At 70.2% G+C, this 115,343-nt stretch carries 95 protein-coding genes and 14 pseudogenes (1 of these 109 running past the window's edge); 65 read left to right on the forward strand and 44 right to left on the reverse strand.

The window, feature by feature from the left end:
* From DIZ27_RS20140 to DIZ27_RS20160, 4 genes and pseudogenes are all read left to right on the forward strand, one after another.
* Positions 1-185 (forward strand): annotated as a pseudogene (locus tag DIZ27_RS20140) (hypothetical protein); the annotation flags it as partial.
* 72 nt (positions 186-257) lie between these two features.
* Positions 258-1,091, forward strand: a complete 834-nt coding sequence (locus tag DIZ27_RS20145) for a transposase family protein (RefSeq protein WP_181383610.1) — start codon at positions 258-260, stop codon at positions 1,089-1,091.
* Positions 1,092-2,415: 1,324 nt separating this feature from the next.
* Positions 2,416-2,754, forward strand: a complete 339-nt coding sequence (locus DIZ27_RS20155) for a MerR family transcriptional regulator (RefSeq protein ID WP_109379834.1) — start codon at positions 2,416-2,418, stop codon at positions 2,752-2,754.
* A 245-nt stretch (positions 2,755-2,999) separates the two neighbouring features.
* A complete protein-coding gene (locus tag DIZ27_RS20160; protein ID WP_030052720.1) occupies positions 3,000-3,203 on the forward strand; it encodes a cold-shock protein in 204 nt (67 codons plus the stop codon).
* A gap of 276 nt (positions 3,204-3,479) precedes the next feature.
* On the opposite strand, the gene DIZ27_RS20165 is transcribed toward DIZ27_RS20160, so the two are convergent.
* Complete coding sequence (locus tag DIZ27_RS20165; RefSeq protein WP_181383611.1) at positions 3,480-4,040, reverse strand: hypothetical protein; 561 nt, start codon at positions 4,038-4,040, stop codon at positions 3,480-3,482.
* A 222-nt stretch (positions 4,041-4,262) separates the two neighbouring features.
* Here DIZ27_RS20165 and DIZ27_RS20170 point away from each other — a divergent pair, with 222 nt between their 5' ends.
* Entirely contained in the window at positions 4,263-5,093 is an 831-nt protein-coding gene (locus DIZ27_RS20170; protein ID WP_258308474.1) for a hemolysin III family protein, read from the forward strand.
* A 440-nt stretch (positions 5,094-5,533) separates the two neighbouring features.
* On the opposite strand, the pseudogene DIZ27_RS20175 reads toward DIZ27_RS20170, so the two are convergent.
* The 3 genes and pseudogenes from DIZ27_RS20175 to DIZ27_RS20185 all read right to left on the reverse strand — a co-directional run.
* A pseudogene (locus DIZ27_RS20175) lies at positions 5,534-6,770 on the reverse strand (PP2C family protein-serine/threonine phosphatase).
* A 597-nt stretch (positions 6,771-7,367) separates the two neighbouring features.
* Entirely contained in the window at positions 7,368-9,053 is a 1,686-nt protein-coding gene (locus tag DIZ27_RS20180; RefSeq protein WP_109379837.1) for a ribonuclease J, read from the reverse strand.
* 384 nt (positions 9,054-9,437) lie between these two features.
* Positions 9,438-9,614, reverse strand: a pseudogene (locus tag DIZ27_RS20185) (6-phosphofructokinase); the annotation flags it as partial.
* A 625-nt stretch (positions 9,615-10,239) separates the two neighbouring features.
* Between DIZ27_RS20185 and DIZ27_RS20190 the strand changes: the two are divergent.
* The 5 genes from DIZ27_RS20190 to DIZ27_RS20210 all read left to right on the forward strand — a co-directional run bounded on the left by DIZ27_RS20190 (position 10,240) and on the right by DIZ27_RS20210 (position 14,702).
* On the forward strand, positions 10,240-11,340 hold the full coding sequence (locus DIZ27_RS20190; RefSeq protein WP_109379838.1) for an IS110 family transposase: 1,101 nt from the start codon (positions 10,240-10,242) through the stop codon (positions 11,338-11,340).
* Positions 11,341-11,372: 32 nt separating this feature from the next.
* Positions 11,373-12,668, forward strand: a complete 1,296-nt coding sequence (locus DIZ27_RS20195) for an alpha/beta fold hydrolase (protein ID WP_109379839.1) — start codon at positions 11,373-11,375, stop codon at positions 12,666-12,668.
* Positions 12,669-12,725: 57 nt separating this feature from the next.
* Complete coding sequence (locus tag DIZ27_RS20200; protein WP_109379840.1) at positions 12,726-13,361, forward strand: MBL fold metallo-hydrolase; 636 nt, start codon at positions 12,726-12,728, stop codon at positions 13,359-13,361.
* Between the two features lie 58 nt (positions 13,362-13,419).
* Complete coding sequence (locus DIZ27_RS20205; RefSeq protein ID WP_109379841.1) at positions 13,420-14,199, forward strand: exodeoxyribonuclease III; 780 nt, start codon at positions 13,420-13,422, stop codon at positions 14,197-14,199.
* Between the two features lie 92 nt (positions 14,200-14,291).
* The gene (locus DIZ27_RS20210) at positions 14,292-14,702 is read left to right on the forward strand and encodes a DUF6278 family protein (protein WP_109379842.1); all 411 of its coding nucleotides are present in this window, start codon (positions 14,292-14,294) and stop codon (positions 14,700-14,702) included.
* A 300-nt stretch (positions 14,703-15,002) separates the two neighbouring features.
* Here DIZ27_RS20210 and DIZ27_RS20215 read toward each other — a convergent pair whose 3' ends face one another.
* The gene (locus DIZ27_RS20215; RefSeq protein ID WP_109379843.1) at positions 15,003-15,818 is read right to left on the reverse strand and encodes a hypothetical protein; all 816 of its coding nucleotides are present in this window, start codon (positions 15,816-15,818) and stop codon (positions 15,003-15,005) included.
* 152 nt (positions 15,819-15,970) lie between these two features.
* Between DIZ27_RS20215 and ggt the strand changes: the two genes are divergently transcribed.
* Positions 15,971-17,791 carry a gamma-glutamyltransferase gene (ggt, locus tag DIZ27_RS20220; protein WP_109379844.1) on the forward strand — a complete coding sequence of 607 codons (1,821 nt, stop codon included), beginning with the start codon at positions 15,971-15,973 and terminating at the stop codon, positions 17,789-17,791.
* An 81-nt stretch (positions 17,792-17,872) separates the two neighbouring features.
* Here the strand turns inward: ggt and DIZ27_RS20225 are convergent, their stop codons facing one another.
* Positions 17,873-20,488: an ATP-dependent Clp protease ATP-binding subunit gene (locus DIZ27_RS20225; protein ID WP_109379845.1), complete on the reverse strand. Its 2,616-nt coding sequence runs from the start codon at positions 20,486-20,488 to the stop codon at positions 17,873-17,875.
* 306 nt (positions 20,489-20,794) lie between these two features.
* Positions 20,795-21,562 (reverse strand): type I methionyl aminopeptidase, encoded by a 768-nt coding sequence (gene map, locus DIZ27_RS20230; RefSeq protein WP_109379846.1) that lies wholly within the window; start codon positions 21,560-21,562, stop codon positions 20,795-20,797.
* 32 nt (positions 21,563-21,594) lie between these two features.
* On the opposite strand from map, the gene DIZ27_RS20235 reads away from it, so the two are divergent.
* From DIZ27_RS20235 to DIZ27_RS20255, 5 genes are all read left to right on the forward strand, one after another.
* Positions 21,595-21,906, forward strand: a complete 312-nt coding sequence (locus DIZ27_RS20235; protein WP_109379847.1) for a helix-turn-helix domain-containing protein — start codon at positions 21,595-21,597, stop codon at positions 21,904-21,906.
* Between the two features lie 195 nt (positions 21,907-22,101).
* Positions 22,102-22,944 (forward strand): nitrilase-related carbon-nitrogen hydrolase, encoded by an 843-nt coding sequence (locus DIZ27_RS20240; protein WP_109379848.1) that lies wholly within the window; start codon positions 22,102-22,104, stop codon positions 22,942-22,944.
* Positions 22,941-24,227, forward strand: coding sequence for an aspartate aminotransferase family protein (locus tag DIZ27_RS20245; protein ID WP_109379849.1), 1,287 nt, complete (start codon positions 22,941-22,943; stop codon positions 24,225-24,227). The genes DIZ27_RS20240 and DIZ27_RS20245 overlap by 4 nt, the downstream gene beginning before the upstream one ends.
* A gap of 100 nt (positions 24,228-24,327) precedes the next feature.
* Entirely contained in the window at positions 24,328-25,728 is a 1,401-nt protein-coding gene (hydA, locus tag DIZ27_RS20250; RefSeq protein ID WP_109379850.1) for a dihydropyrimidinase, read from the forward strand.
* An 11-nt stretch (positions 25,729-25,739) separates the two neighbouring features.
* Positions 25,740-26,741 (forward strand): TIGR03842 family LLM class F420-dependent oxidoreductase, encoded by a 1,002-nt coding sequence (locus tag DIZ27_RS20255; protein WP_109379851.1) that lies wholly within the window; start codon positions 25,740-25,742, stop codon positions 26,739-26,741.
* 16 nt (positions 26,742-26,757) lie between these two features.
* Here the strand turns inward: DIZ27_RS20255 and DIZ27_RS20260 are convergent, their stop codons facing one another.
* From DIZ27_RS20260 to DIZ27_RS20280, 5 genes are all read right to left on the reverse strand, one after another.
* Positions 26,758-27,600 carry a CAP domain-containing protein gene (locus DIZ27_RS20260; RefSeq protein WP_109379852.1) on the reverse strand — a complete coding sequence of 281 codons (843 nt, stop codon included), beginning with the start codon at positions 27,598-27,600 and terminating at the stop codon, positions 26,758-26,760.
* Positions 27,601-28,201: 601 nt separating this feature from the next.
* Positions 28,202-28,867 (reverse strand): hypothetical protein, encoded by a 666-nt coding sequence (locus DIZ27_RS20265; protein ID WP_109379911.1) that lies wholly within the window; start codon positions 28,865-28,867, stop codon positions 28,202-28,204.
* A gap of 253 nt (positions 28,868-29,120) precedes the next feature.
* Positions 29,121-29,936, reverse strand: a complete 816-nt coding sequence (locus tag DIZ27_RS20270) for an SAM-dependent methyltransferase (RefSeq protein ID WP_109379853.1) — start codon at positions 29,934-29,936, stop codon at positions 29,121-29,123.
* A gap of 153 nt (positions 29,937-30,089) precedes the next feature.
* Positions 30,090-30,845: a sulfite exporter TauE/SafE family protein gene (locus DIZ27_RS20275; RefSeq protein ID WP_109379854.1), complete on the reverse strand. Its 756-nt coding sequence runs from the start codon at positions 30,843-30,845 to the stop codon at positions 30,090-30,092.
* Positions 30,846-31,092: 247 nt separating this feature from the next.
* Positions 31,093-33,216, reverse strand: a complete 2,124-nt coding sequence (locus DIZ27_RS20280; protein ID WP_109379855.1) for an MMPL family transporter — start codon at positions 33,214-33,216, stop codon at positions 31,093-31,095.
* A gap of 74 nt (positions 33,217-33,290) precedes the next feature.
* Between DIZ27_RS20280 and DIZ27_RS20285 the strand changes: the two genes are divergently transcribed.
* The 5 genes from DIZ27_RS20285 to DIZ27_RS20310 all read left to right on the forward strand — a co-directional run bounded on the left by DIZ27_RS20285 (position 33,291) and on the right by DIZ27_RS20310 (position 38,492).
* Positions 33,291-33,788 carry a MarR family winged helix-turn-helix transcriptional regulator gene (locus DIZ27_RS20285; RefSeq protein ID WP_258308475.1) on the forward strand — a complete coding sequence of 166 codons (498 nt, stop codon included), beginning with the start codon at positions 33,291-33,293 and terminating at the stop codon, positions 33,786-33,788.
* A 191-nt stretch (positions 33,789-33,979) separates the two neighbouring features.
* Entirely contained in the window at positions 33,980-34,825 is an 846-nt protein-coding gene (locus DIZ27_RS20290; protein WP_109379857.1) for an inositol monophosphatase family protein, read from the forward strand.
* A 148-nt stretch (positions 34,826-34,973) separates the two neighbouring features.
* The gene (locus DIZ27_RS20295; RefSeq protein ID WP_109379912.1) at positions 34,974-36,383 is read left to right on the forward strand and encodes an NAD(P)/FAD-dependent oxidoreductase; all 1,410 of its coding nucleotides are present in this window, start codon (positions 34,974-34,976) and stop codon (positions 36,381-36,383) included.
* Positions 36,380-36,892, forward strand: coding sequence for an O-acetyl-ADP-ribose deacetylase (locus DIZ27_RS20300; RefSeq protein WP_109379858.1), 513 nt, complete (start codon positions 36,380-36,382; stop codon positions 36,890-36,892). The genes DIZ27_RS20295 and DIZ27_RS20300 overlap by 4 nt, the downstream gene beginning before the upstream one ends.
* Before the next feature lie 607 nt (positions 36,893-37,499).
* Positions 37,500-38,492: a diacylglycerol/lipid kinase family protein gene (locus DIZ27_RS20310; protein WP_375231987.1), complete on the forward strand. Its 993-nt coding sequence runs from the start codon at positions 37,500-37,502 to the stop codon at positions 38,490-38,492.
* Positions 38,493-38,730: 238 nt separating this feature from the next.
* On the opposite strand, the gene DIZ27_RS20315 is transcribed toward DIZ27_RS20310, so the two are convergent.
* A complete protein-coding gene (locus DIZ27_RS20315) occupies positions 38,731-39,432 on the reverse strand; it encodes an HdeD family acid-resistance protein (protein WP_109379860.1) in 702 nt (233 codons plus the stop codon).
* Between the two features lie 660 nt (positions 39,433-40,092).
* Between DIZ27_RS20315 and DIZ27_RS20320 the strand changes: the two genes are divergently transcribed.
* The 6 genes from DIZ27_RS20320 (at position 40,093) to DIZ27_RS20345 (ending at position 48,858) form a co-directional block, all read left to right on the forward strand.
* Entirely contained in the window at positions 40,093-42,903 is a 2,811-nt protein-coding gene (locus DIZ27_RS20320) for a LuxR family transcriptional regulator (RefSeq protein ID WP_109379861.1), read from the forward strand.
* A 264-nt stretch (positions 42,904-43,167) separates the two neighbouring features.
* A complete protein-coding gene (locus DIZ27_RS20325; protein ID WP_109379862.1) occupies positions 43,168-43,785 on the forward strand; it encodes a hypothetical protein in 618 nt (205 codons plus the stop codon).
* A gap of 41 nt (positions 43,786-43,826) precedes the next feature.
* Entirely contained in the window at positions 43,827-45,155 is a 1,329-nt protein-coding gene (locus DIZ27_RS20330) for a Dyp-type peroxidase (protein WP_109379863.1), read from the forward strand.
* 16 nt (positions 45,156-45,171) lie between these two features.
* Positions 45,172-46,356 carry a DUF4331 family protein gene (locus DIZ27_RS20335; protein ID WP_109379864.1) on the forward strand — a complete coding sequence of 395 codons (1,185 nt, stop codon included), beginning with the start codon at positions 45,172-45,174 and terminating at the stop codon, positions 46,354-46,356.
* Between the two features lie 131 nt (positions 46,357-46,487).
* Entirely contained in the window at positions 46,488-47,414 is a 927-nt protein-coding gene (locus DIZ27_RS20340; RefSeq protein WP_109379865.1) for a hypothetical protein, read from the forward strand.
* 16 nt (positions 47,415-47,430) lie between these two features.
* Positions 47,431-48,858 (forward strand): FAD-dependent oxidoreductase, encoded by a 1,428-nt coding sequence (locus DIZ27_RS20345; RefSeq protein ID WP_109379866.1) that lies wholly within the window; start codon positions 47,431-47,433, stop codon positions 48,856-48,858.
* A 234-nt stretch (positions 48,859-49,092) separates the two neighbouring features.
* On the opposite strand, the gene DIZ27_RS20350 is transcribed toward DIZ27_RS20345, so the two are convergent.
* Positions 49,093-50,436 carry a globin domain-containing protein gene (locus DIZ27_RS20350; protein ID WP_109379867.1) on the reverse strand — a complete coding sequence of 448 codons (1,344 nt, stop codon included), beginning with the start codon at positions 50,434-50,436 and terminating at the stop codon, positions 49,093-49,095.
* Between the two features lie 417 nt (positions 50,437-50,853).
* The gene (locus DIZ27_RS20355) at positions 50,854-51,753 is read right to left on the reverse strand and encodes an aminoglycoside phosphotransferase family protein (RefSeq protein ID WP_109379868.1); all 900 of its coding nucleotides are present in this window, start codon (positions 51,751-51,753) and stop codon (positions 50,854-50,856) included.
* A gap of 230 nt (positions 51,754-51,983) precedes the next feature.
* On the opposite strand from DIZ27_RS20355, the gene DIZ27_RS20360 reads away from it, so the two are divergent.
* The gene (locus DIZ27_RS20360) at positions 51,984-55,427 is read left to right on the forward strand and encodes an AAA family ATPase (protein ID WP_109379869.1); all 3,444 of its coding nucleotides are present in this window, start codon (positions 51,984-51,986) and stop codon (positions 55,425-55,427) included.
* Between the two features lie 65 nt (positions 55,428-55,492).
* Positions 55,493-55,750: pseudogene (locus DIZ27_RS20365) on the forward strand (site-specific integrase); the annotation flags it as partial.
* A gap of 36 nt (positions 55,751-55,786) precedes the next feature.
* Here the strand turns inward: DIZ27_RS20365 and DIZ27_RS20370 are convergent.
* The gene (locus DIZ27_RS20370; protein WP_109379870.1) at positions 55,787-56,422 is read right to left on the reverse strand and encodes a TetR/AcrR family transcriptional regulator; all 636 of its coding nucleotides are present in this window, start codon (positions 56,420-56,422) and stop codon (positions 55,787-55,789) included.
* Positions 56,423-56,553: 131 nt separating this feature from the next.
* Between DIZ27_RS20370 and DIZ27_RS20375 the strand changes: the two genes are divergently transcribed.
* From DIZ27_RS20375 to DIZ27_RS20385, 3 genes are all read left to right on the forward strand, one after another.
* Positions 56,554-57,984 (forward strand): amidase, encoded by a 1,431-nt coding sequence (locus DIZ27_RS20375; RefSeq protein ID WP_109379871.1) that lies wholly within the window; start codon positions 56,554-56,556, stop codon positions 57,982-57,984.
* A gap of 211 nt (positions 57,985-58,195) precedes the next feature.
* Positions 58,196-58,435 carry a hypothetical protein gene (locus DIZ27_RS20380; RefSeq protein WP_146228971.1) on the forward strand — a complete coding sequence of 80 codons (240 nt, stop codon included), beginning with the start codon at positions 58,196-58,198 and terminating at the stop codon, positions 58,433-58,435.
* A 511-nt stretch (positions 58,436-58,946) separates the two neighbouring features.
* A complete protein-coding gene (locus DIZ27_RS20385) occupies positions 58,947-59,222 on the forward strand; it encodes a hypothetical protein (RefSeq protein WP_109379873.1) in 276 nt (91 codons plus the stop codon).
* 135 nt (positions 59,223-59,357) lie between these two features.
* Here the strand turns inward: DIZ27_RS20385 and DIZ27_RS20390 are convergent, their stop codons facing one another.
* Both DIZ27_RS20390 and DIZ27_RS20395 read right to left on the reverse strand, forming a co-directional pair.
* Positions 59,358-59,549 (reverse strand): DUF397 domain-containing protein, encoded by a 192-nt coding sequence (locus tag DIZ27_RS20390; RefSeq protein ID WP_109379874.1) that lies wholly within the window; start codon positions 59,547-59,549, stop codon positions 59,358-59,360.
* Positions 59,546-60,400, reverse strand: a complete 855-nt coding sequence (locus DIZ27_RS20395; protein ID WP_109379875.1) for a helix-turn-helix transcriptional regulator — start codon at positions 60,398-60,400, stop codon at positions 59,546-59,548. Before DIZ27_RS20395 ends, DIZ27_RS20390 begins: the two co-directional genes overlap by 4 nt.
* Before the next feature lie 208 nt (positions 60,401-60,608).
* On the opposite strand from DIZ27_RS20395, the gene DIZ27_RS20400 reads away from it, so the two are divergent.
* The gene (locus DIZ27_RS20400; RefSeq protein WP_258308476.1) at positions 60,609-61,136 is read left to right on the forward strand and encodes an ATP-binding protein; all 528 of its coding nucleotides are present in this window, start codon (positions 60,609-60,611) and stop codon (positions 61,134-61,136) included.
* Here DIZ27_RS20400 and DIZ27_RS20405 read toward each other — a convergent pair.
* Positions 61,048-61,683 carry a ScbR family autoregulator-binding transcription factor gene (locus DIZ27_RS20405; protein WP_181383612.1) on the reverse strand — a complete coding sequence of 212 codons (636 nt, stop codon included), beginning with the start codon at positions 61,681-61,683 and terminating at the stop codon, positions 61,048-61,050. The genes DIZ27_RS20400 and DIZ27_RS20405 overlap by 89 nt on opposite strands.
* A 517-nt stretch (positions 61,684-62,200) precedes the next feature.
* On the opposite strand from DIZ27_RS20405, the gene DIZ27_RS20410 reads away from it, so the two are divergent.
* The gene (locus DIZ27_RS20410; RefSeq protein WP_109379876.1) at positions 62,201-62,968 is read left to right on the forward strand and encodes an HAD family phosphatase; all 768 of its coding nucleotides are present in this window, start codon (positions 62,201-62,203) and stop codon (positions 62,966-62,968) included.
* Between the two features lie 36 nt (positions 62,969-63,004).
* Here the strand turns inward: DIZ27_RS20410 and DIZ27_RS20415 are convergent, their stop codons facing one another.
* Together DIZ27_RS20415 and DIZ27_RS20420 are read right to left on the reverse strand one after the other, a co-directional pair.
* On the reverse strand, positions 63,005-64,456 hold the full coding sequence (locus tag DIZ27_RS20415; RefSeq protein WP_109379877.1) for a PucR family transcriptional regulator: 1,452 nt from the start codon (positions 64,454-64,456) through the stop codon (positions 63,005-63,007).
* A 499-nt stretch (positions 64,457-64,955) separates the two neighbouring features.
* Positions 64,956-65,954, reverse strand: a complete 999-nt coding sequence (locus DIZ27_RS20420; RefSeq protein WP_181383613.1) for an IS110 family transposase — start codon at positions 65,952-65,954, stop codon at positions 64,956-64,958.
* Between the two features lie 1,119 nt (positions 65,955-67,073).
* On the opposite strand from DIZ27_RS20420, the gene DIZ27_RS20430 reads away from it, so the two are divergent.
* On the forward strand, positions 67,074-67,718 hold the full coding sequence (locus DIZ27_RS20430; RefSeq protein WP_109379879.1) for a dihydrofolate reductase family protein: 645 nt from the start codon (positions 67,074-67,076) through the stop codon (positions 67,716-67,718).
* A gap of 233 nt (positions 67,719-67,951) precedes the next feature.
* Here the strand turns inward: DIZ27_RS20430 and istB are convergent.
* A pseudogene (istB, locus tag DIZ27_RS20435) lies at positions 67,952-68,781 on the reverse strand (IS21-like element helper ATPase IstB).
* A complete protein-coding gene (locus DIZ27_RS20440) occupies positions 68,778-69,131 on the reverse strand; it encodes a hypothetical protein (protein ID WP_109379880.1) in 354 nt (117 codons plus the stop codon). The pseudogene istB and the gene DIZ27_RS20440 overlap by 4 nt, the downstream one beginning before the upstream one ends.
* 119 nt (positions 69,132-69,250) lie before the next feature.
* Between DIZ27_RS20440 and DIZ27_RS20445 the strand changes: the two genes are divergently transcribed.
* Positions 69,251-69,754 (forward strand): hypothetical protein, encoded by a 504-nt coding sequence (locus DIZ27_RS20445; protein ID WP_258308477.1) that lies wholly within the window; start codon positions 69,251-69,253, stop codon positions 69,752-69,754.
* A 321-nt stretch (positions 69,755-70,075) separates the two neighbouring features.
* Here DIZ27_RS20445 and DIZ27_RS20450 read toward each other — a convergent pair whose 3' ends face one another.
* Both DIZ27_RS20450 and DIZ27_RS20455 read right to left on the reverse strand, forming a co-directional pair.
* Entirely contained in the window at positions 70,076-70,795 is a 720-nt protein-coding gene (locus tag DIZ27_RS20450) for an IS6 family transposase (protein ID WP_109379881.1), read from the reverse strand.
* 308 nt (positions 70,796-71,103) lie between these two features.
* Positions 71,104-71,397 (reverse strand): annotated as a pseudogene (locus DIZ27_RS20455) (IS701 family transposase); the annotation flags it as partial.
* A gap of 251 nt (positions 71,398-71,648) precedes the next feature.
* On the opposite strand from DIZ27_RS20455, the gene DIZ27_RS47210 reads away from it, so the two are divergent.
* The 5 genes from DIZ27_RS47210 (at position 71,649) to DIZ27_RS20480 (ending at position 78,371) form a co-directional block, all read left to right on the forward strand.
* Positions 71,649-72,182, forward strand: coding sequence for a cupin domain-containing protein (locus tag DIZ27_RS47210; RefSeq protein ID WP_181383614.1), 534 nt, complete (start codon positions 71,649-71,651; stop codon positions 72,180-72,182).
* On the forward strand, positions 72,179-74,119 hold the full coding sequence (locus DIZ27_RS20465; RefSeq protein ID WP_109379883.1) for an acetoacetate--CoA ligase: 1,941 nt from the start codon (positions 72,179-72,181) through the stop codon (positions 74,117-74,119). Before DIZ27_RS47210 ends, DIZ27_RS20465 begins: the two co-directional genes overlap by 4 nt.
* A gap of 87 nt (positions 74,120-74,206) precedes the next feature.
* Positions 74,207-75,082, forward strand: coding sequence for a 3-hydroxybutyryl-CoA dehydrogenase (locus DIZ27_RS20470; RefSeq protein WP_375231988.1), 876 nt, complete (start codon positions 74,207-74,209; stop codon positions 75,080-75,082).
* Between the two features lie 45 nt (positions 75,083-75,127).
* Positions 75,128-76,306: a thiolase family protein gene (locus DIZ27_RS20475; RefSeq protein WP_109379885.1), complete on the forward strand. Its 1,179-nt coding sequence runs from the start codon at positions 75,128-75,130 to the stop codon at positions 76,304-76,306.
* Positions 76,307-76,460: 154 nt separating this feature from the next.
* On the forward strand, positions 76,461-78,371 hold the full coding sequence (locus DIZ27_RS20480) for a helix-turn-helix domain-containing protein (RefSeq protein WP_109379886.1): 1,911 nt from the start codon (positions 76,461-76,463) through the stop codon (positions 78,369-78,371).
* Positions 78,372-78,413: 42 nt separating this feature from the next.
* Here the strand turns inward: DIZ27_RS20480 and DIZ27_RS20485 are convergent, their stop codons facing one another.
* The gene (locus DIZ27_RS20485) at positions 78,414-79,769 is read right to left on the reverse strand and encodes a GntP family permease (protein ID WP_181383615.1); all 1,356 of its coding nucleotides are present in this window, start codon (positions 79,767-79,769) and stop codon (positions 78,414-78,416) included.
* Positions 79,770-80,217: 448 nt separating this feature from the next.
* Between DIZ27_RS20485 and DIZ27_RS20490 the strand changes: the two genes are divergently transcribed.
* The 4 genes and pseudogenes from DIZ27_RS20490 (at position 80,218) to DIZ27_RS45200 (ending at position 83,425) form a co-directional block, all read left to right on the forward strand.
* A complete protein-coding gene (locus tag DIZ27_RS20490) occupies positions 80,218-81,069 on the forward strand; it encodes a GNAT family N-acetyltransferase (RefSeq protein WP_109379888.1) in 852 nt (283 codons plus the stop codon).
* A 59-nt stretch (positions 81,070-81,128) separates the two neighbouring features.
* Positions 81,129-81,533 (forward strand): annotated as a pseudogene (locus DIZ27_RS20495) (transposase family protein); the annotation flags it as partial.
* Positions 81,534-81,733: 200 nt separating this feature from the next.
* Positions 81,734-82,830, forward strand: a pseudogene (locus DIZ27_RS20500) (integrase core domain-containing protein).
* Positions 82,831-83,245: 415 nt separating this feature from the next.
* Positions 83,246-83,425: a hypothetical protein gene (locus DIZ27_RS45200; RefSeq protein WP_146228972.1), complete on the forward strand. Its 180-nt coding sequence runs from the start codon at positions 83,246-83,248 to the stop codon at positions 83,423-83,425.
* A 74-nt stretch (positions 83,426-83,499) separates the two neighbouring features.
* On the opposite strand, the gene DIZ27_RS20505 is transcribed toward DIZ27_RS45200, so the two are convergent.
* The 3 genes from DIZ27_RS20505 to DIZ27_RS20515 all read right to left on the reverse strand — a co-directional run bounded on the left by DIZ27_RS20505 (position 83,500) and on the right by DIZ27_RS20515 (position 87,267).
* On the reverse strand, positions 83,500-84,576 hold the full coding sequence (locus DIZ27_RS20505; protein ID WP_109379890.1) for a lytic polysaccharide monooxygenase: 1,077 nt from the start codon (positions 84,574-84,576) through the stop codon (positions 83,500-83,502).
* 271 nt (positions 84,577-84,847) lie between these two features.
* The gene (locus tag DIZ27_RS20510) at positions 84,848-85,978 is read right to left on the reverse strand and encodes a cellulose binding domain-containing protein (protein ID WP_109379891.1); all 1,131 of its coding nucleotides are present in this window, start codon (positions 85,976-85,978) and stop codon (positions 84,848-84,850) included.
* 266 nt (positions 85,979-86,244) lie between these two features.
* A complete protein-coding gene (locus tag DIZ27_RS20515; RefSeq protein ID WP_109379916.1) occupies positions 86,245-87,267 on the reverse strand; it encodes a LacI family DNA-binding transcriptional regulator in 1,023 nt (340 codons plus the stop codon).
* Positions 87,268-87,442: 175 nt separating this feature from the next.
* On the opposite strand from DIZ27_RS20515, the gene DIZ27_RS20520 reads away from it, so the two are divergent.
* Positions 87,443-88,695 (forward strand): IS3 family transposase gene (locus tag DIZ27_RS20520; RefSeq protein WP_109379892.1). Its coding sequence is split into 2 segments (ribosomal slippage): positions 87,443-87,725 and positions 87,725-88,695, totalling 1,254 coding nucleotides; the frame shifts between segments, so codons are not numbered across the junction.
* Positions 88,696-88,719: 24 nt separating this feature from the next.
* On the opposite strand, the gene DIZ27_RS45795 is transcribed toward DIZ27_RS20520, so the two are convergent.
* A complete protein-coding gene (locus DIZ27_RS45795; RefSeq protein ID WP_181383617.1) occupies positions 88,720-88,884 on the reverse strand; it encodes a hypothetical protein in 165 nt (54 codons plus the stop codon).
* Between the two features lie 48 nt (positions 88,885-88,932).
* On the opposite strand from DIZ27_RS45795, the gene DIZ27_RS20525 reads away from it, so the two are divergent.
* Positions 88,933-89,313, forward strand: a complete 381-nt coding sequence (locus DIZ27_RS20525) for a hypothetical protein (protein WP_109379893.1) — start codon at positions 88,933-88,935, stop codon at positions 89,311-89,313.
* A 292-nt stretch (positions 89,314-89,605) separates the two neighbouring features.
* Positions 89,606-90,208, forward strand: a complete 603-nt coding sequence (locus tag DIZ27_RS20530; protein WP_309074885.1) for a putative immunity protein — start codon at positions 89,606-89,608, stop codon at positions 90,206-90,208.
* A 25-nt stretch (positions 90,209-90,233) separates the two neighbouring features.
* Here the strand turns inward: DIZ27_RS20530 and DIZ27_RS47215 are convergent, their stop codons facing one another.
* The 3 genes from DIZ27_RS47215 to DIZ27_RS46510 form a co-directional block, all read right to left on the reverse strand.
* Positions 90,234-90,740, reverse strand: coding sequence for a transposase family protein (locus tag DIZ27_RS47215; RefSeq protein WP_258308479.1), 507 nt, complete (start codon positions 90,738-90,740; stop codon positions 90,234-90,236).
* A 20-nt stretch (positions 90,741-90,760) separates the two neighbouring features.
* Positions 90,761-91,075, reverse strand: a complete 315-nt coding sequence (locus DIZ27_RS47220; protein WP_258308480.1) for a hypothetical protein — start codon at positions 91,073-91,075, stop codon at positions 90,761-90,763.
* 70 nt (positions 91,076-91,145) lie between these two features.
* Positions 91,146-91,451, reverse strand: coding sequence for a hypothetical protein (locus DIZ27_RS46510; RefSeq protein WP_258308481.1), 306 nt, complete (start codon positions 91,449-91,451; stop codon positions 91,146-91,148).
* A gap of 1,319 nt (positions 91,452-92,770) precedes the next feature.
* Here DIZ27_RS46510 and DIZ27_RS20545 point away from each other — a divergent pair.
* Positions 92,771-93,361 carry a hypothetical protein gene (locus DIZ27_RS20545; protein WP_109379895.1) on the forward strand — a complete coding sequence of 197 codons (591 nt, stop codon included), beginning with the start codon at positions 92,771-92,773 and terminating at the stop codon, positions 93,359-93,361.
* Between the two features lie 548 nt (positions 93,362-93,909).
* On the opposite strand, the gene DIZ27_RS20550 is transcribed toward DIZ27_RS20545, so the two are convergent.
* On the reverse strand, positions 93,910-94,344 hold the full coding sequence (locus DIZ27_RS20550) for a hypothetical protein (protein ID WP_181383618.1): 435 nt from the start codon (positions 94,342-94,344) through the stop codon (positions 93,910-93,912).
* Between the two features lie 165 nt (positions 94,345-94,509).
* Between DIZ27_RS20550 and DIZ27_RS20555 the strand changes: the two genes are divergently transcribed.
* The 4 genes from DIZ27_RS20555 to DIZ27_RS20565 all read left to right on the forward strand — a co-directional run bounded on the left by DIZ27_RS20555 (position 94,510) and on the right by DIZ27_RS20565 (position 98,097).
* Complete coding sequence (locus DIZ27_RS20555) at positions 94,510-95,205, forward strand: hypothetical protein (protein WP_109379897.1); 696 nt, start codon at positions 94,510-94,512, stop codon at positions 95,203-95,205.
* Between the two features lie 39 nt (positions 95,206-95,244).
* A complete protein-coding gene (locus DIZ27_RS20560; protein WP_109379898.1) occupies positions 95,245-95,637 on the forward strand; it encodes a DUF5958 family protein in 393 nt (130 codons plus the stop codon).
* A 202-nt stretch (positions 95,638-95,839) separates the two neighbouring features.
* Entirely contained in the window at positions 95,840-96,433 is a 594-nt protein-coding gene (locus DIZ27_RS46515) for a DUF6188 family protein (RefSeq protein ID WP_258308482.1), read from the forward strand.
* Positions 96,434-96,795: 362 nt separating this feature from the next.
* Positions 96,796-98,097 carry an MFS transporter gene (locus tag DIZ27_RS20565; RefSeq protein WP_109379899.1) on the forward strand — a complete coding sequence of 434 codons (1,302 nt, stop codon included), beginning with the start codon at positions 96,796-96,798 and terminating at the stop codon, positions 98,095-98,097.
* A gap of 299 nt (positions 98,098-98,396) precedes the next feature.
* Here the strand turns inward: DIZ27_RS20565 and DIZ27_RS20570 are convergent.
* Positions 98,397-98,612, reverse strand: a pseudogene (locus DIZ27_RS20570) (hypothetical protein); the annotation flags it as partial.
* A gap of 111 nt (positions 98,613-98,723) precedes the next feature.
* On the opposite strand from DIZ27_RS20570, the gene DIZ27_RS20575 reads away from it, so the two are divergent.
* From DIZ27_RS20575 to DIZ27_RS20585, 3 genes and pseudogenes are all read left to right on the forward strand, one after another.
* Positions 98,724-99,815, forward strand: coding sequence for an integrase core domain-containing protein (locus DIZ27_RS20575; protein ID WP_109379900.1), 1,092 nt, complete (start codon positions 98,724-98,726; stop codon positions 99,813-99,815).
* Positions 99,816-100,088: 273 nt separating this feature from the next.
* Positions 100,089-100,337, forward strand: a pseudogene (locus tag DIZ27_RS47225) (XRE family transcriptional regulator); the annotation flags it as partial.
* A 195-nt stretch (positions 100,338-100,532) separates the two neighbouring features.
* On the forward strand, positions 100,533-101,351 hold the full coding sequence (locus DIZ27_RS20585) for an alkaline phosphatase family protein (RefSeq protein WP_109379901.1): 819 nt from the start codon (positions 100,533-100,535) through the stop codon (positions 101,349-101,351).
* A gap of 12 nt (positions 101,352-101,363) precedes the next feature.
* Here DIZ27_RS20585 and DIZ27_RS45810 read toward each other — a convergent pair whose 3' ends face one another.
* Positions 101,364-101,639, reverse strand: a complete 276-nt coding sequence (locus DIZ27_RS45810; RefSeq protein WP_109379902.1) for a DDE-type integrase/transposase/recombinase — start codon at positions 101,637-101,639, stop codon at positions 101,364-101,366.
* 57 nt (positions 101,640-101,696) lie between these two features.
* Here DIZ27_RS45810 and DIZ27_RS20595 point away from each other — a divergent pair, with 57 nt between their 5' ends.
* The 4 genes and pseudogenes from DIZ27_RS20595 to DIZ27_RS20610 all read left to right on the forward strand — a co-directional run bounded on the left by DIZ27_RS20595 (position 101,697) and on the right by DIZ27_RS20610 (position 103,864).
* Positions 101,697-101,945 (forward strand): CrcB family protein, encoded by a 249-nt coding sequence (locus DIZ27_RS20595; RefSeq protein WP_181383620.1) that lies wholly within the window; start codon positions 101,697-101,699, stop codon positions 101,943-101,945.
* Positions 101,921-102,280 carry a DUF190 domain-containing protein gene (locus tag DIZ27_RS20600; protein ID WP_109379904.1) on the forward strand — a complete coding sequence of 120 codons (360 nt, stop codon included), beginning with the start codon at positions 101,921-101,923 and terminating at the stop codon, positions 102,278-102,280. Before DIZ27_RS20595 ends, DIZ27_RS20600 begins: the two co-directional genes overlap by 25 nt.
* Positions 102,277-102,650, forward strand: a pseudogene (crcB, locus tag DIZ27_RS20605) (fluoride efflux transporter CrcB). Before DIZ27_RS20600 ends, crcB begins: the two are co-directional and overlap by 4 nt.
* Positions 102,647-103,864 carry an MFS transporter gene (locus tag DIZ27_RS20610; protein ID WP_258308483.1) on the forward strand — a complete coding sequence of 406 codons (1,218 nt, stop codon included), beginning with the start codon at positions 102,647-102,649 and terminating at the stop codon, positions 103,862-103,864. The pseudogene crcB and the gene DIZ27_RS20610 overlap by 4 nt, the downstream one beginning before the upstream one ends.
* A gap of 19 nt (positions 103,865-103,883) precedes the next feature.
* Here the strand turns inward: DIZ27_RS20610 and DIZ27_RS20615 are convergent.
* From DIZ27_RS20615 to DIZ27_RS20645, 6 genes and pseudogenes are all read right to left on the reverse strand, one after another.
* Positions 103,884-104,075, reverse strand: a pseudogene (locus DIZ27_RS20615) (phosphopyruvate hydratase); the annotation flags it as partial.
* 31 nt (positions 104,076-104,106) lie between these two features.
* The gene (locus DIZ27_RS47230; RefSeq protein ID WP_258308484.1) at positions 104,107-104,454 is read right to left on the reverse strand and encodes an integrase core domain-containing protein; all 348 of its coding nucleotides are present in this window, start codon (positions 104,452-104,454) and stop codon (positions 104,107-104,109) included.
* A 656-nt stretch (positions 104,455-105,110) separates the two neighbouring features.
* Entirely contained in the window at positions 105,111-105,917 is an 807-nt protein-coding gene (locus DIZ27_RS20625) for a serine hydrolase (RefSeq protein WP_309074886.1), read from the reverse strand.
* Positions 105,918-106,245: 328 nt separating this feature from the next.
* Positions 106,246-106,392, reverse strand: a complete 147-nt coding sequence (locus tag DIZ27_RS45815; RefSeq protein ID WP_181383621.1) for a hypothetical protein — start codon at positions 106,390-106,392, stop codon at positions 106,246-106,248.
* A 443-nt stretch (positions 106,393-106,835) separates the two neighbouring features.
* Positions 106,836-107,414 carry an integrase core domain-containing protein gene (locus DIZ27_RS48470; protein ID WP_181383622.1) on the reverse strand — a complete coding sequence of 193 codons (579 nt, stop codon included), beginning with the start codon at positions 107,412-107,414 and terminating at the stop codon, positions 106,836-106,838.
* Between the two features lie 469 nt (positions 107,415-107,883).
* Positions 107,884-108,261, reverse strand: coding sequence for a transposase (locus tag DIZ27_RS20645; RefSeq protein ID WP_109379908.1), 378 nt, complete (start codon positions 108,259-108,261; stop codon positions 107,884-107,886).
* 254 nt (positions 108,262-108,515) lie between these two features.
* On the opposite strand from DIZ27_RS20645, the gene DIZ27_RS20650 reads away from it, so the two are divergent.
* Complete coding sequence (locus tag DIZ27_RS20650) at positions 108,516-108,731, forward strand: hypothetical protein (RefSeq protein ID WP_258308485.1); 216 nt, start codon at positions 108,516-108,518, stop codon at positions 108,729-108,731.
* A 50-nt stretch (positions 108,732-108,781) separates the two neighbouring features.
* On the opposite strand, the pseudogene DIZ27_RS20655 reads toward DIZ27_RS20650, so the two are convergent.
* Positions 108,782-109,501, reverse strand: a pseudogene (locus tag DIZ27_RS20655) (IS6 family transposase).
* A 164-nt stretch (positions 109,502-109,665) separates the two neighbouring features.
* On the opposite strand from DIZ27_RS20655, the gene DIZ27_RS20660 reads away from it, so the two are divergent.
* The 3 genes and pseudogenes from DIZ27_RS20660 (at position 109,666) to DIZ27_RS20670 (ending at position 112,902) form a co-directional block, all read left to right on the forward strand.
* Positions 109,666-110,961, forward strand: a complete 1,296-nt coding sequence (locus tag DIZ27_RS20660) for a glycosyltransferase (protein WP_258308486.1) — start codon at positions 109,666-109,668, stop codon at positions 110,959-110,961.
* 184 nt (positions 110,962-111,145) lie between these two features.
* Positions 111,146-112,232: pseudogene (locus DIZ27_RS20665) on the forward strand (integrase core domain-containing protein).
* Between the two features lie 256 nt (positions 112,233-112,488).
* Complete coding sequence (locus tag DIZ27_RS20670) at positions 112,489-112,902, forward strand: pyridoxamine 5'-phosphate oxidase family protein (protein ID WP_109379909.1); 414 nt, start codon at positions 112,489-112,491, stop codon at positions 112,900-112,902.
* 352 nt (positions 112,903-113,254) lie between these two features.
* Here the strand turns inward: DIZ27_RS20670 and DIZ27_RS20675 are convergent, their stop codons facing one another.
* A complete protein-coding gene (locus DIZ27_RS20675; RefSeq protein WP_258308487.1) occupies positions 113,255-114,973 on the reverse strand; it encodes an N-formylglutamate amidohydrolase in 1,719 nt (572 codons plus the stop codon).
* A gap of 369 nt (positions 114,974-115,342) precedes the next feature.
* Between DIZ27_RS20675 and DIZ27_RS20680 the strand changes: the two genes are divergently transcribed.
* Position 115,343 carries part of the coding region annotated (locus DIZ27_RS20680; protein WP_146228974.1) for a winged helix-turn-helix domain-containing protein on the forward strand (this coding region is incomplete at its 3' end). The annotated region continues 409 nt past the right edge of the window, so 1 of the 410 annotated nt is shown.

The raw sequence follows: 115,343 nt of genomic DNA on the forward strand, positions 1-115,343 counted from the left end.
AGCGCATCCTCACCGTCGTGCGCCAAGCCGGCGGACCGGTCACGGCCCGGCAAGTTGGCGAGACGCTGGGAGTGGACGTCAGCGTGAAGTCCAAGCTGGAGCCGCTGCGCGGCAAACTGATCAGACTGACCGACCGCGGCTGGCTGCGAAAGCAGCCCGACGGCCGGTTCACCACCCGCCTGTGATCTTCTCCAGCATGACGGGTCCAGTGGCGGCAGAGCCGTAACCAGGGTGTCCCCGGCGACCGTTGGAGTTGTGTGACGAAAACCAAAGAGCACGCCGAGGACACCTGCCCGCTTGTCTACCAGTGCCGCCTGCCGCTGTCCACGCGCACCGTCAACCACCTCGCCGACCTGCTACGCCGCCACCTGAAAGCGATACGGTCACGCTGGCGGATCATGCCACCCGGGAAAATCGCGGTGATCGTCCTGGGCATACTGCGCCATGACCAACGCCTGGCTGACATGGCCGGCGGCAACAACGTCTCCGAGTCCACCGTCCGCCGCTGGCGCGACGAACTCATCGCACTACTCGCCGCCCAAGCGCCGCGCCTGGACCGAACCCTGAGGAAGATCGCCAGGCAGGGCGGGGAAGTCGTCCTGATCGACGGCACCCTCGTCCCGACCCAGCGCCGCACCGGCAAAGCTGACCGGCGCAACTACTCCGGAAAGCAACGGCGTCACGGCCTGCACTTCCTCGCCCTGACCGACGAGAACGGCCGCCTGATCTGGATATCAGCCGCCCGGCCCGGCCGCACCCACGACAACACCGCCGCCCGCCACGACCACATCCTGACCCACCTGCGCGCCGCCGGCCTCGGAGCCTTGGCCGACCTCGGCTTCCGCGGCCTGGACAACGACATCCTCAACCCCGTGATCGTCACCGGCTACGCGGCCAGCCGCACCCACAAGCTCACCCCGGGCGAGAAGGAGGCCAACCGCGTACTCGCCTTCGGACGCGCTCCGGTCGAACACGGCTTCGCCCACCTCAAGAACTGGAGGATCCTCACCAAACTCCGCACCGACCCCGCCCGCGCCACCCAACTCCTGCGAGCTCTGCTCGTCCTGACGAACCTCGAAATCAACCGCTGACGGATGATCTTCACCGTGGACTTCCGCCCACGACCAGCATGAGTACCCGCAACACCAGTCACACGAGCCCTTTGACCTGCTACTTCAAGTTGGCGGAGGCTCACTGAGGACCACAGTCGACGCATGACGGCACCTGCTGCCGTGAGCCCGTGTCTCGGCAGCTCACGGTCTGCTCGAATCGGGGGCCGTGCCGGTTCGAGCAAGCGGCCCATCCGCGGCGATGCCACCGGTTGGGCGAGCACGAGAGAGTGACCGTGGGACGATCCTCGTCAAGGCACTGAGGCGGCAGCAGGAGCGTCGACCCGCGGATCGCGGCACTCGCGTGCACACTTCCACGAGCTGCTCGATCATCCCGGGATCGTCGAGGGCGGCGCAGACCCTCGTGCCGCGCCCGTCAACGGCCGACCTGCGGGGCGTCACGGCTGGAAGCGTCCGTCCCGGTCGGTGGTGTTCTTCGCGAGACGCAGTGTTGGCCGGTGCCCGCCGACGGCAGCCGCGGCGCAGTCGGCGACGTCACGCTCAGCCCGACGTGCTGCGCGGCGGTGGATCACTGTGAGCGCCGGACTAAGCCTCGGAGCTGCTTGAACCAGCCATGGACCGGTCGAGGCGGATTACCTCGTCTTCGAGAGCGCAAAAATCTATGCCAGCCAGAGTAGACATTGGGTGGCGGTGTGGTTATGGTTTCTCTCGTAGCCGAGATCGAGCGAGGCCCGGCAGAGATGAACTGCCGGGCAGCAGTACCGCAGTTGAAGTTCGCAGGACGGTGCGGTGGTGGAGTTCCGAAGCCAGAGCGGTTGCAGGACGGCGACGGGACTGACGACCGGACCGGGTGGCCCGCAGTGATCAGGGGCCGCCGTGAGCAGTACCCCGCAGCGAAGTAAAGAGGCAGTACCTCGGTGAAGGCGTCGGCTGCGGACGCGCGCACCGGGAAGTTCGGCAGTGGGGTTCCAAGCCAGAGCAGACGCAGGACGGGCGACGGGGCCGGCTGCCGAAGGGTGGCGCTGTTCGAGGCCACCAGCAGTACGCAGGAGAGCAGTACCAGCAGTAGGCAAGTGATTGATCCCAGAGGGAAGAACGGAGGAGCCGAGCGCCATCAGGATCGCCCGGGTGGAAGTCTAGGGCCCGGGTACCGCAGGACATCGATAGTGAGGTGGTCTCCGGTCAAGCAACCGCGATCCCCGCGCCCCCGACAGCGTCTCGGTCGGGTCTGCGGAAAAAGAGGACCGGTGCAGTATCAGGGCCGGCAGATGGTGTAGTAGTTCCTTCGGGGCCCTGGTGCCAGTACGGCGCCAGGGCCCCTCCACGCGTTCCACAGAGAGGTGCAATGACAGCAGACGACACGTTCGGCCGTCTCGACGACGACGACTACCCCGCCTACACCATGGGCCGGGCCGCCGAGATGCTCGGTACCACCCCGGGCTTCCTCCGGGCCCTCGGCGAAGCCCGCCTGATCACCCCACTCCGCTCCGCAGGCGGCCACCGCCGTTACTCCCGCTACCAGCTGCGCATCGCCGCCCGCGCCCGGGAACTCGTCGACCACGGCACCTCCATCGAGGCCGCCTGCCGCATCGTCATCCTCGAAGACCAGCTCGAGGAAGCCCGGCGCATCAACGCTGCATATCGTCGCGCCGCCGAATCAGCGAACCCAACGGCAGCAGCATGAGATGAGCGTGCCCGTCACCGTCGGCGGGCATCGCACGCACGGTCTCGGTGTGCGGCCTGATCATTTTCCTATGGTGACGCGGTGTGTGGGCGTGTAGCGTCTGTGCCAGCTGTCGTGGTTCGGAATCCCCTCTTGCCCACGCCTCTGGTGTGGGCGTTTTGCTGTGCTGTGCCGCAGGGACCAGGGCGATCACCTCCGTCTGCCACAGGGAGTGGGAGGCGTTCATCGACTGGAAGGCATAAGACATGGCAACGGGAACTGTGAAGTGGTTCAACGCGGAGAAGGGCTTCGGCTTCATCGCCCAGGATGGCGGCGGCCCGGATGTCTTCGCGCACTACTCCGCGATCAACTCCACAGGCTTTCGTGAGCTCCAGGAGGGCCAGGCCGTGACGTTCGACGTCACCCAGGGCCAGAAGGGTCCGCAGGCCGAGAACATCAACCTAGCCTGACCTCGCAGACCTGCCCGAGGGATCGCGCACGCCGTGTCCGGTGGCCGCCGCCCGTGCGGGCCCTGCCGTCCACCTGGACGAAGGCGCTTGCTCTCGTGCCGGGCCGACGCAGGATCAGGGGCCGCGCAGCCATTGCTGCGCGGCCCCTGATCTGTGGAGGCCCGGGGCCGGTGCGACTTCGGCTTGAAACTTCCTGACCTCAGTCGCTGCAAGCGTCGTCGGGCACGGGAGCCGCATGTCCTGCGCGGCTGCCGTGCAGCTTGGAGGAGCCGATGTTCAGACGCTCGTCCAGGCGTCGAGGAAGGCTTTCCGTCCAGCGGGATCGTCCGACCTGCGGTCTGCGTGCAGGACGCGCCAGGCGGTGAGCTCGAGATCTCGGAGCCACAGTTCTCCGATGACCTGTGTCTTGAGGTCGGGCAAATGGTCGGACTCGACGAGGGCCTGACCGATCACCTCCCCGGCCGCGAAGCGCTGGGGCGGGGTCATCTCATCGACGGCCGAGAGGACCTGCCGGGCCAGGGAGGTTCCCTCTCCTGCCAGCGAACGCAGCACCTGAGCCTTGATGTTGACGGGCAGCAGGTATGCGGTGCCCGACGACCTCCACAGGTCCGACCAGAAGCGTTCTCCTGCCTTGGTGGGGGCAGGCAGCGCGGCCAGCAGCCCGAGGAGACGACCGGTGGCCGCATAGCCATCGGAGTGGGCGGCTGCGACGACTGCGACGCCGGCGACGCCCTCCACATCGAGATGGGCGGCTTCGAGACGCGAAGCCAGACCCAACTGATGTTCCAACTGGTGTGCCAGGGCAGCGGATACGTGGGGGCGGACCTCAGGAAGCATCGGCGATCCTTGCGCGTAGGCGAGCGGAGATGCCCGTTCGTAAGCCCTGATCGTTCCCATGACCAGCCGATCTACTCGGCTTCGGCAGGCCCAATTGGCGGTAGCGTCAACGGGGCTGGAGTGCACACGGTGGCGAACCGGCCCGGGCCCGGCGACGTGGCTCTGGGGTTCTGGACCGACCTCCCGTCATGCTGTCGGAGTGAGGTTTCCTAGCATGACCGCATGGTTGCCACTGACGCCCAGGAGCCCGAGAGAGGACGAGAAGCTGTGTCCCGCGACGTCGCTGAAGTCGAATGTGGTCACGTCGCCTCAGCGCGTGGAGAGCGCCGTGCGGACGGGCTACCCGGCGGATCACCAGGCGACCATGCGGGGGAGAAGGCTCACTCGGTTACTGCTCTGGTGGAGCGGGCGGCCGACCTGGCCGAACCGATCAAGCCGAGGTTGCGTGGCTGGCTCCATGCCGGAATGGTCCCCGCCGCACTGATCGCAGGCGTCGTGCTCATCTGCCTGGCCCGTACTCCGCAGGCGGTCCTGGCCTGCGGAGTGTATTCGGTGACCGCCTGGCTGCTGTTCGCGACGAGCGCCATCTACCACCGCGGCACCTGGGGACCGCTGGGCGAGGCTCTTCTGCGACGCCTCGACCACGCCAACATCTTCCTGATCATCGCCGGCACCTGCACCCCCCTGGCCGTGCTCCTCCTCCCGCCGGACCAGCGGTCCGTGCTGCTGTGGATCGTCTGGGCGGGAGCGTTGGCCGGCATCGCGTTCCGGGTCCTGTGGGTCGGAGCTCCGCGCTGGCTGTACACCCCGTGCTACCTGGCGCTGGGGTGGGCGCCGGTGCGCTATCTGCCCGACTTCCTGCACACCGGCGGAGCGGCCGTACTCGCCCTGATCGTGGCGGGCGGTCTCCTGTACAGCGCGGGCGCGGTCGTCTACGCCCTGCAGCGGCCCGACCCCTCGCCCCGCTGGTTCGGCTTCCACGAGGTCTTCCATGCCCTGACCGTGGCAGCCTTCACCGCGCACTACGCCGCCATCTCCCTCGCCACCTACTGACCGCGACAGGTTCGGGCTCGCGCCGCTCGTCGCCCACGATGCCGCGCGCCGGACCGCGACGGGCCGGGCGGTCGCCGAGGCATCGCCCCGCGCGTGAAAGCCGTCCGCCGTCCGGTCTGCAAGTCGGCTGCTCTCCAGAGGGCGGCGCTCCGTGGGCAGGTAAGGAGGGAGGGGCGAGGGAAAGACGAGACAGCGGTCTTCAACCGACCTGCGATAGAGGGGTCCCCGGGTTCGAGGCGGAAGACATCAGGGAATGGCGAGGCCACGACGTGCTCGACCATGAGCGGCACACGATTGGCGTCCCGGCTTCATCCTCCTCGGCCTGCGCCTGCCTGGGCCGCCGCAGGCGCCTGCCCCGGTGACGCGGTCGCCTGGGGCAGAGCACCCCGTTTCACCTGCCCAAGAGCCAGCTGAAGCGGGGTATCGGAGAAGTTCCCGAGTCATCGCTCAGGAACGGTCCGCCCCGTCCGCCGGGCGGAGGCGTCGGCGAGGTCGGCGCCGGTGTCGGCGTCCCGCCGGGAGTGGTCGACGCCGTGCCAGTCCAGGCACATGACGGTCGCGTCGTCCTGCAGGTGGCCGTGGTGGGCGTCGACGACCGCCGCGATGAGGGTGCGGGCAGCCTCACGGGGATGCAGCGCGCGGGTGCGGACGATCAGGTCCGACAGATCGAGGCTGTGGGCGTTGCGCTCCAGCATGCCGTCGGTCAGCATCACCAGCCGGTCGCCCGGACGCAGGTCCAGCGACTGGACCCGGTAGCGGTGAGGGGCATGGAAGCCGAACGGCATATCGATCTCCGGAGCGATCTCCCGCACCTTTCCGTCCCGCATCCGCAGCGGCCAGGGGTGCCCGGCGTTGATGAACTCGGTCTTGCCGTCAATCAGGCTGATGCGCAGGAGCCGGCCGATGACGTAGCCCTGGCGGCCGTGCTCGCGCACGGCCCGGTCGGCCTGGCGGGCCTGTTCGGCCAGGTCGGCACCGGCCCCGCCGTGCCCGGCGCAGAGCGCCCACGGCGAGGGTGGCCAGCAGCGCGGCGTCGACATCGTGCCCCATGGCGTCGGTGACGGAGAGCTGGACCGTGTCCCGGTCGATCACGTAGTCGAAGGTGTCGCCCCCGACGTGGTCGGCCGGCTCCAGCGCCCCGGCCACCGCGAACTGCGCCGCCTCACACCCCAGTGACGCCGGGAGCAACCGGTGCTGGATCTCCGCGGCCAGGCTCAGCGGGGTGGTCCGGCGGCCCCACTGGTACACGTCGGTGAAGGACCGGTTCGCGATGACGATGTACGCCAGGGCGTGCGCGGTCTCGCCGATATTCCGCATGGCCTCCGCGTCCGGCACCGCGGGCAGGAAAAGTTCCAGGAGCCCGATGGCGTCCCCGCGATTGGTCACCGGGGCGACGACCCGAACCAGCGCGCCCTCGCCCTTGTCCTCCACGCTCGGCCGCTGGGTGCGGATCACGTCGTCGTACAGGGTGTCCCGCAGCGTGATGCGCCGGGCGGGTTCATCGGTCTCGACGCTGCCCGCCGCCCCCAGCCGTACGACCGAGCCGCCGGTGAAGTCGGTGCTCAGGAACGACACCGACGCGGCCCCGAGCTGCTCCCTGAGCATGCGCGCAACCACGTCGAGTGACTCCACGGGCGCCGCGGTCTCCGCCGCCGCCAGTGTCCCCGCCAAGGTCATCGCCCCGCCCCGGTCACCCCCGTTCTCGTGAGGACGAGTGGTCGGCCCATCGTCCCCGTCAGGCCCGCATACGGTCACGGTGACTCCTCGCCGCTCGCTGGTGCTCAGGGTGCTGTCCCGGGTGCCGGAGGGGCCCGCGCCAAGCCCGGTGCCGGGCAGATGCTATGGCACCACAGTGCCCTTGAACGGTATTCCACTTGGCCAAGCGCCCGTTCCCTCTCACTGGCTGCTTACTGGATCTGGTCGATGAGGTGGTGTTGTGACGCCGTCGGCGAACATGGTCGCCTCGGTCGTGCCCGGTGGTCTTGTCGTGGGTGACGGCGGCGTACAGGTGGGCGAGGTCCTGCACGACCTCGGCTGGCGTGACCGTGACGCTCGTTTGACGCTCCGGGCACTCCAGAGACTGCCCCCAAGGTGCTGAAACTCCCGTTGAACTGCGGGTTTTCGCGCCTCCATTCCTTGGGATGTGTTCCCGATGACTCATCATGTGGAGTGCGTTGCCACTCCGGCCTCCTGGGGTGGCTGCTGACTCCCGTGCCCGACCTCGATGCCGGCGAGACCCCGACCGGAACCGGGGGCGTGCTGCCGGGCTGTGGCTCAGGCGTCGATGATGACGGGGATGATGAGGGGCTTGCGGCGGTGGGTGCGGAAGGCCCAGTTCGCCACGGCGCGGGCGACGAGCTGTTCGAGTTGGTGCGCGTCCCCGACGCCTTCTTCGGCCGCGGTGGCCAGGGTCTTCTCGATGACCGGGATGACCGGCTCGAAGGTGGTGTCGTCGTGGACGAAGCCGCGGGCCAGGAAGTCGGGTGCCTCGGCGAGGGCGCCGGTGTCCGCGTCGACGATCGCCACCACCGTGACCACGCCTTCGGCGGCGAGGGTGAGGCGGTCCTTGAGGGACGCTTCGGTGGCGCCGCCGACTTCCATGCCGTCCACGTAGACGTTGCCGGCGGGGACCTTGCCGGTGATGGACGCGCGCCCGTCGACCAGGTCGACGACGACGCCGTCCTCGGCGATGACGACCCGCTCGGGGTCGACACCGGTACGGATGGCGAGGTCGCCGTTGGCCCGCAGGTGGCGCCATTCGCCGTGCACGGGCATGACGTTGCGCGGTTTGACGATGTTGTAGCAGTAGACGAGTTCGCCGGCGCTGGCATGCCCGGAGACGTGCACCTTGGCGTTGCCCTTGTGGACCACGTGGGCGCCCCACCGGGTGAGTCCGTTGATCACCCGGTAGATGGCGTTCTCGTTGCCGGGGATGAGGGAGCTGGCGAGCAGGACGGTGTCGCCCTTGCCGATGCGGATCATGTGGTCGCGGTTGGCCATCCGTGACAGCGCGGCCATCGGTTCGCCCTGGGAACCGGTGCACACCAGCGTGACCTTGTGGTCCGGGAGCTTCTCCAGCTCCTTCGTGCTCACGACCAGACCGGAGGGGACCTTCAGATAGCCCAGGTCACGGGCGATGCCCATGTTGCGGACCATCGACCGGCCGACGAAGGCGACCTTGCGGCCGTGCTGGTGGGCGGCGTCCAGGACCTGCTGGATGCGGTGCACATGGCTGGCGAAGCTGGAGACGATGACCCGGCGTGGCGCGGTGCGCATCACCTGCTCGATCGCCGGGTTCAGCTCCCGCTCGGAGGTGGTGAAGCCGGGTACTTCGGCGTTGGTGGAGTCGGTGAGGAACAGGTCCACGCCCTCCTCGCCGAGGCGGGCGAAGGCGCGCAGATCGGTGATGCGGTCGTCGAGAGGGAACTGGTCCATCTTGAAGTCGCCGGTGTGCAGCACCATCCCGGCGCCGGTGCGGATCGCGACCGCGAGGCTGTCGGGGATGGAGTGGTTGACCGCCACGAACTCGCAGTCGAAGGGCCCGAAGCCACGGCGGTCGCCCTCCCGCACCCGCACCGTGCGCGGCCGGATGCCGTGTTCCTTGAGCTTGGCCTCCAGGAACGCCAGCGTCAGCCTGGAGCCGACGACGGGAATGTCGGACCGCTCGCGCAGCAGGTACGGCACGCCGCCGATGTGGTCCTCGTGGCCGTGGGTGAGTACCACGGCCACGATGTCGTCCAGCCGGTCCCGGATCGAGGTGAAGTCCGGCAGGATCACGTCCACGCCGGGCTGGGTCTCCTCGGGGAACAGCACGCCGCAGTCGACGATGAGCAGCTTGCCCGCGTGCTCGAAGACGGTCATGTTGCGGCCGATCTCACCCAGGCCGCCCAGGGCGATGACCCGCAGCCCTCCTTCGGGAAGGGGCGGGGCGGCTTTCAGCTCGGGGTGCGGATGACTCATACCCTGACGGTACCCGGAGAGCGGGACGGGCGATCCATTGCCTGTGCGATCTCCTTTTCCCGACGGAGCCGGGCACCCGCAGTGGGTGTCCCGGCACGATCGGATCACGCCGGCGGCCGGAACGGGGAGTGGTGGCAGCGGTACCACCTTCCGTGGCCGAACCGTTCGCCCGGTGCTGGAGAAGATCTCGTGCGCCCTGTCGTGTTTTCCGGCGTTCGCTGCCTCCCGGTGGGCCTCGGCACTGGTCTACTCGGAGTAGTCGAGACGCGGGTGCCGTCGGCGCTCAGGAGCAAGTGGGCTGAGTGTGCCCCGAGGCAGCTTCTTTCGCTGGGCAAACAGATGGCGGTGTCCCCGAAGCGCTCGCCGCCCCCGCCCGCCATGCCGGAAGCCGATGTGGTGCCCCATGAACTCGACGACGAGGTCGCGCGGGGGCGGCTCGGCCGTGGTCTCGAGCCGGTCCAGGGAAGTCGAAGGTGACGTCCGTGACTGCGATGTCGTTGTCGATGGTCTCGCTGCTCCGACGATGGGCAGGCCGTCGTCCGAGAGCGGCCGGGCCGCCTTCTGCGGCTACTCCGTGACCCGCTATCGGGGTTTCAACGAGTGCTCGATACGACCCGCCGCCATGAAGACGTACTGGCGCTCAGGTCGGCATCCGTCTCATCTGCCCGCTGCCCCAGCCCCAAGACAAGAGGGCAGCCGCGGCCGCAGCGACCGCCGCGGGTGCCGGGGTGGCTTCACGGGTCGCGCGGGCGGTGAGCACCCCGCCCGCGATCACACAGAAGAAACAGGGCGAACCGACGGCCCGGGCATGCGCTCACGGCCGCTGAAGTATCGAGGTTGAACGTGATGTCGATCTTCGCGGTCCGTTGTGGTCAGCCAGAGTCGATTTCAGGGTGTTCCAGAGCTGGGATTGGGCATGTCCTGCGGAGTTGGGGTCGAGGGCTTCGAGTGTGGGGAGAATTGGTGGGTGCTGTCCTGCGGCGGAGGTCTGACTCCTGACAGCGTTGACCGGGGTGTCTTGCTCACACTGTGTCGACCGCCGGCCGGGGGTGGTGCGTTGCTGGCATCGGGCCGACCGGGTGTGTCTCGATAGGGGCTTGCCGACCAGGCGTCATCACGATTCTGACCGTCCGCACGGTCCGGTGCCGGCTACGCGATTGGCCGTCGAGTCGGGAGGTGACCGAGCATGACCGGAACGTCCCGTCCTCCGCGTGGCCGCCGACGCCGGCCAACGGGGGAAGTGGTTCTCGGGGTGGACACGCATCGGGATGCCCATGTGGCGGCTGTGCTCTCGCTGGTGGGAAGAGTGCTCGGCACGGAGGCGTTTCCCGCCACCGCGGCCGGGTACCGCGACTTGCTGGAGTGGGCCAGAGGGCTGGGCACGGTGCGGCGGGCGGGAGTCGAGGGCACCGGTTCCTTCGGGGCGGCCCTGTCCCGCTACCTGCTGGGTCAGGGCGTGGACGTGTTCGATGTGAACCGGTCCGACCGGGCCGACCGTCGCCGGCGCGGCAAGTCGGACCCGCTGGATGCCGAGAACGCGGCCCGGGCGGTGCTGAGCGGGCGGGCGCGCGCTCAGGCCAAGTCGGGCGATGGACCAGTAGAGAYCGCCCGGATGTACAAGCTCGCCAAGGACTCGGCGGTCAAGGCCCGCACCCAGGCCATCAACCAGCTCAAGGCCGTCCTCATCAGYGCCGACCCGCGCCTGCGGGAGGAACTGGCGGGGCTGCCCAACGCKGAACTCTTCCGTACCTGCGCAGGGTTCGCCGAGGACGGCCTGGAGGAGGGGGACGGCGAGGAAGCGGTGCTCCACGCCACCCGTGTCACGCTGTGTCTGCTGGCTCGGCGCATCGGGCAGCTCACCGAGCAGATCAAGGACCTGGAAGACCGCCTGACCCGGCTCGTGAACCGCCATGCCCCGGATCTGCTCGCGGTGGTGGGCATCGGTCCGGACACGGCGGTCACGTTGCTGATCACGGTGGGGGACAACCCGGAACGCCTGGGCAGTGAGGCGTCCTTCGCCGCGCTGTGCGGGGCCAGCCCGGTGGAGCGTTCCTCGGGCAGTCGGCAGTACCGGCGTCTCAACCGTGGTGGCGATCGGCAGGCCAACGCCGCCCTGCACCGGATCGTGCAGACTCGCCTGCGCGTCGACCCGCGTACCCAGGACTACTACGAACGCCGCAGCAAGGAGGGCAAGACCCGACGCGAAATCGTCCGATGCCTCAAACGCTACGCTGCCCGAGAGGTCTTCCACCTGGTCAGACCCACAAAGCCACAATCCTTGTCATAGGGGCAGTCGTGACACGTGAGAGAGTTTGGGGCGTGAGCGAGACACCACCGAACACCCTGCAATACCGCTTTGACGGGCCGGAAGAGGCTCCCGTCCTGATCCTGGCTCCCTCACTGGGTACCACATGGCACATGTGGGACCGGCAGATCCCCGAGCTGACGAAGCAGTGGCGGGTGTTCCGGTTCGATCTGCCGGGGCACGGAGGTGCCCCCGCCTACCCGGCGGGATCGGTCGGTGATCTCACCGCGCGGCTGCTCGCCACCCTCGAGGGCCTCGGCGTGCAGCGCTTCGGCTACGCCGGCTGCGCGTTCGGCGGCGCGATCGGCCTCGAACTGGCCCTGCGGCACCCCGCACGTGTCGCCTCCCTCGCACTGATCGCCGCCTCCCCCCGGTTCGGCACCGCCGACGAGTTCCGCCAGCGCGGGGTGATCGTCCGGACCAACGGCCTCGACCCGATCGCCCGCACCTCGCCCGACCGCTGGTTCACCAGCGGCTTCGCGGCCGCACAGCCCGCGATCACCGAGTGGGCCGTGCAGATGGTGCGCACCACCGACCCGGGGTGCTACATCGCCGCCTGCGAGGCCCTCGCCTCGTTCGACGTGCGGGCCGAACTCGGCAGCGTCGGCGTGCCGACCCTGGTGCTGGTCGGCTCGGACGACCAGGTCACCGGCCCCGCCGAGGCCCGCACGCTGGTCGCCGGCGTGCCGGACGCCCGGCTGGCCGTCGTGCCCGGAGCCTCCCACCTGGTACCGGTGGAGCAGCCCGCCGCGGTCACCGACCTGCTGGTCCGGCACTTCTCCACCGCCTGGCAGCCCGCCTTCGAGTCCGCCACCGGCCAGACCGTCCTGCCCGCCGTCCCGGACCAGGCCGTGCGGGTGGTGGTGCCGCCGCAGGGCGGGCCCGTCGCCGAGATCGCCGCCGCCGTCCCGCCGCAGGCCCAGGGCAGGCCCGACCCGTACGAGACCGGGATCAAGGTCCGCCGGGAGGTGCTGGGCGACGCGCACGTCGACCAGGTACTGGCGCAGACCGACGACTTCTCGGGCGACTTCCAGGAGTTCGTCACCCGCTCCGCCTGGGGCGAGGTCTGGGACCGGCCCGGCCTCGACCGGCGCACCCGCAGCTGCGTCACCCTCACCGCCCTGGTCGCCGGCGGTCACCTGGAGGACCTCGCCGTCCACACCCGGGCGGCCCTGCGCAACGGCCTCACCCCGGGGGAGATCAAGGAGGTCCTGCTCCAGGCGGCCGTCTACTGCGGCCTCCCCGCGGCGAACAGCGCGTTCCGGGTGGCCCAGCAGGTCGTCCGGGAGGAGACCACCCCCCAGGAGTGAGCACCGGTGAGCACCGGGCACCCCGCGCGGACGGGGCTGCGGGGGCATCATGGGCTCATGAGGCTCACGAAGAAGTCGCACTCCTGCATCCGCCTGGAGAAGGACGGCCGCACCCTCGTCGTCGACCCCGGCGGGTTCAGCGAGGAGGACGCCGCACTCGGCGCGGACGTCATCCTGGTCACGCACGAGCACCCCGACCACTTCGACGAGGGTCGGCTGAGGGCCGCCCTGGAGGCCGACCCGGCCGTGGCGGTCTGGACCCTGAAGTCCGTCGCGGAGCAGCTCTCGGCCGCGTTCCCGAGCCGTGTGCACACCGTCGGGCACGGCGACGCGTTCACCGCCGCAGGGTTCGACATCCAGGTGCACGGTGAGCTGCACGCCGTGATCCACCCGGACATCCCGCGCGTCACCAATGTCGGCTACCTCGTCGACGGCGGGGCCCTCTTCCACCCCGGCGACGCCCTCACCGTCCCCGACCACCCCGTCCGGACGCTGATGCTCCCGGTCATGGCCCCCTGGAACAAGATCTCGGAGGTCATCGACTACGTCCGCGAGGTCCGGCCGGAGCGCGCCTACGACATCCACGACGCCCTGCTCACCGATCTGGCCCGCCCGATCTACGACCGCCAGATCGGCGCGCTCGGCGGCTCGGAGCACCTGCGGCTCGCCCCCGGAGCGACGGCCGAGCTGTGAGCCGGGGCCGCCCGCCGCCGGGCGGGCGTTGTCGGTGGCGCCGGGTAGGTTGGGAGACATGCGCATCGCCACCTGGAACGTGAACTCGATCACCGCCCGCCTGCCCAGGCTCCTGGCCTGGCTGGAGAGCAGCGGCACGGACGTGTTGTGCCTCCAGGAGGCCAAGGTCGCCGAGGAGCGGTTCCCGGCCGAGGAACTGCGTGAGCTGGGCTACGAGTCCGCGGTGCACGCGACCGGCCGGTGGAACGGCGTGGCGGTGCTCTCCCGCGTGGGCCTCGAGGACGTCGTCAAGGGCCTGCCCGGCGATCCGGGGTACGACGGTGCCGTGGAGCCCCGTGCCGTCTCCGCGACCTGCGGCCCGGTCCGCGTCTGGTCGGTGTACGTGCCCAACGGCCGCGAGGTGGACCATCCTCACTACGCGTACAAGCTCCAGTGGTTCGAGGCGCTGAAGGCGGCCGTGGCCGGGGACGCGGCGGGCAGCCGCCCCTTCGCGGTGCTCGGCGACTACAACGTGGCGCCGACCGACGACGACGTCCACGACATCGCCGCCTTCGAGGGTGCCACCCACGTCACCCCCGCCGAGCGCGCCGCCCTGGCCTCCCTGCGTGAGACGGGTCTGTCCGACGTCGTCCCGCGCCCGCTGAAGTACGACCACCCGTTCACGTACTGGGACTACCGTCAGCTCGGTTTCCCCAAGAACCGAGGCATGCGCATCGACCTGGTGTACGGCAACGAGCCGTTCGCCAAGGCTGTTTCCGACGCGTACGTCGACCGTGAGGAGCGCAAGGGCAAGGGCGCCTCGGACCACGCGCCGGTCGTGGTGGACCTCGACGTGTAGGGCCCCGTGGCAGTCCGGGGTGGCGGTCTTCGGGGAAGGGACCGACAGCGCGCCTGTGGTGCGGACGGCGGTACGAATGTCAGGCTGGGGGGATGAACATCCCTTTCCTGGGCAACCGGCGTGAGAAGCCAGGAGTCCGTGACCCCGAGGGCATCGCGGAACTCCTCGCCGAGTGCGAGCTGTTGCGCTCCCAGGCCTTCCGTGCCGGAGTCCGACTGGACGACTCCCAGGCGTCGTTGGAGGCGCTGGACCAGCTGGCGCCCGGGAGCTGGCGGGACGACGAGGACACGCTGACCTGGCTGGGCAACGACGCCGGGCTCTATCTGGGCACCGTCATCGTGCGCACCGTGCCGGGAGCCGCCTGGAGGATCCGGTCCGACGGACAGCCCGTCGTACGGCTCGCCTCCGGGCGGGAGTTCGACGTCGTGGACTCCGGACACCAGTGGGCCGCCAGTGGGGTGCCCGAGCTGTCGCAGCTGTACGCCGAGGTCGCGGAGGCGTGACGCGCCCGGGGTCCCCAAGACCGAACGGGATGACGCGGGGAAGTCCGTCCCGCCGGACCTCGACTACGATGTGCTCTCCAATCCGGTGGGGAGGGGACTTCGCAGCCGGAGCGGGGACGCTGTCGCCGGGAGGGGCCTACCGCCCCACCCCTGCGGGTGGCGGTTCACATCAGCCAGTCCCGTCCGGCGGCAGTCGGAGATCACTGCTCGCGCGGTGGAGACGACCCGCACCACGGGCCGCTCACCGGCGGGAAGAAGGTCAGCTGCGCGCCGGACGGGTTGCGCCCGCTCACCGGAGGCTCAGGACTTCTGCTCCTTCCTGCGTGCGCCGCGTGAGGCGGCTGGAGCGGACGCGGACGGCGGCTCCGCCGAGGGCGTCGAGGCGGCGGCAGGCGCCGGCAGCGGGGTCTGCGCCGCGCGGGTCACATCCCCCACCAGGTCCACCACATCGGGGCCGTACGCCTGCGAGTTGACGACCCTCAGCAGCAGGACGAAGGAGTTCGAGCCGTGCTTGCGGGCCAACTGCTCGTGGTTGCGGGCGAGGTACCGGGTGGCGGCCTGGTTGGTGATCGCGCGCTGACCGCAGAACAGGAACACCGGCCGGACGTCGCGCCGTTCACCGGCGGTGAGCCGGGCGAGCAGGACGTACTCGGTGACACCCGGTTCCATCCGGTAGAGCTCGGTGCCGATCCGGAAGGCGCCCCGGTCCGGGCCGGGCTCCGGATCCACGTTGATGCGCACCCCGGGCAGCATCGCCGTCATGTGGGCCATCATCCGCCGGTTCGACGCGGGTCCTCCCACGCAGAACTCCGTGCGCTCGCCGAAACCCTGGTGGGCCGCGTCCTGCGTGACCACCTGCACGTGCGCCCCGCAGTCCTTGATCAGAGCCGAGAGCTCGAGCAGCGAGAACACGTCGAAACGGTGCACGGCCGGCTCCGCCGTGGCAGGATCGCGGTTGACGACGAGGAGCGACTCGGAGTTCTCCGGCAGTCCGAAGAAGGCCTGCTTGCGCCGGAGTCTGCGCTTCCACAAGGAGGTACGGGCGATCCAGCCCAATGCGGCGAAGAGGCCGGAGGCGACCACACCCAGAACGATGTTGCGTACGTCGTCACTCATGGGCGCGCATGCTAGCGGGCTCGAGCAAACCCATGTTCGAGATGGTCGGAGAACGAGCGTCCGAAAGGCCGCGGCGGCGTGCCCCGCGACCTTCCTGATGTGGGCATGGCGATGAATGCGGCTGCGCGAACGGCCCTTCAACGGAGGTGCGAATGCGTCATCGTGTCGGACGGAAACTCACGGTCGCGGCGGTCGCCGCCATCGTGGTCTCGTCGGGAGCGGCAGCGCCGTCACCGGCAGCCACGCAGGGCGGCGGGCCCGGCCTCCCTCCAGCCAAGACCCCGGTGGCCGTCGGACACGGAGGCGCGGTCTCCAGCGTCGACGCCGACGCCACCGCCGCCGGGATCGAGGTCCTCAGGAAGGGCGGGAACGCCGTCGACGCGGCCGTCGCCACCGCCGCGGCGCTCGGCGTCACCGAGCCCTACTCGGCAGGCATCGGCGGAGGCGGCTACTTCGTCCACTACGACGCCCGCTCCCGCACCGTGCACACGATCGACGGACGCGAGACCGCCCCGCTGACCGCCGACTCCGGTCTCTTCCTGGAGAACGGCGTGCCGATCCCCTTCGCCGAGGCCGTCAGCAGCGGCCTCGGCGTCGGCACCCCCGGCACGCCGGCCACCTGGCAGCGGGCGCTGGACACGTGGGGCAGCAAACGGCTCGACGCGGTCCTGGGGCCCGCCGAGCGGCTCGCCCGTGACGGCTTCACCGTCGACGAGACCTTCCGCGCGCAGACCGCCGCCAACGAGACCCGCTTCCGCCACTTCCCCGACACCGCCGAGCTGTTCCTGCCGGGCGGCCGGCTCCCGGTCGTCGGCTCCACCTTCAAGAACCCCGATCTCGCCCGCACCTACGCGGAATTGCGCCGCAAGGGCGTCGACGCGCTGTACCGGGGCGGTATCGGCCGGGACGTCGTGAACACGGTCAACAAGCCGCCCGTGGACCCGGACTCCGGCTGGAACGCCCGCCCCGGCGAGCTGTCCACCCGGGACCTCGCGGCGTACCGCGCCAAGCCCCAGCCGCCCACGAAGACGTCGTACCGCGGTCTGGACGTCTACTCCGTCGCGCCCTCCTCCTCCGGCGGCACCACGGTCGGCGAGGCCCTCAACATCCTGGAGCGGACCGACCTCTCCCGGGCCGACGACGCCCGCTACCTGCACCGCTTCATCGAAGCGAGCCGCATCGCGTTCGCGGACCGGGGGCGCTGGCTCGGCGACCCCGCCTTCGAGGACGTACCCACGAAGGAACTGCTCTCCCAGCGGTACGCCGACTCCCGCGAGTGCCTCATCGAGGACGACGCGGTCCTCACCAGCCCGCTCGCCCCCGGCGACCCGCGCGACCCCGCGCCCTGCGCGGCGGGAGGCACCGCGGCCCCGACGACGTACGAGGGCGAGAACACCACGCACCTCACCACCGCCGACCGGTGGGGCAACGTCGTCGCCTACACCCTCACCATCGAGCAGACCGGCGGCAGCGGCATCACCGTGCCCGGCCGCGGCTTCCTGCTCAACAACGAGCTGACAGACTTCTCCTTCGCCCCGGCGAACCCGGCCGTGCACGACCCGAACCTACCGGGGCCCGGCAAGCGGCCCCGGTCGTCGATCGCCCCGACGATCGTGCTCGACCGGCACGACCGGCCGGTCGTGGCGCTCGGTTCGCCCGGTGGTTCGACCATCATCACCACCGTGCTGCAAACCCTCACCGGGTTCCTCGACCGAGGCCTGCCGCTGATCGACGCGATCGCCGCACCGCGCGCCAGCCAGCGCAACACGGCCCGCACGGACCTCGAACCCGGCCTGTACGACAGCGCGCTGCGGCAGAAACTGGAGGCGATCGGGCACTCGTTCCAGGAGAACCCGGAGATCGGCGCGACCACCGGTGTGCAGCGGCTGCCGGACGGCCGATGGCTCGCCGCAGCGGAGAAGACCCGCCGGGGCGGCGGTTCCGCGATGGTCGTGCACCCGGAGCGCCGGTGACCCGGTGAGGTGGCCCGCGGGCCGGGAACGGCGCCCTCCGGCGCGGTGAGCGGAAGCCGGAGGGGCGTCCGGCCCACCCGCTCACCGCCCGGAAGCCGGTGCCTCCCCGGGCCCGGCCCCGCCGGCCCCGTCGGGCTCGGGACCGACGGGCTCGGTGCCGGTCCCGTCCCTCGCCCCGGTCCGGAACGTGAGGTTCCCGTCCGCCGTGTCCACCGTCACCCGGTCGCCGCCCTGGACACTGCCGTCCAGCAGCAGCCGGGACAGCTGGTTGTCGACCTCGCGCTGGATGGTGCGGCGCAACGGCCGCGCCCCGTACTCGGGCTGATGGCCGCGCTGCGCCAGCCAGTCCACGGCGGCGTCGGTGAACTCGACCGTGACGCCCTGGCCCCGTAGGCCGCGTCGCGTCCCCTCCAGCAGCAGATCGGTGATCTGCCGCAGCTCCACGGCGGTGAGCTGGCGGAACACCACCACCTCGTCGATCCGGTTGAGGAACTCGGGCCGGAAGTGCTCCCGCAGCGGCCGCAGGATCTGCTCGCGCCGAGCCTCCTCGTCCGCCTCCGCGCCGCCCGTCGCGAAGCCCAGCGTCGCACCGCGCCGGGTGATCGCCTCGGAACCGAGGTTGCTGGTCATCACGATGACGGTGTTGCTGAAGTCCACCGTCCGGCCCTGGGAGTCGGTCAGCCGGCCGTCGTCGAGGACCTGGAGCAGGATGTTGAAGACGTCCGGGTGAGCCTTCTCCACCTCGTCGAGGAGCAGCAGCGAGTACGGATGCCTGCGCACCACCTCGGTCAGCTGCCCCGCCTCCTCGTGGCCGACGTATCCGGGCGGGGCGCCGACCAGCCGGCTGACCGTGTGCCGTTCCTGGTACTCGCTCATGTCGAGGCGGACCATCCGGTCCTCGCTGCCGAACAGGGCCTCGGCCAGCGCCCGGGCCAGCTCCGTCTTGCCGACGCCGGTCGGCCCGAGGAACAGGAAGCTGCCGATCGGCCGGTCGGGGCTGGCGAGCCCGGCCCGGGAGCGCAGCACCGCGTCCGAGACCGCCCGCACCGCCTCGTCCTGGCCGATGACGCGCTGGTGCAGGTGCTCCTCGAGGCCCAGCAGCCGGTCCTTCTCCTCCTCGGTGAGCCTGCTGACCGGGACGCCGGTCTGCCGGGAGACCACCTCCGCGATCGCCTCGGCGTCCACCACCAGGCTCTGTCCCTCGTCGACCTGGCCCTCACCGCCGGCATCGGCGATCCGCTCCTTCAGCTCGCCGATGCGGTCGCGCAACTGCGTCGCCTGCTCGTACTTCTCGTCGGCGACCGCCTGGTCCTTGTCGTAGGTCAGCTGCTCCAGCTCCCGCTCCATGGCGCGTACGTCCGTGCCCTTGGTCCGGGCCTGCAGCCGAATCCGGGCGCCGGCCTGGTCGATCAGGTCGATCGCCTTGTCCGGCAGGCGGCGCTCGCTGAGGTAGCGGTCGGACAGTTCCACGGCCGCCACCAGCGCCTCGTCGGTGTAGCGGACCTGGTGGTGGGCCTCGTACCGGTCGCGCAGTCCGCGCAGGATCGCGACCGTGTCCGCGGCCGTGGGTTCCGGCACCATGACCGGCTGGAAGCGGCGGGCCAGCGCCGCGTCCTTCTCGATCCGCCGGTACTCCTCCAGCGTGGTCGCGCCCACGATGTGCAGCTCGCCGCGGGCCAGCGCCGGCTTGAGGATGTTGCCGGCGTCCATCGAACCGCCCTCGCCGCCGCCCCCGGCGCCCACGACGGTGTGCAGCTCGTCGATGAAGACGATCAGCCGGTCGGAGTGGGCTCGGATCTCGTCGACGATGGTGTTCAGCCGCTCCTCGAAGTCGCCCCGGTAGCGGGTACCGGCGACCACGCCCGCCAGGTCCAGAGAGACCACCCGCCGGGTCATGAGCACGTCGGGTACGTCCCCGTCGGCGATCCGCTGCGCCAGCCCCTCCACCACGGCGGTCTTGCCGACGCCCGCGTCACCGATCAGCACCGGATTGTTCTTGCCGCGTCGGGAGAGCACCTCGACGGTCTGCTCGATCTCCTCCTCCCGCCCGATCACCGGGTCGATCCGGCCCTCGCGGGCCAGCTCGGTCAGGTCACGGCCGTACTTGTCCAGCGTCGGCGTGCCCGTCGCGGGGCGGGGCCGCTCGGGGCGCGGCGGCGCGGCGTCCGGCGCGTCGGACGGCAGCGGCATCCCGGCGGAGGTGAACCGGGCCGAGTTCAGGATGTGCCCGGCGGCCGAGTCGGGGTTGGCGGCCAGGGCGCTGAGGACGTGCTCCGGGCCGATGTAGCCGGCCCCGGTCGACCGGGCCAGGTCGTGGGCGTCCAGCAGGGCCCGTTTGACGGCGGGGGTCAGCGAGAGCGACGTCGGCGGCGGGGCGTCGTCCGGCCCGTGCTGGACGGGCCCGGACCGTTCGTCGATCTCCGCCGCCAGCGAGTCGGGATCCGTGCCCGTCCGGCTGATCAGGTCGCGGGTCGGCTCGGTGGCGAGCGCGGCGCGCAGCAGGTGCTGGGTGTCCAGGTCCCGGCTGCCGTGCTCGGCGGCGTACTGCGCGGCGCCGCGCACCAGCTCCCTGGCCGGCTGGCTCAGCAGCCGGCCGATGTCGATCTGCCGGGGGCGAGGCCCGCCGAAGAAGCGTGCGAGGAATTCTCCGAAGGGGTCCGAGCCGTAGCCCTGCGGACCCGTGAACCCGCTGCTCATGGACATCCGTTCCGGCGCCCCCGCGGGATTCCCCTGGGCCGGGCGGAACCGGGAACCCGAAGGAGCCCCGGGGCGCGCTCACTGCTCGACGTACGGTCCGGACGCGGGTGCCCGACCGTCTCCCGGTTACACCCGTGCGTGTCCCCGCGGTGCGTAGGGGGCCGCACGGTGTGCGTGTGGCGTGTGTGTGCTGCCTGCGGCGCGCTCGTAGAACACCTTCGCACGATCGCTTCGGCGCAGCACCTCGGAAGCGGGCCGGGCGGAGCACGCCCGCGGCAGGTCCGCGGGGCCTCGCGGGAGCCGTGCTCAGCGGGCGGTCAGGACGCGGGGGCCGGCGGCGGTGATCGCGACGGTGTGTTCGGCGTGGGCGGCGCGCGAGCCGTCGACGGTGCGCAGGGTCCAGCCGTCGGGCGCGGTGCGGAAGCCGTCGGTGCCGCCGCCGATGAGCATGGGCTCGATCGCCAGCACCATGCCGTGCCGCAGCGGCATGCCCCGGCCCGGCCGGCCCTCGTTGGGGACGGGCGGGTCCTCGTGCATACGGCGACCGATGCCGTGCCCGCCGAAGCCGTCCAGGATGCCGTAGCCCGCCGCGCGGCACACCGTGCCGATCGCGTGCGCGATGTCCCCGATGCGGTTGCCGACGACGGCGGCCTCGATGCCCGCCGCCAGGGCCCGCTCGGCGGTCTCGATCAGCCTCACGTCGCCCGCACGCGGGGTGCCCACGATGAAACTGACCGCCGAATCGCCGACCCAGCCGCCCAGCTCGGCGCCGAAGTCCGCGGACACCAGGTCGCCGTCGCGCAGCCGGTAGCCGTCCGGGACGCCGTGCACGATCGCGTCGTTGACCGACGCGCAGAGGACGGCGGGGAACGGGGTAGGGGCGAAGGAGGGCCGGTAGCCCAGGAAGGGCGAGCCCGCCCCCGCCCCGCGCAGCACCTCACGGGCCACCTCGTCCAGCTCCAGCAGGGAAACACCCACCCCGGCGGCCTTCCGTACGGCCTTCAGGGCGTCCGCGACGACCTGGCCCGCCTCGTACATCGCGTCGATCGACATGTCGGTCTTCAACTCCACCATGCCAATTACTATACCGGTATTAGAATGACGGCATGGTACGCACCCCTCTCACCCCCGAAGAACGCGAACGCGGCGAGCGGCTCGGCCGGCTACTACGGGAGGCGCGCGGCGACCGGAGCATGACGCGGGTCGCGGCGAGCGCGGGCGTCTCCCCGGAGACCCTCCGGAAGATCGAGACCGGGCGGGCCCCCACCCCGGCGTTCTTCACGGTGGCCGCCCTCGCCCGCGCGCTCGACCTGTCGATGGACGAGCTGGTGGGCCGCTGCGCCCCGGCCGTACCGCCCGTCGTGCCGCCTGCCGCGCCCTCCGTCCCGCCGCCCGTCACGCCGTCGGTCGCTGCCTGAGCCCGGGACCGGGCCCGGGGCGGGGTCTGGAACCGGGCCCGGGACGGGGACTCACCCACCGGAGTGCGAATCATGATCGACCCCGCGGGTTGACGACGATGGTCTTGGCAAGGCCGCCCGAGAGGCTTACGTTCGTCCCTCTACGACCGTTTCTACGGGCGTAGAGGCGCTGACGTCGCGTCGAAGGAGTAGCTCATGGCACACGTCGTACGAGCCGCCCTGGTCCAGGCCACCTGGACCGGCGACACGGAGTCCATGGTGGCGAAACACGAGGAGCACGCCCGCGAGGCGGCCCGGCAGGGTGCGAAGATCATCGGTTTCCAGGAGGTCTTCAACGCCCCCTACTTCTGCCAGGTCCAGGATGCCGAGCACTACCGCTGGGCCGAACCCGTTCCCGACGGGCCGACCGTCCGCCGGATGCGGGAGCTGGCCCGCGAGACCGGCATGGTGATCGTCGTGCCGGTGTTCGAGGTCGAGCAGTCGGGGTTCTACTACAACACCGCGGTCGTGATCGACGCCGACGGCACCGTCCTCGGCAAGTACCGCAAGCATCACATCCCCCAGGTCAAGGGGTTCTGGGAGAAGTTCTACTTCAAGCCCGGCAACCTCGGCTGGCCCGTCTTCGACACCGCCGTCGGCAAGGTCGGCGTCTACATCTGCTACGACCGCCACTTCCCGGAGGGGTGGCGGCAACTCGGGCTGAACGGAGCCCAGTTGGTCTACAACCCGTCGGCCACGCACCGCGGCCTCTCGTCCTACCTCTGGCAGTTGGAACAGCCGGCCGCGGCCGTCGCCAACGAGTACTTCGTCGCCGCGATCAACCGGGTGGGCCAGGAGGAGTACGGGGACAACGACTTCTACGGAACCTCGTACTTCGTCGACCCCCGTGGCCAGTTCGTCGGCGACGTCGCCAGCGACAGCAAGGAGGAACTCGTGGTCCGGGACCTCGACTTCGACCTCATCGAGGACGTGCGGCAGCAGTGGGCGTTCTACCGCGACCGCCGCCCCGACGCCTACGAGGGACTGGTGCGGCCGTGACCGACGACCTGCTGGGCCGCCACCGCTCCGTGCTCCCCGACTGGCTCGCCCTCTACTACGAGGAGCCCATCGAGATCACCCACGGCGAGGGCCGCCACGTCTGGGACTCCGCGGGCAACCGGTACCTCGACTTCTTCGGCGGCATCCTCACCACCATGACCGCCCACGCCCTGCCCGAGGTGACGAAGGCGGTCGCCGAGCAGGCCGGGCGGATCATCCACTCCTCCACCCTCTACCTCGACCGGCAGATGGTCGAACTCGCCGAACGCGTAGCCCAGTTGAGCGGAATCCCGGACGCCCGGGTCTTCTTCACCACCTCCGGCACCGAGGCGAACGACACCGCCCTGCTGCTCGCCACCACCTACCGGCGCGGCAACTCGGTCCTGGCGATGCGTAACAGCTACCACGGCCGCTCCTTCAGCGCGGTCGGCGTCACCGGCAACCGCGGCTGGTCCCCGACCTCGCTGTCCCCGCTGCAGACCCTGTACGTGCACGGCGGCGTGCGCACCCGAGGCCCGTACGCGTCGCTCGGCGACGACGACTTCATCGCGGCCTGCGTCGACGACCTCAAGGACCTGCTCGGCCACACCCGCCCGCCTGCGGCACTGATCGCCGAACCGATCCAGGGCGTCGGCGGCTTCACCTCACCGCCCGACGGACTGTACGCGGCGTTCCGCGAGGTGCTGAACGCACACGGCATCCTGTGGATCTCCGACGAGGTGCAGACCGGGTGGGGTCGCACCGGCGACCACTTCTGGGGCTGGCAGGCCCACGCCCGGAGCGGCCCGCCCGACATCGTGACCTTCGCCAAGGGCATCGGCAACGGCATGTCCATCGGCGGTGTCATCGCCCGCGCCGAGATCATGAACTGCCTGGACGCCAACAGCATTTCGACGTTCGGCGGCACCCAGGTCACCATGGCGGCCGGCCTGGCCAACCTCACCTACCTGCTGGAGCACGACCTCCAGGGCAACGCCCGGCGGGTCGGCGGCATGCTCCTCGAACGCCTGCGGGCCGTCGCCGCCCAGGTGCCCGCGGTACGGGAGGTGCGCGGGCGCGGGCTGATGATCGGCGTCGAGCTGACGAAACCGGGCACCGACGAGGCCGACCCGCAGGCCGCCTCGGCCGTACTGGAGGCCGCCCGCCGGGGCGGACTGCTCATCGGCAAGGGCGGCGGCCACAACACCAGCGCCCTGCGCATCGCCCCACCGCTGTCCCTCAGCGTGGCGGAGGCCGAGGAAGGAGCCGCGATCCTCGAACACGCGCTGCGGAGCGCACTGTAGCGGCCCGAAGGGCCGGGCCCGGTCGCGGGTCGCGCGAGAACCGCGCGACCGGCCACCGGCGACCCGCACCCCCCACCACAATCCAGCGGAGGGTCAACGCATGAGCCGTACCGTCATCCGTGGTGGCCTCGTCATCACCGCCTCCGACGAGATCCACGCCGACGTCCTGATCGAGGGCGGCCGCATCGCCGCCCTCGCCGCCTCCGGCACCCCGGCCGCCGCCGCGTTCACCGACGGCCGGGTCATCGACGCCACCGGCAAGTACGTCATCCCGGGCGGCGTCGACGCCCACACCCACATGGAGCTGCCGTTCGGCGGCACCTTCGCCTCCGACACCTTCGAGACAGGCACCCGGGCCGCCGCCTGGGGCGGCACCACCACCGTCGTCGACTTCGCGGTGCAGAGCGTCGGCCGCTCCCTGCGCGAAGGGCTGGACACCTGGCACGCCAAGGCCGAGGGCAACTGCGCCATCGACTACGGCTTCCACATGATCGTCTCCGACGTGAACCCGAAGACACTGAAGGAAATGGACCTTCTGGTGGAAGAAGGGATCACGTCGTTCAAGCAATTCATGGCGTATCCAGGGGTTTTTTACTCCGACGACGGCCAGATCCTGCGCGCCATGCAGCGCTCCGCCGAGAACGGCGGCCTGATCATGATGCACGCCGAGAACGGCCTCGCGATCGACGTGCTCGTCGAACAGGCGCTGGCCCGCGGCGAGACGGACCCCCGCCACCACGGGGAGGTCCGCAAGGCCCTGCTGGAGGCCGAGGCCACCCACCGCGCCATCCGGCTCGCCCAGGTCGCCGGCGCCCCGCTGTACGTCGTGCACGTCTCCGCCGCCGAGGCGGTCGCCGAACTGACCCGGGCCCGCGACGAGGGCCTGAACGTCTTCGGCGAGACGTGTCCCCAGTACCTGTTCCTGTCGGCGGACAACCTCGCCGAGCCGGACTTCGAGGGCGCCAAGTACGTGTGCAGCACACCCCTGAGGCCGAAGGAACACCAGGCCTCCCTGTGGCGGGCGCTGCGCACCAACGACCTTCAGGTGGTCTCCACCGACCACTGCCCCTTCTGCTTCACCGGCCAGAAGGACCTCGGCCGCGGCGACTTCTCCAAGATCCCCAACGGCATGCCGGGCGTGGAGAACCGGATGGACCTGCTCCACCAGGCCGTCCTCGACGGACACCTCACCCGCCGCCGCTGGATCGAGATCGCCTGCGCCACCCCGGCCCGCATGTTCGGCCTCTACCCGAAGAAGGGCACTCTCGCCCCGGGCGCCGACGCCGACGTCGTGATCTACGACCCGCACGCCGAGCAGGTCATCTCCGCCGAGACGCACCACATGAACGTCGACTACTCGGCGTACGAGGGCACACGCGTCACCGGCCGCGTCGAGACCGTCCTCTCGCGCGGCGAACCGGTCATCACCGAGCGGGAGTACACCGGACGCGCCGGGCACGGTGCCTACACCCCGCGTTCCACCTGCCAGTACCTCGACTAGGAGCGGTGCGCATGGACTTCGGACTCGTTCTGCAGACCGATCCGCCGGCCTCGCGGGTGGTCGGCCTGATGCGGCGCGCGGAGCGCAACGGCTTCACGCACGGCTGGACCTTCGACTCCGCCGTGCTGTGGCAGGAGCCGTTCGTGATCTACAGCCAGATCCTGGCGAACACCACCGGGCTGAAGGTCGGCCCGATGGTCACCAACCCGGGCACCCGCACCTGGGAGGTCACGGCCTCCACCTTCGCCACCCTCAACGACATGTTCGGCAACCGCACCGTCTGCGGAATCGGCCGCGGCGACTCCGCGATGCGTGTCGCCGGACGCAAGCCCGACACCCTGGCCCGCCTGGGCGAGGCGATCGACGCGATCCGCGACCTCGCCGAGGGGCGTGAGGCCGAGGTCGACGGGCAGCCGCTGCGGATCCCGTGGGTGAGGAACGGCAGGCTGCCCGTCTGGATGGCGGCGTACGGGCCGAAGGCGCTCGCCCTCGCCGGGCAGAAGGCCGACGGTTTCATCCTCCAGCTCGCCGACCCGTACCTGACCGAGTGGATGGTGAAGGCCGTACGGGCCGCGGCCGCGGAGGCGGGGCGTGACCCCGCCTCCGTGACCGTCTGCGTCGCCGCCCCGGCGTACGTCGGCGACGATCTGGCACACGCCCGCGACCAGTGCCGCTGGTTCGGCGGCATGGTCGGCAACCACGTCGCGGACCTGGTCGCCCGCTACGGCGAGCACTCGGGCATGGTCCCCGAGGCGCTGACGTCGTACATCAAGGAACGGCACGGCTACGACTACAGCCACCACGGGCGGGCCGGCAACCCGTCCACGGACTTCGTCACCGACGAGATCGTCGACCGGTTCTGCCTGCTCGGACCGGCCGAGGCGCACATCGAGAAGCTGAGGGCGCTGCGCGGGCTGGGTGTGGACCAGTTCGCCGTGTACGACATGCACGACGCACAGGAAGCGACGATCGACGCGTACGGCGCGGAGATCATCCCGGCACTCAGCCGCTGACCGGCCCCTGCGGTGACTACCGGGCCGTGCCGAAGTTCTGGGTCCAGTAGGAGCCGGGCTGTGCGAGACCGACACCGATCTCCTCGAACGCGCAGTTGAGGATGTTCTCCTTGTGGCCGGGACTGGACATCCAGCCGGCCATCACCTGCTCGGGAGTGGAGTAGCCGTAGGCGACGTTCTCGCCGTAGGTGCTCCAGCTGTAGCCGGCGCGGGTGATGCGGTCGGCGGGCGAGGATCCGTCCGAGCCGGTGTGCGACATGTTCCTGCTCGTCGCCATGTCCTCGCTGTGGTTCTGCGCGGCCTCGGTCAGGGTGGCGTTCACCGTCACCGGGGAGCAACCGGCCTTGCCGCGCTCGGCGTTGACGAGTTCCACGACCTCGGCGACGGCCCCGGAGGCTTCGGTGCCGCCCGTCGGGGCGGGGCTCGGGGCCGCGGTGGTGGGCTCCGGGGCGGCCGTGGTGGGCTTCGGAGCCGCGGTGGTGGGCTTGGCGGCGGATGTCTCGCGGACCGCCTTCTTCGGCTTGTGCGTCTTCGGCTTGTGCGTCGGCTTCGGCTTGTGCGTCGGCTCGGCGCTGCTGTGCCGCTCCGCCCCGGGCTTCGAAGCGTCCGCGGTGGCGGTCGGTGTGTGCGACGGCGCCGCTGTGGCTTCACCGTGCTGCTTGCCGTTCCACCGGTGGTACCGGTCGGCGTCACCCCACCTCTCCTGGGCCACGGCGGGGACGGCGGCGTCCTGCTGCCGTTGCCCGCTGCCGGGCCAGTCGGCACAGGCCATGGCGACCGAGGGTATCCCTACCACGCCCACGGCGACTGCGGTGACGACCGTCCGCCGGTACCGATGCTGACGACGGTGCTTTCCCATGAGTGACCTCACCCCTGCTTGTCCGGAGATTGGTCATTCTTGGGACGGTCCGGCGCGGGGCGCAAAGGGCCCTTGCACTACTGCGCTTCGTAGGTCTGTGGGGGTCTTGCGGCGGGTGGAAGAGCGTGCCGACCTGCTCGCGACAGGCCCCTCGGGACGCCTGCCGCCTCGTCAGGAGCCGTCGCTCGACGCGAGAACCGCGGATCTCGACTCCCCACCGGATCACCGTCCGCCTCGCCCCGACCCTTTTTCATGGCAAGCCGGATAAATCCCCCATGTCGCCGGAGCGGGTCCTACTAAGCGGCCTGCGTAGATCGAGGACGTGCGTGAGGGATGTCACGGAATCATGAATTCCGGCCTGCTGTCGGAGGCCGGGGAGCGCCCGGCGCGCCTGTCCGGCGGAACATGCCGTGGACGCGGGGGCCGGCACGCCCTCCCCGAGCTCTTCGAGCAGGGGGCCCCATGGGCGGGAGGGACCCCCATCGCGTCGACCCCCTCCTCCGCCTTGCGGCTGACCGCCCCGGCCCCGCTCACCCGCACTGACAAGGCACCGCCGATTTCCTGCGCCCTGCTCCGCCGGACAGGCCCCGGGGCGGCCGGGTCAGCCCCGGCCCTCCAGCAGCGCCGCCATCGCCTCCTTGGCGGCCTTGATGGCGCCCTTGTTGATCTCGTCCGTGGAGGGCGCCTTCTTCGACTCGAAGTCGCTGCCGTTGTACGTCACGACCACCAGCGCGTTGGAGGCGCGGGCCACCACCACGCCCTCACGGGTCTCCTGCTTGTCCTCGGTGGCGAGGTTCACGACGGAGTACGCCGCGTCACCGAGCCCGGGGACCGCGCCGCCGCCGCTCTTGTCCTTCAGCCGTCTCTCGTAGGACTGCCCGGCCGCGTCGTCCGACTGCAGAACCTCGAAGGAGACGTCGAGCCAGCGGTACTCGTAGCCCTCGAGCGCGTTCCAGGAACAGGTCCTGCGCAGCTTGGAGTCGGTGGACTTGATCTCCTTGCCGGACGCCTTGGCCCCCGGCACGAGGGACTTGACGGTCTTTTCGGTGATGCTGTCGCAGGGGGCGGGAGCGGTGGTGTACGTCTTGGGCGCCGCCGTCGCCGACGGAGCGGAGGGGGACTGGGTCGCCGTCCCCTCGGCCGTTCTCCTCTCCGCCGCCTGCGGCTCGGAGGAGGGTCCGGACGACAGTGCCCAGCCCGCCGCGGCGAGGACGACCACCGGGGACAGGCGCGCGGCCAGCGCTATCGGCAGAGGAAAAGAACGCACGTCGCACTTCTCGTGGGGGTCGGTGCGGAAGGGGGCCCGCACAGCGGACGGGACGCCAGTGTCACACGCTTCCGGGTGGGGCGGAAGTGCGAACTCGCTCCGTGGGCGGAGGGTGACGGGGACGGCACCGCCGAGGGCGGTGTTTTGCCGTACTTCCCCTGTGTTCAGGCGAATTGCGGCAGTGGGGGACCGCTGGGCGCGGGCCGAGGGCGGTCGCGGTGTTCCCACCGCGACCGCGCGGGGCATCAGCGGGTCACGGCTTGCGGGCGAGGCCGCCGTGCTCGGCGACGGGCGCGGAGGCGGGGGTCTCGGCCTCCGGACGCCACAGGGGGACCGAGACGACGCCGGGCTCCAGGAGCTCCAGGCCGTCGAAGAACGACGTGATCTCGTCGACGGTGCGCAGGTTGTACGGGATGGCGCCGCTCTTGTTGTAGCCGTCCTGGGCCTGCTCGAAGCCCGGGTCGATGCCCCGGGAACCGTCGTTGACGGAGAGGTAGCTGCCGGACGGCAGCGCGTCCATCAGCCGCGTGACGATGGAGCGGGCCTGGTCGTGGTCGGCGATGTGCCCCAGGATGTTGCTGAGGATGAGGGCGGTGGGGCGGCTGAAGTCCAGCGTCTTCGCGGCGGCGGCCAGGACACGCTCCGGGTCCAGCACGCTGGAGTCGACGTAGGCGGTCGCACCCTCGGGGGTGGAGTAGAGCAGGGCGCGGGCGTGCGCCAGGATCATCGGGTCGTTGTCGACGTAGACGATCCTGCTCTCCGGCGCGATGCGCTGGGCGACCTCATGGGTGTTGTCGGCGGTCGGCAGGCCGGTCCCGATGTCCAGGAACTGCCGGATGCCGGCCTCGGAGACCAGATACGTGATGTTGCGGCGCAGGAAGGCCCGGCTGCTGCGGGCGATGGTGACGATGCCGGGGAAGACGGCGGTGTACGCGTCGCCCGCCTCCTCGTCGACGGGGTAGTTGTCCTTCCCGCCCAGCCAGTAGTTCCAGATCCGGGCCGAATGCGGCACCGAGGTGTCGATCTTCTGGTGCGCAGCGGGTCCGGGCGTCGTCGCAGGGTCGCTCATGGGTGCGGTCCGTCTCTCAGCCGAGGCAGGTGTGTTCAGCCAACAGGTGTGTTCCGCACAACTTACGTCCCAACAGTGCTGTCGCGCACTTCAGTTCGTATCTCCGGTGCGGCTCGCGCGGACGCGTTCCGCCTGGTGCCGGGACGCGCCCCCTCAGCCGTGCAGGGCGAGGTAGGGCGCCAGCGCGAACAACGTGATGACGAGCGCGTACTTCAGGCTGCGGGCGGGCAGGGCGTGGGCGATCCGCCAGCCCAGGAGCACGCCGGCCAGTTCCGGGACGCCGACCAGGGCGGCCAGGGGCCAGTCGACGGCACCGTGGGCGAGATAGCCCACGGTGCCCACCCCGGCGATGACGATCGACTGGGCCTGGGCGGAGGCCAGGGACTCCAGCACGGGCACACCGAGCGCGACCAGCAGCGGGACGGTGAGCATCGGGCCCCCGATGCCGACGACGCCGGAGACGACGGCGACGACGAACCCGAGTCCGGCCACCACGGGTGCGGGCGGGTGGGCGAGCACGGCCGCGGGCCGGTGGCGCTCGCGGTGCCACACCAGGGCGGCCACCACGGCCACGAGCACACCGAGCACCATCCCGAACGCGCGTGCGGACACGAGGGAGTTGAGCAGCACCCCGACGGGGGTCCCGAGCACGGCGGTGCCGGCCAGGATCCCGGCGGTGCGGCGTGTTCCCGGCTCGCGCAACTGGCCGGAACGGGTGTAGGCCGCGGTGCCCAGCACGCCGGTGGCGACGTGGGTGACGATGGCGGTACCGGCCACCTCGGCGGGGGAGAGGCCGGTCAGGGTGAACAGCCCGATCGTGGGCAGCACCCCACCGGGGCCGACAGCGGTGATACCGATGCCTCCCACCAGCCCCAGCAACCCCAGCGCCACCACCACCGACACCGACATACCGCCCCTCCCCTCCGCCCGGAGCATGCCGGAGAGCGGTGCGTCAGGGAACGGACGTCACACGGGGAGATCCCGTACGGGGACGGACCGCGGCCTCGGCCGTGACCCCGTAGCTCTCCGTCGGCAGCCGGACGACGATGATGTCGGCGCCCGGCGCCCGGCGCCCGGCTCCCGCACCACCGCGGCCACGGTACGGGCCGGTTGACGCACCGACACGAGCGGCCGGCCGTCGGCACGTCGTCCGTCGCTAAGCCGACTGCTGGTCCGCCGTGTGTGCCGCCCCCGCCGGACGACTGTCGCCGCGGGCCAAGGCGCTGGGCCACCACGCCCGGGGCCCGATGTCGATCACGAGCGCGGGCACCAGCAGCGAGCGGACCACGAGCGTGTCGAGCAGTACACCGAAGGCCACGATGAAGGCGATCTGCACGAGGAACGCCAACGGGATGACCATCAGGGCCGCGAACGTCGCAGCCAGCACCACACCAGCCGAGGTGATCACCCCGCCGGTCGTGGTCAGCCCGCGCAGCACACCCTGTCGCGAGCCGCGCGCGAGCGCCTCCTCGCGTACCCGGGACATCAGGAAGATGTTGTAGTCGACGCCGAGAGCCACCAGGAACACGAATCCGTACAGCGGGACGGACGCGTCCGTGCCGCTGAACCCGAGGAGATGCTCGAAGACGAGGGACGAGACCCCCAGCGTCGCCAGGAAGTTGAGCGCGACGGTCGCCACCAGCAGCACCGGTACGAGCAGCGAGCGCAGCAGCAGGACCAGGATCAGCAGGATGATGCCGAGCACGACGGGAACGATCACCGTGCGGTCGTGCGCGGCGGTCTGCTGGGTGTCGTACTGCTGCGCCGTGTACCCGCCGACCAGCGCGTCGGCTCCCAGGACCGCGTGCACGTTCTCGCGCAGCCGCTCGATGGTCTCCTTGGCCGCGCCGCTGTCCGCTGCCGCGTCGAGCGTGGCGTCGATGCGGACACGCCCGTCGACGACCTGCAGCTCACCGGCCCCGGGCCGCCCCGAGGCGGAGACGGCGCCCGCCGATGCCACGCCCTCGGTGTCCTTGGCGGCGGCCGTCACCGCGTCGGCACGGCCGGCGTCGGCGATGATGACGGCCGGATTGCCCGAGCCACCGGGGAAGTGCTTGCCGAGCGTCTCCTGGGCGGCGACGGAGGGGGCGTCGTTCACGAAGATCTCGTCGAGCGGCACCCCCTTGGCGGAGAGCGTGGGGGAGAAGGCCGCCAGGGCGGTGAGGACGAGTCCGGTCACGAGCCAGACGAAGCGTGGACGCGCGTCCACCCGCGCGGCGACCCGGAGCCATACCGCGTGGCCCTCCGCGGACGCGTCCGACGCCTTCGGGCGGGAGGGCCAGTAGGCGGTACGGCCCAGCAGGGCCAGCACGGCCGGCAGGAAGGTGAGCGTGGTGAGTACGGCGCACACGATGCCGATGGCGCCCACCGGTCCGAGAGCGCGGTTGTTCGTGAGGTCACTCGCCAGGAGGGCCAGCAGTCCGAGCGCCACCGTGGCGGCACTGGCGGTGATCGCGCCGAACGAGCGCCGCACCGCCACCAGGGCGGCCGCGGCCCGGTCCCCGTGCACGGCGAGTTCCTCGCGGAAGCGCGCGGCCAGGAGCAGGGCGTAGTCGGTCGCGGCACCGATCACCAGGATGGACAGGATGCCCTGCACCTGCCCGTCGACCTGGACCACGTCCCGCTGCGCCAGCGCGTACACCACGGCACAGGCCAGTCCCAGGGCGAAGACGGAGCCGAGGATGATCACGAACGGCAGCAGGACGCTGCGGTAGACGAGCAGAAGGATCACCAGCACGGCGGCGAGCGCCACGCCCAGCAGCAGTCCGTCGATGCCCGCGAACGCGTCCGACAGGTCGGCCTGGCTCGCTGCCGGGCCGGCGATCTGCGCCTCGGCACCCGGTACCTTCTGCGCCGCCGCGCGCACCTCGTCGAGGACCGTGGGCAACTCCTCGCCCAGGTCGGGCCGGAGTTGGACGACGGCCTGCAGGGCCTGGCCGTCGTCGGAGAGCAGGGCGGGCGACGGCCTGCCGACGACACCGGCGCTTCCGGCGAGCGCGCCCACGGATTCGGTGGCGGCTGCCCGCTGGGCCTCGGTGACCCGGGCCCCGTCCGCCGTCCAGACCACGATGGCCGGGAGGGTCTCGGACTGGGCGAACGCCTCACGGGCCTCGAGGACCTTGGTGGACTCGGCGCTCTGCGGCAGGAACGACGCCTGGTCGTTGGTGGCCACCTCGCCCAGCTTGCCCGCGTACGGCCCGAGCGTCCCGCCCACACCCAGCCAGACCAACAGGAGAACGAGGGGTACGAGCCACCGGGCCCGGCGCGGTGCGGTTCTCATGAGCATTCCCCACAGTGGAAGAGGTAAGTCAATGAATGAGTATCTCGATCATCGAGTGATCTTATACTGGGGTCATGAATGACTCAGGTGCCCCTTCGGCACCTCCTCCCGGTGACGACCCCACGGGGTTGCAGTCGTTCGCCGTCCTGCTGCGCCGGATGAACGGCGAGTTCAACCGCATCGCCCACGAGTTCGCCCAGGCGCACGGCCTGCATCTCACCGACGTCCAGGCCCTGATCGCGATCCTGGACGCCGACCAGGACGGCTCGGACGAGCCCATGACGCCCGGCAGGCTGCGCAAACAGCTCAACCTCACCTCCGGCGCCGTCACCGCGTGCGTCGACCGACTGGAGAGGGCGGGGCACATCCAGCGGGTCAGGGCCGCCGACGACCGCCGCGTGGTCCACCTGCACTTCGCGGAGACGGCCAGAGGGCTGATCAGGGACTACTTCCGGCCCCTCGCGCGGAGCACGGACACCGCGCGGGGCCGCTTCACGCCCGAGGAACTCACCGTGGTCGTCCGGTTCCTCGCGGAGATGAACCGGGAACTCGTCCTGCTGCGCCGCGACTGATCTCGGCCGATCGCGGCCGATGCGGAAGCCTCCCGGCCGGCTCGACGCCCCGGACCGCACGGCACGCAGGGCTGCGCGGTGGGCCGCTGAGCCCATACTCCCTCGGGCCGAGGACCCATATTCATGCGGATACCACCTGGAGTGCACCAGGCGGGTGGGGTTTGTCAGTGGGGCATGTTCTCATGGGACACATGATCGAGGACAACGAAACCATCGAAGAGTTTCTCACCCAGCACGCCGTCGACGTGGAGGAAGCCGTCCGCAAGGCGGCCGCACAGGAAATCATGCCGCGCTGGCGCCGGCTCGCCGACCACGAGATCGACCGCAAGTCCGGCCCGCACGACCTGGTGACCGACGCCGACCGGCAGTCCGAGCTGTACCTCACCGAGGCGCTGCTCGCCCTGCTGCCCGGCTCCGTCGTGGTGGGCGAGGAGGCGGTGCACGCCAACCCGGCGTCGTACGACGGGATACGCGGGGAGGCGCCGGTGTGGATCGTCGACCCCGTCGACGGCACCCGGCAGTTCGTGCAGGGCGACACCGGATTCTGCACCCTGGTCGCCCTCGCCCAGGGGGGAGTGATCCACGCGTCGTGGACCTACGCCCCCGCCCGGGAGGAGTTCGCCACCGCCGTCCGCGGACAGGGCGCCTTCCTGGACGGGACGCGGCTGCACGCGGGCTCCCCGGAACCCGGCCGCGACCTGCGGGTGGCCACCTCCCACCCGGACTTCACCACGGAAGAGCAGAAGCGTTCCCTCCTCGGCCTGCGGACGGACGGCGTGGCGCCCCGCTCCTGCGGCTCGGCCGGGCTGGAATACCTGGCCGTCGCCCGAGGCGAGTCGGACGCGACCGCGTTCTGCTGGGAGGCCGCGTGGGACCACGCGGCGGGCCTGCTCCTCGTCGAGGAGGCGGGCGGCACCCACCTGACCCGCTCCGGCGAGCCCTTCCGCATCACGGGCGGCAACGACCTCCCGTTCACCGCGGCCCGCGACGAGGCCACGGCCCGCCGGGTGGTGGGACTGCTGTCGGACGGGGCCTGACCTCGAGGCCGGTGGCGCGGTCGGCCTGAGCGCCATTGCCCCGGGCCCCGGCGGGGGTTGACCCGAACCCGGGGGCAGTGTCGGCGCACCGGCATATCCTGATCCCCTGGTTGCCGTCGGCTGACGAAGGAGCCCGAAGGTGGTGTCGATGCTCGATGTGGTCGTGGTGGGGGCGGGGCCGAACGGACTGACCGCCGCCGTGGAGCTGGCCCGGCGCGGCTTCTCCGTCGCGGTGTTCGAAGCGAAGGACACCGTCGGCGGCGGCGCCCGCACCGAGGAACTGACCCTGCCCGGCTTCCGGCACGACCCGTGCTCCGCGGCGCACCCGCTGGGCATCAACTCACCCGCCTTCCGCGCCCTCCCGCTGGAGCGCTACGGCCTCGAGTGGCTGCACGCGGACCTGCCCATGGCCCACCCCTTCCCGGACGGCACGGCGGCCGTGCTGTCCCGGTCGGTCGGCGAGACGGCCGCCTCCTTCGGCCCGCGCGACGCGGGCCCGTACCGCCGCCTGGTCGAACCCTTCCTGCCCCGGTGGGACACCCTGGCCCGCGACTTCATGTCCCTGCCGCTCACCGCGCTGCCCCGCGACCCGGTCACCCTCGCCCGCTTCGGCCTCGTCGGACTGCCGCCCTCCACCTGGCTGATGCGCCGCTTCCGCGACGAGCGGGCCAGGACCCTGTTCGCCGGCCTTGTCGCCCATGTGATCGCCCCCCTCGACGGCCTCGCCACCGGCGCCATCGGCCTGGTCTTCGCCCTCGCCGCGCACGCCCGCGGCTGGCCCGTCGCCCGCGGCGGCTCCCAGGCCATCTCGGACGCCCTCGCCGGACACCTGAAGGACCTCGGCGGCGCGATCCACACCGACTACGAGGTCAAGCGCCTGGACGACCTGCCCCCGGCCCGCGCGTACGTCTTCGACACCTCGCCCACCGCCCTGGCCCGCATCGCCGGCTTCGGCGACCACTACGCGAACTACCGCTACGGCCCCGGCGTCTTCAAGATCGACTACGCGCTGGACGGCCCGGTGCCGTGGACCGCGCCCGAGGCCCGCCGGGCCTCCACCGTGCAGATCGGCGCGGACAGCGCCGAGATCGGCACCGCGCTGCGCGCCGCCTCCCGCGAGGGCCGCGCCCCCGAGAGGCCGTTCCTCATCACCGTCCAGCCCAGCGTCGTCGACCCCACCCGGGCCCCGGCCGGCAAGCACACCTTCTGGGCCTACGGCCACGTCCCCAACGGCTGGACCGGCGACCTCACCGACACCGTCGAACGCCAACTGGAGCGCTTCGCGCCGGGGTTCCGCGACCGCGTCCTGGCCCGTGCCACCGCCGGCCCGCCCCAACTCGCCGCCCGCAACGCCAACTACGTCGGCGGCGACATCGCCTCCGGCGCGGCCAGCGGCCTCCAGCTCCTGCTGCGCCCCAAACTGTCCCTCTTCCCGTACTCCACCCCGCACCCGGCCGTGTTCATCTGCTCGTCGGCCACCCCGCCCGGCCCCGGAGTGCACGGCATGTCGGGGCACAACGCGGCGAAGGCCGTCTGGAGGAGGCTGCGCCAGCCATGACCACCACCATCACCCTCGTCCAGGGCGACATCACCCGCCAGCACGTCGACGCCATCGTCAACGCGGCCAACTCCTCCCTGCTCGGCGGGGGCGGCGTCGACGGCGCGATCCACCGCCGCGGCGGCCCCGCGATCCTCGATGAGTGCCGCAACCTCCGCGCCTCCCTCTACGGCGACGGCCTGCCCACCGGCCGGGCCGTCGCCACCACCGCGGGCGACCTGAACGCCCACTGGGTGATCCACACGGTGGGCCCGGTGTTCACCCGGGAGGAGGACCGCTCGGAGCTGCTGGCCTCCTGTTATCGCGAATCCCTCCGCGTGGCCGACGAGTTGGGCGCACGAACGGTCGCCTTCCCGGCCGTGTCCACCGGGGTCTACGGCTGGCCCCTGGACGACGGGGCACGCATCGCCGTCGAGACGGTGCGGGCCGTGGAGACGAACGTCGAGGAGGTCGTGTTCGTCCTCTTCGACCGCTGGGCGTACGAGGCGTTCGCCTCACAGGTGGGCTGACCCTCGTACGGTGCTGACGTGTGTGCTTGGCCGGGCCTCCGCCTGAGGTTGTCGTCGCAGCACGATTCACCACGGCGATTCGTGCTGTACGGCAGGATTCGGCCTTGGTCACATGCGCGCAGGTCTCGTGGTGAGTCGTGCGGCTTACCGACCGGCCCGCGGCCGGCCCGGGCGTCCCTGATCATCGCGGGCAGACGACCGGCGAACCGGCTTCCCTTTCATCGCCCTTGACACTGGCCTGGTGGCTGATGCCGTGCAGTGGGAGCGGTAGCGGGCCTTCTGCGTGAGCGCGCTTCCGTGGCTCATCCACATCCTGATCCGTGCGCCGTCCGACCCCGGCGCACGCAGGTGGGGGATGCGGCGTCGGCCCGGCGGTGGCGGGTCGACCACGTACGTCCCAGGTGCGGATGCTCAGGCCGAGCTGCAAGCTGGTGCCGTAGGCCGTGACTGTCGAAGGAAGTGTCATGGTGGCGGTGGCCGCAGGTGCGATCACCGGGCTGTCGGCCCGGCGGGGGACGGCGCCGTCAGCTGCGGGCGTGATCGCGGCAGCCCTGCTGCCGCCAGTGATGTGCGCCGGGCCGATGAACGCGGCTGGTCGGCTCTTGCCGTGACCGAGAACGCGCCCCGACCGGTGGCCGCTGTGCGGCGGCCGTACCTGATCGTGAACCCGCGCTCGGGGGGAGGGAAGGCGAGCCGGTTCCGGATCGCGGAAAAAGCCCGTGCGTTGGGGGTTCAGGTGCTGCTGCTCGATCCTTCCCGGCCTCAGGACCTCGCGATGGTCGCCCGACGCGCGGTGGATGACGGTGCGGATCTGCTGGGGGTGGCCGGAGGAGACGGCACGCAGGCACTTGTCGCCGGGGTGGCCGCGGAGAGCGGTCTTCCTTTCCTGGTCGTTCCGGCCGGTACCCGCAACCACTTCGCGATGGACCTCGGCCTGGACCGTGCGGACCCCTCGGCCGCGCTGGAGGCTCTCACGGACGGCGTCGAGCTGCGTGTGGATCTCGGGTTCGCGGGCGAGCGGGTGTTCGTCAACAACGTGTCGTTCGGTGCGTATGCCGCCCTGGTGCAGGACCCGGCCTATCGGGAGGACAAGATCGGCACCACGGTGCGGATCCTCCCGGAATTCCTGGCCCGCCACCAGGGTCCGCACCTGGTGGTGCACACCGGGCTGCTCACCGTGGAGGGACCGGATGCCGTGCTGGTGAGCAACAACCCCTACCAGGCCGATGACCCGGCCGGGCTCGACAGGCGTGCGCAGCTGGACTCCGGGCTCCTGGGAGTCCTCGCCGCCAGGGCGGAGACGCCCGGCGAGACGGCCGCCCGCCTGCGAAACGGGCAGACGCACGGCCTGACCCGTCTCGCCACACCTGACGACGTCGTCGTCCACGCCGACATCCCGGGCGTTCCCGCCGGGCTGGACGGCGAAGCCGTCACCCTGCCGACTCCCGTGCGGTGCCGGATCAGTCCCCGGACGCTGCGGGTACGGGTTCCCCGCCATCGGCCCGGCGCCCAGCCCGCCGGGCGGCCGCCGGGCTGGGCCGCCGTCCGGCGGATGGCCTCAGCTGCCCGGCGAGCCGCTCATGGCCGTCACACCGGTTGACCGGAGCAGGCGGTGCGCCGGGAAACACGTCGCAGCCGCGATCGTGGCGGACGGCGGTGCGCTGGGAGGTGATGCCGAGCGGCGCGCGGACGCCGAAGCGATCCGTTGCCCCATCGTCGGCGCGAGTTCACCACGCGGTCGTCCGCCGCCGGGCGGCGTCGACGCTGACCGGGGCTGTGCCGATCCGGGCGGCAGGTTCTTTACCACGCGCCGCGGCAGGCCACTCCGGTTCCGCCGATCAGTGCTGGGGGTGCGGACGGGCGTGGAACAGGGGTCGCCGCTGGGTGGTTGTGTCCGGTGCGAGATGGCCGATCTCGACACGTGTCCTGATGGCGCGGATCACCTCGGTCAGGCCGAGGACTATGGCCATGACGCCGACCACCAGGGTGAGTGTCGCGATCGAGGCGAACGGCATGATGATCATCACGATGCCGGCCATGGCACCGATGATGCCGAAGGCCACGTGCCAGCCGCGTGCCGGCATGTCCGGGGCGGAGGCCGCCGCAGCCGTCTCCAGGGTGCCGCGCAGCAGCCAGCTGAAGCCGATCCACAGGGCGAGCAGCAGGATCGACTGCAGGGTGCCCCGGAAGCAGATCAGTCCCAGCAGGATGGAGGCCGCGCCGGTGAGGAAGTGCAGTACGCGAAGATGCCGGCGGACGTGGACGCCGAAGGCAGCGGCGAGCTGGAAGACACCGGTGACCAGCAGATAGACGCCGAAAAGCACGCCGACGACTCGCAGGGTCGCGCCCGGCCAGACGAGGGCGATGACGCCCAGGGCGATGGTGGCGAGGCCCATGGTGAGCAGGAGCTGCCAGCCCATGTTCGCCAGGGCGCCCATGCCTTCGACCAGGGGCTTCTCTTGCGTTTGTGGTGTCTCTCGCGTTCGCGGCTCGGTGCCGCGCGGGGGAACGGGACCTGCGGATTCGGAAGGAGATGTCATGACGCCTGCCTCCTTCTGGGAGCAGCGTGGTCACGTCAGTACACGTCCATCGTCACCCGATCGGCCTCATGTCGCTCGATGGAGGCGGCGGGGGTTCGTGGCGCATGCGGTACTCCCCGAGCGAGCTTCTCCGACCCTGCTCACCGGCAACGGCAACCCTCCGGGGCAACAACCCTCACGGACCGCGTGCCCGAGGGACTGCTACCGCGGCTCGACATCGCTTCGACGGGCACCCACCTGCTTCACCAGAAAAGATCTTGATGAGCGCGGGGTTGTGTCTCGAGGAGACCATCCGTCTCCCCTGACCAGCGCATTTCGTCGGTTCCCCGCATATGTGGAATTCGGCAGGGTGCCCTGCGTGTGCTGCTGCCGAAAGACCGGCCGGGGATCCCGCCGGAGCGCGTGCCCGGGCGCCCGGGAGCAGTGCGAGTACGGGGCAACGGTTGACGGTTGACCGGCCGGGTCGGACCGACAGGGGGACCACTGGGCCTGTTCTTTGAGAAGCTGTTGTCCTTCCGGACTTGAGGACTGTGTTTCCGCTGGTCGGGCATGGGGTCGATGATCCCGTGGGAGTGGTGGCGTGTCGTCGCTCCGGTGGGGGTCGTGGATGCCGTCGGTCGGAGAACTGCACAAAGGGGCGATCAGGATTACGGTCGTTGAGTGCGGTTGATTGACCGCCGCGCGGAGAAGCAGGCGCTCCACCAAGTGCTTGACAGTGTGCGGGCCGGGATGAGCGGTGTGCTGGTCCTCCGCGGGGAGCCTGGAGTGGGAAAGTCGGCGTTGCTCGACTACGCGGTCGAGCGTGCCGCGGGCCTGCAGATTGTCCGGACGGTGGCGGTCGAGTCGGAGATGGCCTTGGGCTTCGCTGCCGTTCACCAGTTGCTCGCCCCCTTCCTGCCCGCCGTGGACCGGCTGCCCGAGCCACAGCGGCGGGCGCTGGGCGTGGCCTTCGGGCTGGTGAGCGGGCCGTCGGCCGATCCGTTCCTGGTCGGTCTGGCCGTGCTGACGCTGCTGGCAGACGCCGCCGAGGTCCGGCCGGTTCTGTGCGTGATCGACGACGCGCAGTGGCTGGACGACGAGTCCGCCGACGTCCTCGGCTTCGTGGCCCGCCGGCTGCTGGCCGACAGGATCGGGATGCTGTTCGCGATTCGGGAGACCACGGAGCCGGATCCTCATCTGCAGGCGTTGTCGAATCTTCGGCTTGCCGGCCTGCCGGAGCCGGAGGCACACGAGCTGCTGGCCACCGCGGTCGGCCGGCCCATCGAGGCCGGAGTCGCGGAGCGCATCGTCGCCGGGACCGGTGGCAACCCCCTGGCCATGGTCGAGGCCGCGGCCGAGCTGACCCCGGAGCAACTGCGCGGACAGCTGCCGCTGACCGAGCCGCTGCTCGTCGGGCGCCACCTCGAAGGCCTGTTCGGGCGCCGCGTGCGGGAACTTCCCACGGACACACAGACGCTGCTGCTGCTGGCGGCGGCGGAGCAGCCGGGCCACGGCGATCGGCTGTGGCAGGCGGCCGCCGCGCTGGGCATCCCGGAGGCCGCCGCGGTGCCCGCGGAGGCCGCGGGAATGGTGGCGTTCTGGCCGAAGGTGCGGTTCTCCCACCCGCTCGTCCGCTCGGCGGTCTACCACGCCGCGGCCCCGGATCAGCGACGGGAGGCCCACCGAGCCCTCGCGGCGGCCTGCGATCCGCTGCGCGGCGCAGTTCCCCGGGCCTGGCACCTGGCCGCGGCCACCGCCAGGCCCGACGAAGAGGTCGCGGACCAGCTTGTGGTGGCAGCGGACCGGGCCAGGAGTCGTGGTGGCTACGCCGCCGCGGCTGCCCTCCTGGAACGCGCGGCATTGTTGACCCCCGACGAGGAGCGGCGGGCCGAGCGCCGACTGTCGGCGGCACAAGCCCACGTGCTCGCGGGGGCGGTCGGCCGGGCCGAGGCCCTGCTGGCCGCGGCCGCCACGGGCCTGCGCGATCCGCTGTCGACCGCGCAGGCGACCGGACTGGAGGGAAGGATCCGGTTCCACCGCGGGCAGGTGGCCGAGGCCGCCTCCGTCCTGGTCCGTGCGGCACGGCGATTGCGGCCACGCGACCCGCGCGCCGCGAGGGACGCGCTGCTCTGCGCACTGGAGGCCGCGGTGTTCGCCGGGTGGGCGCCCAGCGCCCCCCTGCTGCACGAGAGCGCCCGGACGGCGCGGAAGCTGCCACCCACGGGCGACCCTCCGGACTCGGCGGCCAATCTGCTGCTCCGGGGCTACACCGCACGAGTGACCGATGACTATGCGGCGGCCGTGCCGGCGTTGCGCCGCACGATCCAGGCCTTCCTCGCGGACGAGGTGGACCCCGACGTCGCGCTCCAACGACTGGAACTGGCCGCCGTCTCGGCCGCCGATCTGCTGGACGACGCCTCGGTGGAGCAGCTGACCACTGACTGGATCGAGCGGGCTCGCGCGAGCGGCGCGTTGGCCAGGCTGGCCGGCGCGCTCGCTTTCCGCAGCGCCTATGTCGAGGGACCCGCCGGGCGGCTGGCCGCGGCCCGGGCGGCGGAGGCGGAGGCGCACGAACTGGCGGAGATGACCAACAATCCCGCCGTCGTCCCTCCCACGGGCGCGCACACGCTGCTCACCCTCAGCCTGAGCGGCCACGAGGCGGAAGCGCGGGCGACCGCGGCGGCGGTCGCCCGGGACGCACCCGGCAGGGGCGCCGCCGGTGAGATGGCCATGGCGTCGTACTTCCTCGGCGTACTGGAGATCAGCCTCGGCAACTACGGCTCCGCCATCGGATGCCTGGATGCGGCCTACACCGACGACACGCCGCTCGTCGGGACCCAGGCACTGCCCGACCTGGTGGAGGCAGCTGTCCGTGCCGGTCGGCGAGACCTGGCGGAACGCGCACTCCATCGCCTGGAGGACCGCGCGACCGCGACCGGCACTCCCCTCGCCCTCGGATTGCTCGCCCGCTCCCGGGCCCTGCTGGCCACCCCGGCCGAGGCCCAGCAGGGGTACGAGGACGCGCTTCCGCTGCTCGGCCGGACCCGAGCCGCTCCCCAGCTCGCCCGCGCCCACCTCCTGTACGGCGAGTGGTTGCGCCGCCAACGTCGGCGGCGGGAGGCACGCGACCAGCTGCGCACCGCGCACGACATGTTCGACGGCATGGGCCTCCACGGCTTCGCCGAGCGGGCGCGCGTGGAGCTGCGGGCCACCGGCGAGTGCGCCCAGAAGCGACAGCCGGGGCCGCCCGAGGAGCTCACCCCCCAGGAGGCGCAGATCGCCGCCCTGGTGAGCAGAGGAGAAGCGAACCGGGAGATCGCCGCCCAGCTGTTCGTCAGCCCGAGCACTGTGGAGTACCACCTGCGCAAGGTGTTCCGGAAGCTCGGGGTGACGTCCCGCACCCAGCTCGCCCACCGTGTCATCAGCCAGGGCTCCGGCGTCCTTCACCCGATCTCCTCCTCCGACCGTCCGCTCCTCGATGGACGCCGCTGATCCTGCGCCCTGTCATCGAGCGTCATCGTCGGGTTCGGGAAGCCCGAGCGGGACGCCACAGTGGCCCCGGAATCGGCATCCGCTCGGAGCGGTGGACTAAGGATTCCGGGGATTCCACGTCGTCTGCCGCGCCCTAGCGTGGCTGGTAGCGGGGCCGTGCCGAGCGGCCGCTGAGGTCGAAGCTGATGGCGTCGTGGGCTGGCGACCTGCGTCGGGGCTGCCGGTGAGGTTTGGGATGACAGATGTCTTCTACCGGAGGAAGCCATGACAACCACGACCAACGTGAAGTCGGGGAAGGGCCTCAGCGACGGAGTGATCTCCGAGCTGGCCACCTACTACGACGTCCTACCCGGCCACGAGGACGAGCTGCGCGCGGCGACTCAGCGGTTCGCCGACACGCTGCGCCAACTCCCCCGTGACGTGAACATCCACACCGGCCTGCGGGACAGCCGCCACGTGATCTTCGACAACGGGCGACGGCTGATGTGGGCCACGACATTCGAGAACGAATGGGACGCCTACGTCGACGATTTCGTCCAGATCGGCCTCGACAAATTCCTGGACTGGATGAACCACACCGTCCAGGGCTCGGATGTCGAGGCCTGGGCAGTGGCGTCCGGCGGGGTGGAAAAGTTCACCGTGGCCAACCCCGACATCCAGGCGCAGGTGAAGCGGACCACCGGCGGACTCAAGACGATCCTCCAGTCGCTGCAGAGCCCGGCCACCGGGTACTTCAACAATTTGAGCGCTTGGACGATGCCGCAGATCGAAAAGGCCCAGCGCCTGCAGGAGGCCTTCCAGCAGGTGCTCGACGACCCTCGTGCCGCGGAGGCGCTGGAGCACCCGGCGCTGAGGCCGCTGCTCGACATGGCCGCCGACTGAGCCCGCCGGACGGCGCTGTCAACGACTGTGGAGGGAGCACCATGACCACCGACACAGGCACCGCGCTCGAGCTGGACGACATCCAGGCCGCCGCCCTGATGCCCCGGCCCAACCCGTACGCGGGCGAGTATCTGGCCCTGCGCATCGGTGACCGGCATGAGGCGCAGGAACTACTGCGGCGGCTGATTCCACTCCTGGAGCCGGTGTCCTCGTTCGATCCGGGTCGGCCGGTCTCGCTCGGGGTGGGGCTCAGCTTCGCCGGGCTCGAGGCGATCGGCGTGCCGACGGAGTCGCTGGCCACCTTCCCCTCCGAGTTCCAGCAGGGCATGGCCGCCCGCGCGGCCGAGATCGGCGACGTCGGGGAGAACGCGCCGGAGAACTGGGAGGCGCCGCTGGGTTCGAAGGACGTCCACCTCGTGGTGGCCGCGCTGGCGCGGGACACCGCCCTCATGGAGAGCCTGGTCGTCCTGGCGCAGGACGCGGTCCGCGACCTGCGCGGCGTCTCGCCCGTCTGGCAGCTGGACGTGCACGTGCCGCCGGACGGGCGCGAGCAGTTCGGCTTCAAGGACAGCATCAGCGAGCCGGCCGTGGAGGGCACCAAGATCCTCGGCAGCAACCCGCACGAGGCACCGCTGAAAGCGGGCGAGTTCGTCCTGGGCTACGAGGACGAAACCGGCGGCCTGTCCCCGGTGCCGCAGCCCGAGGTGCTGGGCCGCAACGGCACGTATGTGGCCTTCCGCAAGCTGCACCAACGCGTGGCGGCCTTCCGCCAATACCTGCGTGACAACGCCGCGGACGACGCCGAGGCCACGTGGCTCGCGGCCAAGTTCGTCGGCCGCTGGCCCAGTGGTGCGCCACTGGCCCTGGCCCCGGACAAGGACGACCCCGATCTGGGCGGCGATCCCACGCGCAACAACGCGTTCCTGTACGGTGACGACCCGCGGGGCCTGAAGTGCCCGGTCGGCGCGCACGCCCGGCGTATGAACGCGCGCGACTCGGTCATCACCGGTCAGGTGCGCCTGCACCGCATGATCCGGCGCGGCACCAACTACGGCCCGTCGCTACCCCCCGGCGTGCTGGAGGACGACGGTGCCGAACGCGGCCTGATGTTCGCCTTCGTCGGCGCGCACCTGGCCCGGCAGTTCGAGTTCGTCCAGAAGCAGTGGGTGCACGACGGCAAGTTCATCGGCGCACCCGCCGAGCGGGATCCGCTGATCGGCGTGCAGGACGGCGGTGAGTTCACCGTCCCGAAGCGTCCGATCCGCCGCCGCCTCCGGGGGCTGCCCGACTTCGTCGTCAACCGGGGCGGAGAGTACTGCTTCCTGCCCGGCCTCCGGGCGTTGCGCTGGCACGCCGATCTCGACACCTGAGATCAGGAGGTTTGTCATGGCAGACCACTTCTCCGGCCCGCGGGCCATCTCCGATCCCGCGTCCGACATCACCGACGTGTATGCCTTCCCCAGCCCGGAGCGGCCCGGCCGACTAGTGCTCGTCCTGGACGTGTTCCCGGCCGCTGCCCCCACCTCGCTGTTCTCCGACGCGCTCAGCTACCGCTTTCGTCTCCGGCCGGTGACGGCCACGACGATCGGCGGCACACCGGCGTTCGCGGTGGACGCCGACGAATACATCTTCGACTTCAGCTTCTCCGCTCCGGTCCCCGCCGACGGCCCCGACACCATGCTGCAGGCCGGCACGTGCACCACGTCCAGCGGGGTGCAGATCTCCTTCGAAGTCGGCAGGGAGAAGCCGACCGAGACGCCCGGTCTGCGGATCTTCGCCGGGGCGCGGATGGATCCGTTCTTCATCGACCTGACAGCCGTACAGGCCACCGAAGCGCTGGAGCAGCTGGCATTCGGACGTGAGGGCACCAACGCCCTGGACGGTATGAACGTGCTGAGCATCGTCCTCGAACTCGACATCGCCACGGTGCTCGGCGACGACACCGGCCCGCTGCTGGCCGTTGTCGGCGAGACCGTGACCTCGGGCGGACACCCGGTCCGGTTGGAGCGCATGGGCCGACCGGAGATCAAGAACGTCATCATCCAGGGGAAGAAGTTCGATCCGGTCAACCGCGATCTCGAGATCCGGGACCTGTACAACGCGGAGGACGCCTTCAACCTGAGCCGTGACTACGTCGGTGCCTACCAAGCCCGGCTGAACGCCAACCTGGCCTTCTTCGACCGTCTTGAGGGCAAGGCCGACTGGCCGTTGGACGATCAGGGTGTCCACCCTTTGACCGAGTTGCTGCTGGCGGACTTCCTCGTCGTCGACACATCGAAACCGTTCTGCGACGGCAGCTACCTCGAGATCGAGCGCGCCGTGCTGGCCGGCCGCCCGCACACGACCTGCGGCGGCCGGTCGCCCGACGACGACATCGTGGACACCCTCTACACGCTCCTGGTCGGTGGCTTGGAAGGACAGCGGATCAGCGACGGCGTCGATCGGCCGACCCGGCCGGCCACCCGCAGCTTTCCGTACCTCGTCCGCCCCAATCCCGACCCGCCGGACCGGATGACCGTACTCGCCGCGCTGTCGGCGCCACCGGAGGAGGCAGCATCATCACCGGGCTGACCGAGGAAGACCACCGCCTGACCACCACGAGCGGGGTCATCGCCGTGGCGAACCTGCAGGCCCAGACCGACAGCCTGATGGCGCGGCCCCACGGGGCACGACCAGGACAGGCGTCAGCGACACCTCCCGCGGTGGCCGAACAGGCCCTCCTGGTCGACCTGCTCATCCTGCGCGGGCAGGTGCTGGGCCGTATCGCAGACTACGAACGCGCCGCGGAGCTGGCCGAGGGGTTGGTGCGCGACGCGCCCGACGCCGGCACGGCCTGGCTGGCCCGGGCCAGGACGCGAGCCACCTTCCACGGCTTCGCCGAGGCACTGGCCGACCTCGACGCCGCGGGGCGACGCGGTTCGGACGGGGCCACCCTGGACGCGGAGCGGGCGGCGATCCTTCAGGCGGTCGCGTGCTACGACGAGGCTCTTGTGCTGCGTCGGAGCGCAGCACAACGCCGGCCTGACTTCACGACGTTGGGTGCACTGGCCGTGCTCCGGGCCGAGCGCGGGAACGTCGCCCAGGCTGAGCGCCTGTTCACCCGGGCGAGGCGCCGCTACCGGGGCGTCTCGCCGTTCCCCGTCGCCGAGATCGACTTCCGGCGCGGACTGATGTGGCGCGGCGAGCGGGATCTTCCCGCCGCCCGTGCCTGGTTCGACGCCGCCGTGGACCGGGTGCCGGCCTACGCTCCGGCGCTGGGTCACCGCGCCGAGGCCGATGCGGCCCTGGGCGCCCGTGACACGGCCATCGACAGCCTGCGCCCCCTGGCGCTGTCCAGCGACGATCCTGAGTACGCGGCCAGGCTTGCCGACGTCCTCAGCGACGCCGGCCACTCCCACGAGGCCGAGCAATGGCGTATCAGCGCGGCGGCCCGCTACGACGAGCTGGTACTGCGCCATCCGGAGGCCTTCGTCGATCACGCCGCCGACTTCTGGCTCACCGTGGGTGGCGGCCGGCCGAAGGGGCGCCAGCTGGTCCTGCGGAATCACGCGAGCCGGGCAACCCGCGCACTGGCCCTGCCACACCACGTCATTCCGACCGGATCATGGCTCGCCGACCCCGACACGTAGGACTGGACATGCAGCCATGGACGACAGCTACGACCTGGTGGTGATCGGCGCCGGCCCGGCCGGAGAGGTCGCGGCCGAACTCGCGACCGGCTTCGGGCGCAAGGTGCTCATCATCGAGCGGAACACGCCCGGCGGGGTGGTCACGACCACCGGCGGCGCGCCCACCAAGGCTTTGCGCGAAGCCGCGCTCTACCTGACCGGCTACCGCCAGGAGGAGGTCTACGGCGTCCGGGCGGCAGCGCCGCTGGAGACGGTGATGCCGACCCTCGGCGCCAGAATCGAGCATGTGCGCGACGTGCTGCAGGAAGCCGTCGCACACCGGCTCGCGGCACGTGGCATCGCCTACTTCCAGGGAAGTGCCCAACTCGACGCTGACCGTACTGTCCACGTCACCTCGCCCGACGGACTGGCGCGCGAGGTCGTGGCGCACGCGGTTCTGATAGCGACGGGGTCACGTCCGATGCACTACCCGGGCATTCCCTTCGACGATCCGGACGTCTACGACTCCGACGCGATCTACTCCCTTCGCACCGTTCCGAAACACATCGTCATCGTCGGTGGCGGCCCCATCGGCGTCGAGTTCGCCACCGTGTTCACCGCGCTGGGTGTCCCCGCCACACTCATCAGCAATTCCGATCGCCTGCTGCCGAACATCGACGGCGAACTGGCCGGGCTGGTGGCCGACGAGTTCCGGCGGCGCGGAGTCCATCTGGTCTTGGGCGCCGGCGCAGACACGGTGAGCCGTATCGACGGTCGGCTGACTGTCAGGCTCTCGACCGGCACCGTCCAGACCGGGGCCGCCGTCTTGTTCGCCGCCGGCCGCGCCCCCAACACAGAAGGCCTCGGCCTCGAACCGGCTGGCGTGCACCTCGACGCCCGCGGCCGGATCATCGTCGACCGCTACTACCGGACGACCGCTCCAGGGATCTACGCAGCCGGCGACGTGGTCGAACCAGGACTCGCCTCCAACGCCATGCAGCAAGGACGCGCAGCAGCAGCCCACGCCTGCGGACTCGTCTTCGGCGTGGAGATCGACCAGACCACCAGCAGCGCCGTCTACGGCCTACCCGAAGTCGCCGGCGTCGGGGCGACCGAAGAACAGATCCAGGCCACCGGCATCCCCTACGCGGTGGGCCGCAGCGACCTGGCCGTTACCCCGCGCGGGGCGATCGCCGGACACGGCGGGCTGCTGAAACTGATCTTCCGCGCCGATAATCGCAAGCTGCTCGGCGTCCACTGCTTCGGCGACATCGCCTCCGAAGTGGTCGGCCTGGGCCACGTCGTCCTCCAGCTCGGAGGCAGGGTGGAATTGTTTCTCACACTCGCGCTCAATACCCCGACCTACAGCTACGCCTACCACGACGCGACTGTCGACGGCCTGACCCGGCTGACCCAGCTGATGGGCGTAGCTGACAGCCAGGGCACCGGCGACACGGCACAGTGACGGCGGCCGGGAGATCAGGCGGCGAATGCGGCCGCCAGGCGCATGGGCGTGCCGTGCCCCCACCCTTTCTCGCCCGCCGTGGCCGACCGTGTCACCCGCGTCCTCCGGGTTCAGAAGTCCGACACCTGAGGTCCCCTCCGACGGCCTCATGGCGGGCGGCTCGTGCCGCCACCGTCCCGGTGGCAGACCGTCCGGGCCGACGCCGAAGAAGAAGCCGCCTGTCACGGCGGCCGTTCAGGCGGGGACCTGTTGCCCCGGGGGCATGAAGTCCCCGGCCGACCCGTGCCCCTGGATGAACCGTGGCAGGACGCGCGGACCGGTCGGCAACAGGTCGTGGACGATGCGTTCGGCGGGATGCCCGGCGTGGACGAGCCCGGCCGCCACCGAACGGACCATGTCCGGCGGTCCGGCGATCAGGGTGCGCCCCTCCGTGAGGGGGGTGCTCCGGGTCACCGCGTGGACCAGCCGGTCGTACCTGCCCCCGGTCGGCGCCCCGCCCGTCATCGGGATCACGGTCAGCCATGAGTGGCGTTGTTCGAGGCCCGTCGGATACCCGAGGTCGTGGAGGTCGGACAGCGAGTCGGCGCCCAGGAAGAGCTGTACACGGCGGCGCACACGATGTGCGGACGACCGCCGCACGCTGCTGTCCAGCTCCTGCAGCAGTGCCTTCATCGCGGCCCAGCCGGTGTCCCAGACGACCAACCGCAAGGTGTCCAGGGGCTCCGCGTCGAGCGTCAGGCAGCCCTTCGGCGGCCCGAGCCGTACCTCGTCCCCGGGTGCGGTGTGGCGCACCAGCATCTCGCTGACCCCGCCGGGGCCACTGCGCCGGACGTGCAACTCGAGCTCCCCGTCCGGGCCGGGCCCGTCGGCCAGGTAGTACGGACGCCAGGTGTGCGGCAGCCGGGCGGACTCCAGCGTAGTGTACTGGCCGGCCCGGTACCGGAACGTCTCGTGCGGCAGGAGGCGCAGCACCGCCAGGTCCGGCCCGTACAGCCGATGGGACGTCACCGTGGCGCGCCAGCACGGCGGTTCGTGCAGCGCGGCCTCCGCGCCCCGGACCATGGCGGTGACACCGAGCTGCAGCATCCGTGTCCAGGCCCGTTCGAGCTCGGGGCTCCAGTACTCGCCCGCGCGGCCCCGCAGCGCTTCGCGCAACGCGTCCTTGAACGCCGTGTACTGCGCCGGGCGCACGCCGAGTTTGCGGTGATCACGGCCGAGCTGGGTGAAGGTCCTGGTGATCTCCTCGGGGCGGTCCAGGTGTTCGATCAGATACCAGAACGCCCGTGCCAGATGAGCCTGTTGGAACGCCATCGTGTCGGGGAAGAGCGACCGCAGTGAGGGATGCCGTGCGAACAGCGCCCGGTACAGGTCGTCGATCAGCTCGTCGAGCGGAGCCACCAGATCCAGGTCACGCATGATGATCTGCTGCTCCGCGGCCGCGTCGTACGCCTCTTCGGCCGGGGGCCTGCCGTCGCGGCCGGTGCCCGGGTCACTCCCGGGGGAGAGCAACTGCTGACGCAGCCGCATCGCGTCGTGCCGGGCGAGGAGTGTGTGGTACGTCCTGTCTTCCGCGCTCATGATCAGCGGGCCCTTCCTGTCTCGCGCCCGACGACGGGTGCCGGTACGGAGCCGGGTCCGGTCCAGCCTCGGGTGGCAACAGGAACGGGAACCCACCGGCCCGACCGGCGCGGTGCCTTCGCCGGAAGCAGGCGGAAAAGTCGGGACATGGCTGGGCTCCTTGAGCGACGTGTCGAGGGTGCGAGGACGGCTCGACGGCGAACGGGCGCCGAACCACCGGTTTCTGACGGGAGAAATCGCAGGTCAGTATGGCATCAGGGGCATATGCCCCAAGGTCCCTGGGTGGCAGGGACGTTGGGCCCTGGCAGAAGGGGAACAGGTGTGCACACCTGACCTGTACGCACACAGGCGGAGAGTCCCCGCCGTTCCAGCTCTCGACGACGTTCAGCCCTGCGTTGCGGGCGGAACCTCGGGGTCTCACCCGTCTCCCAGCACCGCCCGGATCACGTACCGGGCGTTGTGCGCCATCGCCGGGTTCGTCCTTCGGTAGTACGGCAGCGCGATCAGCGCCTGCGACAGCGTCCGCCCCCGGCCGCGGATCCAGGTCGCGTCGTCCACACCCAGTGCCTCGTGGAAGACCTCCCGGGCATCGGGCGGCAGCAGATTCCACGCCGGGAACAGATCGCAGGCCGGATCTCCCACCCCCATGCACCCGAAGTCGATCACCGAGGCCAGCCTGCCGCCGTCGACCAGCAAGTTGCCCGGCATCAGATCGGCGTGCAGCCACACCGGCGGCCCGTCCCAGCCGGGGGCCCGCAGCGTGTCCTCCCACACGGCGGACGCGGCGTCGCAGTCGACGTCCTCCTGCGGGATCCCCCGCAGTTCCTCGATCGCCGCCCGGGTCTCCGCGTCGAGCGAGGCGACCGGCCCGCCGCGGTGAGCCCGTGGTGCCTCCGAGAGGCTGATGCTCCACATCGCCGCCACGAACTCGGCCAGATCCTTGGCCAGCAGCACCGGCTCGCTCAGTGCCCCTGCTTCGGGAAGCTCCCCCGCCAGCCACCGGTACACCGACCACGGCCACGGATACCCCTCGGCGGGCTCCCCGGCCCCGAGTACCTCCGGGACGGCCGTGGGCAGCAGGGGCGCGAGGCGGGGCAGCCACTCCTGCTCCATCGCCACGTCCTTGGCTCCGCCCTGCACCAGCGGCAGCCGCACCACCATGCCGTCGCCCAGCCGGTACATGGCGTTGACCGTGCCGCCGGAGGGGTGGCGCTCCAGTGGCAGCTCGGCCCACTGCGGGAACTGCCCGACGATCAGCCGCCGTACGAGGTCGTCGTCGATGGGATGTTGGCCGGGATGCATCTGCCCTGTGCGCATGGGGCGCCATCCGATCGCCGGACGCCGGTGAGCGTCAAACGCTTTTCCGGCTGATGAACACGGCCCGCGTCGCAGCCGACTGGTGAGCGCCTGGCGCACCGAGGTCGGGGGTTGGTCCCGGAAGTGGCCCCCTGAGCTTTTGCCATGGTCAGGGTTCTGGTAAGTGTTTCGGAGGGGTACGGGCGACATGCCCGTAGCGGCGCCCGCGGGCGCCCGCAGGGAGGACGCACATGGGCACCACCATGCACGACGAGGTCATCGCCGCCGAGCAGAAGGCGGTGGACCACGCGTACGACTGCTACACCGCGCGGCTGGCCGAGATGACCGGGACATCGGCCGCCACGGCATCGGCGAGCGGGAAGGACGGCATCGCCAACCGCAAGGAGGCGGAGGCACGGGCCGCGGCGTACGACGGACTCGGTGACGAGGCACTGGTCTTCTCCCGTGTCGATGCGCCGGAGGATCCCGGCGGAAAGCCCCGTCCCTGGTACATCGGCCGACGGGTCGTGCACGACTCCGACAAGGAACTCGTGGTCCTGCCGTGGACCAGCCCGCTCGCGAAGAGGTGGGCCGAAGCCCTGCCCGAGGCCCCCGGGGAGGTGGCCCTGCGGCGGCAGCTGCGCTGCGTGCAGCGTGTCGTCAAGGGCTACTTCGACGAAATCGCCGCCGCGACCGTCCCTCCCCCCGCTCCCATTCCGCATCCGCGGCCGGCCGCGGACGACACGATCGAGGCCGACAGGCAGGCGGCCGCTGCCGAGACACCCCGCGTGACCCGCCCGGAGCCGGGCGTGGAACAGCGCGAGAAGCGCCGGCCGTCCCGGACACCGGGCGACGTCGCCCGCATCCAGCGCCGCAAGCCGCTGCAGCCGGACGACTTCCTGCTGCGCGAGCTGCAGCGCTCGCGCAGCGGCCGGATGCGGGACATCGTCGAGACCATCCGCCGCGACCAGATGGACCTGGTCACCGGTTCTCCGTCCGACATCCTCGTCGTGCAGGGCGGCCCGGGTACCGGTAAGTCCGCCGTCGGTCTGCACCGGGTGACCTGGCTCGTCAACAACGAGCACTTCAAGGCCCAGGACATCCTCGTCATCGGTCCCCACCAGAGGTTCCTCGACTACGTCGGCCAGGTGCTGCCCACCCTCGGCACGCGCGACGTCAACGCCGTCCAGCTGAACCGCCTGTGGGACGGCGAGATCCTCGGCACCGACACCCCGCAGGCGCGGCGGGTGAAGTCCGACGAGCGCATGGCGGCCGTGCTGCGGCGCCGCGTCGAGAGCGCCTGCCGTCCCGAGGCACTCGACGACCTCACCACCGCACCCTCCTATGAGGGCGACGAGCCGTCCGTCGTCGTCACCGCCGGCAGTACGACGCTGCGCGTGCCGAAGTCCGAAGTCCTCGCGCTCCTCGACGAGGCACGCGACAGCGACGGCCCCTACCGGCAGCGCCGCGACCGCTTCCGCAGTCTGTTCGTCGACCGCCTCCTGCAGGAACTGGCCACTGTCGCCCCGCGCCGCGGCCAGGACGGCACGATCCGCCGCGACCTCGAGCGCAACCGCCGCGTCGAGCGGCTCGTCGAGCGCCTCTGGCCGTCGCCCGGTGCAAGGGAGGCCCTGCGCAGCCTCTACGACTCGCCCGACCTCCTGCGCGCCTGCGCGGACGGCATCCTCGACGGGGACGAGCAGGCAGCGCTCCACCGGCCACGGGCCGCCACCGCCGACGCCGATCCCTGGACGCTCGACGACCACGTCTGCCTCGAAGAACTCCGGTTCCTCGTCGATGGGGAGACACCCCGGCGCTACGGGCACATCGTCGTCGACGAGGCCCAGGACCTCACCCCGCTGCAGGCCCGTGCGCTGCGCCGCCGCTGTGCCGTCGGCGGCTCCATGACCGTCCTCGGCGACCTCGCCCAGGCCACCGGCCCCCACACCCACCTCAGCTGGGACCCTCTCGGCACCCTTCTGTCCGACCACGGGGACTGGCGGGTCGCCGAGCTGAACACCAGCTACCGAGTGCCGGCCGAGATCATGGAATTCGTTGCACCCCTCGCCCGCGCGGTCGCTCCCGGACTGCCGTACCCGCAGGCCGTGCGAGAGGCGGGCGAGGACGCCGTACGGACCGTGGCGACCGAGCCGTGGAAGCTCCTCGACGACACCGTCGCCCACGTGACCCGCCTGGCAGGCACCAGCGACGGGAGCACCCGGCGCTCCGTCGCCGTCATCGTCCCCGACGACTCGGACTGGCTCGACGAGATCGGCCGCCGCCTCGAGCAGGGCGACGACAGTACGGGCACGGACCGCGAGTCGGTGTCCGTCCTGGCCGCCGCCCAGGCCAAGGGCATGGAGTACGACCACGTCCTGGTCATCGAGCCCGCCGTCATCGCCGACCGAGGCCCGGCCGGCCTGCGGCAGCTCTACGTCGCGCTCACCCGCAGCACGCAGAGCCTGACCGTGCTGCACACCTCGCCGCTCCCGGAGGTACTCACGAACACGGACACCGTCCCCCAAGTGCCCTCCACCGAGACGGGATCCGACACGGATGCGGGCGACGTTCCCGAGATCGGTGCCGACATCCGCGTCCGGGTCGTCGGCCCCGGCCCGGGCGGCCGCTACAAGGTCAGGGCTCTCTCTCCGGAGACCGAGCGCCCGCTCGTCCTGACCGTCAGGCACGGTTCCGCTCCTCCCCGCCCGGGCGACGAGCTCGACTGCTGGGTCTTCGCCAACGAGACCGGTCACAGCGTGCTCACCGCCGACCGGCGGGGCCGCCTGCCCGTCTCGCCGAAGATGGCCGAACGCTACGCGGCCGCGCTCGGCGTGCTCGACGACCTGGTGGCCGGCGGCGAAGACGTACTCGACGGCACCCGCGCCCGGCTGTCGGATCTGCAGGGCATGGCCAACCGCATCCTCCGCCGCGACCAGGCGGACTGGGTGGACGTCTACCGTGTCCTCGGCTCCCCGGACCGGCAGCGCCTCGGCGTGCTGCGCGACCTCGCCTCCCGCACCAACCGTGCGCTCAAGGACAGCACCCTGGACACCGGCCGGCTGCGGGCCGAACTCGCGGAATCCGGCTGGGTCGAGGCTCTGGCCGAAGCACGGCAGACGCTTCGTACCCGCCTCGCCGACGCCGCGGAAGAAGACCCCGAGAACACCACCGACCCCGCCACCCACGAGCCCGAGCAGCCCGATCGCTCCGAGCAGAAGGAAACCGAACCCGTGACCACCGTCGAAGAAGCACCCGCCGCACCGGCCGTGACCACGAAGGAGGGCTTCCTGCGCGCCCTGGAGACCTCGGCCGCCGCCGACCGCACCTGCAAGAAGCACGAGGCGGTGCGCCACGCACTGAAGTCGGAGCTGCTGTGGGCGGACCTCCAGCCGGCCGACTCCCCGGTCGTCGACGTCTCCTGCGACACGGACCGCGGCCTGTTCGTCTACGAGGTCCTGGGCGCCGGCCGCTCTGCCTACGAGGACCTCCGCTCGGGGGCGACCCGCCTCCTCGAGATCAACCACACACTGTCCGCACCGGCCGACAGCCTCTGCCTGGTCCTGTGCGAGCCGCCTGCCGAGGACTGGGCCGCCGACACCGTACGCGACGTCTTCGGAGTCCATGTCCTGTGGCGAACTCCCGGCAGCTGGGGCGGCGACGACCCCGACACCGCCCTGGGCCGCCGCCCGGAGTGAATAGCTCGGGCCGCTACGTGAAGCGACCCTGCTGTCTGCGGCAAGGGGGAAGTGGTGTCCACTTCGCCCGGCTGTCGTATGGGCAGGCCCGAGCTTTGCTGGACGAACACACCGCCATGCGCGGGCCCGGGACCGGCTGGGACCTGCACGAGTACCGCCATTCCTCCCTCACCCACCTCGGAGAGGCTGGGGCGAGCCTGTTGCTGCTGATGGCGAAGTCACGACACAAGAAACCGGAGACCGTTCGCAGGTACTTCAAGCCGCCCCCGGAGGCGATCGCCAAGCTCACCAGCCTGCTCGCCCCCGGTGACAGCCGACGCTGAACGCGGGCGGCCTGATTCGCCTGTCGCTTCTTCGCTTTACTTGGTCCGGTCTTCATGGAAGCGAGGAGGCAGGACCAGTCGCTCCCAGAGGCCGGCCAGGTGTGCGTGGAGGATCTCGTGCGCCTCTTGCGGGGTGAGGTGGCCGATGAGTACGTGCGTGGTGAGGCCGTCCGCAAGGGCGAGGAGGGTGCGGGCCTCGCGCTGTGGATCGAGGGGCACGGCGTGGTCGGCGCCCTCGCCGATTTCCGAGATGAGGCGGGTGAACGCCTCCTGCAGGGCTGCGTAGTTCGCCTTCAGCGTCCTGGCGAGCGCCTCGCTGACGGCCGCCTGCGCGACGAAGGCGAGCCAGACCCTGGCTTCGGCGCGGTGCTCTTCTCTGAGCAGTGAGACCTCGGTGGCCGCGTGGCCCAGAGCGGTGCCGGCCGACTGGGCCGGGCTCCTGACGAGGCGGGCCTGTACGCGCTCGCTGATCCGCTCGCCGATGTGCCCGAGAGCGAATACGAGCATCTCTTCCTTGGTGCGGAAGCACCGCTGAACGGCGCCCATGGACACCTGCGCCTGGGCGGCGACGTCGCGAAGGGTCACGCCCTCAAGGCCGCGTTCGTCGGCGAGGCGGCAGACGGCCTCGGCGATGAGGCGGCGTCGGCTCACGTGATCCACCTGCCTGGGCATGCCCGATTGCCTCCCTGCTCCACGGCGCTCTGCTTCGCAGCGCACTTTATTCGATGCGCTCGTATCGGTACCAGGGTACGGTTACGGTTCCGATGCAGGTGCATCGGTACGTAGGGGAGGAAGGAAAGGCCATGCAGGGCGCCTTGTGGAAGATGTCGGCCGTCGCCCAGGCGGAGGCCGTGCGCGGCGCACACGTCTCGGCACTCGAACTGGTCGACAGTCACCTCGACCGCATCGCCGAGGTCAACCCGCAAGTGAACGCGGTCACGCAGCTCCTGGCGGAGCGCGCACGCGAAGCCGCGACACAGACGGACCGTCGGCGGGCCGCCGGTGAAGCGCTGGGGCCGCTCGCGGGCGTGCCGTTCACCGTGAAGGAGAGCACCGCCGTCGAAGGCGTGCCGACCACGTTCGGCACGGAGCGCTTCCGCGATCTGGTGGCGCCGTCCGACGCGCCCCCGGTGGCGCGGCTGCGCGCGGCCGGGGCCATTCCCATCGGGCACAGCAACATTCCCACCCTGATCCTGGCGGGGATGCACACGCGCAGTGAACTGTTCGGCGACACGGTCAATCCGTGGGACAGCAGCCGGACCCCGGGCGGCTCCAGCGGGGGCGACGCGGTGGCCGTGGCCACGGGCATGGCGGCGCTCGGGCTCGGCAACGACTCAGGGGGATCGGTGCGCGTCCCGGCCCAGTTCTGCGGCGTGGCCGGGCTGAAGCCGTCCACGGGCCGGTTCCCGGCCGACCACCGCGTTCTCGGCTCGGACGACCCGGGCCCGGCGTCCCAGATACTGGTCACCGACGGCCCGCTGGCCCGGAGCGTGGGCGACCTACGGCTGGCCTACGAGGTGCTGGCCGGGACCGATCCGCGAGACCCACGGGCCGTACCGGTGCCCACGTACGGCGAAGCACTCCCCGGGCCGGTGAAGGTCGCGGTCGTGGCGGACCCCGGCGGGCACGGCGTCCACCCCGCGGTTCGCGGAGCCATCGAGACCGTGGCCGACGCACTCCGCGACGCCGGATACGACGTGCGTGAGGTACGAGACGTACCGCGGATGGACGAGGCTCTCGAAGCGTACGGCCGAATCACCGTGACCGAGTTCGCCCCGACCTGGCCGGTGGTGCGCGAACTGCTCGGCAAAGGCGGGGACCGCTACATCGCGATGGCGATGGAACAGACCCCGCCCGCAAGCGCGGACGAGTTCATGAAGCTGATGGGCACCTGGATGACCATTCGCCGCTCGTGGGCCGAATTCCTCGACACATACCCGCTGTTGCTCGGCCCGTCGTTCACCGAGCCACCGGTCGAGCCGGGGCTGGAGTCGCGCGACAGGGCAGGCCGGGACCGGGTCGGGTCGGGGATGCGCCTGTGCAGCGTGACCAGCTTCGTGGGCGTGCCCGGTGTGGCCGTACCGACCGGCGTGGTCGACGGGCTCCCCTTGGGAGTGCAGATCGTCGGGCGCGCGTTCCGAGAGGACCTGTGCCTGGACGCGGCCCAGGCGATCGAGGACCGGCTCGGAGTTCTCACACCGGTCGACCCGCGCGTAGGAGGCCGGGCTGATTGAGCCCTTGCGACAGAGAGGGCGCCTTCGGCGGCCCCCGTATCCCTCCGCATCCCTCACCCTCAGCATGCTGGCCCCGCGCCAACGGTCTGGCTGAAAACGAACCCGTTCGCCACAAACCGCTTTCAACAGCATTCCTGGATCGCGGTACGTGTGGAGACGCCCGAGGCTCCAACGACGATCGGCGCCCAGAACGACAACCGGAATGGACACCATGAACACGGCCCCCACCGAGGACCATTCGCCCTCCTGCCGCGACTTGGTCGGTCTCCTCGCCCAGCCCGACCGGCGCGCCCGCCAGCGCGTTCTGCCGTCGCCGTGGTTTCGTGGCTCGGCCCGGACGAGTCGCGCGGACCAGGGCATCGGCCAAGACCACATGGCCCTCGTACGGCAGGTCGATCCGCAGTACCGGCGCGACCGCCTGCTGCCACCAGACAGCTCGATGACGCACTGACTGCACCGCCGGATGTTCTTCCTGGCCATATCCCCAGGGGCCTCCGGCCATGCGGGCCAGCGCCGGTCATTCGTCGTCGGCGGCGTCCTCGCCCCGCAGCGGGCGCAGCCCGCCGGGCAGGGCGGGCAGCTGGAACGAGTACCGGTCGTGCATGTTGATGTGATGCCGCACACACGGGGAGAGGCGGGCCACGTCCGCGTCGCGGGCGCCTCATCCACCGCGTCCAGCCGTGGTGTTCCCCCGTTCGGTCATGCCCGAGCGCTCGCAAGGACGGCATTCCGAGCTCTGAATCCGCAGGAGTTGCTGAGCGCCGGGTCGAGAACGCCTTCCTTGGGCGACCGTGCCACCTCGATGTTCATGCGTGGGTCAAGCACGCGGCTGACCTCGGTCCACCAGTAGCCCATAGTGTGGTGCCCCCGTGGAACTGCCACGGGGGCACCCCCCTTTCGCACACTCACCGCGCAGGCCGTCACGGCCAACCGAAGCGGCCCCCTAGAGAGACAACCTTCCTGTGCTGATCGCAATCGCTGCCCTGGGCATCACGCTCTTCTGCCTCACCCTCTGGTGCTCGGTCACCGTCGCCCGGATGCGGGACCTCCCCTCATGGCGTAGATACCTCCCCTTGACCTGCCTCCTGATCGCGACCACCGCCAGCCTGCTGCGTGCTTTCGACATTCCACAGATCGCCAACGCCGTCGCGTTCCCCCTCAACCTTGCCGCCCTCGTGCTGTCACTGCGCGAAATCCGCGCACGCCGAGGCACCCGCACCGGCCTCCGCACCAACTGAAACCCAGGGAGGGCGAGATGGCGGGTGCCAAAGCGGGGCTCGGCTTGGGGTGAAGCGGAGAAGCAGCTCGCGCTGGATGTCGAGTAGTCATGAGAGGTTCGGTGGGGCAGCGAGGGGCGCTGTCCCACCGGGGGTTCAGACGCGTGAGTCGGCTGCCAGCGTCGTGAACGCCGACCAGGCGCCGAAGGAGACAGTCAGGGGCTGTCTTTGGGTGTCCTTCGAGTCGCGGACAAGGACTGCCTCGGTCCGCACGGCGACCTCGATGCAGTTGTCGCCAGAGCTGCCGCTGTAACTGCTCTTGAACCAGGTCAGTTCAGTGGTACTCATAGTGCTCCTCGCATCTGCTCCAGCAGGCTTACTGTGGCTTCGCGGCCGAGGGCCTGTGAACGCAGCTTGCCATAGCGCTGGAGCATCGCGCTGACGTCTTTCGGCGAGGTGATCAAGATGCTTGACTGCTGACCTTCGGAGTAGCCCACCCACTCATGCTGAGGTGTCTCCGCCAGGTACATCAAGCCGTCGATTCCGGCGTGATCGTACTGACGCAAGGGCATCAGCTGGATCTCTACGTTCCGTCGAACGCTTTCCTTCAGCAGGTGGTCCAGCAGCTGGCGCGCGACCTCTGGTCCGCCCATGTGCCGCTCAAGAAGAGCCTGTTCGATGACAAAGCTGAAGGCTGTGTTCGGCCGCTCGGTCAGAAGCTGTTGCCGTTCCAGGCGTGCGGTGACCTGGCGTTCGATCTGATCCTCCGAGAGGGGTGGCAGCCGCCGCTCGAAGATGGCCCTGATGTACGGCTCAGGCTGCAACAACCCCGGAATCGCCCGGCACTCGTACGCATACAGCGAGATGGCCTCCTCCTCGATGCCGGCCCATTGCCGGAACCAGGACGCCAGCCCCGCCCTGCGGGTCAGGCTCCGTGCCGCCGCCGCCAGTACGCGTGCCGCGGTCGCGCCCAGGCTCTCCTCCGACCTGTCCAGCAGGTCCCTGGGCGGGAACCGCTTGCCCTGTTCGATCTTGGCGATGTACGCGGCCGAGTACCGCACCAGCGGTGCGAACTGCTCCTGTGTCAGACGGGCTTCCTCGCGCAGGGCCTTGAGGACCGCGCCGAAGGTCTTCAGGCTCTCAGAGAGTTCCGGCTCGCAGTTCCCGCCTGCCGCCCCGCCGCCGTTGTCCGTCGCCATCGCAGTCGCCTTCCCCTGTGCCGCCGGGCCGTGTCCGTGCCGGGCCCGAACGCGTGCCGTACCGTGTGCCGGGCGCGCTGCGCCACGCTCGGCACGCACATCGTCACGTACAGCGACCTACCCGGTCCAGTGCGTGTACCAGTACAGCGTGATCTGTATTGGCGGCGGACCTGCCGACGGGGCGTCAACGCCCAGCAGGCTGAGCCTCATGTCAGCCCCCTATGCCTCAACACCGGCTCCGGTCCGCTCCTTCGTGCAGCGCTTCTCCGCCACCCGGCGCGGTGCGCGCCTCGCCCGGCTGCTCGCCGCGCACCAACTCACCGAGTGGGGCCACCCGCACGGCACCGAAGCGCACGACACCGTCGTCCTCGTCGTCGGGGGGCTCGCTGCGAACGCGGTTCTGCACGGCCATGTCCCGGGGCGGGACTTCGCCCTCCGTCTCGTCCACGACGACGGCGAGGGCCTGATCCGGATCGAGGTGTCCGACACCCACCCCGCCCTGCCGACGCGCAAGGCCCCCGGCGCGGACGAGGACGGGGGCCGTGGGTTGGTCCTCGTCGACGCACTCGCCGTCGACTGGGGTGTGCGCGACCGCCCGGGTCCCGGCAAGACCGTATGGGCCGAGTGCGAGACGGGGCCTCGAAGCCTCACGCGCCCTTTGGTGCTTCGCCCGGGGCTGCCGTGGGAAGAGGGGTCGGCTGGAGCGAGGGCAGGGTCAGGTGCCACCAGTCGGTGAGGCGGTCGGGGACGGTGGCCGCGCCCTCGAGCGCCTCGGTCAGGGAGCAGAGGCCGAAGAACGCGCGGACCAGGGTGCGGGCGGTGCGGGCGGGGCGGACGTGGGGCGCCAGGTGGCCGGTGCTGCGCGCCTGGGCGAGGAGGCGGGTGGCGGCGGCGGTCCACAGGGGGAAGGGGTCGGGGAGTGCGGTGTTGATGGTGTCGCGTTCGGCCCACAAGCGTGCGCCCGCGCGCGTGACGGGGTCCCCGGCGAGGGCGTCGGCGATGTCGTAGCTCAGGGCGACGAGGCGGTCCAGTGGCGGGACCGTCTCGTCCGTGTACCGTGCGGCGAGGTCCGGCCAGGTGGCGAAGCGGTCCTGGACCACGGCGAGGGCGACGCCCTCCTTGCTGGCGTAGTGGAAGTAGACGGAGCCGCTGGTCCGCCCCGACCTGGTACTTATGTCGTTGACGCTGGTGCCCGCGTATCCGCGTTCTGCGAAGAGGAAGGCGGCTGCTTCCAGGAGTGCTCTGCGGGTTGCCCTGGCCCGTTCCTGCAACGCCCTGTCCACCTTCGCTCAATTTCTCCGACAGCGACGAATGTAGTGCGCCCGCGTACGCCGGGGGCAAATTGAGGGCACGTTCGCGCGGTAATTACGCATTTCTTTCGAGGAGGAACGCGGTCGAGTGGTAATGGGGTCGGTCCGCTGTTTTTCCGGCCTCGCGCGGCGGCCGGGGGGTCCGGCGCCGCTGGTGCGGGTTGCCCGGTGAATACGTCTCAACTTCCCTGCGGTGCATCCGTGTTGAAGGATCGCGCTTTCGGTCGGCCGGGTCGGCGCCCGTGGGTCCATACACCCGGCCGTCCTCGCCGTCGATAACCCCTTGCGGTCATTGCAGCACTCTCCGGAGCGGAAATAACGTAACGGACGTGATGTTTCCGGTTGCTGCCGAAAGTCAGGAATGCGCGCAATTTCGCGCTTCGGTTGAGCCCTGACACGCGCCGGCCTGCGGCGCGCTCGGCGCGAGACACCGCCAGACCCGGATCGCGGTCATGTCGCGTGTGACCGCTCGCCCCTTCAGGAGGCCGCTGTGACCACTCCGGTACGCCCTTTGCTCGACTGGTCCCCCGAAGCAGTCGTCTTCGACTGCGACGGCACGTTGATGGACAGCGAACGCCACTGGCAGGAAGCCCGTCGCCGGGCCTTCCGGAGCTTCGGGTTCAAGGCTCCGCCGGGGTTCGCGGAGCAGGCCAAGGGCGTGCACTACGCCGACTGCGGGCGGCTGATGGCAGAAGCGGTGCGCAAGCCCGAACTGACGGCCGACCTGACCGCGGCGCTCCTCGACCACTTCCTGTCCCTCGTCGCCGACGACCCGGTGACGATGCCGGGCGCCGTCGAACTGGTGCGGCTGCTCTCCGGCCGGCTGCCCCTGGCGGTGGCCAGCAACTGCCCGCTGGAGGTGGTCGAGGAGAGTCTCGCCCGGGCCGGACTGCGGGAACGCTTCCAGCACGTCGTCGTTCCGTCCGGGGCGCCGCGGGAGACGGACGGCCCGGAGGGAGCGCCGGTGGCGGGGGCGGTGCGGCCCAAGCCGTGGCCCGACGTCTACGCCGAGGCGGTCCGGCTCTGCGGGGTCCGTCCCGGGCGGGCGCTGGCGGTCGAGGACTCCCTGACCGGCGTGGAGTCGGCCCGCCGGGCCGGGCTGCGGGTGCTCGGCGTCGGCCCCCGGCCGGGCGACGGGGACGGGGGAGGGGCCGACCTGTGGGTGACCTCCCTGGACGATCCCGAACTCCTGGCGTGGGCCCGGACCCGGGTGGTTGGGCCGGACCCGGACCCGGGAAGGGGACAGGGCCCGGTGTGAAGGTCCCGCCCGACCCGCGACGTCCGGCGAGCGGCGTCAGTCGGTGAGGCCCAGGGAACCTGCCGCCTGGATGGCGAGCCACACCTCCGTCAGGGCGCCGGTGGAGGACAGGTCGCGGCCGGAGAGGGCGCCGAAGCGGCGCAGGCGGTAGGCGAGCGTGTTCGGGTGGATGTGTAGCGCCGCCGCGGCGGTCTCGGTGCGGCGGTCGCGCTCCATCCAGGTGCGGACGGAGACCAGCAGCTGGGAGTCGTGGGCCGCGTCGTAGCGCAGCACCTCGCCGAGCACGTGGTCGACCAGCGCGGTCAGCACCGCGGGGTCCTCGGGCAGCCAGCGGCCCGTCGCGTCGGCGCCGTAACGGACCAGTGGGCGGCCCGACTCGACCGCCTTCGAGACCGCCCACAGGGCCTCGCGCTGGGCGACCTTCAGGGCCGCGCCCGGACGGAAGGGGCGGCTCATCCCGGCCGCCACGGCCGGTAGCCCGCCGATGGCCTCGGCCAGCTCCGGGGCGCCGAGCACATAGCGGTCGGCGCCGCGGGTGAGCAGCAGGTGGGGGTGGTCCTCGAGGCAGTGCAGCAGTGCCTCGTCGGGGGTGCGCCGGACCACGAACAGGACGGCGTCGCCCTCGATGGCGTGCCGGGCGAGCCTGCGGCGGGCGGCCGCCGGGTCGAGCACCTCCTGCAGCAGCTCCGCCAGGGTCTCGGCGCCCTCGCGGCGCAGTGTCTCGCGCTCGTTGCGCACCATCGCCACCCGCAGCGCCGCCACCGTGGCGATGTGCTGGACGACCGCCAGGCCGGCGGGCTGGGCGCCCTGCCGCTCGTACGCCACCAGGAAGCCCGCCGGGCCGCCGGGGGCCGGCACGGGCAGGACGAAACCGCCGGGGACGGTCGGCGGGGCGTCCACCGAGGAGGGCAGGACGCCCGGGTCGGGAGTGGGCACCCCGGGCAGCAGGGGGCGGCCCTGCGGGGTGCAGAGGTACACGTCGTACCCGGACAGGCGCTCGAGGCGGCGCAGGAGCGACGGCGTGTCGAGGTCCTCGGCCACCAACCAGCGCAGTGAGCCGAAGACCTGGAGCTGTGCGCCCAGCCGGTGCCGCGCGTCGTCCTGCACCGCGGCGGCGACCTCCTGGGACACCGCGATGAACGGAACGGCGAGCGGCACCTCCAGCACCGGGAAGTCCCGCTCCTCGGCCGTCCGGAAGAACGCGTCGTGCAGCGGGGGCGTGTGCAACTGCGCCGACAGGGCCAGCGCGGAGACCCCGGCGTCGTCCAGCAGCTCCAGATAGCGGCGCTGCCCGGCGGCGCCACGGGGGATCGCGAGCCCCGTCGTCATGATGACCTCGGCCCCCAGCAGCCAGGGCGTCGGGTCGTCCAACTCGCATACGTGCGCCCAGGATACGGAGCGGCCGAGGCCGTTGCTGCCCGCCTTCACCGACAGCTGGAGGGCGGGGAAGGAGAGCAGATCCTCGACAGTGAGTTTGTCGGTAGCCACATACAGGAGGCTATCTCTCTGTGATTGCCACCATTGTCGCACCCATGAGGGCCGGGCCTGTCAAGGGGCGCAGACGGTCCCCGCCTGCGGCTTTCGGTGGGATGCCGGGGCGTTTTCCTCGTGGCTCTTCCTCGTGTCTGTCTGCGGGGCCGCCGCGTGGGAGGGGTCCAGTTGGAGCGCCCGGAGCCCCGCGAGGAACGAGCGGGGCGAGGACGAACGAGCTGGAGGCCGACGAGCGGCGGCCGACAATGGGGGCCGAGGAAGCGTCACGGATGTTCGCGGATACGGTCGTTGCGATCCCCGGAGTCCGTGCTGGTCGGCGGAGTGGTCTCACAAACACCCATTCGGCATCCGGCCGCACAGGCCGGCGCCATGACCATGGTGCGGGGATCCGGGCTGCTCAGTCAGGTCATCGAGCGCGGCCATCGGGCCGTCTCATGCAGCTTTGCGAGCTCACCCGGGGTCTGCGACCGCCCCTGGCGGTTGTCATCGGCTGCTGTCATCGCACCCCCTGTTGATCCTGCACGGCGCGCAGTAGGTGATAGGCACGCGTGAGCAGTCGGCGAGCCACCGCCGTTGTGGCGATCTTCTTGCCGCGGCGGTGGGCGAGGCTCTGGTAGGCGGCGGCGAATTCCGGCGACCGCTTCGCACTCTGCGCGGCCTCGCACAAGATCCACCGCAGCCAGGGCGCGCCCTGCTTGGAGATGTGGCCGTGCCGCACGGTTCGATCGGATCCGCGGACGGTGGGCGTCAGCCCGGCCCAGGCGGCGAGCTTGCGCGCGGAGGGGAAGCGGGTGATGTCCCCGACCTCGGCCACGATCATCAAGGCGGTGAGCGTGCCGACCCCCGGCAGCCGGGTGAGCGCCTTGACCTGGGGGTCGCCCCGCGCCTGCGCGAGCAGCTGCCGGTCGAGGGCGTCGATCGGCTCTTTGAGGACGTCCATCAGGCCCAGCAGATCGTCGATCACGCGACGGGAAACGTCCGGCAGTTCCAGGCCGCCCAGCCAGGCCCGCCCCGGGGCGGTGAAGCAGCTGCCGGGCCGGTCGCAGCCGTGGTCCGCCAGAACGGCGTGGACGCGGTTGCGCAGCCGGGTCCGCAGCCGCACCAGCYGGCAGCGGTGCCGCAACAACGCGCGTTGCTGCCGTACGTCCAGCGGCGCGATCCATGCCTCCGGCAGCAGATCCGCCCGCAGCAGCTGAGCTAGGGTCGCGGCGTCCACCTTGTCGTTCTTCAACCGCGCCGAGGCGATCGCCTTGCACCGCAGCGGATGCACCAGGTGCGGCTCAAAGCCGTAGTCCTCCAGCAGCTCCACCAGCCACCCCCACCCGTAGGCGGCCTCGAAGGCCACCGGCGCACCGATCGGCAGATCTCCGATCACCGACAGCACCGTCTTGACCCCGTTCGGCACATTCCGGTTGACCTGCACCGCACCGTCGTCCTCGACCACGGCGATCTGCGAACGCTTGCGGTGCACGTCGATACCGACGTAGACAGACATTGAGGGCCTCCTTCCCGAGCCCGTACATACCCGGACAGTAGGTACCGCCGGGCTGAGCAGGGAAGGGGGCCCGGCCCTCATAGGGTCAGGCCTGCGCCCCGCAGTGGTCGCTCTCCGGGATGGACCGATCGGCTTGGCATCTGTTCGTGAGAGTTCGGCGCGACAGGGCCAGTGGTCCCGAGGCACTGTCGCCCGCCTCGAACATCAAGGTCAGAGCATCAGCCGCACTCTCTGCGAGGTAACGGTGCCCCACGCTTACGATTCGTCACCACCGGATGTGAGACAGAGCCGAACGATTTACAGCCCCGGCCGCGGGCCGCGCGTGACCGACTGCACGAGGCGGCGCGTCAGCCCTGAATCCGCTGACAGCTCAGCAGGCCCCGGCAAGACGACGTCCGGCCGGGGTGTTTTCGACAGGGTGTTGGGGGCCACTCGGGCAATGAGTTTGGGGACCACGTTGCTCCCTCCGGGGAGGCCATGGACACCTTCACCGGTTCATGATCGGCAATGAGAGATTGGGAACCACCCCTATCGGGTGACTTCTTGTCCGGGGCTGCGGTGGGTTGTGAGTGTCCGCGACGAGGAAGCGGCTGAAGCCGCTAGCGTGTTCACCGGGCTCTGCGGTCCGCGTCCCTGACAGACGCGGTTCGGAGGGGCCCGGCTCCTTGCGTTGGAGGGCTGGCCAGCACGCGTCGTCCAGCTGGTAGTGGGGCCGCAGGATCGGATCGATGCCTTCGATGGCAAGGCGGGAGAGCTTGTCGCTGTCGGTCCAGCGGTGTCTCATGTGGGCGGACCGGCAAATGCTGTCGGGCTGCTGGACGGTGACGGCTGTCGGCGAACGTGAAGACCTTGAGTTCGTATCCGCTTTGGGGCTGTGGTCGGTGTGGTGGCCGAGGTAGCCATCGACCTGGACAGCCTCGTAGCCATGGTGACGCCTGCTCCCCTGCGGGGGCGTCCGGCTGGGGGCGGATGCCCCCTCACCACAGCAGCCTGCCCCAACCTGGCGAACCGCCCAGGTCAGGACAGTAGATAGCAGTTTCTGGCCGGTCGCGGACACGGCGATGAGTTTTCCCGGCCCGGAGAGTCTCACCACCGTTGTCGACAACACAGGAGAAACAGGTGGCTCAGCTACTGAGAGTCCAGAACTTCACCGTCTCGAGTGACGGTATCGGTGCCGGTGAGGACCAGAGCCTCGAGCGGCCGTTCGGCCACGTCGATCCCGGGAGGCTGTTCGCCTGGGCCGGCGCCACGGCGAGCTGGCCCAACCGTACCGACCCCGGGGGGAGCCGGGGCCTCGACGACTACCTCACCCGGGACTTCGCCCGCAACATCGGCGCCGAGATCATGGGCCGCAACAAGTTCGGGCCCCAGCGCGGGCCCTGGCAGGATCATGAGTGGCAGGGCTGGTGGGGGGACGAGCCCCCTTTCCGCACCCCGGTGTTCGTCATGACCCACCACAAACGTCCGTCGTTCACGCTCTCCGACACCACGTTCCACTTCGTCGACGGTGACCCGGCCACGGTCCTCGAACAGGCGCGGGAGGCGGCGCAGGACAAGGACGTCCGACTCGGCGGCGGGGTCACCACCATCCGGCAGTTCCTCGACGCCGACCTCGTCGACACCCTGCACGTGGCGGTCTCGCCGGTGAAGCTCGGATCCGGACTACGGCTCTGGGAGTCCCCCGAGGAGCTGCTCGACCGGTTCCATCTCGAGGTCGTGCCCAGTCCGAGCGGCGTGACACACCACCTGTTCTGGCGCAAGTGACACGAGGGCCCGCTCGGGGATGTCAGCACGGCCGGCGGGCGTTTCAGTAAATGATCGCGTAGTTGCGGGCGAGTTACCGATGTCGGCTGTGGTCCTCGTCCACAACTATTGAACAGCCCTATGGGCAGCGGGCCTGCTGGGCTGCTGTGCAATTCGAGGACAGCGCCCAGCCGAACAGGTCCGGATACGGACCGTCGCGAATCACGGTCTGCCGCAGCCGCTGGAGCGGTGTGTCATCGAGCGTTCTGGCTGCCGTGTTCGGCCTCGGTGGCCTGGAAGCGGTAGGAGTCGGTGCCGGTCTGGATCAGCGTGCAGCGGAAAGTGAGCCGGTCGGCGACGGCCGCGCAGAGCCGGGGCTCGTTGAAGATCTTGTCCCACTCGTTGAACGGGGAGTTCGTGGCGACCGCGGTCGCCTTGCGCCCCTCCCGCTCGGTGAAGATCTGGAACAGCAGCTTGGCGCCCTTCTTGTCCAGGTCGAGGTAGCCGAACTCGTCCAGGCACAGAAGATCGACCTTGCTGTAGCAGGCGATCACGGAGGACAGGCGCTTGGCCGTGGCGGCCTCGGCGAGCTCGTTCACCAGGGCCGCGGTGGTGGTGTAGCGGACCGACAGGCCGGCCTCGGCGATCGCGGTGCCGACCCCGATCAGCAGATGGCTCTTGCCCGTGCCGCTGTCGCCGATCAGGACCAGGGGACGTCCCTCCTGGACCCAGGCGGGGTTCTTCAGCTCGCCGATGATCTCCGGTGAGACATGCGGGTTCTTCTCGAACCGGAAGTCCTCCAGCCGCTTGGGTCGGGGAAGCGGGCGGCCCGGATCAGCCGCTGCTGGCGGCGGAGCTCCCGGTCGTCGCGCTCCAGCTGCAGCAGGTCCAACAGGAACTGCTTGTAGGTCAGCTGTTCGCGGCGGGCGGTGGTGGCCACCTCGACGAACCGCTCGCGCAGGGCGGGCAACCTGAGGTCCCGGCAGAGTTCGTCGATCGCGGCGTCCTCCGGGTCGCCGGGCAGAGGCATCCGGGTGGCCGGGACCTCGGCCGCGTGCGGCTCGGCGGTGCTGGTGGGGGTCATGCGCTGGTGCCCTTCCTTGGTGTCGTCGCCGTGCTCGTCGTGGGGGTGACCGGCTTCAGCAGCCGGTCGTACTTGCTCATATCCGGCAGCCCGGGCCGCAGGTCGGGCGGCAGCCGCTTGGCGTGCAGGGAGAGCACCTTCGCGCCGTCACCGGCGGCGTCCTCACCGCCCCTGTTGCCGTCGTCCTGGTCGAGCGGATCGTCGGCCGGGCCGTCCTCCGGCTCGGCCTCGGCGTTCTCCAGGGCCTTGCGGGCCTCGATGGCCACCAGGTCGGTGCTGACCGCACCGATCTTCAGCACCGTGGTCATCCCGGCGATGACCACCTCGGCGGGCAGAATCCGATGCAGCAACAGTGTTGGCGCTCGTTGAAAATGGCTCTGACCGCAGTTCCGTGAACCACTGCGCCTGGTGCGCCAGCAGAGAGACGCACCGATCGGCCGTGGTCCCGACCGTAGGGCATGCTGTTGCGGTGAGTGATCCTCAACCAGCATGGCAGCAATGGCTGAACAGCTTGGACCTGCCGCAGAAGGCCGCCGCGGAGTCGCTGCGTGCCCAGTTCAGCACCCTCGGCGTGGCCGATCCTGTCGACCTGATCAAGTCGGAGGTCATGGAAGACCTTCCGCAACTCGCGCGATTCGTGCTGCTGCGGAGCCTGTGGCGCGGCGCGATCGACGGCTGGTCCGAATCGGTCTCGCTCGATCAACTGTCCGCCGCGCAGAGGCTTCTTGCCGCCGGGGCGGACAGGGAGGACCTTGTTCGCTTGGTCCGAGCAGTTGCCTATGAGGCGGTGTTCGCGACGCTCGACGAGCTGGACGCCGGCGGCGCTGTGAACGTGTCGGGCGTGGAGGCCGGCTGGGTGGTCATGGAGTCGGGCGAAGATGGCTCCCCGACCGGGCGAGCCCTGTCGGGCCTGCATGAAGACCTCCTGACAATGGATCCCAGTGGGCGCGACGGAGCTGACCTCTGGGAGTGAGGGCAGACCTGCGGGCTGCTCATTGCAGCTCACAGCTGGGTGAGGATGCGCGTCCTCACCCAGCCATGAGTCCCGGGGTCAGGAGAAGGCACCAGGCGACAACACAGCATGTACGAAACCGGCCGGCGGCAAGTAGCTGTGGGCTTCGACATAGTGAGCAACCAGTTCAGGAGCAGCGTAGGCGACGCCGTTCCCCATGACGCGTATCTCTGAACGGCCCCGTGGACTGTCGCCCCGCGGGCCGAGCAGTCTCGAGGCGCTGTCACGTTGTTGAGTGAGGAGGTGCGTTGGGGCGTGGCGGGCCGGGTTCCGGCCGCGTGTTCAGGGGGTGCTGGGCAGGCCGGCAACTCCGGTGACCTGGTTCCAGATGGCGAAGCGAACGGTCATCTCGGTTCTGTAGTCGTGTGCGGTCATCAGGTGACGGCGGGGTCTGAAGTGGGGTGAGATGCCGCTGAAGGCGGACAGGAACCGCTGCGCCCCGCCGGTACTGCGGAAGCCTTTCATCGCGCGTGCGCGTTGCCGCGTGGGCTGGTGGCTGTTCTCGGCCCGGTTGTTCAGGCCCTGGTGCGAACGGTGCTCGACGGAGGGCATGACCTGGCGGTGAGCGGCGCCGGAGGAGCGGAGCTTGTCAGTGACGATCACCCGGGGCACCGTGCGGGTCTTCTTCACCAGGCGGCGGAAGAACCGCCGGGCTGCGGCCTCGTCCCGCCGGTTCTGCACGAGGATGTCCAGGACGGTGCCGTCGCCGCCGCCGGCCCGCCACAGGTACTTCAGCTCCCCGTTGATCCTGACGAAGACCTCGTCCAGATGCCATGTATCCCTGGGCCGCGGCCGGCGGCGGCGCAGTCCGTTTGCATAGGCCTGCCCGAACTTCATACACCAGCGGCGGACCGTCTCGTAGGAGACGATCACACCGCGCTGCAGCATCAGCTCCTCTACCTCGCGGAAGCTGAGCGGGAAACGGAAGTACAGCCACACGCAGTGCGCGATGACCTCAGCCGGGTAGCGGTGGTTTTTGTAGGACGGCGGCGTCGACGGCACGAACGGACCCTTCCCGGAACGATCACTCCAAGATCATCCCACGCCCCAGTCAACGTGACAGCGCCCGGATGGCCGCTGCGGCGGGCGGCGGAACGTTTCCAGGTCAGCCACACCACCGCCGCACGCTGGGCTAGTACTCCAGCAGCACTTTGACGTTTTCCCTGCTCAGGAGCGGTTTGGGCGAGTGTAGCGGGCTGGGTTCCGGCCCGTGTTCTCTTTCCCGGACCGCCCCCCGATCGTGTGCAGCCGCCGCTGATAGTGGCAGCGGCGGGCGACGGCTTGGCGTCGTCTGCGCCACTGTGACCATCTCAGTGCGCGTGCCCTGAKGAGGGACTGATGAGCGCGTGCCGCGGGTGGGTGGCCAGTTGCCAGGAGCCGCCGAACTTCTGCCACGGTGAGGGGCGCGAGGCAGGAACCGTTTCTGCTACCCCTTTTGCCGCGGCGTCGGCGGCCATGACCGCCAGGAGGGCGTGCGCCGGCATGGCCAGGGTGACGTGCCGCATCCAGCCGGTGTAGCGGCGGACCTCGTACTGGTCGAGGCCGCACTCGTTCTTCGTGGCCTGGAAGGCTTCCTCGATCGCCCAGCGCGTTCCAGTTGCCCGGCCGACCGCAGGCATAGGCGGAACTCCGGGGGGTGCCCGCGCCTCGCCGTTCCCAAGATCAGGGAAAGCCAGGTGAGACGCGTGAGGACCGGCACACGTCCGGCGTACCGGACAGTATGTGCTCCAGCACAGGGGAACGCTCGCTTCTCTGTGCTGCGAACGGATCGTGCCTGCCTGCGCTTTGGCTTTGACTGAGGGGCGCGTCGGCCGGTCACTGCCCGCCGCGCGATTCGTCGGTCAGGAGGACAATGATGTTGCATCCGAACCTTGTGGTAACCGGCCGTGTCGAGGGCAAGTCGGTTTTCGTCGACGAGCAGCCGCTCGAACCCGCGCAGACCCCGGCCTTTCCCGGACTGGAAATCTTCCTTGCCTGGGGAACGGCGGACGGCGGGGCGTCAAATGCCGAGGCCGAGCCCAAGGCGGTCCTCGCCCCGTACTTCCCCGGGGCCGGCGGCACTCGCCTGCTGCTGGTGACCTGGCCTCCGGCGACCGCCGACGAACCCACCGACCCGCAGCCCGCAACGCCTTGGGCCGAGGAGATCCTCGCCGGCCTGGCGGCCATCGTTGAGAAGGACCACCCCGGTATGCACACCAGCGCCACCCTGGATTACGGCGTCGTCCTGTCAGGAGAGATGTGGCTGGAACTGGACGACGGAGCGGAGCGTCGCCTCCCCGCGGGGACCTGTGTGGTGCAGCGAGGCACCAGGCACCGCTGGAGCAACCGTGGCACCGAGCCCGCCACGATGGCCTTCGTCCTCATCGGTGCCGCCGAGGGCGCGCAGTGACCGGGCCGACGGGGCTGGAGCTGGACGCGTCAGCCCTGGGAGGTTTCTGCCGCTGGCTCCGGAAGAACCGTGGCCTGGACTTGTCCGACTACGGAGAGCTGCACCGCTGGTCGGTGACCGACCTGTCCGGTTTCTGGTCCGCCGTGCAGCAGTACCTCGACGTTCCTTTCCGGACCGCCTACCGGGAGGTACTGGCGGAGGAGCGGATGCCCGGAGCGCGCTGGTTCCCCGGCGTCCGTACCAACTACGCCGACGGACTGCTGACGGGCGGCGATCCGCAGGAACCGGCACTGATCACCGTCCGCGAAGACGGCAGCACCGAACCCCTGACCACCGGCGAGTTCCGCCGCCGGGTGGCGGCCCTCGCCCGCTCCCTGACCTCACTCGGAGTCGGTGTGGGCGACCGTGTCGTCGGCTACCTGCCGAACATCGGTGAGTCGGCAGTCGCCTTCTACGCGGCCGCCAGCATCGGCGCGGTCTGGGCCTCGGTCGGCTCGGACTACGGACCGGACGCCGCGGCGGCCCGGTTGGGCCAACTGACGCCGAAGGTGCTGATCGCTGTCGACGGATACCGCTACGCCGGTGTCGACCGGGATTGCGGGCCGGCCGTGGCGACGCTGCGGGAGGCAATCGGTCCCGCTCACACAGTCATCGTGCCCCGGCTCGGCTCCACGGTGGCGCCGGACTGCCTCGACTGGCGGGAACTGACGGCGGGCGAAGCCACCCTGGAACCCGTGGCCGTGCCGTTCGACCACCCGCTGTGGGTGCTGTTCTCCTCCGGGACCACCGGCGTCCCCAAGGGCATCGTGCACAGCCACGGCGGCGTCCAGCTGGAGATGTACAAGACCCTCAGGCTGCAGTGGGACCTCGGACTCGGCAGCCGGCTGCTGTGGGCGACCTCGCCGAGCTGGGTCATCTGGACGCTGCTGGTCTCCGCGCCGCTGGTGGGAGCCACCGCGGTGCTGTACGACGGCAGCCCGACCTTCCCTGACACGGCAGGACTGTGGCGGGCGGCGTCCGCGCACCGGGTCACGCACTTCGGGACGAGCCCGGGCTTCCTGGCTGCCTGCGAACGTTCGGGAATCTTCCCCGGCCGACTGTGCGATCTGTCTGCTCTTCGGCAGATCATTGCGACCGGCTCGCCCGTACCGCCCTCGGCCAATGTCTGGGTGTCCGCGCACGTCGGGGGCCAGGTTCCCCTCATCGCGATCAGCGGCGGAACCGACGTGGTGGGAGCATTCGTCGGCGGTGCGCCGACCGTCCCGGTGGTCCCCGGTGAGATCTCGGCCCCCTGTCTGGGGGTCAAGGTCGAGGCATGGGATCCGCAGGGACGGACCCTGGTGAACGAGGTGGGGGAACTCGTCGTGACCCACCCGATGCCCAGCATGCCCGTCGCGTTGTGGGGCGACGAGTCCGGGGAGCGCTACCGGCAGGCGTACTTCGACACCTACCCCGGCACGTGGCGGCACGGCGACTGGATCACCGTCACAGACCGGAACTCGGTCGTGATCCACGGCCGATCGGACGCCACACTCAACCGCAATGGCGTCCGTATGGGCAGCGCTGACATCTACGCAGCCGTCGAGGACCTCCCCGAGGTCCATGAAGCGCTCGTCATCGGAGCGGAACTGCCCGAGGGCGGCTACTGGATGCCCCTCTTCGTCGCCCTCCGCGACGGCGTGGAACTCGACGACAGCCTGCGCGACCGCATCCGTCAGGCAATCCGGCAACAGGCTTCGCCCCGACACGTACCCGACGAGATCGTGGCGGTGCCGGCCATCCCGCACACGAAGACCGGCAAGAAGCTGGAGGTCCCGCTCAAGCGGATCCTCCTGGGCGCGGAACCCGGTGCCGTGATCGCGCCCGCTGCCGTGGACGCCCCAGAGGCACTGGACTTCTTCGTCCGGCTGGCCGAGCGCCGGTCGGCGCGTGCGTGACCCGGCCCCGGCGGCCGGCCGCAGCATCACGGACCGCGGACGGCCGCGGCGCGGACTGCCCCTCTCCGACGCCCTCACCTGGAAAGCATGGACATGGACACGAAGAAGGTAGACCGTCTCGGCGTGGTCGGCTGCGGCCTGATGGGCTCCGGCATCGCGCAGGTCGCCGCGGTCGCGGGACTGGACGTCCTCGTCGCGGAGGCGAGCCGCGAAGCCGTCGAGGCGGGCAAGCGCCGGATCACCGCCTCTCTGGACCGAGGCGTGCAGCGGGGCGAACTCACCGAGGAACAGCGCGAGACGGCGCTCGGACGCATGGCGTTCACCACCGATGTGGGGGACCTGGGCGACCGGCAGTTCGTCATCGAGGCCGTGGTGGAGCACGCCGAGGCCAAGAGCGAGGTCATGCGGGCCCTCGACAAGGCGCTGGCCAGCCCCGAGGCCATCCTGGCCACCAATACCTCCTCCCTTCCCGTCGTCGACCTGGCGGTGGTCACCCAGCGACCCGCACACGTTGTCGGCGTGCACTTCTTCAACCCGGTTCCGGTCCAGCGGCTGGTGGAGGTGATCCCCGCGGTGACCACCAGCAAGGAGACCTACGCGCGCGCCCGTGACTTCGTCACCGACCGGCTGGGCAAGGAGGTCATCCGTGCTCCCGACCGCTCCGGCTTTGTTGTGAACGCCCTGCTCGTGCCGTACATGATGTCCGCGGTGCGCATGCTCGAATCGGGATCCGCCTCGGCCTCGGACATCGACCGGGGCATGGAGCTCGGCTGCGCTCACCCGATGGGCCCGCTGCGCCTGCTCGACTTCGTCGGACTGGACACCGCGCAGGCCGCGGCGGAATCCATGTACGAGGAGTACAAGGAGCCCCTCTACGCTCCCCCCGCTCTCCTGCGCCGCATGGTCGCCGCCGGCCACCTGGGCCGCAAGAGCGGTCGAGGCTTCTACGACTACGCCTCCTGACGCTCCGCACACGGCACTCGTCCGCTGTCCGAAAGGAAACCCTCCATGCCCGCAGAGCCCATCGTCGTGGTCGATGGTGCCCGTACCCCGGTAGGCAGCTTCGGCGGCGCCTTCAAGGACACCCCGGCACATCGGCTCGGTGCCGTGGCCGTCCGCGAGGCCCTCACCCGTGCGGGGGTGGCGCCCGAAACCATCGACGAAGTGGTGATGGGGTGTATCGGCCAGGTGGGCGCGGACGCCTACAACGCACGCCGGGTCGCCCTGGACGCCGGGCTGCCTGTCGGTATCCCCGCCTACACCGTGAACCGGCTGTGCGGCAGTGGTCTCCAGGCGGTCTGGTCGGCCGCCATGCAGATGCGTTGGGGAGCAGCCGACATCGCGCTGGCAGGCGGCGACGAGAACATGTCCCGGATGCCGTTCTACGACTTCGGCGCGCGAGCCGGATACCGCCTGGGCGACCGCACCCTGGCCGACGGCACGGTCATGATGCTGACCGACCCCGTCCACGGCGTGCACATGGGCGTGACGGCGGAGAACGTGGCCGCGAAGTACGGCGTCTCCCGTGCGGAGCAGGACGCTTTCGCACTGCGGTCCCAGCAACGCGCCGCCACGGCCGCGGCCCGGGCCGCGTTCGACGAGGAGATCACTCCCGTGATGACCGGCGGCCGCGAGCCGTCCGTCGTGGGCACCGACGAGCACCCCCGGCCCGAGACCACCCTGGAGCGACTGACCGGTCTGCGTCCGGCGTTCCAGAAGGACGGCACCGTGACCGCAGGCAACGCGTCCGGCATCAATGACGGGGCCGCCGCCCTTGTCCTCGCCCGGGGTGAGGTGGCCGCGGAGCATGGCCTGACGCCATTGGTCAGTCTGGAGGCGGTGGCCACGGCGGCCGTGGAGCCGGAGCTGATGGGATACGCACCGGTGCCGGCGCTGAAAAAGCTGTTCGAGAAGACCGGCACGAAACCGTCCGACATCGACGTCGTCGAACTCAATGAGGCGTTCGCAGCCCAGGCCGTCGCAGTCATCCGGGACGCAGGACTGGACGCGGAGAAGGTCAACCCGTACGGCGGCGCCATCGCTCTGGGACACCCTGTGGGTGCGACCGGCGCCATCCTCACCCTGCGGCTGGCCAAGGACCTGGCCCGGCGCGACCTGGAACTGGGCGTCGTCACGATGTGCATCGGCGGCGGACAGGCACTCGCCGCCCTCTTTCGTCGGGTCTGATGCGAAAGGCGTCTCCACCAAGGCCGGCCCCTGAGCCACCTGTCACGCCCGTCCCCGCCAGCCGGGGCCCGTCCGCACGGAGAGGAGCGGCCGACTGCCTTACGGTGGGTCCGCGGCGGGACGGGCGGGCCCGGCCCCCGAGGAGAAGAAAGACATGACGCGGCACACCTTCTTGCGGCTTCTGGTCGAAGAGGCCCCGGCCGTCGCCTACGAGGACGCTCTGCGCGTGGCCCTGGCGGCCCCCGGGGCGAACAGAGACGAACTGCTGAGCGAGTACCACCTCGCGCTGCTGCTGCGCGACCGGTTCGACGTCCAGCAGGCCCGGCACGAGGCTCAGCGGGCCCTGCTGACCTGTGCGACGGAGCTGGTCGAAGTCACCAGCGACGTCGACAGGGTGCTGACTTCCATCGTCACCCGCGCACAGCGGCTACTGAACTGCGACCTCGCCTATCTGAGCCTCAACGACGCCGAGCGCTCGGAGACCTACGTGCGGGTCATGGTCGGAGCGACGACCGGCGACTGGAAGGACGTGCGGATCCCCTTCGGTGTGGGTATCGGCGGCAAGGTCGCCGAGTCGGCCGCGCCCTTCGCCACGCCCGACTACTTCCGCGACGAGCGACTTGACCACGACGCCGCCGTGGACCAGTCCGCGCGGGCCGAACGACAGGTGGCGATCCTCGGCGTCCCGCTGGTGCACCGCGGTCATGTCATCGGTGTCCTCTACGCATCCAATCGGACAGCCGGCGCCTTCCCGCCGGAGTCGGTGCTCCTGCTCAGCTCCTTCGCCGCCCTGGCCGCCGTGGCGATCGAGCGCGCCCAGCTCCTTGACGACAAGGAACAAGCCCTGCAAGACGCCCGGAGGGCCAACGCCGCGCTGGAAGAGCGCACCCGCGCCACTGCCCGCGAAGTGGCCGCCCACGACCGCAGCATGGATCTCGTCCTGCAGGGAGGGGGCTTGCAGGAGGTCGTCGACGCCGCACGGACTTTCCTCGGCGGCTGCTTGGCCGTCGTCGACGAACTGAACGCCCCGATCACGTGGACCGACGGCACACCCGAGGACCGGCTTCACGCAATGATCACGGCAGCCCACCGCCCGAGGACGGGTACCGGGCGCAGCGAACACGTCGACGGCTGTTGGGTGACGGTTCTGACCGCGGGCAACAGTTCCCTCGGTGCCCTGGTCTGGGCCCCGGAGACACCCACGGAGGACACCACCGCTGCCGACGTGCGCCTGCTGGAGCGTACAGCGGTGGTGGCGGCGCTGCTGCAGCTGTTCACCCGCAGTCTCGCCGCGGCGGAGGCACGCGTGCGTGGCGACCTCCTCGACGACCTGCTGAGCGGCACCGCACGGGCCGGAACGGCGCTGGACGAACGTGCCCAGCGACTGGGCTACCAGCCGCACAGACCCCACACGGTCCTCGTCACCCACGCACCCGCCCGCCAGCTGCCCCTCCTGTCCGCGGCCACGGCGGAGGTGGCGGCGTCACGCAAGGGCCTCAGCACGGTCCGGGACGGCTTCGCGGTGCTGACACTGCCCTCGTCGGACGCGGCACTGACCGGCAGGCAGATCGCCGGATCGCTGTCCCTCCGTCTCGGCACCCCGGTCACCGTAGGAGCCGCCGGGCCCGTCACCGAGCCCGGCGGCCTCCCGAGCGCCTACGGGGAAGCCCTGGCCTGCGCTCAGGCGCTGCTACGGCTGGAACGCGCGGGAGACTCGGCGACCGTCCAGGAACTGGGTTACACCGGCCTGCTGCTCGGAGGGACGGCCACGGCCAGCGGTTTCGTCGACCGCATGCTCGGGCCGGTCGTCCGCCACGACGAACAGCGTGCCACCGAGCTGCTCACCACCCTGGAGACATACTTCGCCACGGGACGCAGCCCGGCCCGAAGCGCGGACCATCTGCATGTGCATCCGAACACCGTCACCCAGCGACTGGACCGTATCAAGCGCCTCCTCGACCTCGACTGGTCCGACCCGGACAAGACACTGGACCTCCAGCTCGCTCTGCGTTTGAACCGGGTACTGCGGCCGCATTCCGCCGACCGCGAGCACGGGCAGCAGTAGCCGCCCGGGCAGGCCGGGCGGCTACTGCTGCACGCCGCGGCCTCAGAGCAGAAGACTGAGGCCGGCCACGGCGGCGAACGACGTGAAGCCCATGAGCGTCGTCATGACGGTCCATGACCGCAGGCTGTCCTTCTCGGGTATCCCGAACAGCCTGGTGACGAGCCAGTAGCCGGCGTCGTTGACGTGCGAGGTCGAGATAGCTCCGGCACTGATCGCGACGACCAGGGCGGCGACCTGTCCGTCGGGCAGCCCGGCCTTCTCCACGAGGCCGGCCACGATCCCGCCGGCCGCCACGGTGGCCACTGTGGCGGACCCCTGGGCCAGCCGCAGCAGGTAGGCGATCACGAACGCCAGGAGGATCAACGGCAGGCCTGACCCGGCCAGTCCCTCGGCCAGGATCTTCCCGATCCCACTGGCGGTGAGCACCGACCCGAATACGCCACCTGCCCCGACGACGAGAAGGATCATGCCGACCGGACGCAGCGCGCTGTCGGCGACCTGCGTGAGGTTCGTCCTGCTCCAGCCGTACCGGGAGCTGAGCACCACCATGGCGAACAGCACACCGATCAGCAGGGCGATCAGCGGCGACCCGATGAATCCCGCGATCTTCGTGAAGGTGTTGTCCGCGCCGTCGATCAGCAGCGAGGAGAACGTCTGCACCAGGATCAGTCCGATGGGCACGGCGATGATGGTCACGACCGTGCCCAGGCCCAGCGCCGATGCGCCGGCGGCCGGTGGGGCGAGCGCCGCCGCATCCTCGTGCCGGCCGGTAGCGCCGAGCGCGGGCTGGAGGACCGGAACTTCGATACGCCGGGCGATCCACCCGGCATAGACGAAGCCGACCAGGCACGCCGGTACAGCACAGACCGCTCCGATCAGGATGACCAGACCGATGTTGGCGCCCATCAGTCCGGACGCGGCGACCGGGCCGGGGTGCGGCGGCAGGAGACCGTGCACGATCGCCAGGCCGCCGGCGGCGGGAAGTGCGTACCAGAGCATGCCTTTGCGTCCGGACGCAGCAGCGGCGAAGACGAGGGGAGCGATGACGATCACACCGACGTCGAAGAAGACCGGAATGCCGAAGATGATGCCGGTGAGTCCCAGCGCTGCCGGCGCCCGACGCTCACCGAACCATCCCAGCAGTCGGTCGGCCAGCACGCGTGCGCCGCCCGAGACCTCCAGCAGTTTGCCCAGCAGTGCGCCGAGCCCCACGATCGGCGCGACGTGGGCGAGTGATCTCCCGACACCGTCCTCCATGGCCGGCACGATCTCGGCGAGCGGTATCCCGGCCGCGAAGGCGACCACCGCGCTGACCAGCAGGAGGGACACGAACGGCTCGACCCGCACACGGATGATCAGGAAGAGCAGGACGGCGATGCCGATCGCGGCGACGGTCATGAGATAAGCCGACGACGACGTCATGAACGCGCCCCCACGAGGTCCGAGCACGGCTCGTGCACAGAGGGCCGGGACACCCGGGCCACCGCGGCGCTGTGCGCGTCGGTCAGGCAACGGCCCATCAGGTCGTGACCGACCGGATACTCAGGCAGTCCAATATCTTCGGGCACGCCCATTGGCGGCATAGGAGTCTCCTTTGACTGCTCCGGTCGAACAACACCGGACCTGCGGCTCAAGCTCGCGACGAGGCTAAGCAGCGACCGCGGCAGAGTCTGCGGGCCCGAACCCACAACCGCAGAGCGCTCTGTGTGCTGGAGAACATCGACAGTCCGACGACGGCTTACGACTTGGTTCGCGATGCCGCTGTCGGCAGTTGAGCGCCGCTTCGTCCAGGAGCTGGCCGTGACCGGACGTAATGCGGTGGAGTGGTTCCCGAGCTCCTGCTTGGATGCTCGGCGTGACGTCTGTGGACCTTGCTGATCGCCGTGAGCTGCTGGACCGACTTGAGCAGTACTACGACGCGGTTCCCCGCTCCGGCGCCCGAGTCGAAGACTTCGGGTCGCTGAGCCTGTTCATACGAGAGGGGCAGGGCTGGCCCTTCTATGCACGTCCGACCCCGGGATGGTCCGGAGCGGTGAGTGCCGCCGATGTGAACCGGGTCCGCGCCTGGCAGCGGGAACTGGGCATCCCGGAGAGTTTCGAGTGGGTCGCCGAGACCGCGCCCGCGCTGCGGGCCGCGGTCGAGCAGACGGGGCTTGCAGTGCACGAGCACCCCTTGATGGTGCTCGGCCCGGACGTACCGGCCCCCGCCGTGCCCGAGCCGGCCGACGGTGTGGTGGTCCGGACCGTCGGGCCGGACGATCCCGTGCTGCCGAGCGCGCTGGCCGTTCCTCACCTGGCCTTCGCCGAGCCTGGCACCGGTGGCGGTGCAGCCGGCCTGGCGGAACTGGGCGAGGCGGTGCGCGGCCGTGCCGGTGACGGATCGGTGGAACGCGCGGTGGCACGCATCCTGGCCGGCCTGACGTGCGTTGCCGCCGCGGTGGAGGACAGCACGGCGCTGTGCGCCGGTCAGCACCAGCCGGTCGGTGTGGTCACCGAGATCGCCGGGGTGGGAACTTTGCCGACCGCGCGCCGTCGGGGTCTTGCGCATGCGGTCACCGCAGTGCTGGTGGCCGACGCCCGGTCGCGAGGCATCGAGACCATCTTCTTGTCCGCGGGCGACGATGACGTCGCCCGGATCTATGCCCGGCTCGGCTTCCGCTCTGTGGCCACGGCACTGATCGCCGAATTCGTCGAGTAGCCACTGGCAAGCAGGCCGTCACCCGTGACGCGACGACGGCCGTACGGGTTGAGCGGATTGTGACGTCAGCCTGGGCCCGTGCGGTCTTGTCTCATCCTGCCTTCTGCGGTCTGTCCCGTGCACATCTCGGCCGACTGATCGAGGAGTTGGCCACTTTCTGGACCACCCGGTGCGAGTCCGTGCTGCGCGAGCGGCGAGGAGACGAGCGCAAGCGGGCAGCCGGAGCCGGGCCGCACCACCATCTGGTCTTCACCGACCGCGTGCTGGTCACTCTGGCCGTCCTGCGCCTGCGATTGCCGCACGCGGTACTGGCCGAACTGTACGGAGTGAGCCGACCCACCGTCACCCGGGCGGTGCACGAGAGCCGGCCGCTGCTCGCGGCACGGGGTTGTGCCGTCCCCGACAGGCCCGGCCCACGACTGCGCACTCTGGCAGACGTCTTCGCCTACGCCGACGCCGAGGGCGGAAGATTTCAAGTCCAGTGAGACGGTCGTGACGCTATGAGGTTTGTGGTGCGGGCTCCCTTCCCTTGCCCAGGTGCACCCGACGCTGCCCTTGCCGAATACCTCATCCATACAGGTGGGATCGGGTTTCGGGGCGCTGGCCATGGCCGATCGAGTCCCCGCTGTCGCGCGGCGGCGGTGGCGCGGCATGGTGATCGGTCGTGCTGCTGAGACTGGCGTACCTGGGTATGACGAACGCGTTCGCGATGCTGCGGCTGCTGCCAACGAGCGACCGTGAGAAGGACATCGAGATCTTGGCCCTGCGCCATCAGATCGCCGTCTTGGAGCGGCAGCTGGACGGTCAGCGAGTCCGGATGCACGCGAGCGACCGGGCTTTCCTGGCGTCGCTGCTCCACGGTCTGGTGAGGGAAGTGCTGCGTCGGATGCGACTGCTGGTGCGGCCGGGCACGGTACTGCGACGGCATCGCGATCTCCTCGCCCACCGGCACGCTGCCCAGTCCAGGCCGAAGCGCGGAGGCCGGCCCCGCACCGTGCACCCGATCCGAGCACTCGTACTGCGCCTGGCCAGGGAAAATCCAAGTTGGGGCTACCGGCGCCTGCACGGTGAACTGCTCGTGCCCGGCGTGAAGGTGGCAGCATCCACGGTCTGGGAAGTCTTGAAGGAGGCCGGCATCGAGCCGGTGCCCGAGCGGGCCTCGAGCCCCTGGGCGGACTTCCTGCGCTCCCAGGCCGACGCGCTCCTGGCGTGCGACTTTTTCGAAACCGTCACCCCGTCCGGGGCCCGCTTGTACGTGTTCGCCGCGATCGAGCACGCGAACCGCCGGATCCGGATCCTCGGCGCCACCGCGCATCCGACCGCGTCCTGGTGGTCCAGGCGGCGAGGAATCTTGTCATGGACCTCGAGGACGCCGGCTGTTGGGCGCGCTGTCTGATCAGGGATCGGGACGGGAAGTTCCCGCGGCTGTTCGACGCCGTCCTCAAGGACGCGGGTATCGAGGTGGTGCTCAGCGGCGTCCGGATACCGAGAATGAACTCGATCATGGAGCGGTGGGTGCAGACCTGCCGACGMGAACTGCTGGACCGCACATTGATCTGGAACCAACGCCATCTCCTGCACGCACTACGCGAGTTCGAGACGTTCTACAACGAGCACCGGCCGCACCAGGGCCTCGCGAACGCCCGCCCCCTCCACCCGCTGCCTGCTCCGATCGAGGACCCGGACCGGATCGCCCGTCTGGACATACGACGGCGAGCGCGGCTTGGCGGCACCCTCCACGAGTGCCAGCATGCGGCCTGACCAGCACGGATGAGGTATTCGGCAAGCACAGGGTGTCCTTCACTGCCAGATCAGTGACTCTGGTGGCACTGGCCTTCCCGCCCGGTGTTCCCGTAGCGCCGGATACGGGGCCCGTGCACACCGCGAGCACGAGCCCACCGGTGATCGACGGACACGGTGACAGAGTGAACACCGATGGCCACTGCTGCGCGGAACCCGATAGACGTCCCGTCACGGGCGGTCGAGGGACTGCTGCTGTTCTTCCTGGCGTCGGCCGTCGCCGGAGCCGCGTACGCCTTCGACTTCGCCGGCGGGCTCATGGTGCTCAGCCGATCCGCCCCGCCCCGCACCGGGCGGGCATGGTGTCCGGCGGCTACCTCGTCGGATACGCCGCCCAGGGCATCGGGGCATCGGGGCACCGGCCCCCGGCGCCGTCGTGACCGCGCACGGACTGATGGCCGGTCCGGTGACCGGCGCGGCCGTGCTCGGCGGCTTCTTCGTCCTCGTCGCGGTCGTCGGCCTCGTGGTACTGACGCCCCTGCACCGAGCCGACCGCGAGGCCGCCCGCCCTGCCCCCGCACCGGTCCGGGAGCCGGCCCGGACGGACTCCGCCTGAACACGGGAGCAACGGTGCGCCGCTTCGCCCCGCGGTGGAGGCGGGGCGAGCGGCGCACCTGGCCGGGGCGGTCGCTACGGGTTGACACAACCGATCGTGCCCACCGGGAAGTTGTTGCCCGACGACGTGGCCGTAAAGCCGAACGTCACACTTCCGTCGGGATTGATCACCCGATTGTGAGCGACGTTCCGTACCGTCACCGTGCCGTCGGATCCGGTGGTGAGGGAGCCGTTCCAGGCACTGCCGATCGTGGTCCCGGGACCGGGCTTCCACTGCACGGCCCAGCCGTTGAGCGGCGAGGTCCCATGGTTCATCACCTCGACGGAGCCCTGGAAACCGCCGTTCCAGGAGTTCACCACGTTGTAGACGGCCATGCACTCACCGGTGTGGGGCGGCGGGTCGGTCGGTGTCGGGTCCGGGGGCGGCGTGCTGCCCGAGCCCCGGATGCCGGTCACCTCGCCGTTGCCCCCGTCGAAGACGACGTCGGAGCAGGAGAAGAAGTTCTCCTGGCTGTCCGAACGCACCCACTGCATGAAGATCAGCGCGTCACCGGAGCGGCCGGAGGGCAGCTTCAGGTTCCAGTAGTAGTGACCCCCGTTGGCACCCGGGGAGCCCTGCTGGGGCGGGTCGGTGACGGTCTGGATCAGCTCCAGGTCGTTCCAGCCCAGCTGGGACGTGGGCGACCAGCCGGGCTTGGTGATGTAGACCCGGAAGTCACCTGGGTGCGCAGCCCAGTTGCTGTACTGCACCTTGATCGCCGCTCCGGACGTCAGATGCGTGCGGGGCCAGTCGGCGCGGGCCGCGTTGTAGGCGGAGAAGTTGTACGGCGACCGGTCGCCGGCACTGCACAGCGTACCGTCCGGCACATAACCCGGGCCGCGTCCGGCAGCCCGGGAGTCCAGGACGGCGAACCAGTTGTACAGGGCCGACGCGCCGCTCTGGTTCAGCGCGGCCCGGCAGGCGGGGTTGGTCGGGTCGAGTGCGCCGGTGCCGGTGATGGCGTCCAGCTGACAGAGGTAGGTGCGCGAACCGGGCATCATCGCCACGCCGTGCGCCTGCGCGTCCTTCTGCCAGAGGAAACTGAGACCGAGCCCTCCGAGGAGGGTCGCCAGTACCGCTGCCAGAGAGACCAGTCTGCTTCTCAGAGCCATGGAGTCTCCTGTCCCGATGCTGAGTTCTTCATGAGCGGTGGAGGGGTGGAACCCCCGCCCGGCCGGGGAGGGTGCCAACCGGACGGGCGGGGGGCTTGGAGGGACCGTCCCGCGGCGGAAGCGGGACCGGTCGAGCGGCCGGTGCGTCGGCACCGGCCCTCGGCGCGGCCGTTCGCGGTGCGGTCCGGCCGGGGCCCGCCCCGTCGGCGCAGGGAGGGATGAGCGGGCCCCGGAGCGAGGGGGCACGGCGGGGCGCGGCCCGCCGTGCGCCTCACGCGGTCCGGCAGGCGGTGCCGTTCAGCCGGAAGGCGTCGGGCCGTGCGAAGGCGCCGCTGTAGCTGCCCTGGAAGCCGAAGCTCTGGCTCCCCCCGGCGGCGATCCGCGTGTTGCCGACCGGTGCGGTCGCCGTGACCGCGCCCGAGGAGGGGGTGACGGACGCGTTCCAGGCGTGGACGATGCTCTGCCCGGAGGGCAGGGTGAAGGCGAGCTGCCAGCCCTCGACGGCGGCCGGGCCGTTGTTGGTGACGGTGACGTTCGCGGTGAAGCCGCCCGGCCAGGCGTTCGTGGCGTACGACACCGTGCAGGCGGCCGGGGCGCCGGGGTCCCCCGGATTCGAGCCGCCGCCCGTGTTGACGGTGGACGAGAACGAGTGCACGGCGAGTCCCGAGCCGTTCTGCCAGGGCTCGAAACCGGCCTGAATGCTCGTCAGGTACCAGTCGTTGCCCGCCAGTCCGCGCGCGACGGTCTCCCGGACGAAGTCCATCACGTCGAAGCTCCAGCTGCTGATCGCCGACGGCGCGACGAACGACAGCACGTCGTTGGTGCCGTTGCCGCCGGACCACACCTGCCAGGTGCGCCCGGCCACGGTGGCCGTGCCGACCTGCGAGCCGATCGGCTGGATCTGCCCCACCTTGTTGAACCAGATCATGATCTCGGTCCGGTTCACCCCGTCGGTCCGGGGCGTCGGGTCCAGCCAGATGTCGTACGAGGCGTTGTACACGGCGTTGTCGACGTAGCCGTACGAGATGCTGGTGGGGGCGTTCGCGATGCCGCTGATGCGCGCAGGGAGGGCGGTGCCCGGCGAGCAGTTGGTGTAGTGGCAGCCGTTGAAGACCGACGGGTAGGACTTCGGCGCGCCGTTGGTCGGCACCGAGCCGTCGGCCTGGGCGACCCGGAAGCCGGTGTCCGTGGCGGTGACGCACTGGGTGGCGCTGGTGCCCCAGCGGTTGTTCTGGACGACGTAGCGCCCCTGGATGACGGTTGATCCGTACTGTTCGCAGACCGTGGTGTCGGCCTGGGCCGGTGCGGTCGCGGTCAGCAGCGCCGCGAGCGCGGCGAGAGCGGTGAGGAGCGCGGCCGACACGGTGCGCAGCGTGCGGGGGTGGTGCCGTAACCGTGGCATGTGGGGGACCTCTCCGGGAGGGTGTGCGGGGTTACCGGCGGGAGCGCTCCCGCCTCCCCATGGGTGGGAGCGCTCCCAATAGTGTTCCGGGAGGGGACTGTAGAAGGCGTCCATGTCCCTGACAACCCTGTGCGCGGCAGCCCGTCGAATGCGTTTCGAAGGAGCTGGTCAGAGAGGTGATCCACTCGAACTCCGAACGCCGGGAGCGCTCCCGAAACATTCGACGTGCACCGGGGGCGTGCCCGGCGGGCCGGGGCGGCGGGTCGTCAGGCGGATCCGCGCAGCACCAGTTCCGTGCGGAGGATGACGTGCCGCCAGGCCACCGCCGACTCCTCCATCTCCTCCAGGAGCAGCCGCACCATCGTGCGCCCGATCTCCTCCAGCGGCTGACGCACCGTCGTCAGCTTCGGATCGGTGTGCTGTGCGAGCGGAAAGTCGTCGAAACCGATCACCGCGACGTCGTCCGGCACCCGCCGCCCCGCCGCGCGCAGGGCGCCCAGCGCGCCCGCGGCCATGGTGTCCGACGCGGCGAACACCCCGTCGATCTCCGGGGCACGCTCGATGAGTTCGGCCATCGCGCGGTGCCCGCTGTCCGTGGAGAAGTCGCCCTCGACGGTCCAGGACGCCCTGCCCTCGGCACCCGCCCGCTCCAGCGCCTCCCGGTAGCCGCGCAGCCGGCACTGGGCCACATACATGCCGGACGGTCCGGTGATGGTCGCGACCGCGCGGCGGCCGGTGGCCAGCAGATGCGCCACGGCGCTGCGGGCCCCGCCGACGTTGTCGGCGTCGACGTAGGTCACACTCTCGTCCCCGGAGCGCCGCCCCAGCAGGACGGTGGGCAGGCCCACTTCGGCCAGCATGTCAGGCAGCGCGTCCTCGGCGTGTACGGACATCAGCATGACGCCGTCGACCCGGCCGCCGCGCGCGTACTCCACGAGACGCTGCCGCTCGGCGTCCGTGCGCACCAGGGTGAGCAGCAACTGCACCTCGGTCTCGGTCAGAGCGTCACCGACGGACCGCACGATCTCCGAGAAGAAGGGTTCACCGAACTGCCGCCAGTCCGGCTCCGTCATGACCAGCGCGACCGCGTCGGCACGCCGGCCCGCCAGCGTACGGGCCGCCAGGTTGGGGACGTACCCCAGTTCCGCGATGGCGCGCTGCACGGCGCGTCGCGTCGTGTCCTTCACGCCCGCCGCGTTGTTGATGACGCGGGAGACGGTGCTCCGCCCCACACCGGCGAGCGCGGCCACCTCCTCGAGCGTCGGTGGGCCCGGACGCCGCCTGAGCATGACCACCCCCACGAGATCACTTGATCCTACGGCCCCAGCCATGCCCGTATCGACTGTTTCCACAAGCCCCCGCAACGGGTTGGCCTGTACATCATGTTGCCCCGCACAAGATGCCAAGTACTCGCTGAACCGTTCCGGGTTCGATAGTGACTCGATCATTTGAGGGGATCGAGTCATGGCACGTCCTTCCCCTTACCCCCTTGCGCTGCGCAAACGAGCGGTCCGCCTGGTTGCCGAGGTGCGGCCGGAATACGAGACCGAGTGGGCCGCGATGAAGGCGGTCGCCGCGAAGCCGGGGATCGGGACGACCGAGACGCTGCGCAAGTGGGTCCGTCAGGACCAGATCGACAACGGCTCCCGGCCGGGGACGACGACGGAGGAGTTCGCGCAGATCAAGGCGATGAAGAAGGAGATCGCCGAACTCAGGCGGGCGAACGAGATCTTGAAGGCCGCGGCGAGTTTCTTCGCGGCCGAGCCCGACCGGCCACACACGCGCTCGTAGCGTTCATCAACGAGCACCGGGACCGCTTCGGCGGCGTCGAGCCGATCTGCCGCGTGCTCACCCAGCACGGCTGCCAGATCGCCCCTGCTGCCTGCTACGCAGCCAGGAAGCGTCAGTCGGAGTCGTCCGCCCGGACGGTTCGGGACGCGGAACTCAAGGAACAGATCAAGGAGGTCTACGAGACCGACTACCGGGTCTACGGCGCGAGAAAGATCTGGCGCCGGCTCAACCGGCAGGGTCAGAAGGTGGCCCGCTGCACCGTCGAGCGTCTGATGCGCGAGCTTGGTATCGCCGGCGCCGTCCGCGGCAAGAAGGTCATCACGACCATGCCGGACCCGGCCGCCACCAGGGCGCCGGACCTGCTCGATCGCGAGTTCGTCGCACCGGCACCGAACCGCACCTGGGTTGCCGTCTTCACACATGTCGCCGCCTGGGCCGGCGTCATCTACGCCGCGTTCGTCGTGGACACCTTCTCCCGCCGCATCGTCGGCTGGTCCGCATCGATGTCGAAGCAGACCCGACTCGTCCTGGATGCCCTGGACATGGGACTGTGGCAGCGAGATCGGGACGGACTTTCGCCCGCCCCCGGCGAGTTGGTGCATCACTCCGATGCCGGTTGGCAGTCCACGTCATTTCGCCTCGCCGAGCACCTGGACGCGGCACAGATCGCGGCCTCGATCGGGTCGGTCGGCAATGCCTGTGACAACGCGCTCATGGAGTCCACGATCGGCCTGTTCAAGACTGAGGTCATCAAACCGCAGCGGCCGTGGAAGACGCTGTCGCACGTCGAACTCGCCACTGCCGAATGGGTCGACTGGTACAACCACCGCCGGCTCCACGATGAGATAGGGCACATTCCGCCTGTCGAATACGAAGCCAACTACTACCGAGAAACTACGAAACCCCAGGTCACGGCCAACATCTGAGATCTCTACCGAACCCGGAACGGTTCACAAGCGGGCGGCGGTTGCCGGGTCGGGTGCCACGGCGAGAACCGCGCGGGCTTCCCGGGAGTCCAGGCCGACACCGCGGACGGCAAAGATCGCCAGGGCGGCCGGGCAGTACTGCTTCAGGTGCGATCGCAGCTGGTTGATCAGCTGGGCGCGGTTCCACACCGCGTCCTGGACGGAGGCGGGGTACCGGGCAGGCGGTAGCGTTCCGACATGACGTCAGCGCTGCCCCGGTTTCCGCCGTATCCGATCCGTGGTGTGTGCGTGCTGCATCAGAGGCAGAACTGTGCGCCACATTTCGCGCAGATAGAGGTGGATTTCGAGCCCGCAGTCGAGGGCTTCGCCTTCGAGGTAGCCCGAGAGTTGACGGTGGAGTACGAACCCGCCGAGGACTTGCCACGCTTCTTCGCGGCTGTCGCCGTGGGGATCGAGGAGCAGCTGAGCTCGCCCGGGCACGGAGTCGTGATTGCCGCTCGGGTGGTGCTGCGGCGTGCCCGCGCCGATACGTTCGGCTCTCACGAACTAGCGTTCAAAATCGCGGGCTATCTCGCCGCCCGTAAGGCTTTGGAGGGTACGAGGTGCCCGCGACTCTGAGCGGTGCCCCTCGCGACGACGGGTAGCTCAATCTGCACTGTCAGCCGGACCTCAAGTGACGACAGGCGTGCTGTCGGGGACGGGGTGACAAGTAGTGCGCTGAGTTAGTGAGCCTCCGCCAACTTGAAGGCGCAGGTCACAGGGCTGGTGTGATCGGTCCTCGGGGTGCTCACGCTGGTCGTGGGCGGCAGTCTGCGGGGAAGATCGTCTGACAGAGTGATCGGCTGGCCGGTTCCTGCTCGCTGTGGCCGGGCAGCCTTCTACGATCCCGTCTGCTTGGGAGCCCGTCGGCATGGGCGGCCCCGAGCCGCCCCATGCGCTCAGCCCAATCATGGAAGATGAAACGATGACAGCGGAAGTGAGCGAGATCGTTCTGAGCAAGCAGGACCTTCGTGAGGTCGCCGCGTTCGCCGCAACGTGTGCAGAGGTGGTGCTCAAGATATTCGAGGTCGATCAGCCGGACGACTCGCGGCCTCGAGATGCTGTCAGTGCCGCGTGGGAGTTCGCCCGGGGCGGCGAACGCGGAAGATCTCTGCGTGACACAGCGTCGGCGGCTCTCAAGGCAGCCAAGAGTGCGGACACTGCGGCTGCGCGCGAGGCAGCGTGGGCAGCGATGTCCGCGGCAGGCGCCGCCTACCTGCATCCATTGGCCAAGGCCACCCAGGTCAAGCACATTCTCGGAGCTGGCGCCTATGCGGCCAGAGCAGCCGAACTCGTCGCCGACGACGATCGGAGCGTTGGCGCCGGGCACCTTGAGCAGGCGGTGCATCGTGCGACGCCCATCGTCGTTGACGTGCTCAAACGCTTCCCCGCGGCGCCAAGCGGCGGCGGACGAGTTGGTGAGTTGATCCGCATGCTGGACGCTGACCTTCGTTCACTCACTTTCGCTGAGTGACTTTCAGCGTTCAGACGGCGCGGCCTCACATCCGCCAGCGGTTGACTTCGAGGCTCGTCAGTACGAGCAGGGCGCGCAGGAGGCGGGTAGCGCGGGCGGGGTCGGTGCGGAGTTTGGTGAGGGTTCGCCAGTTCTTGAGGTGGGCGAAGCCGTGCTCGACCGGTGCGCGTCCGGTGGCAAGGACGCGGTTGGCGTCCTTCTGGCCGGGTGTGAGCTTGTGGGTGCGGCTGGCGGTGAAGCCGGTGACGATCACGGGGTCGCGTACGTCGTTGTCCAGGCCGCGAAAGCCGAGGTCCGCGAGGGCGCCGAGGCCGGTTGCTCGCAGGTGGGCCAGGATGTGGTCGTGACGGGCGGCGGTGATGTCGTGGGTGCGGCCGGGCCGGGCTGCGGATATCCAGACAAGGCGGCCCTTCTCGTCCGTCAGGGCGAGGAAGTGCAGGCCATGATGGCGGTGTTTGCCAGAGTAGTTTCGCCGGTCGGCTTTTCCGGTGCGGTGCTGGGTGGGGATGAGGGTTCCGTCGATCAGGACCACCTCCCGCTTTGCTTGGCGACCTACTTCAGGGCTCGGTCCAGACGCGGGGCCTGCGCGGCGAGCAGGGCGATCACCTCGTCGCGCCAGCGGCGGACCGTGGACTCGGACACGCTGTTGCCGCCGGCCATGTCGGCCGGGCGCTGGTCGTGACGCAGCACAGCCAGGACGATCACCGCGATCCGGCCAGGCGGCAGGATCCGCCACCGGGACCGTATCGCCTTCAGGTGGCGACGCAGCAGATCGGCGAGGTGGTTGACGGTGCGCGTGGACAGCGGCAGACGGCACTGGTAGACAAACGGGCACGTGTCCCCGGCGCGTTCTTTGGTTTTCGTCACACAATTCCAACGGCCGCCGGGGGCACCCCGGTTACGCTCAAGCCGCACTGCCGCGGACGGCGGGATCAGGTCACAGACGGGTGGTGAACCGGCCGTCGGGCAGTTCCCGCAGCCAGCCGCGGTCGGTCAGTCTGACCAGTTTCCCGCGCAGCGGCTCCAGCTTGCTCCTCACGCTGACGTCCACCCCCAGCATCTCGCCGACCTGCCGAGTCATGACCGGCCCGGCAGCCTGCCGCACGGCAACGAGGATGCGCTGGTAGTCCGGCGGGAGCATGGTCGCTTCCCCGCCCGGCTCGCGGTGCGGGACCAGCATCACCGCCCGGCCGCCCACCTGCCCGGCCGCCCACCTGCCCGGGCGCCGACGCGGCCGAGGCACGCTCCTCGGCGAGCTGCTCACTCACCCGCTCAAGAACGCGTTCGGCAACGGCAAGTTCGTCCCGCTCGGCCCGCACCTCCGCCAGCTGCTTGGCGAGGTGTTTCTCGAGCTCGTCCAGTTCCTTACGGCGCGCGGTGATCCGCTCCAGCAGCTCGGGATCCAGCATGCACAGGATCGTAGAAGGCCAACCGTCCACAGCGAGCAGGAACCGGCGAACCGACCGCTTCGCCGGACGATCTTCCTCGCAGACTGCCGCCCACGACCAGCGTGAGCACCCCGAGGACCGATCACACCAGCCCTGTGACCTGCGCCTTCAAGTTGGCGGAGGCTCAGTGATAACCATCGTGCTTCGGTCAAGCGAAGCCCCAGGTCAGCACCGGCCTTGGTGACAGCTTTCGTGCTTCGGCACACGCAGCTGCGCATTCGGCTGTGGGTGGCTGCGGATCACCGCCAGGGCCAGCGCCCAGGGTGGCGACCGGTGACCGGGCGCGCGGGCATCGGGTCGCCGGCGTTCGGGTTCGGGGCCGGCTCGGGCGTGGGTGCGGCGGGCCCGGTGCTCCGGGCCCGGGTGAGGAGGTCGGCGGGCGGCCTGTAGCCGCCCGCCAAGCTCTGCGGCAGCAGGCCGCCCGCCGTCGGCGACGGGGCGGTGCGGGTGAGTAGAAAGGCGCGAAGGGGCCGGGCACCGGACACGCCGGCCCCGGGTGTCCGCGATCGGCTCGCGGCGAGGGGCATCATGTCCCTGGCCTGCTCGCGCGGTGGCGCGCGGGGACCCGGTGATCCGGGTGCCGGTTCGCCGGGCGAGCCGCCCCCGCCACCGTGGACACAGCCCGYTGCGGGTGGCGGGCCCGCGTCCGGGGCGCTCGGGTGGGCCCGCCGGCCGGCCGCGGGTGCCCGCTGRCGRGGACCTGGAGCCGGCGTCAGGTCYTCGCCTGCGCCGGGACGTTCTGCGGGAGCGCCACCCGGCGAACGGCACCGCGTCAGGGGCCCGGCCGGGTGCCCGGGCACCCCGCCCGCCGCCCGGCAGCACGGGAAGACCGGTTTCACCCGGTATGTCAACGAACGACACGCCGCGGCCGCGGGTGAGCGGGCGCCGGAAAAGTCCCCCGGACAGCCTATCGGKGCATCAAGTCCACTACAGGAAAAGCAAGCTGATTACACGTCAGCACGCCATGACATGCCCCGCGGGCGCCCCCTGTGACCCGATTGGAGTCAATCCGCTGACTTTCCCTTATCTCTCGATATGACAGGTATGGGAATCGGTCAGTACGTTCATCACGAGTCGGCTGCCGGCCGATCCCACGAGACAGGAGAAACGCGTGATGAAGACTCGTCCCACCGTCGTCACCGCGGCCGTCGCGGCCGCCGCGGCCCTGGCCGCCACCGGKATCACCTACGCCTCGGCGTCCGCCTACGAGCCGGCCCAGGCCGCCCCCGCGGTCCAGCAGGCGGCCGCCCCCGCCGCGGCCCCCCTGGGCGGCGAATCCGGCRAGGAGAACGAAGGCCGGGACTTCGAGGGCAAGGGCAACGAAGGCCGAGGCTTCGAGGGCAAGGACCACGAAGGMAGGGGCTTCGARGGCCGGGGCTTCGAAAAGAAGGAATTCGAAGGCCGGATCCACATCAACGAGCGGTCGTTCTCCGCCCGCCCGGACGGCTGCATCACCGTCGTGAGCGGCCTGGGCGCCAAGAGCTTCAACATCCGCAACGACAGCAAGAGGACCGTCGAGTTCTTCCGCGGGGCGACCTGCGACAACGGCGCCCCCGTCGCGACGGTCGGCCCCCACAGCGAAGCGAACGGCATCAAGGTGCACCACACCAAGGGGGTCCGCGTCAAGGACGGRGTGGTGGGCAGCTTCCGGGTCGTCCACCGCTTCGGCAAGCACGGCGGGGACGAAGGATTCGGCGGATACTGACCGAACCGCCGCCCCGGCACCACGCACAGACCCCGGCCCGCTGGAATCGGGCCGGGGTTCTGCCTGCAGCATCCCACCCCGGACACCCGCTTTCACCCACCCACCCGGGCGCCCCGGCATAAATCCGGACAGCGGCGCCCTGCCGGCCCAGCCCCGCCCGGAAGTGCATCCCGGCCGCTGGTTCAGCCGGCGTCTGATCCGCGTCGTCGTACCCCGCGGTGCAGACGGCACCATTGGGTGCCGTCGACTTGGTGACGTTGTCGTTGCACTCCTGTGCCAGAGCAACGAAAACCTACGCAGCAGACCCGCACCGAAGCCCACGCCACCCCAGCCGGCGACGGCTACGCCCACTTCATGCCCAGCTGCACTCTCTGCGCGGCTCCTACTCGACCCCCGTGTCCTTCCCTATCGGGTTCCCGGTCGCGTTCGATGGTCCGGCGCCGTACCCGGTCCCGGTGGAACCCCGGCCGGTCCGCCGCCCGCAGAACGGCACGGGCGGTCGCGGCGCCACCCTGCTGCAGGGCGTAGGAGACCAGGGCCTCCAGCGGCTACCGGTCCTCCGAGCCCAGCACAGTTGCGGTGGCGGTGGGCCGGTCCACCGCCCCGGCCGCGACCTGGGCGTAGGCGCGAAGGCCCAGAATCTCACGGGCGCGGAAGTCCCGGCGGGCAGAGACGTACTCGCTGTGCAGCGCGCAGGCCAGAGTCTCCACCAGGTCCAGGTCGGCCCGATCCTCCAGCGCCTGCTTCCACACCTTGGCATGGGCCCGGGCGACAACCTTCGGAGCATGCGCAGCGCCTCCAGCCGGCTCGGCCGCACCGAGCCCGTCCGCCGCGAGACGCTCCCGTAGATCCAGCAGATGACTCCACAACGGCTCCAGGTACACCCCGCGCACCACCCCGCCCGACCGTTCCCGCGTCAGCCGCGCATCGAAGTCGTCCCAGTGTCGCCGCCGCAGTCCACCACGCACGCCGCGGCGAACCACACGTCCCAGTGCGACCACTCGCCAGACGGTGCCGGATGAGGCCACGGCTCCGGGCCGAACGTCGGCGGCCTGCGTCGGGAGAGGACTTGTCCGCCGTGCTCACCAGCGCATGGTCGCGCCGAAGACGATGGCGTTCGCAGCGCGCCTCGGCATAGCCTCGCGGACATGACCGAGGCATGGACCGACCACGCGTTGAAGGCGCTCCGCGCGGCCTGCCACACCGCGGACGGCCCCTCCCTGCTTGCCCTGCTGCATACGCATGACCCCGCCAGTGTGCTGCAGCAGTGCGGAGACGCACTCACCGCAGCCGCTTTTCGGGGTGTGCCCGGTGGCCGGGAGGCGGCGATCGCGTGCACGTCCACCCTGCGTGAACGGGGCTGGCCCGGCGACGAGGTCCTCGCCGAACAACTCGACGCGGTGGGCGGCGGTGCCGTCTTGGTGCTGAGGCCGCTGCCGGTCGGTCTGGAGGAACTCTCCGGTCTGCTCGAAGGCGACCCGGCCTGGGGCGGTGGCCGCATCGACCTGGACACCGGCGAGTGCCGGCCCGCCCTCGTGGACACCGAGGAGTCATGGGACGAGGACGAACCGGAAGGCACCGAGCGGTGGCTCCATGTGCCGTGCGCCGGATCACGCGATGCCTACCGTGACATGGAGGACTTCGTCTCCACCCTCGACGACCAGGACCTCGCCCGGGGCGCGAGGCTGAGCCTGTACGGCCGTCCGGTGTTGCCGCGGCTGTTCGACTTGCCCTGGGTGAGGGATGGACTCCGACGACTCCGGATTCCGTGTTCCACCTCGACCAGTCCGCCGGCTTCACGCCTTCGCACTGAACGGCTCGGGGAATCGTCGGGGCTTTGGTGAGCGTACCGGCGGTCTGAAATCGCGGGGAGGTGGACGACGTTGTACGCACACGAGGTGGTCCTGAACGAACTTGCGCAGGGACTCAGACCGACGGCCGAGGGTGTCGAGTGGTTCGAGGGCCTCGCGGAGGATGACCAACGCAGGGTCCTGCATGCACTGGTGCTGTTCTGCGGGCAGGCCCGCGCCTGCGAGGACGATGTGCCGGAGAGCATTGCGCGTTCTGGCGTTCGTCCCACTCACACACCGGCGGTGATGCTCAGGAAGTGGTGCTTCGGGATGGAAGCACTCCCGGCCTATGAACTCACCAAGTCGTTCCGCCTGCTCGTCGCCCTCTTCAGCATCGCGGACACCCGCAGGCGGATGCTGCATTGTGCCGATGGGTGCGGCCACGAGTGGCACAACCTGTCGGATCCGCGGCGGGACGCAATCTAGGTGTCTTCTTGCCCTGGGTCTTGCTACCGATCTCGGTGACCAGCGTTTTAGCTGGTCAAGGCGCTGATCGCTCCGGTGGGAGTGGTCGTTATTGGTCGCTGTCGGGCACTACCGAGCACCCTCGGACGGCCCAGAGACGGCCCGGAACGCCTGCCCCATTGGGCATGCCGGTGTGGCAAGTTGGGCCACATGCGAACAGGGGGTGAAGGTCCCCCGGGGCCTGACAGGTACCAGGGTGGACCGCACGGTCTTCGACCACCAGGTCCGCCTGGTGCTGAGTTCCAAGGGTGACAGTGGGCATGGCGTCGAAGCCGAGTTGATCCTGGAAAACCGGTTTCTGTTCCGCGACTCGTCGGGCCAGTGGCATGAACTGGAGCCGGGTACCGGCATCGCCCTTGCGCCGGTGCTCGGCCTCTTCGGACAGTCGGTCACGGCCGTAGACGTCCAGGGCTCCGGTACGTTGATCATCGACTTCCAGGACGGCGCCGGCCTGCGTATCGATCCGGACCCACAGTTCGAGTCAGATGGTGTCCCGCCGAGTGGTGTAGCAGCGATCACCGCGAAAGTGCAGCGCGCGGGCTTGATTCGAGTGGCTGCCCGTCGGGCGAACCTGGCGAGGCGTCAGTGCGTTACTGCCCGAGGCACTGCGATGCCAGCGTTGACGCGGCCTTCTTCGAGGCCAGGCCAACAGGCGCGGCGATGGTGGTCCCGACGACCGTCCCCATCTAACGGGCAGTCAGGCAATGGTGGCGTCGGGACGAGTCGGCTTGGGGCGCGACCTGCAGCTTCTCCTTGATCGCTGCTACACCACATGGCGGGACATGGCCTCGAGTCATGGCACCTCGTCGGTACCGGCATCCACGCCGTCACCGTTGGTCCTGGTGGTGAAGAGGCTTGGGAGGCCTGGTAGTAGGCGACTCACGCCCTCAGCTTGGGAAGCTCAGGTGATCTACGGGCGGTTGCTGGGCCGGCCTGTGGCGGAGCGGCTACGGGGTCTGACTGGCCAGCGGCCTGGCCCCCGCCATTCCCCGTGGTTCCCCGCACGATCTGGCACGGCTCTAGCCAGACTCCTGTACGCCGTGCGCGGAAAAGACCGGGCGACTCGAACGCCTGGGGAAGAATCGTCGGTCCGAAGCCGTCAACGCACCGGAGGGTCGAGTGAAGTTATCGCTGCCGCGCGCGGTGAGAGCCTCCCCCTACCGGCCGGTGGTCGCTCACCCGGTGCTGCGGCGTTTGCTGCCGGGGTACACGGTCTCCTCCCTGGGCGACGGCATGGCCGTAGTCGCCGTCAGCTGGCTGGCAGTCGAGTTGGCACCCGCTGACGACCGCGGTATCTGGGTGGCGCTCGCGGCAGCCGCCTACACCCTGCCCGGCGCGGCCGGTGCGGTCCTGCTCAACCGCCTCCTGCGCGGACTGCGCCCGGCCCGGCTCGCCACCTGGGACGCGCTGCTTCGCGCCGGCGCGCTCGGCGCGATCCCGCTCGCCCACACCATGGGGGCGCTCTCCATCGGGCTGTACGTCGCGCTGCTCGGCGCCTCCTCGGTGCTGCACTCCTGGGGCCAGGCCGGCACCTACACCTTGATCGCTCGCCAGCTGCCCGAAGGCCACCACCTCGCGGGCAACGCCGTGCTCTCCACGATCGGCTCGGTGTCCACCGTGACCGGGCCGCTCCTGGCGGCCCCCCTGGTCATCTGGGGCGGGGCGGCCTCCGTGCTCGCCGTCGTCGCCGCCACCTTCACCATCCTGGCCGCCACCCTCCGCCTGGGCGCGCCGCCCGACGCCGACCCAACCGCCCCCGACCCAGCGGACCAAGCCTTTCGGACCAGCGGCTTCGGTGTGATCCGCCACGACCGCGGCCTGACGGGCCTGCTGCTGCTCAGCGCCGGCTTCTTCCTCCTGTTCGGCCCCGTCTACGTCGCGCTGCCCCTGCATGTGACGGATGACCTGCACGCACCGGTCGGCATGCTGGCCACCTTCTACAGCCTCTTCGGCGCCGGCGCCGTCGCCGGGGCACTGCTCACCGGCTACCTGCGGCGCCTGCCGCTGGGCCTGGCCGCCGCCGGCATCGTCGCGGTCGCCGGTGCGGCCCTGCTGCCGCTGGGGCTGGGCGCGCCCACGCCCGCCGCCCTGGCCGGCTTCGCCCTCGTCGGCCTGTTGTGGCCGCCCTACTCCGCGATGTCCACCACCCTGTTCCAGCGCTCGACCCCGCCCGCCCTGCTGCCCCAGGTCCTCGCCGTGGTCTCCGCAGTGCGCACCCTGGCCGTTCCGCTCGGCACATTCCTCGGCGGTCCGGCGGTGGCCGCCCTCGGTCCCACCCGCACCCTCCTGGTCAGCGCTGTCGGCATGCTCGCCCTCGGCCTCGCCGCGGCCGCTGCCCTGCCGCGGAGGGGACGGTCGGCGGATCGAGACCGCCCACCCGCGGCCCCGGCTCCGAAGCCGCCCACCGCCAGCCACTCGTAACCGGCGCGGTCGGCCGCCCCTGCGGCCTGAGCACTACGGAGAATGACGAACCCAGGAACGCCGAGGGCGAATACAGATCAGCTGAACAACGGCTCATACCAGTCACGACCTCTTCGTCCCGAAGCAACTTGCGTGGGCGGTCGACCAGGGGCCGGTATGCCTCTTACCTGGTGCGATGGTCCACAGGCGTCCGCCCTTGTTCGCTGGTGTGCGTGGGTGTTGTCATGCAGTTAGCCACTCACCGACCCGCGACGCTTGAGGCTCCCGACCATGCAGTTCTGATTCCCTGCAACTGCCGCTCACGACCGTGTGGCAGTCCCGCACCCCGTATCGCCGGCCTCCCGCATGCGCGTTTCCATCGACGTGCTCCGGTCGTACGAGTCGACCTCGGGGCCGTCTCCCGGGCCCGATGCTGCGCGCTCTGCGCTGAACTCGGCGGTGAGGTGGCCGGTGAAGGTATCGCAGCCGCCGTTGGTGGTGTCCACCTTGTAGGAGACGAGGGAGAACGTTGCGAGTGCCGATACATCATCCGCCCAGGTCACGGCCTTGATCGGCCATCTCTGATGTGGCCGCCGGCTACCCCGCTGTCTTCACCTGGGCAGGGGAAGACAGCATCATGACCGGTCGTGCTGCTGCGCCTGGCCCACCTCGCCGCTACCAACATCTTCACCCTGCTACGTCTCCTGCCGATGAGCGACCGCGAGAAGGACGTGGAGATTCTCGCCCTGCGGCACCAACTGCTCATCCTGCAACGCCAGGTTGCCAAGCCCGCGTTCACCGACACCGACCGTGTGGTCCTCGCCGGCCTGCTCCACCACCTCCCGGGAGAGAAGCTGCGGCACCTCCTGCTGCTGGTACGCCCGGACACGATCCTGCGCCGGCACCGTGACCTGCTCAAGCGACGCCATGCCGCCACCTGCGCGCCCAAGCGCCGCGGGCGCCCGCCCACGGCGCGCTCGATCCGCGCTCTGGTGCTGCGCCTGGCCCGCGAGAACGGCTCGGGGGGGTATCGCCGGATCCACGGCGAGCTCGCGGCGCTGGGCATCGAGGTCGCCGCCTCGACCGTCTGGGAGATCCTCCGCGAGCACGGCATCCCGCCCGCGCCCGAACGGCAGCGCACCACCTGGGCCGCCTTCCTGCGCAGCCAGGCCGACGCGCTGCCTGCCCGCGACCTGTTCGAGACCCGCCCCCTGACCGGGGCGCGGATGTCCGTCTTCGCCGTCATCGAGCACTCCAGCCGGCGCGTCCGGATCCTGGGCGCCACCGCGCACCCGACCGCGGAGTGGATCGTGCAGCTCGGCCGCAATCTCGCCATGAACCTGCGGGACGCGGGCAGCAGGGCCAGGTTCCTGATCCGGGACCGGGACGCGAAGTTCACCGCAACCTGCGACACCCTGCCGGCCGACGCCGGCCTGAAGGTGATCACCACCGGCATCCGGATGCCCCGGATGAACTCCCTCATGGAGCGCCGGATACAGACCTGCCGGCGCGAGCTCCTCGACCGCACCTTGATCTGGAACCAGCGCCACCTCCTGCACGCCCTGGGCGAGTTCGAGACGTTCTGCAATGAGCACCGGCCGCACCAGGGCCTCGCGAACGCGCGCCCCCTCCACCCGCTGCCCGCCCCGATCGAGGACCCGAACCGGATCGCTCACCTGGACAGACGACGGCGGGCCCGACTCGGCGGCACCCTCCACGAGTACCGAAATGCGGCCTGACCAGCATGGATGCAGTTCTCGGCAAGGGCAGGCCGCTGTCGCCGCGTCGTCGAAGCTGCCCAGGCCCGCCCTGCTTGGCCGCCGGCCGAAGCAGCCGCCACCCGTCGGCGGCCGAAGACGCTCCAGCCCCTGCCGCGCTACCGTCAAGACCCGGCGGGTGCCGTGCCGGTCTTCCTGACCGCCACCGGCGCCGCCTGGGCCAGATTACTCACCGGTAACTCGCTTTCTCGGGCCCAGACACCTTGACCGCCCGTGTGAACACAGGCCGCCCCCGCCCGCTTCGGCTGCACCGCCGCGTCCGGCACCACCGACGACGCCCGTCTCCGCCACCTCACCCTCGCCCTGCCCCCACAGCACGCGGCCCGCTTCCTCAACGCCCAGGACACCGGCGCCAGCGAACAGCAGCTGCTTGACATCGCCGCCGAAGGCCTGGGTGAGGTCTACTTCCGCGACGGCGGCCGCCGCGCCCACGGCCTGGGGGTGGAGTTCACCGATGTCGAGCACGTCGAGTTCGACCTGTGAGAGCAGGCGACCGACGCATACCCGCCTCAGTGCTGACTGAGCCGCGGCCTCGGGCGCGAGACCGTCCGAAGACATGAAGAATAAAAACCGACATATCTTCCGGCTCTGTCGTGACCGGAGGCCCCCGTGATCGCCTCGTCCCGAACACGAACCCGGAGTACCGTCCGTCTGCTCGCTTGCGCCCTTGGCGTCGCCATGGCGGCGGCCGCGCCGTGGACGGGAGCCGCAGGAACCGAGCACGGTGCCGGACATGTCCCCACGCCGGACCACGTGGTCGTCGCCGTCATGGAGAACCACGCGTACGGTCAGATCATCGGCAGCCCCAGCGCTCCCTACATCAACTCATGGGGCAGCCACGGCGCTGTCCTGACCAGCTCATACGCCATCGCCCACCCCAGCCAGCCCAACTACTTCGCACTCTTCTCCGGCGCGACGCAGGGCATCACTGACGACAGCTGTTACATCCCCGGCTTCCGCTCCACCGCCAACCTCGCCTCCGAACTCACCGCCGTCGGAAAGACCTGGGCCAGCTACAGTGAGTCGCTGCCCAGCCAAGGTTCGGCCACCTGCGGCAGCGGACGCTACGCGCGCACGCACAACCCGTGGTTCGGGTTCGGCAACGTACCCCGCTCCAGCGCCAAGACGTTCGCACAGTTTCCGACCGTCTACGCCAGGCTGCCCACGGTCTCCTTCGTCATCCCGAATCTGTGCAGCGACATGCACGACTGCCCGGTCTCCACCGGTGACACCTGGCTGGAGACGCACCTCGGCGCCTATGCAGCCTGGGCCAAGACCCACAACAGCCTTCTCATCGTGACCTTCGACGAGGGCAACAAGCACAGCAAGAACAAGATTGCCACAGTGCTGTACGGTCAGCCGGTGGCTGCAGGCAGCAGATCGGCGACCAGGTACGACCATTACGACGTGCTGCGCACCATCGAGGACATGTACGGCACATCGCACGCCGGGCACGCCGCCACCGCGTCGGACATCACCGGCATCTGGGCGAGCTGAGCCCGGGTACGTCTACGGGCAGCCGCAGCGTCGGCACCCCGGAGCATCTTCCCCGGTCGCTGTGAAAGATCGCGCCGTCGACCTGGCGCCTCGGGTAGCTGCCGCCATCTGCAGTGACGCTCCGACCAGGCCCGCGTCGTGGTGGGCGCCCATCGCGCAGCCCAGCAGGCGGCGCGAGAAGAGGTCCAGGACGGTAGCGAGGTAGCGCTTGCCCTCCCCGGTCTCGATCTCGGTCATGTCGCCGACCCGCAACACGTTCGGGGCGACGGCCTCGAACCGTCGATGCACCAGGTCAGGGGCCGCTCTGTGGGGCAACGCCGCCGACTGCGCGGTGATCGGGTGTTCATGGTGCTGATCACCTATGTGTGGACGGCTCACCGGCTGGTGCGACCATTCTTCGGGACCGAGGTCCTGGGCGGGTTCACGACGTTCTCGACATACGCCGTGGACATCCAGAAACTGGTGGACAGGGGCCATCCCCGAACCGGGCTTGAGTATCTGGCCGCGACGATGTGCGCGGCGGTGGCGGCGGTATGGCTTGCGGCGACGGCGACGCGCCGCCTGGTGGCATGGAGACAGCGGCGACAAGGCTGACGGGCAACGCCCTACGAGTGACGATCTTCATCGGTGAGAACGACGTCTGGCATCACAAGCCGCTGTACAGCGAGATCGTGCACCGTGCGCATAAGGCCGGCCTGGCCGGTGCGTCGGTGTTCCGCGGCGTGGAGGGCTTCGGCGCCTCCTCGCTGATCCACACCTCGCGGCTGTTGTCGCTGAGCGAGGACCTACCGGTGGCAATCGTGATCGTGGACACCGAGGACCGGGTCCGGGACTTCCTGCCGCAGCCGGACGAACTGGTCGAGTCGGGGCTGGTGATCCTCGCCGAGTGCGAGGGCATCCGGTACGTTGGCCGGGAGAAGAAGGCGTGAACTGGCTGGTCCTCGTCATCGGGGCCATGGCGGGCGCTCCTCTGCGGTATCTGACCGACCGGGCGGTGCAGAAACGGCACGACACTTCTTCCCGCGGGACACCTTCACCGTGAACGTGATCGGCTGCCTGATCCTGGGCCTGCTCGCTGGCGCGGCGGTGGCCGGGGCCGCTTCGTCGCAGGCGCAGTTGTTGCTGGGCACTGGATTCTGCGGGGAGCCGACGGCGTACTCCACGTTTTCGTACGAGACGCTGCGGCTGGCCGAGGGCGGGGCAAGGTTCTTCGCCGCCGCCAATGTGATCGCCAGCGTGGTGGCGGGCCTCGGGACGGTGTTCCTCGGGGTGTCCTTCGCGGGGGCGCTGTGGGCGTGAACCCGGCGGCTCCCAAGGAGCCGGAAGCGAAGCGGCCGACGCGGATGGGGCCGTGGCGGTTCGTGGTCTGGTTCGGAACCGTCAGCCTGCTCGCCGACTTCGTGTACGAGGGCGCCCGCTCGATCACCGGCCCGCTGCTGGCCTCGCTGGGCGCGTCTGCCCTGGTCGTTGGCGTGGTCACAGGCGCGGGAGAGGCCGCCGCGCTGGGGCTGCGGCTGGTCTCCGGCCCGCTGGCCGACCGCACCCGCCGCTTCTGGGGGCTGGCGATCTCCGGGTACGCGCTGACGGTCGTGTCGGTGCCGTTGCTGGGTGTGGCCGGGGTGCTGTGGGCGGCCTGCGTGCTGGTGGTCGCTGAGCGGGTCGGCAAGGCGGTGCGCTCACCGGCCAAGGACACACTGCTCTCGCACGCCACCGCCGCCACCGGGCGGGGCCGCGGCTTCGCCGTGCATGAGGCGATGGACCAGATCGGTGCTCTGGTCGGCCCCCTGCTCGTGGCCGGCGTTCTCGCGCTTACGGGGAACGACTATGGCCCCGCGCTGGGTGTCCTCGCCGTCCCCGGCATCGCCGTGCTGCTCCTGCTGTTCTGGCTGCGGGCCCGGGTTCCGGAACCCGAGGCCTACGAACGGGAGGTGGAAGCCGCAGCAGCCGCGCCGCCGGTCGCGCAGGACGGGCGGTTGCCGAGGGCATTTTGGACCTACGCCGCTTTCACGGCGGCCACCACGACCGGCTTCGCGACCTTTGGGGTGCTCTCGTACCACCTGGTTGAGCGGCATCTGCTGGGCGCCGCTTGGGTGCCGGTGCTGTACGCGGCGGCGATGGCCGTGGACGCAGTGGCGGCGCTGGCCACGGGGTGGTTGTACGACCGCTACGGCGCCCGGGTGTTGGTTGCGCTGCCGGTGCTGACCGCGGGCGTGGTGGCACTGGCGTTCACCGACACGCTCGCGATCGCGGTGGCCGGGTCACTCGTGTGGGGCGCGGCCATGGGCATTCAGGAGTCCACCTTGCGCGCCACGGTGGCGGACCTGGTGCCCAGCGGGCGCCGGGCGACCGCGTACGGGCTGTTCGCCGGTGTCGTCGGAGCGGCGAGCCTGGCCGGTGGCGCCCTGACGGGTGGGCTGTACGGCCACTCGATCCCCATGCTGATCACAGTGGTCGTCGTCATCCAGGTCCTCGCCGTCGTGCTGCTGGCCGTCACACGGGTCACCCGCCGCTGACACGACGGGGCTCTCGCTGTCAGCGACTCAGTCCGTACGGCAGGGACGGCTCGGCGCCGGCGATCTCGATGAGCCGGTTGTACTTGGCGACGCGTTCACCGCGGGCGGGGACGCCGGATTTGAGCTGGCCGCAGCCGGCGCCGACGACGAGGTCGGCGATGAGAGCGCCCTCGGTCTCGCCGGAGCGGTGGGAGACCATCTGGGCATAGCCGTGCCCTTGCCGATAACCTCACCTGCGCAGGTCATGCGGCATGCTCGGACGCGTGGAGAACGCCGCCGAGGCGATCGGATCGTCGCATGCCGAGGCGGGCCAGCTCGTCCGGATCGGCGATCGGCGCCGGCAAGGGGTTCAGCGGGCGGGCGTTCGCGGTGCTCTGGTGGGGCCGGTGGGAGTGGTAGAACGTCTCGAACTCGCGCAAGGCATGGAGCAGGTGCCGCTGGTTCCAGATCAGGATGCGGTCCAGCAGCTCGCGCCGACAGGCCCGCACCCGCCTCTCCACGATCGAGTTCATTCCCGACGTCCGGGCTCCCGTCGGCACGACCTCGATCCCCGCGTCGGCCGGGACGGCGTCGAACGGGGCGGGGCACATGCCGTCCCGGATCGGGAACCGCGCCCGGCAGCCGGTGTCCTCGAGGTCCCTGACGAGGTTCTTCGCGCCGGTGCCACCCGGGCGGCGGTCGGGTGCGCGGTCGCGCCCGCCACCCGGATCGGCCGGGTGCGCGGGCGTGACCGTTTCGAAGAAGCCGCACGCGAGCAGGGCTCGGCCTGTGAACGCAGGAAGTCCGCCCGGGTACTCGAGCTCCGTTCGGGTGACGGGTCGATTCCGGCCTCCGTGAGGATTTCCCAGACGTGGAGGCGGCCACCTGCACGCCGCGGACCAGCAGCTCACCGTGGACGCGCCTATACCCGGGGCGTGTAGTAATCGCCGCAAAAACAACGGATATGGCTGCGACGGCTTCTGGGCTGCCGTGACGTATCCGATGACCTCGCCCCGGCCTCGACGGAACGAGCCGCGCGCCCGTCCACTTCAGCCGCGCAGGGCGAACGGCGTGCCCGCCGTCGTTCGCCGTGGGCGGCCATGGGGGCATCGGCGGACCGATTGTGTCTCGGCGGCGTCCAGGTCCACGGCCGGGTGGGCATGGGGCGGCGGGCGGTGTCGCTGACCTTGAGCAGGAGGGCGATGAGCGGCCAGTTGGCGACCGAGGCAGGCGTGACGCCCGCAGGCAGGCGAGGGGTGCCGGCTCGTCAGGTCCGGGCGGACGCGGTCACGGCCTGCCGGGCCGCCCGCTCCACCAGCGAGATGCCGTCGCTCATCGACGCGCTGCCGTCCGACAGCACGGCGACGAGGTAGCGGTGCCCGTCCACCGTGACCCGGCCGACGCTGTTGACGTCCCAGAGCCCGGTGGCGGTGCGCTGCAGCCAGCCGTTCTTCAACGCGTACTCGGTGCCGGAGGCCGCCGAGACACCCCACGCCTGGTCGCTCGCGATGCGGCTCATCAAGGTTTGGACGTAGGCCCGGGATTCCTTGTTCAGCGGGGAGCCGGTCTTCGACGTCGCAGCGCTGTCGAACACGGAGAGCAGGAGCCTGATCTGGTCACTCGCGGTCGTCCGCGTCAGCCCCCACTTCGTGTCGGGACCACCCTTGGTCGAGGTCAGTCCCAGGCGCTTGTTGGCCGCCTCCAGGCCCGGTGCCTGGCCGATCTCGCGCCACAGGGTGCTCGTCGCCGCGTTGTCGCTGTTCCGGATCATCGGTTCGGCCAGCGCGCGTTCATGGGCGGTGAGATGCCGGCCCGCGTCCTGAGCCTGCAGCAGCAGCGCCGCGAGAATGTCGACCTTGACGATGCTGGCGGTGTCGTACAGAGCGTCCTCGCCGTACAGCAACGGCTTCCGGCTCCCGCCGTCGAGACTGAGCACCGCCGCTGTCACGCGCGCCTTGCTCTGGGGCTGCACCGCGGCGTGGACGCCGGCCGTGGCATGGGTCTGCTCCGACGGCACGGGCGCGGCGACCGCGGGCGCCGCGTGCAGCGCACCGAGGGAGAAGAGGGTCGTCACCGAGGCCAGGAGCACACCGGCGCAGCCGCCACGGCGCCTGGCTGAGATCTTCGAATGCGGTACAGAACACGGGCAGGGCATGGTCGGGCAGGCCTCGGCAATGGGTAGGCAAAGGGGAACTGCACGGCAAAGGTAGACAAATTGCGCGCCAGGTGAAGTGGCCCCCGTCACTGCGAACCCGTTTCGACCCGAATTGTGAGAAGGCTCATAGGTCTGGTGACCGGCGAAAGTGCGGACCCGGTCAGCAGCCGCGCGACAGCCGACGTGCCCGGCTGCCCTTTGATCGATTGGCGCACCAGGCAACCTCGATGACGCCGGTGGCGATTGGTCAGCCGCGTTCCAGGGCGGTGTCGCAGCGCAGGTGTTCGGCCTTGCTGGTCAGGTAGTTCACGGCCTCGTCGATGCCCTCGCGCTTGGCGCCGCGCAGGCCGGCGGCGCGGGCGGCCGCCTCGAGCGCGGTGGCGGTCTGGTGCACGCCGCCGCCGAGCAGGACGCGGGAGTGGCAGGCGCCCCAGGCATTGCCGGTGCCGTGCAGGCGCCAGGCCGCTCGCCGTGGACAGTTGCGGTCCGGGTAGGAGCGGAGCGGAAAACCGGTGTCGCTGTCAGAAGTTTTGACAGGCCATGACCTGCGGTGATTGTAGTTGAGGTGCAGGAAATCCCGGTGAGATTGGTCTTGCCTCTGTTCAGTCCTCTGGCTGGTGGTCTCAGAGGTGCATGGTCTCGCCGGACTTGAGTGGCTTGTCGGCTGGTCCCTTGATATGGGCGGGCACGATGCGGTCTTTGTGCTCGTACGCGTTGTCGGCGTGGGCGCGGGGGTCCCGGTCGGCCGACGTGTTTTAGCCCAACAGGTCGCCGCCCCGACCGACGCCCTGGACTGACGCTGCGGCAACTGGGAGACGACCTGATCCACTGCCGCCATCACAGTCCCAGCCCCCCATCGAGGCCGCGTTGCACAGCTACCTGGCCGCCTTCGGCCTGGTCTTCGGCTGCTTCGACTTCGCGCTGACCGGCGACGGGGACACCCCCGGAGCACTGGATGGCGATCGAGTGCAATCCGAACGGACAGTGAGGTCTTCTCGGCAACATGGCGGTTGCGGTGCGTAACAGCGTGAGGGATCGGTGTCCCGCGGGGCGACCTGGTGTCAGACTGAAGCTCCCCCTGATCGTGGACAGCGGGTGGTTACGGTGCGGGGCGAGGTCTTGCGTCGTCAGCGCTCTGGTCTCGAGCGGGGTGACGTACCCGTAGACGGGGTGCTTGCGCAGACGGGTGCGGTTGTACTCGACCTCGATGAAGCGGAAGACGTCGGCACGGGCAGCCTTACGGGACTCCCGGATGGTGGTCCCGATCTCCGCTTTCAGCAGCCCGAAAAAGCTCTCGGCTGCGGCGTTATCGCAGCAGGAGCCGGTTCTGCCCATGCTCTGCCGCATTTCCAACTTCCGTAGCGGGCTGCGGTATTCGCGCGAGGTGTACTCGGCTCCGCGGTCCGCGGTGCGCAATGCAGCCCTCCGTGAACAGCCCGCGGCCGGCGGCCGTCCTCAGCGCGTCGACGACCGGAAAGGCGCGGTGGTGGCCGGCCGTCGCACAGCCGGTCACCTCCCGGGCCGCCGGGTCGATGACGGTGGCGAGGTACTCCCAGCCGGCCAGGGCGGGCGGACAGGTGCTGTCCGGGACCGGCTTGGTGCCGGGCCCGATGGAGGTGAGGTCACCTCCGGCCGGGAGGAAGGGTGATGCCCCGGACGCCGTGCTCGCGCATCAGCCGCTCGACCCCCCTTCCGGTTGATCCGCCGTCCCGTGCGGCGTGGTGCGGCCGTGCTCCTCGGGGCGCCGCAGACGCGGCGGGACCGCACGTGGAGCTTGCGGATCTTTGTGACCAGCTCGGTCCCTTCGCCCGCTCGCGCCCCGGCGACCGGGCGTGCGGCACGCCCGGTGCAGTGGCCGGAGCGGGACACCCCGCGACCTTGCCCATCAGGCTGACGCCGTGACCGTCCGGGGCGTGCGCGGTGGCCTTCTCCGCATCGATGAACGCGTAGCGCACGGCTGCCTCGTCGATTCCCCCGCGAAGAAGGCCGCGGCTTTCCTCAGGACCTCGATGGTCTGCCGCTGTTCCCGGTTCTCCCGCCGCAGACACCGCAACTCTTCTTCCTCGCCGCCGGTCGGGGCGCCCGCCGACCCGTGCCCGCGGTCGGCCTGGTCCTGCCCGGCCCGGTTGCGCAGTGCCCCGGCACTGGCACCGAGCTCCCGGGCCCCCTCGGTGACCGTCCTCTCCCACGAGTGCACCGACGCGACCGCGTCGCGTGTGAACTCGGCCGTGTACCGCTTGCGCGTGTTGCTCTTCTTGCTCACTTTCCGGGACTGCTTCCTCCAGGCCTTCCGTCCCAGTATCAGGCTGTCCGGCTCAGCGCGGGGAACCCCACAACCTGACAACGCCCCATCGACAGGCACCCGCCGTCAGCGTGACAACGCCCCGGCACCGCACCTGCCTTGAGCAACAGCTTCACGGGACCGCCGGTGCTGAGCCTTCGAGCCGTGAACGCCCCGGTCATGCGGGTGAGCTGTCGATTTCATGGGCGTGCACCCGACTGATTACGATCTTGGCCATGGCTGTGCAGAACCCTGCCAAGACCCCCTCCCGTAAACAGAGATTCCAGGAGAGGCAGCGCCGTCAGCTGGCGGTGGTCCACACCGTGGACAAGGCCGAGGCCAAGGTCCGCAAGGCAGAGGCCGAACTGGCCGTGGCGGTCACCGAGGCGGTGCAGGTCTTCGGCGACGAGCAGTCCGCCTCCGAGGGACTGGTGTTGTCAAGTTGTCTATGAGCAGGACGGCTGATAGGGCATCAAGTCGATGTGAGGTGGCGGGCTCTGGGTCAGGCCGTGGCGCGCATGGCGGTGGTCCCGGTGATCTGGTTCCAGGTGATGAAGCGGTGCCGCATCTCGGCGCGATAGTCGGGTGCGGCCATCAGGTGGCGGCGGGGCCGGAAGTGCGGTGAGATCTGACTGAACGCGGCCAGGAACCTTTGGGTTCCGCCGACGGAGCGGAAGCCTTTCATGGCGCGTGCGCGTTGCCGTGTGGGCTGGTGGCTGTTCTCGGCCCGGTGGTTCAGGCCCTGGTGGGAGCGGTGCTCGACGGAGGGCATCACCTCGCGGTGGGCGGCCCCGTAACTGCGGAGCTGGTCCGTGACCACCACCCGCGGCACCGTACAGGTCGTCTTCAGCAGGCGGCGGAAGAAGCGCCGGGCCGCGGCCTTGTCCCGCCGATTCTGGAAAAGAATGTCGAGCACGGTGCCGCCGGCGTCGACGGCCCGCTACAGGTACGTCAGCTCCCCGTTGATCTTCACGAACACCTCGTCCAGATGCCAGGTATCCCCGGGCCGGGGCCGCCGCCGGCGCAGCGCGCCGGCGTAGGACTGCCCGAACGTGGCGCACCAGCGGCGGATGGTCTCGTGGGAGACGGTCACGCCACGCTCGAGCACCAGTTCCTCGACCTCGCGGTACGACAGCGGGAAGCGATGGTACCGCCACACACAGTGGGAGATGATCTCGACTGGGTACCGGTGCCCCTGGTACGACGGCGGCGCGGTGTACACAAACGGCCCCTCCCCGCATGATCAACCTGAAGATCATCCCCCCCCGGTCAGCCAACGTGACAGTGCCGAGCGGCGGCCCGAGCGCGGCGGTTCTGACGGTCTTGCCCGGCATTCGGATCCGGTGCGAGACTTCGGAACCACCGTCGCAGGTAAAGGAGTTGGGCTTGCCACCCACGGGAAGATCGTTACGGCCCCTGACCATCCTCTTCGCACCGGAGAGCGCGTACGGGCCGACGAACAACTGCGTAGGGATCGGGGATGTCCTGCGCCGCCGGGGGCACCGCGTGGTGTTCGCCGCGGAGGCATCCTGGAAGGGCCGCCTCGCGCCGCTCGGTTTCGAGGAGGACCTGGTCGATCTGGCCCCACCGCCCGAACAGCCCCAGGACGCGGGCCAGTTCTGGAAAGACTTCATACGCAACACCGCGCCCGAGTTCCGGAAGCCGACCATCGAGCAGTTGAGCACCTGGATCAAGCCAGTGTGGGAGGAACTGATCTCCGGCGCCCGGTACTGCGAGCCGCAGATGAAGGAGATCATCGACCGGGTCCGGCCGGATGTGATCGTCGAAGACAACGTCGTGTGCTTCCCAGCCTTGACCACGGCGGGCATTCCTTTCGTGCGGATCGTTTCCTGCAACCCGCTGGAGACGAAAGGAGAGCGCGTGCCGCCGCCGTTCTCCGGGTATCCGGCCGGGGACCGGAGCAAGTGGAACGAGTTCCGCGCCGAGTACGAGCGCACGCACCGGAGCCTGTGGAGCGACTTCAGCGCCTGGGTGACCGAGCAGGGCGCGCGTCCGCTGCCCGATCTGGAGTTCATCCACGAGGGCGATCTGAACCTGTACGTCTATCCCGAGTCGGCCGACTACACGGACGCCCGTCCGCTGGGCCCCACCTGGCACCGGCTGGACTCCTCCGTTCGCGAGACGCAAGAGAGGTTCACGCTGCCGCCCGGCCTGGCCGGCGGCGGCGCGCTGATCTATTTCAGCCTCGGCTCGCTCGGCTCAGCCGACGTGGACCTCATGCGCAAGGTCATCGCCTCGCTCGCCCGCACCCCGCACCGCTACATCGTCTCCAAAGGCCCACTGCACGAGGAAATCGAGCTGCCGCCGAACATGTGGGGCAAGGAGTTCCTGCCGCAGACCCGGATCCTCCCGCTGGTCGACCTCGTCATCACGCACGGCGGCAACAACACGACCACCGAGGCCCTCCACTTCGGCAAGCCCATGGTCCTGCTGCCGCTGTTCTGGGACCAGTACGACAACGCCCAGCGCATGACCGAACTGGGTTACGGTATCCGGCTCGACCCCTATCGCTTCACCGACGCCCAACTCCACGGCGCCATCGGCCGTCTGCTCGGCGATACGACTCTGCGGCGCACCCTCACCGAGGCCGGTGAGACGATCCGGGCGCGCGACGGGCTGCACACGGCCGCGGATCTGATCGAGCGGGCCGCCACGGGCTGATCCCACCGGTCCTCGGACGAACCGGCCCCCATGCCCCCGACCACCCGCGCACCGCGTATCGCCGGGCTTCATCGCCCAGGTCGACCCTCTCGAAGCACAGCGCACCGTGTACCGTTCGGAAAATCATCGCTGCTGCCCGGAGGGGGTCTGGCGCGGCATCACGGTCTGCTGGAACCCTGCCCGGGTGATCGTCTCACTGGTGTATCGGGTGGTACGCAAGCTGCTCGCAGTTCCGGCGGTGCTGCTGCGCCGGAACCTGGCCAAGGACGCGGAAATGCTGGTGCTGCGCCACGAGAACGCGGTGCTGCGCAGGCAGCTCACGAGTCCGGTGCGATACGAGCCGACGGATCGGCTGTGGTTCGCAGCACTGTCCTCGCTGCTCCCCCGGCGCCGGTGGGCGCAGGTGTTCCCGRTGACGCCCGCGACGCTGYCGGCATGGCACCGCAGGCTCATCACCCGGAARYGGGACTGYAGCAAGCGCCGGAGCAGGCCCGGGAGACCGGTGACCGCGAGTGCGGTGAAGGCTCTGCTCCTGCAGCTCGCCCAGCAAAATCCCCGCTGGGGCGGTCGACGGATCCAAGGAGAACTGGTCCGGCTCGGACACCCGGTCGGCTCGACGACGGTCTGGGAGATCCTCACCGCAGCGGGCATCGACCCAGCCCCACGCCGCAGCGGACCGACGTGGCGCGCGTTCCTGACCGCGCAGGCCGAGGACATCGTCGCCTGCGACTTCCTGCCCCTCGACCTGGCCGGCCTGCGCCGGGTCTACGCGCCGGTGTTCCCCGGACACGGCACACGCAGGCTGCACATMGCCGAAGGGACCCGCCCATCCCCCCGGGTCCTGGGCGGTGCAACAGGCAGGAAACCTCGCCGTCGAGTCGGGCATTCGGGTSGACTCGCTGCGTTTCCTGCTCCGCGACCGGGACGCGCAGTACACCGAGTCCTTCGACGCGGTCTTCGCAGTCGGCGGCATCCGCATCGTCAGGGCCGCGCCGCGGGCCCCTCGGATGAACGTGCACGGCGAACGGATCATCGGAACCCTGCGGCGCGAGGCCCTCGACCACCTGTTGCTCTGGAACGAGACGCACACGAGGCAGGTCCTCGATTCCTGCGCCCGGCATTACAACGGTCATCGCCCCCACCAGGCTCGTGGACAGCTCCCTCTCCTGGCCCGGGTGCACCCGCCGCCCATGGTGACCCCGTCCGCTCACCGGCTTCTACGCGCCCGAATACCTGGCAGTGTGATCAACGAGTACAGATATGCGGCCTGACCAGCGGCGACGAATTTCCGAACGGCACAGGCAACGCGTGCGTGCTGCGGCGGGCGTTGTCGGCGTACGAGCCGACGTTCACTCGCACACGGCCAGGACACGATCTCGATCACTCGGTGGCCGCCGTGGTTGTGGAAGGTCGCCGCACCTTTTCTGCCCTCCTGGTCCTCCCCTCTCGCCCGACCGGAGAGACCCGGTGCTCGGAGGCTGCCGGGCTGGGAGAATCGGCGCGCTACTGGCTCGACGAAGGACCACCATGACCACCGACGTGCCTCCGTCCGGGGCGGAGGAGGACCGTTTCTGGCGGGAACGACGGATCTGCTTCCTGGCCACCCACCGCCCGGACGGCAGTCCGCATCTCGTCCCCGTGGGSGTCRCCTTCGATCCCGAGGCCGGCATCGCACGCATCATCAGCAGCGTCGGCAGCAAGAAGGTCCGCAACGTCCGGGCRGCCGGACCCGGCGCGACGGTCGCGGTCAGCCAGGTCGAGGGGCGCCGCTGGTGCACCCTYGAAGGCACCGCGCTGGTCAAGGACGATCCGGAGTCCGTCGCCGAGGCCGAACGGCGCTATGCCGAGCGCTACCGGCCGCCCCGTCCCAACCCCGAGCGCGTGGTCATCGAGATCACCGTGACCCGTGTGATGGGCACCGTGCGGCCGCCCGGTTGGTGACGTTGCGGGTGCCGGTACATCATCCGCGCAGGTCACGGCCCTGACTGCCCAGCGGCGAGCCGCGCACACCGGCCTTTGATCGTCTTCCCGCGGACCGATGCGGACGGCATCACGACCTCCCGTGCCGCCGCGCCCGGCCCACCTCACCGCCACCAACGCCTTCGCCCTGCTCCGTCTGGCGCCGATGAGCGATCGGGACAAGGACATCGCGATCCCCGCCCTGGGGACCTGTCCCCGAGTGCCCTCGGGCCGGGGCTGCGCCCTGCCGACAGGTCTGCCGGCAGGGCGCAGCCCCGGGGCTCTTCCAGGGCGCGTCATGCCCTCCCTTCGTCGCCGAACGTCCGGTCCGGTGTCACTGCCCGGTCTGCCGGTCAGCGTCGCGGATCACGCGCTCCGCGTATTCGACGACCGGCCGCGCCTGCCCGGCCGAGAGGCTTCCCTCCCGTTCGAAGGCCATCACCTGGTTGATGAACGCACCGAGCTGTTTCTTTCCCGCCTCGACGTTGCCGCGGCCGAACCGCGCGCTCGCGGCATCGAGCTTCGCGTTCAGCGCCTGCGCGTTGCCCGCGGTGACCGGCAGCTCACCGACGAGCCCCGCCAGCACCGCAACACCTTCCGACGGTGTCAGGTGCGTGAGAGTCACCCGGACGGCGTCCGCGGCAAGCGAACCGGTTGAGCCGGGAGATTGCGCCACCACCACCTTGGCCCAACCCGCCTTGCTGAAGTGGTGAACGCCGAACGGATTCCACCGTGCCCCGTCGACGCGCTGATCGCGCACCGATTCCGCGAGTGCGGTGCTGCCGTCGGCCTCGTGGATCTGGTACACGACGTTCCCGGATCGACCGGACTGCGCCGGCCACCAGGCATCAATCGCATACGACCCTGGCGTCGGAACGTGGAATCGGAACTCCGCGGTGTCTTTCGCTGACGGGTTGGACAACAGCCGGAAGTTGAGGCCGTGGGACTGGCTGTTGTTGCCATCCACCCAGCTGCCCGAGGTGGCGAAACGCGCCTTGGCCGGGTCATTGAAAGAGTTCAGGTTGTCGACGATGACCTCGTCGCCCGGCGCGGGCGGAGTCTGCGCCTTAGGCTCGATCCGGATACCGAACTGCGCGAGGAAGTCCGGGTAGACGTCGGCGAGCGCGGTCGCGAAGTTGGAGCGGTCGGTCAGAGTCCTCCGCACGCCGTCGTAGTGCGTCTCGATCTGCACCCCGCAGATGTGGCCGCCGTTCGCGCAGCCGTGCCGCGGGGTGTTGTACCCGGGATCCGCGCCCGTGAAATAGGGTTCGTCCACCTGCGGGGCGGGATCCTGCCGGCTCGGTACGGACGGATATCCCGCGTCGGCGAGGTAGGTGCCGAGCGCCGTCGGGCCGCGCAGGAGCGCCGAGAACGGCAGCGGTGATTCCTCGGAGAACGTCCGGAACGACGCGGCCTGCTCGTAGGCCGGCGCAGCGTCCAGCTCGGCGTCGGACAGGCGCAGCGTTTCCGGGGTCAACTGGTAGCCGAGCTCCAGGCGCTGGACGGCGTGCCCGTGACCGTGGAGGTCCGTGTACCAGCCCCGGCCGAACTCGGCGCGCACGTCCGCCTTGGCGGCGTCGATGAACTTGTGGTAGTCGTGCCAGGCTTGTTCGGCCGACGGGTTGCCGCACGCTGCCGCCCCGATGTCGCGGTTGGCGTCAAGGCGTGAACGGGCGAGACGGTTGATGACGACGTGCGGGTACTTGCCCGTCTTGGCGAAGAAGGCCTGCTGGATCTGGCGGGCGAGGTCCTGTGTGTTCAGGTCGGTCTGGGTGACGGTTTTCGGCCCGCAGGTAGCGGAGGTCCGGGCGGGGATGTCTTCCGGGGTCAGCGACCCTCCGTGCGGGGCGGTGAAGATGACCGGTAGGTTGCCGGCCACGTACTCGGTGTAGCCGTTCTCGTCGAAGTACGAGGTGCCGGGGACGAATGCCTCCGCCTCTGTTTCCTGCCCCGCAGCGGGACTGAGACCGGCACCTGCCAGAACGCAGGCAAGCGCCGCGACGGGAAGTGCCAGGAGCCGCCTCCACCGCATCCTGCTTCTTATGAATTCCATCCGGGGACTGTCCTTTCTGGATGAAACGACCTCGTGCTCGCCTTTTGCGCCATGCTGTTATCGGGCTTTCGCGACGTCCACATACTGGACTAATCCGTGACCCAACCTCCGTTGGAAGATGTACCGGCCAACGGGTCGAACACAGGAGTCGGTTGGGACGGAGGTGAGCGTAGGTGCATTCATTTTTGTTGGCTACGGCGTGAACCGAATTTGAGCATTTTTTGAGCTGGCCCTTCGGTTGGAGATCCTTGAGGCGCTGCAGTTCGGCGGTCTCGCGTATCGGGTAACTGCCGTACATGCGGGCCGAGTTATTGAGCCGAAACTGATGGGTTTCCTGCTCGTTGATCGGGTGTGATCGAGAGTGGGGACA

Origin of the sequence: Streptomyces sp. NWU339 (genome assembly GCF_003143855.1) — a bacterium.
In the GTDB taxonomy this organism is placed as follows: domain Bacteria; phylum Actinomycetota; class Actinomycetes; order Streptomycetales; family Streptomycetaceae; genus Streptomyces.

Bases quoted from the DNA above. Each gene is read 5' to 3' on its own strand.
- DIZ27_RS20510 (WP_109379891.1), bottom strand. From the start codon at position 85,978: ATGCCACGGTTACGGCACCACCCCCGCACGCTGCGCACCGTGTCGGCC.
- DIZ27_RS20210 (WP_109379842.1), top strand. From the start codon at position 14,292: ATGAACATCCCTTTCCTGGGCAACCGGCGTGAGAAGCCAGGAGTCCGT.
- DIZ27_RS20325 (WP_109379862.1), top strand. From the start codon at position 43,168: ATGACAACCACGACCAACGTGAAGTCGGGGAAGGGCCTCAGCGACGGA.
- DIZ27_RS20290 (WP_109379857.1), top strand. From the start codon at position 33,980: ATGATCGAGGACAACGAAACCATCGAAGAGTTTCTCACCCAGCACGCC.
- DIZ27_RS20200 (WP_109379840.1), top strand. From the start codon at position 12,726: ATGAGGCTCACGAAGAAGTCGCACTCCTGCATCCGCCTGGAGAAGGAC.
- DIZ27_RS20675 (WP_258308487.1), bottom strand. From the start codon at position 114,973: ATGGAATTCATAAGAAGCAGGATGCGGTGGAGGCGGCTCCTGGCACTT.
- DIZ27_RS20285 (WP_258308475.1), top strand. From the start codon at position 33,291: ATGAATGACTCAGGTGCCCCTTCGGCACCTCCTCCCGGTGACGACCCC.
- DIZ27_RS20595 (WP_181383620.1), top strand. From the start codon at position 101,697: ATGGTGCTGATCACCTATGTGTGGACGGCTCACCGGCTGGTGCGACCA.
- DIZ27_RS20555 (WP_109379897.1), top strand. From the start codon at position 94,510: ATGACCGAGGCATGGACCGACCACGCGTTGAAGGCGCTCCGCGCGGCC.
- DIZ27_RS20295 (WP_109379912.1), top strand. From the start codon at position 34,974: ATGCTCGATGTGGTCGTGGTGGGGGCGGGGCCGAACGGACTGACCGCC.
- DIZ27_RS20215 (WP_109379843.1), bottom strand. From the start codon at position 15,818: ATGAGTGACGACGTACGCAACATCGTTCTGGGTGTGGTCGCCTCCGGC.
- DIZ27_RS20180 (WP_109379837.1), bottom strand. From the start codon at position 9,053: ATGAGTCATCCGCACCCCGAGCTGAAAGCCGCCCCGCCCCTTCCCGAA.
- DIZ27_RS20360 (WP_109379869.1), top strand. From the start codon at position 51,984: ATGGGCACCACCATGCACGACGAGGTCATCGCCGCCGAGCAGAAGGCG.
- DIZ27_RS20390 (WP_109379874.1), bottom strand. From the start codon at position 59,549: ATGAGTACCACTGAACTGACCTGGTTCAAGAGCAGTTACAGCGGCAGC.
- DIZ27_RS20275 (WP_109379854.1), bottom strand. From the start codon at position 30,845: ATGTCGGTGTCGGTGGTGGTGGCGCTGGGGTTGCTGGGGCTGGTGGGA.
- DIZ27_RS47210 (WP_181383614.1), top strand. From the start codon at position 71,649: ATGTTGCATCCGAACCTTGTGGTAACCGGCCGTGTCGAGGGCAAGTCG.
- DIZ27_RS20345 (WP_109379866.1), top strand. From the start codon at position 47,431: ATGGACGACAGCTACGACCTGGTGGTGATCGGCGCCGGCCCGGCCGGA.
- DIZ27_RS20470 (WP_375231988.1), top strand. From the start codon at position 74,207: ATGGACATGGACACGAAGAAGGTAGACCGTCTCGGCGTGGTCGGCTGC.
- DIZ27_RS20505 (WP_109379890.1), bottom strand. From the start codon at position 84,576: ATGGCTCTGAGAAGCAGACTGGTCTCTCTGGCAGCGGTACTGGCGACC.
- DIZ27_RS20165 (WP_181383611.1), bottom strand. From the start codon at position 4,040: ATGCTTCCTGAGGTCCGCCCCCACGTATCCGCTGCCCTGGCACACCAG.
- DIZ27_RS20650 (WP_258308485.1), top strand. From the start codon at position 108,516: ATGGCTGTGCAGAACCCTGCCAAGACCCCCTCCCGTAAACAGAGATTC.
- DIZ27_RS20585 (WP_109379901.1), top strand. From the start codon at position 100,533: ATGGCGGCGGCCGCGCCGTGGACGGGAGCCGCAGGAACCGAGCACGGT.
- DIZ27_RS20355 (WP_109379868.1), bottom strand. From the start codon at position 51,753: ATGCGCACAGGGCAGATGCATCCCGGCCAACATCCCATCGACGACGAC.
- DIZ27_RS20270 (WP_109379853.1), bottom strand. From the start codon at position 29,936: ATGAGCGACCCTGCGACGACGCCCGGACCCGCTGCGCACCAGAAGATC.
- DIZ27_RS20485 (WP_181383615.1), bottom strand. From the start codon at position 79,769: ATGACCGTCGCCGCGATCGGCATCGCCGTCCTGCTCTTCCTGATCATC.
- DIZ27_RS20255 (WP_109379851.1), top strand. From the start codon at position 25,740: ATGGACTTCGGACTCGTTCTGCAGACCGATCCGCCGGCCTCGCGGGTG.
- DIZ27_RS20240 (WP_109379848.1), top strand. From the start codon at position 22,102: ATGGCACACGTCGTACGAGCCGCCCTGGTCCAGGCCACCTGGACCGGC.
- DIZ27_RS20600 (WP_109379904.1), top strand. From the start codon at position 101,921: ATGGAGACAGCGGCGACAAGGCTGACGGGCAACGCCCTACGAGTGACG.
- DIZ27_RS20395 (WP_109379875.1), bottom strand. From the start codon at position 60,400: ATGGCGACGGACAACGGCGGCGGGGCGGCAGGCGGGAACTGCGAGCCG.
- DIZ27_RS20315 (WP_109379860.1), bottom strand. From the start codon at position 39,432: ATGACATCTCCTTCCGAATCCGCAGGTCCCGTTCCCCCGCGCGGCACC.
- DIZ27_RS20235 (WP_109379847.1), top strand. From the start codon at position 21,595: ATGGTACGCACCCCTCTCACCCCCGAAGAACGCGAACGCGGCGAGCGG.
- map (WP_109379846.1), bottom strand. From the start codon at position 21,562: ATGGTGGAGTTGAAGACCGACATGTCGATCGACGCGATGTACGAGGCG.
- DIZ27_RS20170 (WP_258308474.1), top strand. From the start codon at position 4,263: ATGGTTGCCACTGACGCCCAGGAGCCCGAGAGAGGACGAGAAGCTGTG.
- DIZ27_RS20155 (WP_109379834.1), top strand. From the start codon at position 2,416: ATGACAGCAGACGACACGTTCGGCCGTCTCGACGACGACGACTACCCC.
- DIZ27_RS20260 (WP_109379852.1), bottom strand. From the start codon at position 27,600: ATGGGAAAGCACCGTCGTCAGCATCGGTACCGGCGGACGGTCGTCACC.
- DIZ27_RS20335 (WP_109379864.1), top strand. From the start codon at position 45,172: ATGGCAGACCACTTCTCCGGCCCGCGGGCCATCTCCGATCCCGCGTCC.
- ggt (WP_109379844.1), top strand. From the start codon at position 15,971: ATGCGTCATCGTGTCGGACGGAAACTCACGGTCGCGGCGGTCGCCGCC.
- DIZ27_RS20400 (WP_258308476.1), top strand. From the start codon at position 60,609: ATGTCAGCCCCCTATGCCTCAACACCGGCTCCGGTCCGCTCCTTCGTG.
- hydA (WP_109379850.1), top strand. From the start codon at position 24,328: ATGAGCCGTACCGTCATCCGTGGTGGCCTCGTCATCACCGCCTCCGAC.
- DIZ27_RS20480 (WP_109379886.1), top strand. From the start codon at position 76,461: ATGACGCGGCACACCTTCTTGCGGCTTCTGGTCGAAGAGGCCCCGGCC.
- DIZ27_RS20300 (WP_109379858.1), top strand. From the start codon at position 36,380: ATGACCACCACCATCACCCTCGTCCAGGGCGACATCACCCGCCAGCAC.
- DIZ27_RS20530 (WP_309074885.1), top strand. From the start codon at position 89,606: ATGGGCGGCCCCGAGCCGCCCCATGCGCTCAGCCCAATCATGGAAGAT.
- DIZ27_RS20380 (WP_146228971.1), top strand. From the start codon at position 58,196: ATGAACACGGCCCCCACCGAGGACCATTCGCCCTCCTGCCGCGACTTG.
- DIZ27_RS20375 (WP_109379871.1), top strand. From the start codon at position 56,554: ATGCAGGGCGCCTTGTGGAAGATGTCGGCCGTCGCCCAGGCGGAGGCC.
- DIZ27_RS20350 (WP_109379867.1), bottom strand. From the start codon at position 50,436: ATGAGCGCGGAAGACAGGACGTACCACACACTCCTCGCCCGGCACGAC.
- DIZ27_RS20205 (WP_109379841.1), top strand. From the start codon at position 13,420: ATGCGCATCGCCACCTGGAACGTGAACTCGATCACCGCCCGCCTGCCC.
- DIZ27_RS20515 (WP_109379916.1), bottom strand. From the start codon at position 87,267: ATGCTCAGGCGGCGTCCGGGCCCACCGACGCTCGAGGAGGTGGCCGCG.
- DIZ27_RS20330 (WP_109379863.1), top strand. From the start codon at position 43,827: ATGACCACCGACACAGGCACCGCGCTCGAGCTGGACGACATCCAGGCC.
- DIZ27_RS20490 (WP_109379888.1), top strand. From the start codon at position 80,218: ATGCTCGGCGTGACGTCTGTGGACCTTGCTGATCGCCGTGAGCTGCTG.
- DIZ27_RS20225 (WP_109379845.1), bottom strand. From the start codon at position 20,488: ATGAGCAGCGGGTTCACGGGTCCGCAGGGCTACGGCTCGGACCCCTTC.
- DIZ27_RS20370 (WP_109379870.1), bottom strand. From the start codon at position 56,422: ATGCCCAGGCAGGTGGATCACGTGAGCCGACGCCGCCTCATCGCCGAG.
- DIZ27_RS20525 (WP_109379893.1), top strand. From the start codon at position 88,933: ATGACGTCAGCGCTGCCCCGGTTTCCGCCGTATCCGATCCGTGGTGTG.
- DIZ27_RS20280 (WP_109379855.1), bottom strand. From the start codon at position 33,216: ATGAGAACCGCACCGCGCCGGGCCCGGTGGCTCGTACCCCTCGTTCTC.
- DIZ27_RS20475 (WP_109379885.1), top strand. From the start codon at position 75,128: ATGCCCGCAGAGCCCATCGTCGTGGTCGATGGTGCCCGTACCCCGGTA.
- DIZ27_RS47230 (WP_258308484.1), bottom strand. From the start codon at position 104,454: ATGTGCCCCGCCCCGTTCGACGCCGTCCCGGCCGACGCGGGGATCGAG.
- DIZ27_RS20160 (WP_030052720.1), top strand. From the start codon at position 3,000: ATGGCAACGGGAACTGTGAAGTGGTTCAACGCGGAGAAGGGCTTCGGC.